This window comes from Xanthomonas sp. DAR 35659, from assembly GCF_041242975.1.
GTDB lineage: Bacteria > Pseudomonadota > Gammaproteobacteria > Xanthomonadales > Xanthomonadaceae > Xanthomonas_A > Xanthomonas_A medicagonis.
Window position 1 is genome coordinate 1636803 of sequence record NZ_CP162488.1, and the last position, 114592, is coordinate 1751394.

Here is a 114592-nt window from a genome sequence, read left to right on the forward strand (position 1 = left end):
GCGGCGCTGCCGAGCAGGTGGAGGACGTCGCGGCGGGAGGGCATGGTGACTCCTGGTCTGGTTTGTACGTGTAGGCGCAGCGCGTTTCTGTAGGAGCGGCTTCAGCCGCGACCGGGCGTTACCGGTAAATCCCGGTCGCGGCTGAAGCCGCTCCTACAGGAAGCGATGGGGGGCGCACTCGCTGGTCACCGCGGGATAGCCGCGGTGCCCTGGATCGAAAACGCGGCTGCGCCGCCGGGGGCGCCGGTGTCGGGCTGGCCGCCGCCGACGAACACGCGATAGTCGCCCGGCTGCACCGCGCGCTGGCCGGCGCGATCGACGTCGCTCAGCTGGCGCGGCGTCAGCGCGAACCGCACGTCGCGCGTTTCGCCCGGTTGCAGCGTCACGCGCTGGAAGCCGACCAGGCTGCGCAGCGGCGACTGCGCGCGCGGCGGGTATTGCAGGTACACCTGCACCACCTCGTCGCCGGCGCGCGCACCGGTATTGCGCACGGTGGCGGTCACTTGCAGCGGCTGGCCGGCCTGCAGGGTCGCGGTCGACAGTTGCGGCGCGTCGTAGGCGAACTGGGTGTAGCTCAACCCATAGCCGAACGGGAACAGCGGTTCGCCCTTGAAGTAGCGATACGTCCGGCCCTTCATGTCGTAGCTCACGTACGGCGGCAGGTCCTTGGTCGAGCGGTAGAAGGTCACCGGCAGACGGCCGCCGGGATTGACGTCGCCGGCCAGTGCCTGGGCGATCGCGGTGCCGCCGGATTGGCCGGGATACCAGGCCGCCACGATCGCGTCTGCATGCTGCTTGGCCCAGTTCAAGGCCACCGCGCTACCGCTCATCAGCACCACGATCAGCGGCTTGCCGCTGGCCTTTGCCCGTTCCAGCAGCGCCTGCTGCGCGGCCGGCAGGGCGAGGTCGTTGCGGTCGCCGCCGTCGAAGCCGGGCACGTCGATGCGCAGTTCCTCGCCTTCCACATCCGGCGACAGGCCGACGAAAGCCACCACCGCATCGGCCTGCGCGACCGCGCGTTCGGCTTCGGCCAGTTGCAGCGCCGGCGGCGCCAGCCACTCCAGGCGCACGCCCTGGTCCTGGCCGCGATGCTCCAGTTCCAGGCGGATGCGGCGCGGACGCGCATCGTCGAAATGCACGACGGCCTCGACGTTGCGGCCGTCTGCGTTGTGCATGCCGGGCGGCAGGTGTTTGTCCTCGGCGTTGCCGGCGACGACGAGGGCGTCGTCGATGTACAGCCGCACCGGATCGTGGCCGGCGCAATCGAAGCAGCGCGCCACGCGTACCGCCAGGGTGTAGTCGCCCGGGCCGGGCGGCAGCAGTTCGCCGCTCCAGCGCACCGCGTAGCGGTCCTTGTCCACGCCCTGGGCCGGGGCCACGTGGTCCCAGTTGAAGCCGACCACGCGGTCCTGGCGCCGCACGCGCGGCGTGCCGGCCAGGTCGACGTTGTCGAAATACTCGCCACGCAGGCCGGGCTTGCCGTCGCTGCGCAGCGCGGTTTCGGGGATCATGCCGGGTACGCCGGCGGCGAGCGGGGCGCCTTGCGCGTAGCTGACGTTCGCGGCGCCAAAGCGCTCGCGCAGGCCCAGCAGCGGCGTCACCGGCGCGGCCGAGGTGCCCTGGTAGTTGGCTTCCAGCGCGGCCAGCGCATCGGCATTGGGGCCGATCACCGCCAGCCGCAGGCCCGGCTGCAGCGGCAGCGTGGCGTTGCGGTTCTGCAGCAGCACGAGCGATTGTTGCGCGGCCTGCAACGCCAATGCGCGATGCGCGGCGCTGTCCACGTCCTTGGCGCCGAGCCGCGCGTACGGATCCTTGCGTTGCGGCTGCAGTTCGCCGAGCCGGTAGCGCGCGGCGAACAGGCGCACCAGGGAGCGGTCGAGCAGGGCTTGGTCGGCCTCGCCGCGGTCGAAGGCCAGGCCGAGCTCGCGGTAGGCGGTGCCGCAGTTCAGATCGTGCCCGGCCTTGAGCGCGGCCGCGGCCGAACCGGCGTTGTCGGCGCGGTAGTAGTGGAACTGGGTCATGTCGTCGATCGCATCGCAATCGGACACGACGAAGCCCTTGAAGCCCCAATCGCCGCGCACGCGGCCGTTGAGCAGCCAATCGGCGGCGCACGCCGGCGTGCCGTGCAGCGAGTTGTATGCGCACATCACCGAGCCGGCCTGGCCGTCGACGATGGCGGCGCGGAAGGCGGGCGAATAGGTCGCCTCGAAATCGCGCGGCGACACATCCACGTCGAAGCCGTGGCGGCCCGGCTCCGGGCCGCTGTGCACGGCCAGGTGCTTGGGCGTGGCGATGGTGCGCGGGTGCGCCGGATCGTCGCCCTGCAGGCCGTGGATGAAGCCCACCGCCAGTTGCCCGGTGAGGTAGGGATCCTCGCCGTAGGTTTCCATACCGCGGCCCCAGCGCGGGTCGCGGAAGATGTTGATGTTCGGCGACCAGATGGTCAGCCCGGCATAGCGCGGGTGGTCCTTGCCGGGCCTGCCGGCGAGATTGAACTTGGCGCGCGCCTCGGTCGAGGTGACGGTGCCGACCTGTTCGAGCAGCGAGGCGTTCCAGGTCGCGGCCAGGCCGATCGCCTGCGGGAACACGGTGGCGTAGCCGTTGCGGGCGATGCCGTGCAGGCCCTCGCTCCACCATTCGTAGGCCGGCACGCCCAGGCGCGGAATCGCCGGCGCCGCGTTCATCGCCTGCGCGATCTTTTCCTCGCGGGTCATCTTCGCCACCAGCGTGGCGGCGCGGTCCTCGGCGTCGTCGGCATGGGCGAGCGGGGCGGCAACCAACCCAAGGAGGTACACCCCCCGCGAAATCCCCTGTAGGAGCGGCTTCAGCCGCGACCGCGCGGCGTCGGCGCCGCACGGCGCACTCCCCTTCGCGGTCGCCTCGACGTCCTCGCGCAGCGACGCAGGACGGCCTGTCGGTGTCGCCCGCATCACTTCGCCTCCGCCGGCTCGGGCGGCGAACCGGCCAGGGTGTCTGCCAGGTCGCGCACCTGCAGCGCGCCGCGCAACTGTTCCAGCGTCGCCGCGCTGCGCACGTGCACGGTCAGCGGCTCGCCCGGCAGCAGGTCGAACGCGTTGTCCGACAGCGTGGCGTCCAGATCGCCGAACGCCAGCCACACCTCGCGCGCCAACTGGTTGCTGGTCAGGGTCAGCGCATAGCCATCGCCGTCCGCGCGCAGTTCGGTGCGGATGCCGGGGCTGGGCAGGTGCAGATGCTTGGCCGCATCGAAGAACACCAGGTTGCGCGACAGCACGCGCTCGCCGTCGAGCAGTTCGAACACGGCGAAGCTGCGCATGGGATCGGCGCGGCGCAGCAACTGCGCGTCGCTGAAGCGGCCCACGCGCAGACTGGACAGCGGCGCCAGCGTCACCGGCTTCTCGCTCTTGCTCAGCACCTGGCCGGACACGTCCATCACCCGCATGCGCCAGCGCGCGGCCAGCGGCACGGTGCGGTCGGAGACCAGCGTCACCTCGGTCTGGCCCTTGTCGTCGCGCAGCGCGGCGATCAGCTCCGGCGCGTAGAAGCGCTTGGCGTGGTAGTGCAGCGCCTTCCAGCGGCCGAAGTAGTCCAGGCTCGACCACGAGGCGCCCGGCCAGACGTCGTTGAGCTGCCAGTACAGCGAGCCCATCGACTGCGGCCGCGACGCGCGCAGGTGTTCGGCGGCCAGGGCGATGCCCTCGGCCTGCATCAGCTGGCTCAGGTAGACGAAGCTCTCGAAATCCTTGGGTTCGCCGAATTCGCGGCGGATGTACAGCAGCAGGCGCTGGTTGCCGTTGCCCTTGTCGAACTTCTGGTGCGCGCGCATCACCGGCGATTCCGGCTGCAGGTCGCCCGGTTCGGCGAAGGCGCGGATGGTGCGCATCTCCGGGAACGACTGCAGGCCATACTCGGACATGAAGCGCGGGGTCACGTTGAGGTATTCGGTGACCGGCAGCGCCGGGCCGCCCCAGACCTTCCAGTAGTGCATGTCGCCGTCGTCGGGCTGGTCGGCGGCGCCGTCGAAATCGGTGCCCGGCGAGGTCGCCCAGTACGGCGTGTCGCTGTCGTACTTCTGCACGGCTTCGCGCAGCACCGTGCCGAACAGGGTGGTCATGCCGCGCTCGATGCGGCTGCGCTCCTCCGGGTCGATCGACTGCTTGAACTTGACCCGGTCGCCCCAGTTCTCCCAACCGGTCTGCACTTCGTTGTTGCCGCACCAGATGACGATGCTCGGGTGGTCGCCCAGGCGTTTGACCTGCGCTTCGGCCTCGGCACGGGTGTTTTCGCGGAACGCCACGTCGTAGGGCGGGATCGCGCCGCCGAACATGAAGTCCTGCCAGATCATGATGCCCAGGCGGTCGGCGTCCTCGTAGAAGCTGTCCGGCTGGTAGTGGCCGCCGCCCCACATGCGCAGCATGTTCATGTTGGCGTCGCGCGCCGATTGCAGGATGCCGCGCATGCGCGCGGCGTCGACCCGGCTGGGGAAGCTGTCGAACGGGATCAGGTTGGCGCCCTTGGCGAACACCGGGATGCCGTTGACCACGATGGCCATGCCCTTACCCCACCGGTCCTTCTCGCGGCGCAGCTCGACGCTGCGCAGGCCGGTGACGCGCTGGGTGTCGATGCTGTCGCCGGCGGCGTCGCGCAGGCGCGCCTTGAACGTGTACAGGTCCTGCTTGCCGTAGCCGGCCGGGAACCAGCGCTGCGGCTTGGCGATGCGCACCGGCACGGTCAGCGTATTGCTGCCCGGATCGAGCACCGCCTTCTGGCTGAACTGCGCCACGCGCTGGCCGTCGGGGCCGAGCACGTCCAGCTCCAGTTGCACCTCGCCGCCGCGGCCGGCCTGCACCTCCAACTGCGCGAGCAGTTGCGCCGCCTCGGCGTCCACGCGCTGCTGGGCGATGTGCAGGCCCTCCACGCGCAACGCGTCCCAGGCTTCCACGCGCACGTCCTGCCAGATGCCGGCGGTGACGATGCGCGGGCCCCAGTCCCAGCCGAAGGTGTACGGCGCCTTGCGCACGTAGGTGGAGCTGTGCCGGGCGATGGGTTCGTCGCCGAACGCGGAGTCGTAGGCGCCGGGCAGCGCGTACGGCTGCTTGGCCAGCCACGGCTGGATCTTCTTGATCGGCGAGAACAGCCGCACTTCCAGCACGTTGTCGCCGCGCTTGAGCAACGGCCTGGCGTCCACCCGCCACTGCCGGAACATGTTGTCGGCGGCGAGCAGTTTCTTGCCGTTGAGGTAGACCTCGGCGTAGGTGTCCAGGCCGTCGAAGACCAGTTCCACGTGCTCGCGCGCGAGCAGCGCGGCATCGGCCCTGAAGCGCGTCTGGTACTGCCAGTCGCTCAATCCGGCCCACTGGATCTTGGCCTCGTTGTCGCGATAGAACGGATCGGGTACCACCCCGGCCGCGATCAGGTCGGTCTGCACCGTGCCGGGCACCTGTGCCGGCAGCCACTGCGCGGCCTTCGGGAAGTCCTTGGCGTGGGCCTCGCCCGGCGCCAGCCGCACCTGCCAGCCCTGTTGCAACGACAGCGAGGACGGCGGAGCCGCATGACCCAGCAGCGGCAACCCCAGCGCCAGCAACAGCCCGAGCCGGGCGGGGAAGCGCGAGCGCGGCGCGGAACGGGGATGGCGATGCGGCTGGGTCATGCGAGGCTCTCCAAGGGTCAACGCGCGGCGGGGGGCGCCTGCGCGGTGCTATCGATCAGGTGGACGGCGCCGATGGCGTAGTACGGGCCATCGATGCGCGCGGTGGAACGCAGGCACAGGTCGTGGGTGCCGGTCTGCTTGGGCAGCGGCGCTTCCAGCGAGAACTGCTCGCCCAGGGTCTTGCCGCCCGGCAGCGGGATCCGCGCCAGCAGCTTGCCGTTGCAGTCGCCCAGGTGCACTTCCAGTTCGCCGTGCGCGGTGCGGGCCGGATAGCGCTTGACCTTGACCTGGTCGTGCGCCAGCCCGTAGTTGCGCGCCAGCCGTGCCGCATCGATGCGGATGCTGCGGATGCCGTCCAGGCGCGCGTCGGCATAGCGCCAGCAACTGCTGAACAGGTCGATGTTGAACACCGGGGTGTCCTTGCCGGGCATGTCCGGCAGCAACGGCACGCGCAGGCCCAGGCTGCCGTCGGCGCAGGACCTCAGGCCCTGGGTATCGCGGCTGAGCAGGCCGGCGCGGTCGAGGATGCGGGTGCGCGGCGCGGCCAGCACGCTGCCGTCGTCGGCGTAGGTGGCCACGCGCACCGTGGCCGGCAGCGTCACCTCGAACGGCGCGGCGTAACGCGGCGAATCCGCCTTGGGCTCGCTGCCGTCGGTGGTGTAGCGGAAGCTGCCGAACTTGGCCTGGTTGCCGAGCACGATGGTGGCCTTGCCGCTGTCCAGTGCCGCGTTGTCGCCGCCCTGGATGACGATGTCCGGCGCGAACGCGCCGTCGCCGTAGTCGATGCCCAGCGCGCGGTAGCGGTTGAGCTGCGCCGGCAGGCGCTGCAGGAAGCCGTCCCAGCTGCGCGCCGCCATCGGCGACCACGCGGCTTCGGCCAGCGCGCCCAGGCGCGGGAACAGGGCGTGGTCGATGTGCCAGGACGAGGGAATGTACTCGGCCCACAGCGCGGCCTGCGCGCCGAGCACGTGCTTGCTTTCCTCGGCGCTGAGCGCGGCCGGGACCGGATCGAACTCGTAGACCTTCTGCAGCGGCAGCACCGCCAGGCGCCCGTTGGGCTCGTCGCTGCGCGCGCTCTGCAGGTTGTCCAGATACAGCCAGCCGGCCGGCACCAGGACCACGTCGTGGCCCTGCTTGGCCGCCGTCACCGCGCCGTCGACGCCGCGCCAGGACATCACCGACGCGCTCGCCGGCAGGCCGCCCTCCAGGATCTCGTCCCAGCCGATCAGGCGCCGGTCGTGCTTGGTCAGGTAGTCCGACAGCTGCTGGTTGAACCAGCCCTGCATCGCATGCGCATCCTTGACCCCCAGCTTGCGCATCTGCGCGCGCACCGCCGGCGAGCGCTCCCACTGGTCCTTGACCGCTTCGTCGCCGCCGATGTGGATGTACTGCGAGGGGAACAGCGCCAGCACCTCATCCAGCACGTCGCGGATGAAGCTCATGCTCTTCTCGTCGGTATCGAACAGGTAGGGATTGACCCCCCAGTCCACCGACACCTTGGGCCGCTGTTTGGTGACGCCGACCAGCTCCGGATACGCCGCCACCGCCGCCTGCGCATGGCCGGGCATGTCCAGCTCCGGCACGATGGTGATGTGCCGCGCGGCGGCATAGGCCACCAGGTCGCGGATCTGGTCTTGGGTGTAGAAGCCGCCGTAGCGGTCGGGCACGCCCTGGGTGCCGGCGCCGGGCGGGGTGCGCCATGCGCCGATCTCGGTGAGCTTGGGATAGCGCTTGATCTCGATGCGCCAGCCCTGGTCGTCGGTCAGGTGCAGGTGCAGCACGTTGAGCTTGTGCTCGGCCATCGCGTCGATGACGTGCTTGACCGTGTCCGGGCCGTGGAAGTGGCGGGCCACGTCGAGCAGCAGGCCGCGCCAGCCGAAGCGCGGCCAGTCGCGGATCTTGACCTCAGGAACGTCCACCTCGCCCTTGCCGGCGTCGGGGGTGAGCAGTTGCCAGGCGCTCATCGCGCCGTAGAACAGGCCGCGTTCGTCGCGCGCCTGGATCAGCATGGTGTTGCCGTCCACGTCCAGCCCGTAGCCTTCCGGCGCCTCGACCGGGGCGTTGGGATTCAACTGCAGGCGGATCGCGCCATTGGCCGGAATGGTCTCGGCGCGCACCTCCAGTGCCAGGCCGCGGGTGCTTTCCAGCAGCGCGGCCAGTTGCCGGGCCACGCGCATCGCCACTTCGTCGTCGGTCGGCACCGACAGCGTGCTGCCGGTGCCGATGGTCAGCGTGGCGTCGCCGCGCTTGACCTGCGCCGGCGCCGGGATCAGCGGCAACGGCGCGGTGTCCGCCGGCTTTGGCGCGGCCGGCGCCGGCGCGGGCGCCGCGGCGGGCTTGGCCGGGTCGGCGGCGACCGGGGCATCGCGGCCGCAGCCGCTCAGCACAGCGGTGAGGGCGAACAGGGCATATCCCAGCCACGTGCTGCGGGAGGCCGCCGCGGCGCCGGTGTCGGCGGTCGGCGGGCGATCTGGCGTTCGGGGGGACGCACCTGCTGCAATCATGCGGTCGATCTCGTGCTGTGGGTCCTCTATCGTAGTGGATCAGCGTGATGCGGTCGGCAGTTCGTCCCACACCTTCGGATCCTCGGCGCCCAGCACCCAGCAACTGAAGCCTTCCAGGCCGTACTGCTTCACCAGGTCGTAGCGCGCGCGGAAGCTGCGCGCGTCCGGGCGGAACACCCACTCGCGCATGTCGTCGCGGTAGAAATAGAACCACGACTCCTGCTCGACCGGATCCCATTGCACGGTGGCGTTCTGCTCGATCGCCAGCGGGAACGATTCGTCGGCGTCGATGTAGGCCGCGGCGATGTTCGAGGCCTCGGTGCCGTCTTCCTTGACCGGGTTGCCGGTGTACCAGCGATAGCCGTAGGTGGCGATGCCCAGCGACAGCTTCTCCTTCGGCACCTGGGTCAGCGCGTAGTCCAGGTGCTTCTTCATCCACACCATGCCGTCGACCGGGCCGGGCGTGGTCCAGCGGGTGTGCTGGTCGTAGGTCATCAGGCTGACCAGGTCCACCGCCTGGCCCAGCGCCTTGAGGTCGTAGGCGCCGCGCCAGTATTCCCACATCCACTTGGAAAACGGCCCGCCCTCGGCGTAGCCCGGCGCGTTCGGCACCACCGCCACCGACATCTTCAGGCCGGCCTTGTGCAGTGCCTCGGCGGTCTGCTTGACCATCAGCGTGTAGGCGTCGCGGTCGGTCCAGGCGATGTTCTCGAAATCGAACTGGAAGCCGTAGTAGCCGTGCTTTTTGCCGTGCACCAGCAGCGCGGCGATCATGCGCTGCTTGGCCGCCTCGTCGTGCATCAGCTTGTGGAAGCCCTCGCGGCCGGTGGTCATCGACAGGATCGGCATCACCCGCAGCTTCTTCTGCTTGGCGATGTCGTAGATGTAGGCGTTGGGGGTGCCGTTGACCAGGCCGTTCTGGTCCACGCCGTACCAGGTCGGCACCACCACGTCGATCTTGTCCACGTTGGCCAGGAACGAATTGGTCGATTTCTGCGTGCTCATCAGATAGAACAGCGCGGTCGGGTTCTTGGCCATCGCCGGGGCGCAGACCAGGACCAGGGCGAGCAACAGCCCTGCGAATCGCTTCATCATCGGGGGAATTCCGTTAGCGGGTGGGGGAGGGCAGGTCGATGCGGAACACGTAGGCGTGCTCGCCGGCGGGCTTGGCCGGCAGGGTCAGGTGCAGGCCGTCGGCGCGCTGCTCGAATGGCACCTGCTTGCCGGTAGCCAGCAGGGTCACGCCACGCACGCCGTCGGCGGCGGTGAGCGAGCGGATCACCGCCTTGCCGTCGGCCGGCCAGCCCAGCTCGATCGCGTACAGCGCGCCGTGGCCGGTGGTGAAGCGGAAATCCTCGGGCGTGTAGGGCTTGGTCTTGGTGTCCTGGAAGGTGCCCCCGACCACTTCGGTCGGGCCTTCGCCGTAGCTGCGCCACGGCTGGCTGTCGTAGATCGCCTCGCCGTTGGTCTTCAGCCACTTGCCGATCGACAGCAGGATGTCGCGCTCGGTGTCGGGGATCGAGCCGTCGGCGCGCGGGCCGATGTTGAGCATCAGGTTGCCGTTCTTGCTGACCACGTCCACCAGCATGTGCACGATGAAGGTGGGGGTCTTGTAGGTGTCGTTCTCCACGTAGCCCCACGAGGCGTTGCTGACCGAGGTGTCGGTCTGCCAGTGGGTCGGGTGGATGCCGGTGAGCTGGCCGCGTTCGATGTCCAGGGTGCCGGCGCCTTCCGGGAACGCGCCGAGCTTGTAGTTCACCACCACCCCGTCGCCGCGCGCGGCGCCGTGGTTGTAGTAGTACGCCAGCATGGTCGGCAGGGTGCCGCGGAAGGTCGGGTGCGCGATCCACCAGTCGAAGTAGATCAGCTCCGGGTTATAGCGGTCGATCAGCTCGGTGGTGCGCGCCAGCCAGTCGTCCAGCCACGCCTGCGACACCGGCGTCCAGTCGTTGGCGACGTCGGCGTCGTCCTTGCCGCGCAGGCGGATCTGCGCCGGGCCGTACAGACCGGCGTAACGCGGATCGTTGACGTCCGAGTCGAACGTGCGGCCGCCGTCGAAGAACCAGTTGTGCTCGGCACGGTGCGAGGACAGGCCGAAATGCAGGCCTTCGGCGCGGATCGCCTTGGACAGTTCGCCGATCACGTCGCGCTTGGGCCCCATCCTGGTCGCGGTCCAGTCCGACAGCTGCGAGTCGTACATCGCGAAGCCATCGTGGTGTTCGGCCACCGGTACCACGTAGCGCGCGCCGGCCTCGCGGAACAGCCTGGCCCAGCCCTGCGGGTCGAACTTGGGCGCGGTGAACAGCGGGATCAGGTCCTTGTAGCCGAACGTGGACTGCGGGCCGTAGGTTTCGCGATGGTGCGCGTAGTCCTGGCTGTCCTTGGCGTCGGGTCGGTACATGTTGCGCGAGTACCACTCGTTGCCGAAGGCCGGCACCGAGAACACGCCCCAGTGGATGAAGATGCCGAACTTGGCGTTGTCGTACCACTCAGGCGAACGGTACTGCTTCAGCGAGGTCCAGTCCGGGCGGAACGGTCCCTTGCGCGCACCAGCGGCGGCTTCGCGCACCAGCCGCGCGCGTTCGGGCGCGTACTTGGCGGTGGCTTGCAGCCATTGCTGGTCGATCTGCTCGGGGCTGAGCGTGGTGGCGGTGGGCGCGGTCGGGGACGGCGCATCCGCGGCGCAGGCGGGCATGGCCGCCAACGCGAGAAGAAGGGAAAGGCTGCTGGCCAGAGTCTTGCGTACAGCTCCGGCGTGGCGGGATCGGTCCGCGCGCGCGCGGGTCTCGGACGTCATGGCACTGCACTCCTCTGTCGAAACGCGATGCCGGCGCGAGCGAGCCGCCGGACAAAAAAGGGCGCGCCACCGTGGAGGGTCGGTGGCGCGCCAGTGCTACATCAGAACTTGAAGTTCAGCTGCGCCTGGTAGCCACGGCCGTTCTTGTACATGCCGATCGGCGCGTACTTGACCTCGTTGTACCAGTAGTACGTGGAGTCGAGCAGGTTGGTGGCGCTGACGCTGACGCTCATCCAGTCGTTGATCTCGTACGAAGCGGTCAGGTCCAACTGCTTGTACGCGTCGGTGAACACCTGCGAATCCAGGCGGCCGATCTGGGTGAAGTACTTGGAACGGTAGCTGTAGTTGACGCGCACCATCCACGGGCCGTTTTCCCAGTAGGGAATCACGTTGTAGGTGTTGCGCGACAGGTACGGCAGGTTCAGGCCATCCTGGGAATCGGACTCGGCGTAGGTGTAGTTCGCCTGCAGGCCGAAGCCATAGCCGAACGCCTGCTGGTAGTTCAGCGAAGCGCCCTTGACCTTGGCGCCGGTGGCATTGACCGGCCGGGTCACGCTGTACGGCTGGTTGACGATATTGTTGGTCGGGTCGCTGAGGATCTCGGTGGTCGTGGTGGTGACGATGTAGGAGCCGATGTCGCGGTAGAACAGTTCCGCCGACAGCATGCTGGACGGCGCGAAGTACCATTCGGCGGCCAGGTCATAGTTGGTCGACTCGTACGGCTTCAGGTCCGGGTTGCCGCCGCTGGCGGTCAGGTCGCCGCTGGTGCTGTTGAGGGAGAACGAACCGGCCAGATCGCCATAACGCGGACGTGCGATCACCTTGGCCGCCGAGAAGCGCAGCACCTTGGTGTCGTCCAGGTCGTAGGCGATGTTGAAGCTCGGCAGCGGCTTCTTGTACTCGTTGCTGACCTGCTGGAAGGTGTAGGTCGTGCCGCCGTCGTTGGTCTGGTAGTACTGCGACTTGTCCTTGGTGTCGGCGTAGCGCAGGCCGATGTTGCCGCGGATCTTGCCGGTCTCGAAGTTCAACTGCGCGTACAGGTCGTTGGTGATTTCCTTGACGTCGTAGATCTGGCCGTACTTGGGCGTCAGCGCGGCCTGCGGCAGCCCCTTGAGGTAGGACAGGACCGAGTGCAGGTTGGCGGTCGGCCAGTTGACCAGATCGCCACTGGCGCCCAGGCCGTCGTACAGGCCGCCCGGCGTGGTGCCCGGGTTGAAGTCGGTCAGCAGCACGTCCTGGTTGGCGAAGATCGCATTGCCGCGCGAATTCTGGCCGTTGTCGTGGTTGATGTACTTGTAGCCCACCAGCACCTTGTTGAACGGGCCCCACTGCAGGTCGCGGGCTGCGTCGAACTGGAAGTACTTCTCCTTGTCCTCGGTGGTCGTGTACTCCACGCCGCCGGCTTGCTGGCCGGACGCCAGGCCCCAGTTCGACGCGCTGTTGTCGTCGTAGGTGACGCCGGTGTGGCTGCCGTCGTAGTTGAAGTTATAGCCGCCGTTCTGCAGCAGGAACTTCATCAGGTACTCGGGATTCTTGCCGCCGGTGGCCTTGGTGGTGCCGGCCTGGCTGGTGAACACCCAGTTGTCGCCGTACCAGTCGTGGCGCAGGTTCACGCTCTTGGTGGTGACGGTGCTTTCGCGGTAGTTGGTGTCGAGCTGGGCGTAGGGTTGCGCGATGGCGCTGTCGGACACGGTCGCCGACGTGATGTACCCACCTTGCACATTGGCTTGGGTCACCAGCGCCTGGTTGTTGATGCTCACGCTCGGGTCGGCGGCGGAGGGCGAGCCGCAGGAGGTGCAGACGTAGCGCGATTCGCTGAAGTTGTTGTACTTGCCCTTGATGTAGATGCCGGTCAGGTTGAACTCGTTCTGCTCGTTCGGCTTCCACTGCAGCGCGCCCTGCAGGCCATTGCGCTCGCGGGTCTGCTGGAAGTAGGCGCTGTTGATGCCGGCCGGAATCTTGGCGGTAGCAACGTTACCTCCGTCGCCCGTGATGGTGGCGGTGGCGGGGATGCCGGCGCCGGTCCCGTAGCCGAAGAACTCGATGCCGGCGCGCGAGATGTCCTGCTTGTCGTGGGTGGCGGAGATCAACGCGCCGAAGGTCTCGTCGTCGTTCTTCCAGCTCCACAGCGCCGAGCCGCGCGGGTTGCCTTCCTCCGAACGGTCGTTGTAGTTGTAGCCGACCGAGCCGCGGATGGTGTTCTTCGGCAGGTCCAGCGGCTTGCGGGTATGCACGATCACGGTGCCGCCGATCGAGCCTTCGTCGATGCGCGCTTCCGGGGTCTTGTAGACCTCCATCAGGCCGATGATTTCCGGCGACAGCAGGGTGTAGTTGAAGGTGCGGCCGCTGGTGTCGGTCGGATTGCCGCCCCAGTCGCCCGAGGCGATGGTCTGGCCGTTGAGCAGCACGCGGTTCAGCGCCGGGTCGGTGCCGTTGATGCTGACCTTCTCGCCTTCGCCGAACTGGCGGTCCACGCTGATGCCCGGCAGGTGCGCCAGCGACTCGGCGGCATTGGTGTCCGGGAACTTGCCGATGTCCTCGGCGCTGATCGCATCGACGATGGAGTTGGCCGAGCGCTTGACCGCCTGGCTCTTTTCCAGCGAGGCGCGGTAGCCGGTGACGGTGATGGTGTCCAGTTCCTGGACGTTCTTCGATTCCGCGCCGGAAGCGGGTGCTTCCTGCGCCATTGCGTTACCGGACAGGTACAGCGCGGCCATGATGCTGATGGCTAACGTGGTGGTGCGGCTATTCATTGGCTAACCTCTGGGTTGGTACGTGGGCATCAGGTGCCAACCGATGTTTCGGTGTGCTGGCCGTTGCCCGGCCTGGTTGGCGCGACCCCTCGCGGTGGCTGCGCGTCTCGCGTTTCGGTGCGCGTCGTCCGGTCGCTGACGCGGAAGTAGCCGGCCGGCGGCACCGAAGCGCCGGTCCTTCCTTTGTTTCCTGGTGCAAAACCAAATACGGCAATTGGTGCATGTCCCGACATTCGTGCTCGCCGGACGGCTGGCGGGCGGTGGCGCGAACGATCCGCCTTCCGTTGCGGGGCGCGCGCCGTAGGGCGGCTTCGGTACGCATGTCATGACGCCGGAACCACGGTCCGTGCTGGTTCCAGGCCCTGACCCCGTCAGGTCTCGAAGCTGTAAAATTTGTGTGATCCGAGTCTGTATTGGTGCTGACAGCGTTGTCAACACGTTCTTCACGTGATGTTGACGAATCACGCCGTGGTGACGCTTAGATGCGGCGTGGTGGATGGGTGGTCACCGCTGATTGGGGATGTAGGTACTTGTCTGTGAAGGAATTTATGCCAACCTCACAATCGAGGGTCGCGCTTTCGGTCGCACCTGCGGTGTCCCGCCGCCGTGTCGGGCGGGATGCGTCCGCCGACAAATTTGTGCATTGCGGCGAAGTTTTGCGACAGATGTTCACTGGTGGACAGCGCCGCGCGGCATGGCTATAACTCGTTCCAACTGCGTTCCAACCGGATGCGAATTCCCACCGATGACTTATTGTGCGAAGAATGCGGAAGGCGAGCCGGGGCGAATTCATCTTGACAACGTTGTCAAGGTGATCCGAAACTCGATCGATCAACAGGCCAGTCGGCGCGCGCACTGTGGGGCGCAACGGGAGAACACGTGTCTGCAAGCAGTTCGCCACTAGGAGCGGCCGCCTCGCGCGCCGAGCCGTTCATCGCTGCCGATGTCGGCGGCACGCATGTCCGTATCGGCTTGGTGGCGCGTGGGGACGCGACCGACACGGCGCCGGTCAAGCTGCTGGACTATCGCAAGTACCGCTGCGCCGACTACCCGGGGCTGGCCGAGATCATCGGCGAGTTCCTGTCCGGGGTGAGCGGTCCGGCGCCCACCCGCGGGGTGATCGCCAGTGCCGGCTACGCGCTGGAGGACGGTCGCGTGATCACCACCAACCTGCCGTGGAGCCTGTCGCCGCCGGAGATCCGTGAGCGCTTGGGCCTGCAGGCGTTGCATCTGGTCAACGATTTCGAGGCGGTGGCCTACGCGGCGGCGTCGATGGACGCCAGCGAGGTGCTGCACCTGACCGGCCCGCGCACGGCGCAGCGCGGCCCGGCGCTGGTGATCGGTCCGGGCACGGGGCTCGGCGCGGCGGTGTGGATCCCGGCCAACGGCGGTGCCGTGGTGCTGGCGACCGAAGCCGGCCATGCCGCCTTGGCGTTCGGCAGCGAGCTGGAGATGGCCATCGCGCAGCGGCTGTTGCGCACGCGCAGCTACGTGCCGGTCGAGCACCTGCTGTCCGGTCCCGGGCTGCTCAATCTCTATCACGTGGTATGCGAACTGCGCGACGCCGCGCCGGCGCACGCCACGCCCAGCGACATCACCGCGGCCGCACTGGCCGGCCACGACGCGCTGGCGCGCGAGGCGCTGGCGGCCTTCTGCGGCCTGCTCGGCAGCGTGGTCGGCGACATGGCGCTGATGTACGGCATCCAGAGCGGCATCTACCTGGCCGGCGGGTTCCTGCCGCAGATCGGCGAGTTCCTGCTCGCCAGCGACTTCGTCGCGCGTTACTTGAACAAGGGCGCGATGCGCCCGGCGCTGGAGCAGATCCCGGTGAAGCTGGTGGAGCACGGCCAGCTCGGTGTGATCGGCGCGGCCAACTGGTTCCTGCAGCAGCCCCGATAGCACGTTCCTGCCCGCGTCGGGCGCATTGGCGAAAGGGGGCCGTGCTGTCGGTGGCGCGCGGCGTTTCCGTGATCGCTCGCCGCGGCTGAAAGAATCCTCGCATCTCGCGTTTGCACTTGGCGCGATCCGGCATCACTGCGGTGTGCCGTTTTTTCTGTCGCGGCTGAAGCCGCTCCTACAAGAGCGAGCAGTGCGGCCTTGTGTAGGAGCGGCTTCAGCCGCGACAGAACGATGAAGCGGTCACGATGCCAGAGCATTCACGGAAAACACGGCACCAACGAAGGCCGCTCCCTCGTCCCGCCGCATCGGCGGGGCCGGGGCTCGCCGCTGCGTCGTGACTGGCGCCTTTCGGTCGCCACAGGCCGTTCGTGAAATCGCTTGGCAGCCACCGTAAGCGCCGGCGCAGCGACGCTTACGGGTGGCGCGATGACGAACTGGCCGGCGTCCACGCCATCGCCATCGCCACGTCCTACAGCGTGAAATGCACGCTGAGCATGTAGCCGCGTCCGTTCTTGTACAGATAGTAGGGCTGGCTCTTCTGGCCGACGTAGCTGTAATAGGTCTCGTCGAGCAGATTGCTGCCTTCCAGTTGCAGCTTGACCTTGTCGGTGATCGCATAGGACACCGACGCGTCGAGCTGGGTGAACGCATCGGTCATCTGGTTCGCGCCCAGGCGTCCGATCTGGGTGAAGTAGGCCGAGCGCCAGCCCAGGGTCAGCCGCGCCTCCCACGGTCCCTTCTCGAAGTAGGGGCTGAGGTTGTAGCTGTTCTTGGAGTTGTAGGGCAGGTTGTAATCGCCCTGGGTCTCGGCCTTGGAATAGGTGTAGTTCGCCGCCACGCCGAAGCCGCCGCCCAGTTCCTGCTGGTAGCTCAGCGACACGCCCTTGACCTTGGCCGCGCCGGAATTCTGCGGCAGCGTCACCTCATAGATGTCTTCGCGGTCATAGGTGTTGTTGTGCAGCGGCCGCTGCACCACGGTCTGCAGGATGTAGTTGGAGATGTCGCGGTAGAACAGCTCGCCGGCCAGCACGCTGTTGGGCGCGAAATACCATTCCAGCGAGGCGCCGTAGTTGGTGGAGCGGTACGGATCCAGCGCCGGGTTGCCGCTGCTGGCGGTGAGCTTGTTGTCGTCGGCGTTGACGTACGGCGTCAGGTCCGCATAGCGCGGGCGGGCGATCACCTTGGCTGCGGCGAAGCGCAGGATCAGCGCATCGGACAGGTCGTAGGCGACGTTCAGCGACGGCAGCCACTCGCCGTAGGAGGTGGTGTAGCGCACCGGCGCGTAGGCGCTGCCGTCGTACTGGTAGCCGCCAATCGCGTCGCGGGTGTTGACGTAGCGCACGCCGATGTTGCCGCGGTAGTTGTCGCCGGCGAAATCGGCCTGCAGGTAGGCGGCGCGGTTGCGCTCGACCACGTCGAAGCTGCTGCCGTAGCTGGGCGCGAGCGTGTCGCTGCCGGGTAGGCCGCCGACGTAGTCCACCAGCGCGCCGGGGCTCTGCCGCGGCCAGTGGCGCATGTCGTCGCTGACCGACAGGTCGTCCAGATAGCCGCCGGGCGTGTTGCCGCCATACACCGCAGCCAGCGTGGTGTTCGGATCGGCGGGGAAGCTGTCGTAGTACATGTCCTGCGCGGTGCTGTGGCGCGTGGCCTTGACCCCGGCGCGCAGCTTGGTGATCGGCCCCCAGTCCACGTCATGGTCGAAGTCCAACTGCGCGTAGCGCTCCTTGTCCAGGTTGGGATAGCGGTTGACGGTGGCGCCGATCACCGACATGGCCTCCAGGTCGGACGGCGGCACGGCGTAGTCCACGCCGACCCTGCGGTGGTCGATGGCGTAGTCGTAGGCGCCGTTGCCGCGGAAGGTGAGGCCGTAGATGCGGTCGGCGCCGCCGGCCGAGCGGGTCGCGCCGACCTGGCCGGAGACGTTCCAGCCATCGCCGTGCCAATCGCCGCGCAAGGTGTTGCTGCTGGTCTTGACCGTGGTGTTGCGCACGTAGGAATCGAGGATGGTTTCGGCGCCATCGCCATAGGCGCCGGAGGTGGCGACGCCCTCGACCACGTCGAGCGCGGTGCCGTTGGCCGGGATGAAGTTGGCGTAGCGGCTCTGGTTGACGTTGTCGAACGTCTCCTCGACGTACAGCCCGGTATAGGTCAGCTCGAACGCGTCGTTGGGCTTCCACTGCAAGGCGGCGGTGACGCCGTCGCGCTTGCGGGTCTGGGTGAACAGCGCGCTGTTGATCGCGGTGGGGTAGACGCCCTGCTTGCCGGCGGCCACCGCGTCGGGAAAGCCGGCGCCCTGGATGTCGCTGTAGCCGAAGATTTCCACGCCATCACGACGCAGCACGCGTTCGGAATGCATCACCGACCCCAGCACGCCGAGCGTGCCGGCATCGTTCTTCCAGTTGTAGAGCAGCGAGGCGTTGGGCTTGCCGTCCTTGGAGCGGTCGTTGTAGCCGTAGCTGACGCTGCCGGTCAGCAGGTTGCTGTCCAGCTCCAGCGGCTTGCGCGTGTGCAGGATCACGGTGCCGCCGAGGCTGCCTTCGTCGATGCTGGCCTGCGGGCTCTTGTACACCTCGGCGCTACCGATCACTTCCGGCGCCAACAGCGAATAGTTGAACGAGCGGCTGTCCGGATTGTTCGGGTCGCCGCCCCAACTGGTGGAGGCGATGCTCTGGCCGTTGAGCAGCACCCGGTTCAAGGCCGGGTCGGTGCCCAGGATCGAGACCTTCTCGCCTTCGCCGAACTGGCGATCGACGCTGACGCCGGGCAGGTGCGACAGCGATTCGGCGACGTTGGCGGCCGGGAACTTGCCCACGTCCTCGGCCGAGATCGCATCGACGATCGCGTCGGCATTGCGCTTCACGTTGAGCGCCTGCTGCAGGCTGGCGCGGTAGCCGGTGACCTTGACCGCGTCCAGTTCCTGCACCGCCGGCGCTTGCGCGGTGGTGCCGGGGGCATTCTCGGGCGGCGTGGTGCCGTCACCCTGTTGCACGGGAGTCTGCTGGGCGAGGGCGCCGGCGGGCGCGGCCAGGGCGCAGGCGACGGCGAAGGCCAGGGGAGCGAGGCGGATGCGGTTCACGTGGGCGGTCTCCGAAAAAGTGCATGGACACGAAAGGCCCGCCGCGATGGCGGCGGGCAGGCAGCGCCATCGGCCTGGATGCGGGGCGATGGGCAAAGGGGACAAGGCGATGGAGTCGGCCTGCCGCCAAGTGGCGCGGACGGATTCGAACGCGCTTGGCGGTGCGACGTACGGAGGTGCGAGCGAGAAGCGGCGCTGGCGACGTCGCGAGGGGCGCGAGGGGCGTCCAGCAACGCGGTGAGAGCCGAGGCGCGCGCTGTCGCAGGCGGCCAGGCGGATGACGTCACGCCCGGCGACTCCGTCCTGAATTTCGATCGATCCAAATCGGGAATGCCCCGCGCTGGCTCATGAGTGCCGGACTGTGTCGCGCTTGTCCTTCGTTGTCAACGCTGTCGCGATCGCGAAAATTCCAGGAAAAAGGTGCCTTCTGCGCTTAAATTCGCGGAAAGGTGGATCGTGGGTCGATCGCCGTGCGGCATGTCATGTCGACGCTGTCTACACGGTTTTGTGCGTCATCTCACAGGTCGCCGCCATGCGCCTGCAGCGCGGCGATCGCCGCCAGTCCCGCGGTTTCGGTGCGCAGGATGCGCGGTCCCAGGCGCAGGCCGGCGAAGCCGGCGGCCTGCAGCGTGGCGCGATCGCGCGGCGACCAGCCGCCTTCCGGGCCGATCGCGATCGTCGCGGCATGGCCGGTGAGGTCCAGCGTGCGCAGCCGGTGTTCGCCTTGCGGATCGAGGGTGAGCTTCAGCGGCGTGCCGGCCACCGCCGCGGCGGCGTCGGCCAGTGCCAGCGGCGCGGACAGCTGCGGCACGCGCGCGCGGCCGGACTGTTCGCACGCCGACACCACCACGCTGCGCCAGTGCGCCACGCGCTTGTCCACGCGCGCGGCATCCAGTTTCACCTCGGTGCGTTCGGCCCAGACCGGCACGATCGCGGCGACGCCCAGTTCGGTCGCCTTCTGCAGGATCAGGTCCATCTTCTCGCCGCGCGCCACGCCCTGCAGCAGGGTGATCGCCAGCGGCGATTCGGTGTCGGCCGGCCGCGCCGCGCCGATTCGCGCGCTGGCGCCGCGCTTGCCGACCTGCAGCAGCTCGGCGTCGTAGTCGCAGCCGTCGCCGTTGAACAGCACGCAACGGTCGCCCTCGCGCAGCCGCAGCACGCGCAGCAGATGCCCCGACACGTCCTCGGGCAGGCTCAGGTCGTCGCCTTCGCGCAGCGGCAGATCCACATGGCAGCGGGTCAGGCGCATGCGACGGCCTCGTCGATCGCGGCCAGGGTGGTCTCGGCCAGCAGCGTCAGTTGCTCATCGTCCACGCAGTACGGCGGCATCCAGTACAGCACGTCGCCCAGCGGGCGCAGCACCACGCCACGCTCCAGCGCGGCGCGGTAGGCGCACAGGCCGATCCGCGCGGCGGCGGGGAAGGGCGTGCGTCTGTCGCCGTCGCGGGTGAGTTCGAAGGCCACCACCATGCCGGCCTGGCGCACGTCGGCCACGTGCGGATGCTCGGCGAACGGTGCCGACAACGCGCGCATGGTTTCGGCGGTGCCGCGGTTGCGCGCGATCACGTCGTCCTCGCGCAGGATCCGCAGCGACGCCAGCGCCGCCGCGCAGGCCAGCGGGTTGCCGGTGTAGCTGTGCGAGTGCAGGAAGGCGCGCTCGCGGCTGTCGTCCAGGAACGCGTCATATAAGTGTTGCGTGGCCAGCACCGCCGACAACGGCAGGAAGCCCCCGGTCAGGCCCTTGGACAGGCACAGCAGGTCGGGCATCACCCCGGCCTGCTCGCAGGCGAACAGGGTGCCGGTGCGGCCGAAGCCGGTGGCGATCTCATCGGCGATCAGGAACGCGCCGTTGGCGTCGCACAGTTCGCGCGCCCGGCGCAAATAGGCCGGGTCGTACATGCGCATGCCGCCGGCGCACTGCAGGCGCGGTTCCAGGATCACTGCGCAGATCTCGCCCGGATGGCGGTCGAACAGGTCGGCCAGCGCGTCGGCGGCGGCGTCGGCGCGCTCCCGCGCGGTCTGCCCCGGCGCGGCCAGGTAGGCGTCGGGCGAGGGCGCGAACAGCGCTTCGGCCAGCAGCGGCGCGTACACCCGCCGGTACAGCGGGATGTCGCCGACCGCCAGCGCGCCGATGGTCTCGCCGTGATAGCCGTTCTCCAGCGCGACGAAGCGCGTACGGTGGTTCTCGCCGCGGTTGCGGAAGTAGTGGAACGCCATCTTCAGCGCCACCTCGACCCCGGCCGAGCCGTTGTCGGCATAGAACACCTTGGCCAGCGGCGCGCGCCCCTCCTGGCGCGGCGCCAGCGCCAGCAACTGTTCGGCCAGTTCCACCGCCGGCTCGTGGCTGAAACCGGCCAGCATCACTTGTTCCAGCCGCGTGGCCTGGGCGGCGATGGCCGCGGCGATGCGCGGTTCGCCGTGGCCGAACAGGTTGGTCCACCAACTGCTGACGGCATCCAGGTAGCGGCGGCCTTCGTGATCGATCAGCCAGGCGCCTTCGCCGCGCGCGATCGGCAGCAGCGGCAGCGTGTCCGGATGCTCGCGCATTTGCGTGCAGGGGTGCCACAGCACCGCCAGGTCGCGTTGCCGCCACGTCGCGGCAGTCTGTGATGGGGTCAGGTCTGTTAGCATTTCGCGCTCATGAACTGGTTCTTCGCCCCGTGCATTCTATCGACCGAGACCGCGCCGCGGCGCGGGAGCGTGGCGTGAACCGTCCGTTGCCGATCATCCACGCGCGGCGCGAGCGCAGCGAGTCCGCCGCCGAGCGCAAGGTCGAGGAGCTGGACCTGGAATTCAGCAACGGCGAGCGCCGCGTGTTCCACCGCCTCACCACCTCCGGCCATGGCGCGGTGGTGGTGGTGCCGATGCTGGACGCGCAGACCGTGCTGCTGGTGCGCGAGTACGCCGCCGGCGTGCACCGCTACGAGCTGGGCCTGGTCAAGGGCCGCATCGACGCCGGCGAGACGCCGCTGCAGGCGGCCGACCGCGAACTCAAGGAAGAGGCCGGCTACGGTGCCCGCCAGTTGCAGGTGCTGCGCGCGATGACCCTGGCGCCCACCTACATGAGCCACCAGTCGTGGCTGGTGCTGGCGCAAGATCTCTATCCCGAAAAACTGGCCGGCGACGAGCCGGAGGAATTGGAAGTGGTGCCCTGGAAACTGGCTGAGCTGGATCAATTGATGTTGCGCGAGGATTTCTCCGAAGGGCGCTCGCTGGCGGCGCTGTTCATCGCCCGCGAATGGCTGGGCCGCGCCGGATGATCCGCATCACCGCAGACTTGCGCGAAACCGTCATCGCCATCGCCATCGACGCCGCCGCGGCGATCATGGCGGTCTACGCCACCGGCTTCGAGGTCGAGCACAAGGCCGACGCCAGCCCGCTGACCCAGGCCGACCTGGCCGCGCACCGGATCATCGTCGAGGGCCTGGAGCGGCTGACCCCGGACCTGCCGGTGCTGTCGGAGGAGTCGGCGCAGATCCCGTGGGCGGTGCGCGAGCACTGGACCAGCTACTGGCTGGTGGACCCGCTCGACGGCACCCGCGAGTTCGTCAAGCGCAACGGCGAGTTCAGCGTCAACATCGCCTTGATCCACCAGGGCGCGCCGGTGTTCGGCGTGGTCCAGGCGCCGGTCGATGGCCGCGTCTGGCATGCGGTGCGCGGTGAGCAGGCCTACCGCCGCGAGGGCTTCCGCGACACCGCGCTGGCCACGCGGCGCCCGGCCACCGCGCCGCTGCGGGTGGCGGCCAGCCGCTCGCATCGCGATCCGCGTACCGATGCGTTGCTGCAGCGCATGGGCGAGATCGAGACGCTGGCGCAGGGCTCGTCGCTGAAGTTCTGCCGCATCGCCGAAGGCGAACTGGACGTGTACCCGCGCCTCGGCCCGACCTCCGAATGGGACACCGCGGCCGGCCAGTGCGTGCTGCAGTCCGCCGGCGGCGCGCTGCTCGCCGCCGCGACCGGCAAGCCGTTCCGCTACAACCGCCGCGAATCGTTGCTCAACGGCGATTTCATGGCTCTGGGCGATCCGTCGCTGCCCTGGCGCGACTGGCTGGGCTGAGCGCGCCTTGCCATCGGGTGCGCGGAGGCGGCAAGCGCAGACTTGCGCCGCAGTGCGCCGGCGCCCGGCCGGCGCGGTAGCGACGCATCGGCCACGCGTATCGCGCCACGGCGGCGTCGCTCCCGGCGCCTCTTTCGGTCATGCCGCGTCCTCCGTCGCGGCGTCGCTCTGCCAAACTAGCGTCCTGGCGGCGCGTGGCCGTCGCACCGGAACGCCCCTGTGAATCCAGCCCGCTACGACCTTCCCGCCCTGCTCGAGATCATGGCGCGCCTGCGCGATCGCGAGCACGGCTGCCCCTGGGATCTGGAGCAGGATTTCGCCAGCATCGCCGCCTACACCATCGAAGAAGCGTACGAGGTGGCCGACGCGATCGACCGCAACGACCTGGGCGAGTTGAAGGACGAACTCGGCGACCTGCTGCTGCAGGTGGTGTTCCATGCGCAGATGGCGCGCGAGCAGGGCGCGTTCGGCTTCGACGACGTGGTCGCCGCAATCTGCGACAAGATGGTGCGCCGGCATCCGCACGTGTTCGGCGACAGCCAGGTCGCCGACGCCGGGCAGCAGACATTGAACTGGGAGCAGATCAAGCGCGACGAGCGTGCCGCGGCTGGCAAGACCGACGCCTCCGCGCTGGCCGGGATCGCGCGTGGCCTGCCCGAATGGCAGCGCGCGGTAAAACTGCAGGCGCGCGCGGCGCGGGTCGGCTTCGACTGGCCCGGTCCCGGCCCGGTGTTGGACAAGCTGCAGGAGGAGTTGGAGGAAGTGCGCGTGGAGTTCGCGCGCGGCGCGGTGCAGGACAACCAGGCACGGCTGCAGGACGAGATCGGCGATCTGCTGTTCGTTTGCGCCAATCTCGCGCGTCACGCGCAGGTCGATGTCGGCGCTGCACTGCGTCATGCCAACCAGAAATTCGAACGCCGCTTCCGCGCGATGGAGCAGTTGGCGCAGCGCGAGGGCGGCGCACTGGATGGATTGTCGCTGGACCAGCAGGAGGCGTACTGGCAGCGCGCCAAGGCCGAGGAGCGCGGCGCGGCCGGATGAAGACGCTGCTGCTGTTCGTGCTGACCGCCCTGGCCGAGATCGTCGGCTGCTATCTGCCGTACCTGTGGCTGCGCGAACAGGGCAGCGCCTGGCTGTTGCTGCCGGCCGGCGCCAGCCTGGCCGCGTTCGTGTGGTTGCTGAGCCTGCATCCGGAGGCCAGCGGCCGCGTCTACGCCGCCTACGGCGGCGTCTACATCGCGGTGGCGCTGCTGTGGCTGTGGGCGGTGCAATCGATCCGGCCCACGCGCTGGGACCTGCTCGGCGCCGGCCTGTGCCTGCTGGGCATGGCGGTGATCATGTTCGCACCGCGGCAGGGCTGACCCGCGCGGAGCGCCGGAGCGCCGAACGGGAGGTGGCGATCTTCCGGCGACGGCGTCGTGTGCTGCCGGCGTATCGCGTCCTCGCCGCCGCCTGACAACACTAGGCGCGATCGGGTGGGGCGGCGCGCCTCCGGTGGCGCGGCCTTCCCGGTGCTGCCCGGACCACGCGTCTTTAATGCAGCCGCCGGCGCGGCGTATGCTGGCCGCCTGCGTTGCCTAGGGAGGGCCGCCGCATGCGCCGTTTCGCCAGCTTCCGCGCGTTCTATCCGTTTTATTTGAGCGAGCACCGCCATCCGCTGTCGCGGCGGCTGCACTTCGTCGGCAGCGCTGCGGTGCTGCTGGTCGTGCTGCTGGCGCTGTGCACCGGCCAGCCACGCTGGCTGTGGGCGGCGCCGGTGTGCGGCTACGGCTGCGCCTGGGCCGGGCATTTCTTCTTCGAGAAGAACCGTCCGGCCACCTTCCGCCATCCGCTGTACTCGTTCGCCGGCGACTGGGTCATGTTCAAGGACATGCTGCTCGGCCGCATCCGCTGGTGACCGGCGCCCGCGCAGGCGCTCGCTATACTGCGGACTCGATTCCTTTTTTCGGTTAATGGAGCAACCCGATGCCATCCACCTTCTTCCTCGCGCTGGTTCTGCTGGTCGCCGGCGTGATCGTGCTGTTCAAGACCGTGCGCATGGTGCCGCAGGGTTTCCAGTGGACGGTGGAGCGGTTCGGCCGCTACACCCACACCCTGTCGCCGGGCCTGCATTTCCTGATCCCGGTGGTCTACGGGGTGGGGCGCAAGGTCAACATGATGGAGCAGGTGCTGGATGTGCCCAGCCAGGACGTCATCACCAAGGACAACGCGGTGGTGCGCGTGGACGGCGTGGTGTTCTTCCAGGTACTGGACGCGGCCAAGGCGGCGTATGAGGTATCGAATCTGGAGATCGCCACCATCGCGCTGGTGCAGACCAACATCCGTACCGTGATCGGCTCGATGGACCTGGACGAGTCGCTGAGCCAGCGCGAGACCATCAACGCGCAGTTGTTGAACGTGGTCGACCATGCCACCAACCCGTGGGGCATCAAGGTCACCCGCATTGAGATCCGCGACATCCAGCCGCCGCGCGACCTGGTCGATGCGATGGCGCGGCAGATGAAGGCCGAGCGCGAGAAGCGCGCGCAGATCCTCGAGGCCGAGGGCTCGCGGCAGTCGGAGATCCTGCGCGCCGAGGGCGAGAAGCAGGCGGCGGTGCTGGAGGCCGAAGGCCGCAAGGAGGCCGCGTTCCGCGACGCCGAGGCGCGCGAGCGCCTGGCCGAGGCCGAAGCGCGCGCCACCGCGATGGTGTCCAAGGCGATCGCCGAAGGCGACGTGCAGGCGATCAACTACTTCATCGCGCAGAAGTATGTGGAGGCGTTCAAGGAACTGGCCACCGCGCCGAACCAGAAGTTCGTGCTGATGCCGATGGAGTCCAGCGGCATCATCGGCTCGATCGCGGGCATCTCCGAGCTGGCCCGCGAGGCGCTGGGCAAGCAGCAGTCCGCGCCGCCGGCGGTGCCGCGCGGCATGCCGCCGCGCAGCGGAGCCTGAGCCGTGCGCGCGGAGGTGGTGGCGTGGGGCGCGCTGACCTTGCTGCTGTTCGCGGCCGAAGCGCTGGCGCCGGGCGCCTTCATGCTGTGGATGGGGTTCGCCGCCGCGGCGGTGTTCCTCGCGGTGCTGGTGCTGCCGGATATGTCGCTGCTGCTGCAGGTCGGCGCGTTCGTGGTGCTGAGCTTCGTTTCGATCCAGGTGTACCGCACCTGGTTCCGCAAGCGCGATCGGGTCAGCGACCAGCCGCTGCTCAACCGCCGCGCCGAGCAACTGATCGGGCGCGTGGTGACGCTGGACCAGCCGATCCACGGCGGCCGCGGCCGCGCCAAGGTTGACGACGCGTTCTGGGTCGTCGGTGGTCCCGAACTGCCCGCGGGCAGCGCGGTGCGCATCGTCGGCGTGGACGGGATGACGCTGCTCGTCGAGGCGGAGTGAGGCCGGGAGTGGGGATTCGGGATCGGGAATTGGTGTCGCGAGTGCGCGGCACCTCCGCCGTTTCCCTTCCTCTCGCGTAAGAACGGCGGAAGCTTCTCCCGCGCACTGCAAGACCCGGCGCCGGCCTTCGGATCAGGGCGGCGCTGCTGCGAATCCCGAATCCCGATTCTCCAATCCCCGCCTTCGCCGGTCGCGGCTGAAGCCGCTCCTACAGCACGATCTGGCGCCGGTTCCTGGGTCGGAACGGCCGCGCCTGCGATTCCCCATTCTCCATTCCCCACTCCCGGCTTCACGCCAGCGATAATGGGCGACTTTCCTCACGGACCCGCGCCATGACCCAGAAGACCATCCTCAACGACAGCCACCGCGCCCTCGGCGCCAAGATGGTCGACTTCGGCGGCTGGGACATGCCGATCCACTACGGCTCGCAGATCGACGAGCACCATCAGGTGCGCCGCGACGCCGGCATGTTCGACGTCAGCCACATGACCGTGGTCGACCTGCATGGCGCGCAGGTGCGCGCCTTCCTGCGCCATCTGCTGGCCAACTCGGTGGACAAGCTCAAGGTGCCGGGCAAGGCGTTGTACACCTGCATGCTCAATCCGCAGGGCGGGGTGATCGACGACCTGATCGTCTATTACCTGTCCGACACCTTCTTCCGCCTGGTGGTCAACGCCGCCACCCGCGCCAAGGACCTGGCCTGGATCGGCGAGCAGGCGCACGCGTTCGGCGTGGAGGTGCGCGAGCGCGACGACTTCGCGATGATCGCGGTGCAGGGCCCCACGGCGCGCGCCAAGGTGATCGGCCTGCTGCGCGAGGACGACCGCGCCGCGGTGCAGAAGCTGGGCCGCTTTTCCGCGGTCGAGGCCAGTTCGGCCGACGGCGTGGCGCTGTTCGTCGCGCGCACCGGCTACACCGGCGAGGACGGCTTCGAGATCGTGCTGCCGCAGCAACAGGCCGTGGCGTTCTGGGATGCGCTGCTGCGGGCCGGGGTCAAGCCGGCCGGACTGGGCGCGCGCGACACGCTGCGGCTGGAGGCCGGCATGAACCTGTATGGACAGGACATGGACGAGACCGTGTCGCCGTACGAGGCGGCGCTGGCCTGGACGGTGACGCTGGACGAGGGCCGCGTGTTCATCGGCCGCGATGTGCTCGAGGCGCACAAGGCCAACGGCGCGCCGCGGCAGATGATCGGCCTGGTGATGGACGACAGGGGCGTGCTGCGCCACGGCCAGAAGGTGCTGACCGCGCAGGGCGAGGGCGAGATCCTGTCCGGCACGTTCTCGCCGACGCTGGGCAAGGCGATCGCCTTCGCGCGCGTACCGGCCGGCGAGCCGGGCGCGGTGCGCGTGGACATCCGCGGCAAGGAAGTGCCGGTGCGCGTGGTCAAGTTCCCGTTCGTGCGCGAAGGCCAGGTCCAGCCCGGCGTGCTCGGCTGAGCCGCCGCCCGCCGCGATGCGCCCGCGCCATCGTTGCGGAGCATCCGGTTCGCTACACTAGCCATCCATCCCCGATACCGTCTTCTTCCGGAGCAACCCCATGAGCGAGATCCCTGGCGACCTCAAATTCCTCAAGTCCCACGAGTGGGCGCGCGTCGAAGGCAGCGGCCGCGTCACCGTCGGCATCTCCGATCATGCCCAAGGCCTGCTCGGCGACCTGGTCTACGTCGAACTGCCGAACGTCGGCGATGAGGTCGTCGCCGGCAACGGCGTGGCCGTGGTCGAGTCGGTCAAGGCCGCCTCGGACGTGTACAGCCCGCTCACCGGCAAGGTGGTCGAGGTCAACAGCGCGCTCAGCGACAAGCCGGAGACCATCAACGAGGACGCCTACGGCGAAGGCTGGCTGTTCGTGCTGGAGATCGACGACCAGGAGCAGTTGAACGAACTGCTGTCCCCGGACGACTACGCCGAGCTGCTCGAGGAAGACGGCCACTGAGCCGCGCCGCCTCGTCGCGACAGCCGAACCGGCCGCCTTGTGCGGCCGGTTTTCGTTTGGGGGCTCGGACGATCATGCGGTGCAGGACGGCGGCGTGCGCGTCGCCGGGTGAAGCTGCACGTCGCGCACGCGGCGCGCCGGAAACCACGCGACGATCGACCCGACGAGCAGCGGCCGGCGCGCTGCATGCGGCGATGCACCGCCGCCGCCCGAGGATGCTGCAGGACGACCGCGCCACGCAGGCAACTATCGCGTCGGAATTTTGGCAGTGGTGGCGGCGCAGGGCGGCGCGCGACGCGATCGACCTGCGCGCGAAGGCCGGCGCCGAGCGTAGACACGATCGCGGCGCGCCGGTCGCGGCAGGAAACGGTGCTGCATTCGCATCGGTCTCGCCTGTCCGCCATGGCGGCGACGAGGCGGCGCCGCCGTGGCGCCGCATCCGCGCACGCGCGCGTCGCCGCGGTCGCGATGGCGCGACAGAACGCCGAGGCATCGGCCGCGCACGCGTGACGTCGCGGTGATGAGGCGGCGTGTCGAATCGACCTCGATGCCGGCATCGCGCGTGGTCGTTGCGCCGCGCGCGTGGCGAAGCGCGCAGGCGTCGCGCGCGTCGCATGGCGCGAAAAAGTTTGCGCAGTTTTGCGCATTTGCTCTTGTGCGATGCCGGAATGGCACGCGCTGCGAAAAGTTTTTTTCAGCTTGCGGACAGGCTCGTGCGCGCGCGTGCCGCCGTCGCCAGCATGCCGCGCGCGCGCGCGCGCGGCGGCGGGTCGGATTGGAATGTTGCAAAAAAGCACGGGAATTTCCGCTGTTTTTGTTTGCGTCGAACCTTCGCCACAGGTTCGGCGGCGGCGCCGGCCGCACGCGAATGGCTGCCGCGCGCGGCGCTTGGCGGCGTCGCTAAGCGCCGCGCCTGAAAAAAAATTGCGGAGACCTGTTGACAGTAAAAAAAAGCGTGATTAGGTTTCGCCCAGCAGACGTTGCTGCGCAAGCGAGTGAATCGGATCGACATCAAACCGCGAAGCACAACTTGGACATCCGCCAGGAACCCGATGATGGTGGATCAGGTATCGCTTCCCTCCGAGAAACGCAACGTCTCCCCTGGCACGGCACCCGTATCGAGCTTCGGTACGGGTGTTTCTGTATCCGACCCGGCCCGCACGACGCGCCGACGGATCCTGCAGGCGGACCATCGCCGCGGGTTTGCTTTAACTGGGCGTTTTCAATCCATAGTTCACTGACGAGGAGCCATCCCATGGCCACGAAGAAAGCTGCGAAAAAGAAGCCGGCCGCCAAGAAAGCGGTCAAGAAGACTGCCGCCAAGAAGCCGGCAGCCAAGAAGATCTCGGTCAAGAAGGCAGTGAAGAAGGCTGTCAAGAAGGTCGCCAAGAAGGTCGCCAAGGTGAAGAAGGCGGTCAAGAAGGCCGTCAAGAAGACCGCCGCGAAGAAGGCGGTGAAGAAGACCGCGAAGAAGGCAGCGACCAAGAAGACCGCCGCCAAGAAGACCGCGAAGAAGGCCACTGCCAAGAAGGCAGTGAAGAAGACCGCGAAGAAGGCCACCGCGAAGAAGGCGGTCAAGAAGTCGGCTGCCAAGAAGCCGGCCGCGAAGAAGGCTGTCGCCAAGAAGGCCGTCGCGAAGAAGAAGCCGGCTGCCCGCAAGAAGAAGACCGCTCCGGTCGCACTGCCGGCAACGCCCGCGCCGCTGATCTGATCCATCCCGATAGCCGTCCCTAAGCTCTCTCCCCGGTGCCCAGCGGGGAGGGAGCTTTTTTATGGGCGTCGTTCGGCGTCGCTGCGGCGAGTTGCGTGCAGGCGTCGACGTGGTATCGCGCTGCCGGCCGCCTGCCATCGGCATGCCGCCTGCGCGGTCTGCGGTCTTCTCGCGGAGACGGTGGCCAGTCCTTGAAGGGGCGTTTGCCGCCATTGTGCTCTGTCGCCATCGGGCGTGACCGATCTGTCCGGAGTTCCCACGACTGCGCTGCTAGCGACCACGCCGCACGCGTTCGTCAAGCGGCTGCCTCCTTGCCTTGGAGCCGCGTTCGCCGAAGTCGTATGGCTTCTCCCGCGTGCGCCAGGGCATCCAGCAGCGCTGCCATGTGGCGCGCTGGCAACTCGGCGTTCAAACCATCCGCACTGTTCGCCACGCAGGGTGCTGCGTCGGCGCCTGCGTGAGATGGCGGGTGCGCGCGAGATCGCGTTGGCGTACAGGCGAACCCATCGTCACCATCGATCGTTGTCCGACGGACGGTCGCCGCCCTGCATGCACATGGCGGCGACCTGCTTCTTGCTGCGCGTTTTGTCCAGACGTTGGCAACCTGTTGCCGCGAGGCTTCGCTCGGACCCTCACCCCAACCCCTCTCCGGATGGGAGAGGGGCTTTATCCGCTTGATGGACGTGTGCGAGTCGCTGCCGGCCGGTCCTGCTGCCGATTGTCGTAGCGAAAGACGCCGGCCGACGCCGGCAACGAAGCGCCTATCGATGGCTTCAAGCAGGGGCTTCAGCATGGGTCGGCCGCTGCTGCCACGGGCGCTGCCCCCTGTAGATACCGTCTTCCCCCCTAACAGGCAAGGGCCTTTTGAGGGTCGAAGGGCGTGCGCGATTTGAGCACGCCGTAGGCGATATGCAGCAGCTTGCGCATGGCGGCGCAGATGATCTGCTTGTTGGCCTTGCCGCGTTCGCGCAGGCGTTGTTTCAGCGCACGCACGACCGGGTTGTGGGTCATGGCGACCAAGGCCGGCAGGAACAGGCCGGCGCGCAGGCGTGGGGAGCCGGTACGGGAGATGCAGACCTGCCCCTTGCGCTTGCCGGACTCCTGCAGCCGTGGATTCAACCCGGCGAAGGCGGTCACCGCCGAGGCCTGGGAGAAGCGCTCCACGTCGCCGAGCTCGGCCAGCAACAGCGCCGCGCTCCTCTCGGCGATGCCGTCGATGCTGACCAGCAGCTCGCGCTGCCCGCGCAGGGTAGGATCCTTGTCGATCTGGTCGTCGATGGCCCGTTCGATCTGGGCGATGTTCGCTTGCAACTGGCCGATGATCTCCAGCAGCGAGTCGCGCACCACCGGCGCGGCGACGTCCAGGCGGTTGCGCTCCATCTGCAGCATCTGCAGCAGGTCCTCGCGCCGACGCACCAGCGCCTTGAGGTGCTTGAGCGCCGGCGGATCGGACTGCCACGGCCGCAATTGCGACGCATGGCGCAGGCCGTAGCTGGCGATCAGCTTGGCATCGCTCCGGTCGGTCTTGACCCGGGTCAGCTGGCTGCGCGCATACAGCGCCGTCTGCGCCGGGTTGAGGACGCATACGCGGTAGCCCAAGGCGTGCACGAACTCAGCCAGGGCCTCGTGGTAGGTGCCGGTGGCTTCCATCACGATCCAGCTGTCCGCCTGCGCATGGCTCTGCAGCCACGTCCGTAGGGCCTGGAACCCCTTCGGATCGTTGGAAAGCTTGGCCTTGGTGCGGTACTTGCCGTTGGCCAGGTCGATGGCCAGGTCGAAACGGTGTTTGGCGACGTCGATACCGACGACTGGGGACATGGGGAATTCCTCCATCGTAGGGTGAACACGATCACCGCTGCGCCCGGTCCTGCCTTGTGGATGCGAGTTCACGCCTGCGGCGGACTCTGGATACCGTACGGACACCGATGGGCCAGCATATGCAATGCGGGAGCCAATCTACAATGCAAGCTCGTGGCTTTAGGAGCGACTGGGCTTCCCGCACTGCTCCGATGATCAGTCGGAAGACATAAGGCCACGTGGGCCTCATGTCCAGATACAAGGAGCGGCTTTAGCCGCGACCTATCGTCTGGATTCCCTCAATGCCGGATCAACTGCAGCTACCAGTGTGCGCCGCATCCGATAGTGTCCCGTTGAAGCGCAGCCCCCGCGAAAGCGGCACGCTAGACAGCAAAAAGGCGGCTCGCGCCGCCTTCCGCTCAATCCATCCGGAACCCGCCCGCGTCAGTGCGGCGACGCGGTCGACTTGGACGAGGAGGCGCCCTTCTTGTCCTTCGGGTCCGGACGCTCGGCCATCATGTTGTCGCTGCCGAAGTCGGTGTCCACGTCCAGCCAGCGCTGCGTCGGCAGGCCGATGGCGCGGTCGAGGATGGTCGGCAGCAGCCCGGACGGCAGGCCGCTCTCGCCGTTCCACAGGATCGCCACACCGAGGTCGCGTTCCGGCACCAGCGCGACCAGGCCGCGATAGCCCTGCACCGCGCCGGCATGGAACACCACCTGGTGGCCCGAGTAGTCGAACACGCGCCAGCCCAGCGCGTAACTGGCCGAGTTGACCCGCTCGCGGCGCCAGCCCGAGCGCATTTCGCCCGGAGTGAGGATGAGCGGCGCATGCAGGGTCGCCAGCAGCGGCGCCGGCAGCACGTCCGGACGGTGTCCGGTCTGCGCGATCAGCCACTGCGCCATGTCGCTGATGCTGGCGTTGACGCCGGCGGCCGGGGCCAGCCGGTAGTAGGTGGGCTTGGGCATCAGCGACACCCAGCCGTTGCGGCTGCGCACGTGCGGGCGCGCCCAGCGCGGGCTGGCCTGGATGCCGGCCAGGCCCAGGCTGGCGTCGTTCATGCCCAGCGGCTTGAAGATGCGGCGCTCCACCGACTGCTCGTAGAAGCTGCCGGAGGCGGCGAACACCACGTCGCCGATCAGGCTGAAGGCGACGTTCTGGTAGGCATAGCATTCGCCCGGCGCGCACTTGAGCGGGGCATAGGCGAGCTTGTGGCTGAGCGTGTAGTAGTCGGCGTTGGATTCGACGTCGCGGTCGTAGGCGTTATAGGTCAGGCCGACGCGGTGGCTGAGCAGGTCGGCCACGTTCAACTGGCGGGTGGCGACCGGGTCGCTGAGCTGGAAGCCGGGCACGTAGTCGATGACCTTGCTGTCCCAGCGCAGCGTGCCGTCGTTGACCAGCAGACCGGCCATGGTGCCGGCGAAGGCCTTGGACAGCGAGGCCAGGCGGAACACGGTGTGCGCATCGACCGGTTCGGGGCGATTGACGTCGGTGACGCCGTAGCCGCGCGCGCTGATCACCTGACCGTTGTGCACGATCGCCACCGCCAGGCCGGGCACGCGCTCGCCATAGGTGAGCTGCTCGGCCATCGCTTCCAGGCTGGCGACATCGAAGTCCCTGGCCAGCGGCAGCACTTTGCTCTCCGGCAGCGACGCGCGATACGGCAGCGGCTGGGTCGGCGAGGTGTAGCGCGTGGCCTCGGTGTAGAGCGGCGGCGGCAGCGGTTGCGCCGGCGCCGGCGTCTGCGCGGTGGAGGACATCGCAAAGGGCAGCAACGCCCCGAGCAACCCGGTTGCCACCGGTCGAAGGAGCCGGTGCCTGCTGTTCTGTGTCATCGCGCGTGTGGCCTGTGAGGTGCTGCCGAAACCGATTCTAGCGCCGCTTTTCGCGATTGCACAAACCGGGACAAGATGAATGGGCATCGTCTTGATCCTACTGATGATTTTGCCGCGCCGACGCCGTGGTGGCGGTGTGCTGCGTGAGCTCCAGCCGCGAGGGCGCGGCCCTGCCTGGACAGATGCAATCGGCGTGCCCCGGCGGCCAGGGACGCGGCGCTCCGGCTGAACGGTTGTACGCGGAGTGACGGCAGCCGTGCGGTTGCGGGATCATGCCGCATGCCAGTTCCCGCGCATCCGCCGATCCCCGCCGCGCGCCGCCTGCCCAGCGTCGCGACCTGGCTGGGTCTGGCCTTCGTGCTGGTGTGGTGCACCGGCTACATCGCCGGCAAGCAGGTGGTGGCGCACGCCGCACCATTCACCGCGCTGCTGTGGCGCTTCGGCCTGACCGCGCTGTGCTTCGCGCTCGCCGCCGGTCGCGCACGGCTGCAGGCGCTGCCGCGGCAGGAATTGGCGCGCAGCGCGCTGGCCGGGGTGCTGATGCTGGCCCTGCAGTTCGGCGGGGTGTACGCGGCGTTCGCGTTGGGCACCGGCTCGGGCGTGGCCGCGTTGGTGATCGGGGCGATGCCGTTGCTGGTGGCCTGGGCCAGCCCGTGGTTCGGCGGGGCACGCCTGCGTGCCGCGCAATGGCTGGGCATGGCGCTGGGGTTCGCCGGCGTCGCCACCGTCGCGGCCGACCGGATCGACGGGACGACCTCCTGGGGCGGCTGGCTGGCGCTGCTGGTGGGCCTGTTCGGCATCGCCGCCGGCACCCTGTACCAGAAGCGGCACGCCGCCCAGCTCGACCTGCGCGTCGGGCTGGCGGTGCAGAACGCGGCGGCGACGCTGGTGCTGCTGCCGCTGGCGGCGTGGGAAGGCTTCCGTTTCCAGACCAGCGGCGGGTTCGTCGCGGCGATGGCGTGGCTGGTGCTGGTCAACTCGATCGGCGGCTTCGCGCTGCTGTTCCTGCTGCTGCGCCGCGGCGCGGCCACGCAGGTGGCGAGCCTGTTCTTCCTGATGCCGCCGGTTACCGCCGTGTTCGGCCACGTGCTGCTCGGTGAGCACCTGACCACCCTGAAACTGTGCGGCTTCGCGCTGGCGGCGCTGGGCGTGTGGTTGGCCGGACGCGCGCGCTGACGCGCCACGCGTGACGTTCAGTCGCGCAGCACGCTGCGGCCGCGGATCAGGTCCGCGGCGCGCTCGGCGATCATCATCGTCGGCCCGTTGGTGTTGCCGCTGACCAGGCGCGGCATCACCGAGGCGTCGACCACGCGCAGGCCGTCCAGCCCGCGCAGGCGCAACTGCGGATCGACCACGGCATGCGCATCGCTGCCCATCCGGCAGGTGCCGATCGGGTGATAGATGGTCTCGGCCTTGGCGCGGATGTAGGCGATCAGGCCGGCCTCGTCCAGATCCTCGCGCGCCGGCAGCAACGGCGCGCCACGCCATTGCGCGAAGGCCGGCTGCTGCAGGATGCGCCGCGCCAGGCGCGCGCATTCCACCAGCATGCGCAGGTCGAAACCGTCGGGGTCGCTGAGATAGTTGGCCTGGATCCGTGCCGGGGTGCGCGGGTCGGCGTCGTTGAGCGACAGGCGGCCGCGGCTGCGCGGCTGCAGGTGGCAGGCGTGCAGGGTGAAGCCGTCGCCGGGCAGGCGGTTGCGGCCATGGTCGTCGAGCATCGCCGGCACGAAATGCAACTGGATGTCGGCGCGCGCGTCCGGCGCCAGCGGCGAACGGATGAAGCCGCCGGCCTCGGCGATATTACTGCTGCCGGCGCCGCGGTGGCCGCGCAGGAAATAGTCGAAGGCGATCTTGAGCTGGTTGCGGCGGTCGTAGCTGATGCCGGGGCGCGTGCGGTACAGCGTGCACACGTCCAGGTGATCCTGCAGGTTGGCGCCGACCTGCGGCTGGTCCAGGCGCACCGCGATGCCGTGGCGCTGCAGTTCCTCGGCCGGGCCGATGCCCGACAGCATCAGCAACTGCGGCGAGTTCACCGCGCCGGCGCTGAGCAGCACCTCGCGCGTCGCGCGCGCGTGCACCTCGCTGCCGCGCTGCGCGTAGGCCACGCCGACCACGCGCTCGCCTTCGAGCAGCAGCCGCAGCACCAGCGCATCGGTGATCACCTGCAGGTTGGGGCGCGCCTGCGCCGGGGCCAGGTAGGCGACCGCCGCCGAGCAGCGCGCGCCGTCCTTCTGGGTGACCTGGTACAGGCCCACGCCCTGTTGCTGCGGGCCGTTGAAGTCGGGGTTGTGCGGAAAGCCCGCCTGCTGCCCGGCGGCGATGAACACCGCCGAGAGCGGGTTGTGGTGGCGCAGGTCGGACACGTGCAGCGGACCGTCGCCGCCGTGCAGCGCGTCGCCGCCGCGGCTGTTGCGCTCGCTGCGGCGGAAGTAGGGCAGCACGCCGCGCCAGTCCCAGCCCTCGGCGCCGTCGGCCGCCCAGTCGTCGTAGTCGGCCGGCACGCCGCGCACGTAGCACATCGCGTTGATCGAACTCGATCCGCCCAGCACCTTGCCGCGCGGCCACCACAGGCGGCGGTCGTTCAAGGCCGGCTCCGGCGCGGTGAGGTAGTTCCAGTTGAGGCGGCGGTTGTTGGCCAGGCGCGCCAGGCCGGCCGGCATGTGGATGAAGGGATTGCGGTCGCGCGGCCCGGCCTCGATCAGCAGCACCTTGCAATCGCGATCCTCGCTGAGCCGGTTGGCCAGCACGCAGCCCGCCGAGCCCGCGCCGATGATGATGTAGTCGTACACCCGCGGTAGTCCCCCCGATTCCTGGCGCCGACGCTAGTCGCCGGGGATAGAGCATATGCTCGGCGCGCGTGGTGGCGTGCGGCGGCGCGGCATATCCGTGGGACTCGCACGGCGACGGCGCTGGCGATGTTGCAGTGCATCGGATACCTTGCGCGCAACCAGGCGGCGAACGGCGAGCCGATGCAAGCGGAAAACAAGCGCGTCCACACCGGCGAGCTGCGCGCGGTGCTGCTGTCCTTCGTCTACTTCTTCTGCGTGCTGTCGGCGTACTACGTGATCCGGCCGGTGCGCGAACAACTGGCCGCGGCGGTCGGCTCGACCCAGCTCCCTTGGTTCTACATGGCGACCTTCGTCGCCACGCTGCTGCTGACTCCGCTGTTCGCATGGATGGCGGCGCATTGGCCGCGACGGATCGTGGTCCCGGCGGTGTACGTGTTCTTCGCGCTGTGCCTGTTCGGCTTCGTGCCGCTGTTCAGCGGCTACGGCGGGCTCAGTCCGCGTGCGCTGGGCATCGTGTTCTTCGTCTGGGTCAGCGTGTTCAACCTGTTCGTGGTGTCGGTGTTCTGGAGCTTCATGGCCGACATCTGGAGCAACGAACAGGCGCGGCGGCTGTTCCCGCTGATCGGCCTGGGCGGCACCGCCGGCGCGGTAGCCGGCCCGCTGCTGACCCGGGGGCTGGTCGGGGTGATCGGCGTGGCGCCGCTGCTGGTGGTGTCGGCGGCGCTGTTGGGCGTGGCACTGGCTTGCGTGATCCTGCTCGGGCGCTGGGCACGGGTGCATGGCGCGCGCCGCCACGACGTCGGCCACGAGGGGGCGGTCGGCGGTGGCATGTTCGACGGTCTCAAACAGATCCTGGCCAATCCGTTCATGCGGGGCATGGCACTGCTGATGCTGCTGGGCGATTGCATCGGCACGGCCGGCTACGCGCTGATGACCGATTACTCCGGCGCCACCTTCCACAACGCGGTCGAGCGCACCGAGTTCGCCGCCAACATCGACATGCTGACCAATGTGTTGCAGGTCGCCGTGCAGATCACGGTGACCCGCTGGCTGCTGATGAAGAAGGGCGCCGGCATGGTGATCGCGCTGTGGGCGCTGATCAGCGTGGGCGCGCTGGTGGCCACCGCGTTGTCGCCCGATCCCTATGCGCTGGCGGTGTGGATCGTGCCCTGGGTGGTGCTGCCGGTGGTGATCACCCGTGCGCTGACCTACGGCATGGTGGGGCCCGCGCGCGAATCGCTGTACACGCGGGTGCCGCGGCAGTTGCGCTACCAGGGCAAGAACGCGGTGGATACGGCAGTGTGGCGTGCCGGCGACGTGGCCGTCTCTTCGGCGATGATCGGCCTGCGCGGCCTAGGCGTGGGCGTGCAAGGTTTCGCCGCGTTGGCCGCATCGGCCGCGGCGCTTTCCGGCGTCATCGGCTGGCGCCTGGCGCGTGCGGTCGAAAGCACCGCCCCGACAGCGGCGGAGGCGGCGCCGAGGCGGTGAGTCCGCGTCCAGCAGGCCGCGCGGCCGTGGTGCCGGCCACCGCGGCAACCGCTATGCTGTGCATCCTCTTCCGCCGATGGACGCGCGCATGACCCTGCTGGCTTCGATCCTCGTATGCCTGGTGGCGCTGCTGCACGTCTACATCCTGGTGCTGGAGATGTTCCTGTGGACGCGGCCGCTGGGCATGAAGGTGTTCCGCAACGGCCCGGAGAAGGCGCAGTCGACCAAGGTCCTGGCCGCCAATCAGGGCCTGTACAACGGTTTCCTCGCCGCCGGCCTGGCCTGGGGCCTGGTCGCGCAGCGGGTCGATGTGATGCTGTTCTTCCTCGGCTGCGTGGTGGTGGCCGGCCTGTACGGCGGTTGGAGCGTCAGCCGCCGCATCGTGTTCGTGCAGGCGCTGCCGGCGGCGCTGGCGATTGTGGCGGTGCTGCTGGCGTTCTGAGCCGGGCCGCAAGTCGTCGCCGATGCGCGGCGGCGACGCGCCTCTAGAGGCGCGAAGAATCCGGTTTGATTCGCGCGCGCCTTCAATCTTCATGCCGCCGCTGCGTGGCTGGCCGCAGCCCGCGCGCGATGCGGACTTTTCAATCGCGGTACATCTGCAGGGCGACGGAGCGCGAGGCGCTGCCGGCTGGCTGTGGGAGCGGCTTCGGCAGCGACAGCCATTCCCGCTCAAGCGCCTCTTGGCCGACCCGGGCCACCTGATCCGCTCCCGCCGAGCGAAGACGTGTTCGGCTGACTCGCGCAGAAGTGGGTGGTGGACGCGCTGGTACTCAGCTCGGGGCTAGACCCTGAAACGCACGACGGCGGACCGAAGTCCGCCGTCGTGGGTGCCGCATGACCAGGGAGATCAGGCCGCTTCGCGCGAATGCCCGTCGTCGGCCGCGGCCGCGGCACGCTGGAAGTAGCTGGCCGAACGCAATTCGTCGGTGTCGAAGTCGTCGACGCTGATCGTGTCCATGGTGATCTCGCGCAGTTCCTCCAGCTGGCGGCGCTCGTCGGCCGAGAGCACGCCTTCGCGCACCGCCTCGTCCAGCTGCGAGGCGAAGTCCAGCGCCTCGATGCCCTTGCTCTTGAGCGCCTTCAAGAACTTGCGCTCGACCGGTTCGGCCAGCACCGCCTTGGTCAGGTAGCTGGCGATGCGACCGCCCGGATTGTTCTCGCACGGGGTCAGGAACACGCCCTGGCCGAGGCGATCGCGGGCTTCGTTCGGGGTCATCAGCAGCGCGGCGACGCGGTGGCCCAGGCGGTCGCCCGGCGCCTCGGCGCGGCGGCCCCACGGGAAGATCAGCGCCCACATCAGCCAGCCGACCGGACGGATCGGGAAGTTGCGCAGCGCCGCCGACAGCGCCAGCTCGATCTTGTGCACGCTGTCGTGGAAGGCCCAGGCCAGCAGCGGCTGGTCGGTCGCCGGCGCGCCGTCGTCGTGGTAGCGCTTGAGCATCGCGCTGGTCATGTAGATGTGGCTCAGCACGTCGCCCAGGCGCCCGGACAGCGACTCCTTGAACTTCAGCTTGCCGCCGAGCATCAGCATCGACACGTCGGCCATCAGCGCCAGGTTCGCCGAGTAGCGATCCAGCTTGCGGAAGAAACGGCGGGTGTAGGCGTCGCCCGGCGCGGCGCCGATGCGCGCGGCGGTCAGGCCGAACCACAGCGAGCGCACCGCGTTGGAGATGCCGAAGCCGATATGGCCGAACAGGTTGCGGTCGAACTCGTCGACGCCGGCCTTGTGGTCCGGGTTGCCGGCGGCCTTCATCTCCTTCATCACCCACGGATGGCACAGGATCGCGCCCTGGCCGAAGATCAGCAGGCTGCGGGTCATGATGTTGGCGCCTTCCACGGTGATCGCGATCGGCGCGGCCTGCCAACTGCGGCCGGCGAAGTTGCGCGGGCCCAGGATGATGCCCTTGCCGCCGACCACGTCCATCACGTCGCTGATGACTTCGCGGCTCATCGTGGTGCAGTGGTACTTGGCGATCGCCGACGGCACCGACGGCACGTCGCCGCGGTCCACCGCCGCGGCGGTCGCCTGCGACAGCGCGCTGATCGCATAGGCCTTGCCGCCGATCCGCGCCAGCGCCTCTTCCACGCCTTCGAAGCGGCCGACCGACAGGCCGAACTGCTTGCGGATGCGCGCATACGCGCCGGTGACGATCGCGCCGTACTTGGCGCCGCCGCTGGCGGTGGAGGGCAGGGTGATCGAGCGGCCCACGGCCAGGCACTCGTTGAGCATGTTCCAGCCCTTGCCGACCATGTCCACGCCGCCGATCAGCTGGCTGAGCGGGATGAACACCTCGCGGCCATGGATCGGGCCGTTCTGGAACGGCGAGTTCAGCGGGAAGTGGCGGCGGCCGATCTCAACGCCGGGGGTTTCGCGCGGCAGCAGCGCCAGGGTGATGCCGATGTCCTTGGTGTCGCCGATCAGGCCTTCCGGGTCGTACATGCGGAACGCCAGGCCGACCAGGGTCGCCACCGGGGCCAGGGTGATATATCGCTTGTCGAAGGTCAGCTTGACGCCGAGCACGTTGGCGCCATTCCACTCGCCCTTGCAGACGATGCCGTAGTCGGGGATCGAGGTGGCGTCGGAGCCGGCGAACGGACCGGTCAGGCCGAAGCAGGGAACTTCCTGGCCCACCGCCAGGCGCGGCAGGTAGTAGTCCTTCTGTTCCTTGGAGCCGTAATGCAGCAGCAGTTCGCCCGGACCCAGCGAGTTGGGCACGCCGACGGTGGAGCTGACCACGCTCGACACCGACGCGATCTTCTGGATCACCTTGTGGTGGGCCAGCGCGGAGAAGCCCAGGCCGCCGTATTCCTTCGGAATGATCATGCCGAAGAACTTGTGCTTCTTGATGAAGCTCCACAGCTCCGGCGGCAGGTCGGCGTGGACGTGGGTGATTTCCCAGTCGTTGGTCATCCGGCACAGTTCTTCGACCGGGCCGTCGAGGAAGGCCTGCTCCTCGGCGGTCAGCTGCGGCTTGGGATAGTTCAGCAGCTTCTGCCAGTCCGGGTCGCCGGTGAACAGCTCGCCTTCGAAACCGACCGAGCCGGTCTCCAGGGCGATGCGTTCGGTCTGCGACAGCGGTGGCAGCACCTTGCGGAACACCTTCAGCATCGGCGCGGTGAGCAGCGGCTTGCGCACGAACGGCAGCAGCAGCGGCACCGCGATCACCGCCAGCACGACGGCGGCGACGATGGTGGCGATGTGGTGGGCGCCGAGCAGCCAGCACGCGACCAGCAGCGTGGCGCTCAGCGCGGCCCAGACGGCGAGCCGCATGCGGTGGTAGGCGGCGAAGGCGCCAGCCAGCAACAACGCGAGGAAGGGTGCAACGATGCTCATGGGCGTGCTCCGGGGACAGACTCGGTAACGGCGGACGGTGCGCCGGCGCTAGCCGGTGGCAGTGCGTCCAGATAATGCAACACAGCGGCGGTAAATGCGGCGTTGTCGTCGCCGGCCAGCATATGCGTGGCCTCGGGCAGGTGCGCATGCTGCGCATGCGGCACCAGCGACAGGAATTCTTCGATGGTCTGCGGCGTGACCAGGTCGCTGCGCCCGCCACTGATCAGCAGCACCGGGCACTGCACCTGCGCGGCGGCCTGCGCGATCGCGCCCTGGTGCTGGTCGCTGTCGCGCGCAAGCTCTTCGACCAGGCGCGGATCCCAGTGCCAGTACCAGCGGCCGTCGTCATGCCGGCGCAACACGCTGCGCAACGCCTCCGGCGACTTGCGCGCGCGCTGCGGCAGATAGGCGGCGATGGCGTCGCCGGCGTCGTCCAGGCTGGCGAAGCCGCGCGGATGCGCGGTCATGAAGGCCAGGATGCGCTCGACCCCGGCCGGCTGCCAGCGCGGGGTGATGTCGACCAGCACCATCGCGCGGAACAGGCCAGGCCAGCGCGCCTCGGCCATCAAGCCGAACAGGCCGCCCATCGAGGCGGCGACCAGCACCGGCGCAGGCGTCATTTCGCCGGCGACCACGATCAGGTCGTCGGTGAACTGTTCGCCGCGGTACGCCAGCCCGGCGGGATTGCGCGAGGAGTCGCCGTGGCCACGCGCGTCGTAGGCGACGCTGCGATAGCAATGCGCGTGCAAGGTCGCGGCGGTGGCCGTCCATGCGTGCCGGGTCTGGCCGAAGCCATGCGCGAACAGCACGCCGCCCGCATCGCCCGGCGTCAGCACGGTTGCGGCCAGGCGCGTGTCGTCCGCACCGGAGAGCAGGGTGGGGGCGGACGATGGCAGGGTGGTGGGCGAGGAAACCATACCGGCTAGTATGGACTGGCATGCGGGGATGTCAATACGATGCAGTATGGAGCGAAAAGCCAATGCTGCTGGGCATTTGCGCTCGATTCATGCAAGTTACATACTGCAATCGACTGCCCCGTATGGTTAAATCGACGGATGAACAACGCCTCCGCGCCTTCCACCGACGAGGCCGCCACTTCGGGTGGCGGCCGCAACAACCGACTCAGCGCCGAGGACTGGGCGCAGGCCGCCCTGGACCTGATCGCCGAACAGGGCGTCAACGCGGTGGCGGTGGAGCCGCTGGCGCGCCGGCTCGGCGTCACCAAGGGCAGCTTCTACTGGCATTTCCCCTCGCGCGACGCGCTGTTGCAGGCGGCGCTGGAGCGGTGGGAACTGGTCGAGCAGCAGCAGGTGTTCGGCAGTCTCGAGGAGGTGCCCGATCCACGCACCCGCTTGCGCGCGCTGTTCCAACTGGTGGCGCACGAGGTCAAGCCGCACATCATCTATAGCGAACTGCTCAAGGCGCTGGACCATCCGGCGGTGCGCCCGGTGATCGACCGCGTCTCGCAACGGCGCATGGAGTACCTGATCGCCTCGTTCCGCCAGGCCGGGCTGAGCCGCACCGACGCCCAGCATCGCGCCCGGCTGGCCTATGCCGCCTACGTCGGCTTCCTGCAGTTGTCGCTGCAGCTGCATCAGCCCAAGCAGGCGCGCGAGGAATTCGAGGCCTACGTCGAACACGTCATCGTGACCCTGATCCCGGGCTGATGTTCCAGGAACTGACCCGCGCGGGCGTGCACGAGGAGGTGCGGCGCCACCTCGCCCAGGGCGACTACCGGCGCGCCGATGCGCTGTGCGAACAGGTGCTGGCGAAGGCGGCGGACGACGTGACGCTGCGCCGTCTGCATGCGACGTTGCTGACGGACAGCGGCCAGCTCGCGCGCGCGGCGCAAGCCTGGGCCGTGGTCGCCGACGCCGACCCGAGCCTGGAGGCGTGGAGCCGGCTTGGCATGTGCCTGGCGCATCTGGGCGAGCACGCGCAGGCGGTGCCGGCGTTCGAGCAGGGCGTGCGGCTGGCGCCGGACGCGTTCCTGCTGCGGCTGTGGCTGGCCGAGAGCCTGGACGCGCTGGGGCGCGGCGACGAGGCCTTGCCGATGTACTTTGCCGCGGTGCACGCCGCGCAGGCCAAGGGCCGCTGGCTCGATCAGCGCAGCACCGCGCCGGAATTGCAGCCGCGGGTGCTGGCGGCGATGGCGCGCATCGACCAGGGCCGGCACGCCCTGTTCGCCTCCGCATTGCAGCCGCTGGTCGATCGCTTCGGCGAGGCGGCGCTGCGCCGGGTGACCGCGGCGCTGCGGATCTACCTGGGCTTGCAGCCGCGTCCGGCCGACGACGGCCAGCGCCCGACCTTTCTCTACGTGCCGGACCTGGATCCGTCGCCGTATCTTGGGGCGGAGCGGTTCCCCTGGTACGCGCGCCTGCAGGGCGCCACCGAAGGCATCTGCAACGAACTGCGGCAGGTGCTGGCCTCGCGCCAGGCGGTGCAGCCATTCCTGGACTTCAGCAATGGCGCCACGCCGCAGGACTACCTGAGCGCCCGGCATGGCGACGGCGCCTGGGATGCCTACTTCTTCTACCGACACGGCGTGGCGCATGCCGAGAACCTGCAGCGCTGTCCGGTCACCGCGGCGGCGCTGGCGCATGTGCCGCTGACCAGGATCGATCTGCACGCGCCGGAGGTGCTGTTCTCGATCCTGGCGCCGGGCACCACGATCAAGCCGCATTACGGGGTCAGCAACTCGCGCGTGGTCACCCACCTGCCGCTGATCGTGCCGCCGGATTGCGCACTGGACGTGGCGGGCATCGCCCATCACTGGCAAGTCGGGCAACTGGTCACATTCAACGACACCTGCCTGCACCAGGCCTGGAATCACAGCGAACAGGTGCGGGTGGTGATGATCCTGGATACCTGGCATCCGGACCTGGAAGAGGCCGAGACGCTGGCGCTGCGGCACCTGGTCGAGTGCATCGGTGCGTTCAACCTGCGCGCGGGACTGTAGCGCGGGCGGCGCCTGCGCTGGATGCCGCGCGGCCTCGGCGCGCGCCGCGTCGCGCCAATCCGCCGCTCAGCGCTTGAACATCAGGTAGGTGGACAGGATGTATTTGTCGTTGGACACAGGCGCATTGCCGACGTGCTGGTACATCCAGTACGGCGGGAACATCAGCAACCTGCCGGCGCGCGGCGCGGTCTCCACGTCCAGATCGCAGAAGCGCGTGGTGCCGCCCTCGGCGACGTCGTTGAGATACCACAGGAACACCAGGTAGCGCTCGGCCACTTCGTCGATCGAATCGAAATGCGGCTGGAAACGGTCGCTGCCGCCGATCTGGTACTTCTTCAAGATCAGCCGGTCGATGGTCGGGCGATAGGGGATGGGCAGGGTCAGGCCGAGGTCCTGGTTGTAGCGCGCCAGGTAGTGCTCGATCTTGTCGAGAAAGAACCCGAGAAACGCCGGATCGGCGAGCTTGCCGACATCCAGCTCGGTCCAGTTGCTGTCGCCGAGCGCCGCGCGGCTGTTGCTGCCGTTGCGCTGGTGATGCGCGCGCGAGGCCTCGAAGCCGTCGATCAGTTGGCGGCAGAACGCCGCGGGCAACGCGTCGTCGTAGCTGCGGATGTAATCGCTGAGCGCTTTCATGCGGCGGGCGTCTCCAGGTCGTAACCCCAATGCGCGGCCACCGGCTGCAGGATCGGCAGGGCGCTGGCCAGCCACGGCGCATACGCGTGCCAGCGGTCCACCGCGCGCCGGTTCACCGGTTCCACCACCTGCGAATAGCTGGGCGTGCTGATATAGCCCTTGCGCGCGGCATGCTCGCTGAAGCCGGCCAGGAACTCGGGCTGGGCGATGCCGAGGAAGCCGCCGATGCGCTGCACCTGCGCCGGGAAATCGGCCACGGTCTCCTCGTACTTGAGGATCAGCAGGTCGGGTTGCAGCAGCGCCTGGTGGTGAATCCAGAAGCGCATCGCGTTGACGTAGCTCTTGGCCAGGCGTTCCAGGGTCGAACACAGCACCATGAATGCCGGGGAGCGGAAGTTCTGCATGTAGCAGCTCAGCAACACGTCGCAGGGATGGCGCAGGGCCAGGATGATCTTCGCATTGGGAAACAGGCGCATGATCATCGGCAGGCGCAGCATGTTGAGCGGATTCTTGTCGACCAACTGCTGGCCCGGCGCCAGCGCGATGACCTTGGCGATCTCCGACCAGTACACCTGCCGCATCGCCTCGACCTGGGCGTTGTCCAGTGCGTCGAGATCGTAGGGGTACTGCTTGCCCTGCGCTTCCATCCACTCGATGCAGTTCTGCACGATGGCGCGCTCGTCCATTGACGCGTAGTTCGGATGCGCATCGAGCATCTGCTCCAGCATGGTAGTGCCCGAGCGCGGGAAGCCCACGATGAAGACCGGCGAGGCGCCAGCGACCGGTGCCGTGTCGCGCACGTCTGCGTAGCGTGCTTGCGCTTGCTCCAGCCATGCGTTGGAGCTTTGCAGCGGCTCATCCCCCGATTGGACGATGCCGGGCATGCTGCCCGCGGCGATCTTCAGTTGGATCGCATGCGCTTTGCCCAACATCTCCATCGCTTCGGCGGTGTCGCCTTGCTTGTCCGCAATGCCGCCGAGCATGAAATAGGCATTGGCCTGTACCTGCACGGGCGGCCGCAGTTGCAGCAGTGCGTTGACCGTGCTGCGGGCCGCGGCGTGATCCTTGCGGCGCAGCGCGAGCGACGCTTGCAACTGCAACATCTCCATCCGCACCTGCGGGCCGTGCTGGCTGGCCGACGCTGCGATCTGTTGCAGCAGTGCGCTGCCCTGGTCGAGCCGGTTGGTGCGCTCGTACAGCTGAGCCAGCCTGATCAGACGTGCTGCGGGTGGAGACTGGTCCTGCGGTGCCGGTGCAAGCAGGGCCTCGGCCTCCTCGATTCTTCCGACCTGGATCAGCGCGCTCGCCAGTTCTTCGAGCAGTTCGTCGGACAGTGGTGGCCATGCCCATAGCGGCGGCAGCAGGCTGCTCGCACGTTGCGCGTCGCCACATGCGAAGCAGGCGGCCGACGCGTGGATGCGTGCCTCCGGCTGCGTCGGATCCAGTTCGACGGCATCCAGGAAGCGGTGACGGGCGCGCGCGACATCGCCCATCTCCATCAACAGTAGGCCGTAGTCGACAAGATGATGTTGGGTGTTTGGCGCCAGCGCCAGTGCCCGCAGATAGGCACGCTCGGAGGAGGTGTAGTCGCCGAGGGTGCGCAAGACCTGGCCGAGGTTGGCCCAGTGCGCGGGTTCGCTCGGTTCACGTTCAGTCAGTGTTCGATAGATCGCGGCAGCCTCTGCAAAGTCGCCGCTCTGTTGCAGGGCCATCGCCAGCAGCGTGCTCCAGGACGTGTCTGCGGGCGTTGTGGCCAGTGCTTCTCGGCAGATTGTAGCGGCCGCGCCGCTTTCGCCTTGCTCGATCAATTGGATAGCGGATTTCAGGTGCGGTTGGGTCATTCGGATCTACCAAAGAAAAGGGCCGCGCGAATCCTTCGCGCGGCCCGTGTTTCACACCAATAGCGCGATTAACTGGATCAGAAGTTCATGCTGTAGCGAGCCCACAGGTAGCGGCCCACGGTGTCGAAGCTGTTCACGTCCGTGTTCGCGTTCAGCACGTTGTTCTGGTACATCATCGGCGGCTGCTTGTCGAACACGTTGTCCAGGCCGACCTCCACCTTCGAATTGAACCACGGCAACGCGTAGTTCACGCTGACGCTGTGCATGAGGTAGGCACCGTAGCCCTTCTCGTAGCAATACTGCTGGAACTCCGCGTCCGACGGGTTGCACGCGCCGTCCACGCTGACGCGCTGGCGGAGGTCGTCGTTGCCGATCTGGAACGGCCCGACATAGCGAATGCGCCAGCTCGCGCCGAAATCGCCCTTCTGCCAGTTGACAAACAGGCGGCCGCGCACCCTGGAGTACAAGCCGTAGCTCTTGTTGTACGTTCCCGCGATGTGCGTCACAACGTTGTTCGGGTTGCTGGGGTTGGTGTTGTTGTCGTAGCGGGCAATGTAGGTGCCGTCCAGGCCAAAAACGAACGAGCCGTAATTGGTGTCCTGCAGGCGGTAGCGCAGTGCCAGATCCCAGCCCTTGGCATCCAGACGGCCGAGGTTCACGATCGGCTCCTGAATGTAGTCGACCTGTCCATCCGGGAAGCGATGAATGAGCGGGCAGAACGGGCTGCTGTTGTCCGAATAGCAAACGTCGCTGACGATTTGCGCGTCGGCACGCGCAATCGTGTCGTTCAAATACAGGCGCCAGTAGTCCAGGCTGGCCGAGAAGCCAGGCAGCCATTCCGGGTCGTACACCACGCCCCAGTCGAACGACTTACCCTTTTCCGGCTTCAGTTCGAAACCGCCGGCGACACCGCCGGACCACACGCCGGTGGTCTGCGAGTTCCCGGTCGAGGTGATGCCCGTGTCGCCCGGAATGGCGGTCGCGCCGCTGCCCGCGCCGCAGGCGCTCTCGTGATCGCGCGGAACGCCGGCCGCGCCGTAACCCAGGCAGGGGTCGCGGAAGGTCGGCGCATCGCCGGCCGGACCTGCGTACAAGTCGTCGATGGTCGGCACGCGGAACACTTCGGCGACGGTGCCGCGCAGCAGCAGGTTCTCGATCGGACGCCATTCCAGCTGGACCTTGCTGTTGGTGCTGTCGCCGAATGTGTTGTAGTCGGAGTAGCGCGAACCCAGCGTCACCGCGAGCAGGTGCGCGAACGGAACTTCGGAGAGCAGCGGTACGTACAGTTCGCCGTAAACTTCGCTAACATTGTATTTGCCGCCCAGCGGCGAACTGCAGGCTTCCTGGGAAATGAAGCAGTTACCGTATTGGTTGGCCAGGGCGATGTAATCAACCGAGCTCTTTTGAGACTCCTCGCGCCAGGCCGCTCCCACCGCCAACTGCACGCCGCCGGCCGGTAGCGTGAACAGTTCGCCGCTGGCATTGGCTTCGAAGCTGCGCGATTGCCGCGTCGTGGAGAACGACGGACGGGACTCGTAATCGGTCAACGTCGAGATCGTCTGAGGGTCGTTGATGTTGAAGATGTTGAGCGGCACGCAACCGGAGATGACGGCGCCGGGACTGCCGCACTTGACCACGCCATCGCTATCCTGGAACGACGGGCCCAGCGCGTCGCGCAGGCCGTTGTAGAACACATACCCATAGCTGGTGTTGTCGCGCTTGTAGTGGCCATAGTTCATGGCCGCGTCCCACTTCCAGGTGCTGTCGCCCACGAAGCCTTCCAGGCCGATGACGACCTGATCAGTCACCGTGCTGTAGTAGGAACGGCGCTGGCCTAGCGACGTGAAGCGGCTCAGCAACTGGCTGTAGCTGTTGCTGTTGTTGTCCGCGCCGAAATTGATGCCGAACGGATTGTAGAAGTTGTCGGCGGAGACAATGACCTTGTCGCCGCGCGCGTCGAATGGCAGCGCGGCGATGGCGAAATTCGAACTGGTCTTGTTGTGGTAAACCTGCGCGAAGGCGTTGATGCTGTCGGTGATCTGGTAGTTGGCCAGGAAGAACGCGCTGGTGCGTTCCTGCGGCGTCATGATCAGGTTGGTGGCCTGGTAGTTGTAGGAGTCGCGAGCACCCGAATAGCATCGGTAGTCGCTCTGCGAGGCACCGCTGGCACCGGGGATCAGCGTGACGCTGCCGCAGCCGCCATACTGAGCCTGAAGCGGCTCCGGCAGCGAGATGCGTCCCCCTGGATTGCGGCTGGAGCCGCCGATACTGACGCTGCCGCCGGACAGGTAGGTTGCGTCCTTTGAGTACTTCCGGTCTGCGGAGGAAATGGCATCGAACTTGTTGTAGTTCAGCCCGACCATGAGGTTGCCGCGGTCGCCCACCTGGCCGAAGGTCAGGGAGCCGCCGCTGCGCGCGCCATCGCTTAGGTGGGTCGCCTGACCGTAGTCGACGCTGACCGCCAGGCCTTCGAAGTCCTTGCGCAGGATGAAGTTGACCACGCCGGCGACCGCGTCGGAGCCGTACACGGCCGAGGCGCCGCTGGTCAGCACTTCGATGCGCTCCACCGCGGTGGCGGGGATCGAGTTGACGTCGTTGTTGACGATGCGGCGGCCGTTGACCAGCAGCAGCGTACGCTCATCGCCCAGGCCGCGCAGATCGACCGACGACTTGCCGTCGCCGCCGCCGTTGTTGACCGCCGGGTTGGTCGGCGCGCCGGACATCGCCGGGAGTTCCTGCACCAGGTCGCCAAGGGTCAGCTTGCCGGTCTGTTCGATCGCGGCGCGATCGATCACCACCACCGGGCTGGCGGTTTCGGTCTCGACGCGGGCCACGCGCGAACCGGTGACCTGGATCGTGTCCAGGGTCTTGGAGGGATCGCTGGAAGTGCTGTCCTGGGCAGCCGCCGCGCCCGTGCCGAGCAGGGCGGTGGTGCCAGCGGCGAGCGCGAACGTGATGGCGTCGCGCAGGCGATGGGTCTTGCAATTCATTGGCTCTCTCTCCGAATGAGGTGTGGTGGCAACTGAAGGGTGTCCAGCGGTGGCCTCGAAAAAGCGAGACCAAACATCCGCAGGGTGAACCGATAGTAACTGCCTCGTTCCGGAAATTAAAGAGTTGTTAATAACACCCGTATATATGTGATGAATTTCACACTTTCTGTTTCAGGTGGGCATTAAAAAAACCCCGATGAGGGGGCTTTTTTGGACGAAAAACGTTTTGAAACAGTGGCTTGTCTTTTACAAGTCCTGCTCGTAACGCACATAAGGAATGGTGCCTTCCTCGGTGCTGATGTTGTTCGGCGCGAACGGATTCTTGCCGCGGGTGATCACGTTCTCGGCGCCGACCGTCAGTTGCCCGCTCCACGGGGTGCGCCAGGTCAGGCCCACGCCCAGGCCGGACCACTTGCCGGGCTGGCCCGGCGCGTCGACCACGCGGCCGATGACGTTGGCGCTGAACGAGCCGTAGCCGCCGCCGATGCTCAGGCTCTTGCTGTCCCACTGGTCGACCAGCGCCGGCGAGGCGTCGGCGATCGGGACCAGGCGCGCTTTGGCGAAGGTACCGCCGATCGAGACGAAGCCTTCGCGGCCGATGTTCTGCTGCGCGAACACGGTCAGGTCGTTCTGCTCCATGCGCAGCGCGGGCGTCTTGGTGGCGCCCGCCAGCCATGCCGGCATGTTCTCGCGGCCGGTGCCGGCCGACAGCGACAGGCGCCCGCCGGGACGGTTGAAGGTGGTGGTCGCGGCGACGCGGTGGCTGCCGGCATCGCCGTCGTCGTCGCCCAGGCTGGCGAGCATGCAGTGGCTGGCCAGGCCGCTGATGCTGCTCCCGCTGGCGCTGTTGCACAGCAGGCCGAGCGAGTCGCCGGAGGACAGGCCGAACGCGGCATCGAGCGAATTGCGGCCGAAATGCCAGCGCGCCCCGACCGCCTGTTCGCCGGTCGGTTCCAGGTACAGCAAGGCCTCAACCTTGCCGCTGCCCTTGTTCCAGATCGGCAGTACCGTCCGGTCGCGCTCGCCGGGGGGCTTGCTCTGCGCATGCGCGCCCGTGGCCGCCGCGAGGGCGATCAGCAAGGCAAGTGGCAGGCGCAGTAGGGCTCGCATGGACGGTCTATGGACTGTGGGGCAGGAACGAAAGTTCCCGCTGGGCAGGTTGGAGGATGCTAGTGGGTTTATGTTTCTTTAACAAGCCAGACTCCCCGGTCCTAAAGCTCGTTCCCGGCTATTGCAAGCGCTCCGGCGGCGCCGGTTCAGCCGGGGTTGTCGCGAACAATACGCCGAATTCCGTCAAGGGGAAGTCATAGTGGCGGCCGCAGAACTCGCAGCGGATCTCGACCTGGCCGGTGGCCTCGGCCGCGGCGCGAGCTTCGTCTTCGCCGAGCGAACGCAGCATCGCCGCCACTCGCTCGCGCGAACAGGAGCAGCCGAAACGCAGCGGCCGGGTGCCCAGCAACTGCGTCGCCTCCTCATGGAACAGCCGGTGCAACAGGGTCTCGGCCGGCAGCGCCAACAGTTCGGATTCGTCTACGGTATCGAACAGGGCGCCGGCGCGGTTCCAGCCGTCCTCGTCGCCGGTGTCGCCCGGCAGCTTCTGCAGCAGCAGGCCGGCCGCGTGCTGGCCGTCGGCGGCCAGGATCAGCCGGGTCGGCAACTGCTCGGATTGGCGGAAGTAGTCCTCGAAGGCCTCGCCCAGCTCGGCCGCCGACAGCGCCACCAGGCTCTGGTAGCGCTGCGGTTCGCGCGGGTCCAGGCCCGGGTTCTCGATGGTGATCGCCAGCAGCGCGGCGTCGCCGAGCGCGCGCAGGTCGCGCGGGGCATCGCTGCCCTCGCGCAACTGGACGATGCCGCGCAGGGTGCCGGCCGCGGTGCACTCGGCGAACAGGGTGCGCAGCGCGCCCTCGCTGCGCAGTTGCACCGACAGGCGCCCGTCCACCTTGGTGTGGCCGGTGAACAGGGCGGCGGCCACGCAGGCCTCGCCCAGCAGCTCGGTGGCGGCGGGCGGATAGCTGGCCGGCGCGAGGATGTCGCGCCAGGCCGATGCGAGGCGCACGTGCACGCCGCGCACGCCGGCGCCGGGCAGCAGGAAGCGGGTCAGGTGGTCGTGCTCGGAAGAACTCATCGCGGCCTCGCTGCGCATGGGAAGATGGCGACCGCAGGATAGTGGGTCATCTCGGTGGACAAAGTCGAAGAACGCATAGCAATGGGGGCGCCACGGGGCGTTGCAAGTGGCGCGGCGCTGCCGCGGCGGCGGCGCTGGTTGCGCTGGCTGCTGCTGGCGCCGCTGGTGTTCGTGCTGGCGAGCGTCTCGCAGGTGCTGGCGCTGCGCTTCGTCGATCCGCCTTTCTCGGCGATGATGCTCGAGCGTCAACTCGGCGCCTGGGGCGAGGGCGACTGGGGCTTCCGCATCGCCTACGACTGGCGCGATACCGCGCAGATCGCGCCGAGCCTGCCGATTTCGCTGGTGGCCGCCGAGGATCAGCGTTTTCCCAGCCACCATGGCTTCGATCTGGAGGCGATCGAGAAGGCGCGCGACCACAATGCGCGCGGCGGCCGCCTGCGCGGCGCCAGTACGATCAGCCAGCAGGTGGCCAAGAACCTGTTCCTGTGGCAGGGCCGCAGTTGGCTGCGCAAGGGGCTGGAGGCCTGGTACACGGTGCTGATCGAGGCGCTGTGGTCGAAGCAGCGGATCCTGGAGGTGTACGCCAATGTCGCCGAGTTCGGCGATGGGGTGTACGGGGCGCAAGCGGCGGCGCGGCACTTCTGGGGCAAGGAGGCGGCGCAGCTGAGTCCGGCACAGAGCGCGCTGCTGGCGGCGGTGCTGCCGTCGCCGCAGCGCTACGACGCCGCGCGTCCCGGTCCGTATGTCCAGCGCCGCGCCAACTGGATCCAGCGGCAGACGCGGCAGTTGGGCGGGCCGGCGTATCTGCAGGCGCCATAGCGCCATCGGCATGGCGCCGCGTTCCAGCCCCTCTCCCATTGGGAAAGCGGTTGGGGTGAGGGTACGGAGGTCCATGAGCTTGGATGGTTCGGCGGCAGGCGTACCCTCATCCGCCCCTTCGGGGCACCTTCTCCCGGCGGGAGAAGGGGAGGGGCTGCGAATCTTGCGAGGGCGCGCGCGTCGCTGGTGAACGCGCGGGGCGCTCCGTACCATCCGCGTATGGAAACCGAGCGCCTGACCGTCGTCGTCACCGCCTTCAACGAGGCGCAGACCCTGCCGTTGCTGCATCCACGCATCCTGGCCGCACTCGATGGCCTCGACGGCGTGGAGGGACGCGTGCTGTACGTGGACGACGGCAGCCGCGACGCGACTTGGGACGTGATCCAGGCGCTGGCCGCGGACGATCCGCGCGTCGGCGCGCTGCGCCTGTCGCGCAACTTCGGCAAGGAACTGGCGTTGACCGCGGGCCTGGATTTCGTCGAAACCGGCGCGGCGATGCTGCTCGATGCCGACGGACAGGATCCGCCTGAATTGATCCCGCAGTTCGTCGCGCACTGGCGCGCCGGCTACGACGACATCTACGGTACGCGCATCGCGCGCGACGGCGAAGGCTGGCTCAAGCGCGGTACCGCGTCGTTGTTCTACCGGGTGATCGGGCGCCTGTCGAAGACGCCGATTCCGGCGGACACCGGCGATTTCCGCCTGCTGTCGCCGCGCGCGCTGGCGGCGCTGGCGCAATTGCGCGAGCGCCGCCGGTTCATGAAGGGATTGTTCGGCTGGGTCGGATTCCGCCACCTGGCGCTGCCGTACCGGCGCGCCCCGCGTCTGGCCGGGCGCAGCAAGTTCGGTCTGTGGCGGCTGTGGAATTTCGCGCTGGAAGGCATCACCAGCTTCTCCACCGCGCCGCTGCGGGCGGCGACCTACCTGGGGCTGGCGACCGCGGCCGGCGCCTTCCTGTTCGGCACCTGGGTGGTGGTCAAGGCCGCGCTGTGGGGCGATCCGGTCGCCGGCTGGCCGACGATGATGGCGGTGATCCTGTTCCTGGGCGGCACCCAGCTGATCGCGCTGGGCCTGATCGGCGAATACCTGGGCCGCTTGTACGAGGAATCCAAGCAGCGTCCGCTGTATCTGGTCGACACCTGGCGTGCACCGGCCGCAGGAGTATGCTCGGCCGTGCGATCCAGCGAACCGGGAGGCAGCGATGCGTACGGTACGACAGTTGTTGGGCGACAAGGGCGGTGAGGTCCACGCGGTGTCGCCGGATGCGGCGGTGGTCGATGCGCTGCGGTTGATGGCCGACAAGGGCATCGGCGCGGTGCTGGTGATGCAGGACGGGCGGCTGGCCGGGATCCTGTCCGAGCGCGACTACGCGCGCAAGGTAGTGCTGCAGGACCGTTCCTCGGCGACCACGCCGGTGCGCGACATCATGAGCGCCAAGGTGTACACGGTGGACCCGTCGCAGAGCGTGCAGCAGTGCATGGAGCTGATGACCGGCCAGCGCATCCGCCACCTGCCGGTGGTGCAGGCCGGCACGGTGGTGGGAGTGATCTCGATCGGCGACCTGGTCAAGGCGGTGATCGAGGAGCAGCAGCAGGAACTCGATCAGCTGCAGCGCTACATCACCAGCTAACGGGATTCGGGATTGGGGATTCGGGATTGGCAACGGCAAAAGCCACGGCGCGCCGCGCTTTTACCATTCCCCAATCCCGATTCCCCATTCCCGGCTATTTGGCATAATGCCCGCCGCAGTCGGCGTCCTTGCCGGGACCGGTTTCCAGCGTCGCCAGCAAGGCGGCCGGCGGGGCGATGCTGCCCAGCGCCAGGGCCACCGCGCCGCGCACGCCCAGCGCCTTGAAGTCGGGGCGGAAGCTGGGGTCCTTGAAGGTGCCGCCGACGCGCAGCGGCGAGCGCAGCGACAGGATGCTGCGGTCCTTGGGGCGCGCCTTCAGCAACAGGTCCAGTTTCTCCTGATCCAGGTCGATGGAGCCGCTGCCGATCAGCAAGGTGTCGGTGCTGTCGAAGGCCAGCGCGCGCGCGTCCATCACGCCGTCGCGGACCGCGAAATCGCCGAAGGCGCAGCGCACCGGAATCTCGCGGTCCTTGGTGACCAGGAACTTCAGCGATTCGGCCACGTCCAGGCCGGCCAGTTCCATGATCAGGTTGCTGATGTGGCCCTTGCCCATGCCGATGGCGACGCTGCCGTCGGCACTGCCGAGCATCTGCGCGATCGAGTTGCCGGTGCCGGCCAGGGCGATCTCGCCCCCGATCGCGCCGGAGGCTTCCTTGGCCAGCTTCCCGTCCGGGAACAGCTTCGCCAGTTGCACGCCGCGCAGGGAGATCTGCGCGCGGGTGGCGATGGCCGGCTTGCGCGCATCCATGCGGATGTCCGAACGCAGGTCGCCGCCGGCCACGCCGAAATTCAGCGGTTGCAGCAGCAGGACGCCGTCGTTGAGTTTCAGGTGCGCATCCATGTCGTCCAGCGGCAGCGTCTGCGCGTTGATCCGCTGCGCCTTCCAGCGCACGTCGGCATCCATCGCGCGCAGCTTGCCGAGGTTGTAGGGGGTGGATGGCAGTACCTTGTCGTCGGCTGCGAGCTTGGCCGCCTGCGCTTTCTGCTCCGCGTTGGCGGTCTCGCCGGCGCCGGTGCGCGGCGGCGCGCCGACGAAGCCGGCGAGGTCGTCGAAATCCAGGCGCCGCGAGCGCAAGTCAGCGCGCAGGAACGGACGTTGCCCGGCGGTGTCGATCTGCACGTCGCCGGCCAGGTCGCTGTCGCCGGCGCGACCGCTGAAATTCTCGTAGCGCCAGACTTCGCCGTTGCGCTTGAGCCGGCCGTCGAGCTGATACGGCGGCGTGGACGGAATGGCGATGCCGAGCAGGGGATACAGGTGCGCCATGTCCGCGCCGGCCAGGGTCAGTTGCAGGTCGAACACGCGCAACTGGAAGGGATTGGTCAGCGTGCCGCGCATGTGCGCACGGGTGCTGCCGGCGCTGCCGCGCAGATCGACGCGGAACGGGTGGTCGCTCTCGCTCAGTTCCAGCGGCGAGGCGGTGCTGCCCTTGAGCGTGAACGGATTGCCGCGCCAGCGGCCGTCGCCGGCCACCGCGATCGGCGGCGCCGCATCGCCGCGTCGGCGCTGCGAGACCAGGCTGTCGACGCTGACGTCGATGTCGGTGCGGCCGCGGACGTCTTGGAACTTGAGCCGTCCCTGCTGCACCAGCAGCCGTCCCAGCACCACCTGACTGCCACCGCCGCCGCCGAAGTTCCAGTTGCCGGGACGCCCGTCCGGGCCGGTCTCCAGCAGCAGGTTCGGCCGGGTCAGGCGAATCTCGGGGATGCGCACCTTGCCGCGCAGCAACGGCCACAGCGCCAGGTCGATCTCGGCGCGTTGCGCATCGGCCATCTGCGGCTGCTTCGACCAGTCCGCGTTGGCGAAGCGCAGGCGGTCGCCGCGGATCGTGATGGTGCCGCCGAGGTCGACATCGAGGTCGCCGTCGATGTGCAACCCGCGGCCGGTCTTGGCCTGCACCGCGCGCTCGACCGGCCCCTTGAACCAGTTCCAGTCGAAGACGAGGATGACGATCAGCAGAAGCAGCACCAGCGCGCCGAGCACGAACGGCCAGCGCCGCAGACGGCCGTCGTTGCGCCGCCACGGCCAGGAGCGGCGGCGTGCGCCGGATGCGGAAACGGGTTCGCGAGCCATGCGGCCATCCTAGGCAGCCGCCGTGCACGGGGCGCGAAAGTGACCGGGCTCAGAGCACCTGGGCGGTCACCGCGACGAAATGGCAGACGCTGCCGGCGAGCACGAACAGGTGCCAGATGGCGTGGAAGTAGCGCACCGTGTCGCGCTGGTAGAAATACGTGCCCAGCGTATAGAACAGGCCGCCGGCCAGCAGCCAGCACAGGGTCGGCACATCGACCGAACGCAGCAGCGGCTCGATCGCGACCACGATCAACCAGCCCATGGCCAGGTAGAGAATGGTGGAGAGCAGCCGGAAGCGGCCGGTGAAGAACAGCTTGAACACCACCCCGGCCAGGGCGATGCTCCAGATCGCGGCGAACAGCCCCCAGCCCCACGGGCCGCGCAGGCCGATCAGGGTGAACGGGGTGTAGGTGCCGGCGATCAGCACGTAGATCGCGCAATGGTCCAGCACCTGCAGCCGCGCCTTGGCGCCGGGATGCGGGATGGCGTGGTACAGCGTGGAGGCGGTGTACAGCAGCAGCAAGGCGACGCCGAACACGATCGCGCCGGCCAGTTGCCAGCCGTCGCCATAGATGGCGGCCAGGGTGATCAGCACCGAGCTGCCGGCCAGTGCGGCGATCGCGCCCAGGCCGTGGGTCAGGGCGCTGGCGAGTTCGTCGCGCCAGTCCGTGGAAGGCGGCGCGTCGGCGTTCGAGTAGGCGGGCGACCGGTCTGCATCCATGGGCTTGCAAGGTATCGCAATTGCGAGCGGTTCGCATCCGCTGCGGCGCCGGCGGGCGGCGCCGGTTGGGCTTGCGCTCAGCCGACGCAGGCCCCGCGGTCGCGCAGGCTCAATCCACCGCCACGCTGTGCGCGTGTTCGCGGGTGGCGGCGAAACGCACGTCCGGCGCGCGTTCCTGCGCCAGTTGCAGGTTGACCCGGGTCGGCGCCAGGTAGACCAGTTCGCCGGCGGCATCGATGCCCAGGTTCATCGCGTTCTTCTCGCGGAACTCTTCCAGCTTCCTGGGGTTGTCGCAGTGCACCCAGCGTGCGGTGACCACGCCGACCGGCTCGAAGCTGGCGTCCACGCCGTATTCGTCCTTGAGCCGGTAGGCGACCACGTCGAACTGCAGGGTACCGACCGCGCCCAGGATCAGGTCGTTGCTCATCAGCGGACGGAAGAACTGGGTGGCGCCTTCCTCGGACAGCTGCGCCAGGCCCTTCTGCAACTGCTTGAGCTTGAGCGGGTCGCGCAGGCGCGCGCGGCGGAACAGTTCCGGGGCGAAGTTGGGGATGCCGGTGAACGACAGCGATTCGCCCTCGGTGAAGGTGTCGCCGATGGAGATGGTGCCGTGGTTGTGGATGCCGATGACGTCGCCGGGATAGGCCTCGGCGGCGATCTCGCGGTCGCTGGCCATGAAGGTCAGCGCGTTGGCCAGTTTCACTTCCTTGCCGGTGCGCACATGCAGGGTCTTCATGCCGGCGGCGAAGCGGCCCGAGCAGATGCGCATGAAGGCGACACGGTCGCGGTGCTGCGGGTCCATGTTGGCCTGGATCTTGAACACGAAGCCGGTCAGCTTGTCCTCGCCGGGCTGCACCTGGCGGCCGGTGGTGGCGCGCGGCTGCGGCGGCGGCCCATGCTCGGCGAAGAAGTCCAGCAGCGGCTGCACGCCGAAGTTGTTGACGCCCGAGCCGAAGAACACCGGGGTCTGCTTGCCGGCGCGGTAGGCGTCCAGGTCGAAGGCGTGGCTGGCGCCCTGCACCAGTTCCAGTTCCTCGCGCAGGTCGGCCAGCATCCGCTCGCCGATCTTCTCGGCCAGGCCGGGCGCGTCCAGCGACGGGAAGATGGTCGAGTCCTGGCGGGTGAAGTTGCGGCCGGGCTCGTACAGGTGCACTTCGCCGGTCACCAGGTGCACCACGCCCTTGAGGCGCTGGCCCATGCCGATCGGCCAGGTCACCGGCGCGCACTCGATGCCGAGCACGGTCTCGACTTCGTCGAGCAGGTCGATCGGATCCTTGCCCTCGCGGTCGAGCTTGTTGATGAAGGTCATGATCGGCGTGTCGCGCAGCCGGCACACCTCCATCAGCTTGATGGTGCGCTCCTCCACGCCCTTGGCCACGTCGATCACCATCAGCGCCGAGTCCACCGCGGTGAGCACGCGGTAGGTGTCCTCGCCGAAGTCGGCGTGGCCGGGGGTGTCGAGCAGGTTGATGATCTTGCCTTCGTACGGGAACTGCATCACCGACGAGGTCACCGAGATGCCGCGCTCCTTTTCCAGCGCCATCCAGTCCGAGGTGGCGTGGCGCGCGGCCTTGCGGCCCTTCACCGAGCCGGCCATCTGGATCGCCCCGCCGAACAGCAGCAGCTTTTCGGTCAGCGTGGTCTTGCCGGCGTCGGGGTGGGAAATGATGGCGAAGGTGCGGCGGCGCGCAGCTTCGGAGGCGACTTCTGACATGGGCGGTACGCCCGCAACGGGCGTCATCGGAGACGGAGGAAGCCGGCGATTATAGCGGGCTTGCCGGTGCGGCCGTTTGGTCGGGATGGGCGAAGCGTAGTTCGCCCAGGGGTCCTGCCATGCGGAACGGCACCGATTCCAGGCGCACGCCGCGGTTGAGCTGGACTGCGAAATGCAGGTGCGGGCCGCTGCTCAGGCCGGTGTTGCCGGACAGGCCGAGGCGTTCGCCGCGCGTGACCGCCTGGCCGACCCGCACCTGCACGCCGCCCGCGGCCAGGTGCGCGTAGATCGCCATGCTGCCGTCGGCGTGCACCACCCGCACTAGGTTGGCGGCCTGGCCCAGGCGCGGGTCGGTGCCGGATTCGCGGAAATCGTCGCGTACCTCCATCACCACGCCCTCGCGCGCGGCCAGCACCGGCGTGCCGTCGGGGAGGGCGAAATCCAGGGCATAGGCATTGGCCGGATCGCGATGGCTGAACGCGCCGCCGAAGCCCTGGTCGATGCGCACCGGGCGGTCGGCGAAGGGCAGGGCGTACAGCACGTCGTCGGCGCGGGTGCGCGGCGTGCCGGGCACGGCCTCGATGCGCAGTTGGGCGCTGTCGCCGCCGGTCTCGGCCTGGCCGCCCACTGGATACAGGTGGGCGACCACGCGGCGTTCGCCAGCGGCCAGTTCCACGGTCAGTGGCAGCGCGGGCACGGCGGTGAAGCTGGCGGCGTCGCCCTGCAAGCGGATCTGCACCGGGCCGCCCAGCGGATTGCCCAGTGCGACCTCGCGCAGGCCGCTTGCGCGGGTCACCACCTCCAGCCATGCCGGGGCGGGCCGTGCCGCGGGCCGCGGCGCATGCCAGCGCGGCAGCGGCTGCGCGAGCGCGCCGGTCGCGCCCGCCAGCGACAGGATCACGGCAAGCCAGTGGCGGAGGTGGCGTCGGCGCACGGACAGGGCAGCGATAAGGGAGGCGGAGTATGGCCGAGGCCAGGGATCGAAAAATCATATCGCTTCATCCGAATAAAGAGATTGACACGACCGAAAAACGCTGGCATCGTGGCTCCACCATCGAGACCGGCGGAGGGACAGGCCCTTTGATGCCGGGGCAGCCAGCGGACGCGCAAGCGACCGTGTAGGTGCCAAATCCTGCGGGGACCACCGCGTCCGCCGAAAGATGGTTCGATCCATGCCCTCTGCATGGCGAACGCGAGCTCCGCGAAGCTCGATGGCCGTTCCTCTCCGGATACCGTCATGCGCCTCGCGAACACGCCACAACGCCCCACGCCCGTCTTTGCCTCCTCCGACCGCCATGCCGCGCCGGCGGCCCCGGCCGACGGCGTGCACGCGATGCGCGGCGAGATCGCGGTCGCGTTGCCGCTGCGCCATGCCGGCGTGCAGTTATTGCGCTTGCGCTACGAACTGAGCGGCCCCGCCGCCGCGCCGGTGGTGTTCGTCGCCGGCGGCATCTCCGCGCACCGCCACCTCGCGGCCAATGCCAGCTTTCCCGAGAAGGGCTGGGCCGAAGGCCTGGTCGGGCCGGGGCGGGCGCTGGATCCCACGCAGCGGCGGTTGCTGGCGTTCGATTTCGTCGGCGCCGACGGCAGCCTGGACGCGCCGATCGACAGCGCCGACCAGGCCGATGCCATCGCCGCGCTGCTGGATGCGCTGGACATCGCGCAACTGCACGGCTTCGTCGGCTACTCCTACGGAGCACTGGTCGGCCTGCAACTGGCGGTGCGGCATCCGCAGCGCCTGCACAAGTTGATCGCGGTCAGCGGCGCGCATCGCGCGCACCCGTATGCGGCGGCCTGGCGCGCGCTGCAACGCCGCGCGGTGGCGCTGGGCCAACTGCAATGCGCCGAAAGCCACGGGCTGTCGCTGGCGCGGCAGTTCGCGATGCTCAGCTACCGCACCCCGGAGGAATTCGGCGAGCGCTTCGATGCGCCGCCGGAAGTGATCAACGGCCGCGTCCGCGTCGCCGCCGAGGACTATCTGGACGCCGCCGGCGCGCAGTACGTGGCGCGCACCCAGGTTAACGCCTACCTGCGCCTGTCCGAATCCATCGACCTGCACCGCATCGATCCGGCCGCCGTCGCCGTGCCCACGGTGGTGGTGGCGGTGGAAGGCGACCGCCTGGTGCCGCTGTCGGACCTGGTGGCCCTGGTCGAAGGGCTTGGCCCGCGCGGCAGCCTGCGTGTGCTGCGCTCGCCCTACGGCCACGACGCCTTCCTCAAAGAGACCGATCGCATCGACGCGATCCTCGCCACCGCCCTTCGCCCCACTGGAGCCGCCGCATGAGCACTGCCCACGACACCGATCTGCCCTGTAGCGCCGCCACCGCCGCGGTTCGCGCCGGCATCGACCGCGACACCGCCTACGGCGCGGTGACCCCGCCGATCGTGCTGTCGTCGAACTTCAGCTTCGATGGCTTCGGCAACAAGCGCCAGTACGACTACACCCGCAGCGGCAACCCCACCCGCGACCTGCTCGGCGAAGCGCTGGCGGAGCTGGAAGGCGGCGCCGGCGGCGTGATCACCGCCACCGGCATGGGTGCGATCAACCTGGTGCTCAACGCGCTGCTGCAGCCCGGCGACAAGCTGGTGGTGCCGCACGACGCGTACGGCGGCAGCTGGCGGCTGTTCAACGCGCTGGCCAAGAAGGGCCATTTCGAGCTGATCACCGCCGACCTGACCGATCCGCGCTCGCTGGCCGATGCGCTGGCGCAGGCGCCGCGGCTGGTGCTGATCGAGACCCCGTCCAACCCGCTGCTGCGCATCACCGACCTGCGCTTCGTCATCGACGCCACGCACAAGGCCGGCGCGCTGGCGGTGGTCGACAACACCTTCCTGTCGCCGGCGCTGCAGACCCCGATCGCCTTCGGCGCCGACCTGGTGATCCATTCCACCACCAAGTACGTCAACGGCCACAGCGACGTGGTCGGCGGCGCGGTGATCGCCGCCAATGCCGAGCTGCACCAGCAACTGGTGTGGTGGGCCAATGCGCTGGGCCTGACCGGCTCGCCGTTCGATGCGTTCCTGACCTTGCGCGGCCTGCGCACGCTGGATGCGCGCCTGCGCGCGCACCAGGAGAACGCGCAGGCGGTGGTGGATCTGCTGGACGGACACGCGGCGGTACGCCAGGTCTATTACCCCGGTCTGGCCACGCATCCGGGCCACGCGGTGGCGGCGCGGCAGCAGCGCGGTTTCGGCGCGATGATCAGTTTCGAACTGGCCGGCGGCGAAGCCGAGGTGCGCGCCTTCGTCGATGGCCTGCGCTATTTCACCCTGGCCGAATCGCTGGGTGGCGTGGAGAGCCTGATCGCGCATCCGGCGACGATGACGCATGCGGCGATGACCGCCGAGGCGCGTGCCAACGCCGGGATCGGCGACGGCCTGCTGCGGCTGTCGGTGGGCATCGAGTCCAGTGCGGACCTGGTCGCCGACCTGCAGGCCGGCCTGTTGCGCGCGCAGCAGGCCGGCGCGGCGCTGGCCCGCAAACGGGTGGACGCGTGAGCCGTCTCGCCGACGACGCCCTGGCGCCGCGGTCGCGCGCCGCGGCGGTCGCGCAGGCGCCGCGATTGGCCTTGCTCGGGACCGGCACCGTTGGCCGCGCCTTCGTCGCGCGCTATCAGGCCTTGCAGCAGCGGCGCCCGCGCCTGCCGGACTTCGCCTGGCTGGGCAATTCGCGTACCCGCCAGGCCTGCTCGCCGAACGCTCCGGCGTCCGCGCTGGAGGCGGCCAACGCCGCCCCGCGCGGCGCCTGCGCGCCGGCGCTGGCGGCGGACGGGTTGCGCCGCGGCGACGTGCTGGTCGATGCCACCGCCAGCGATGCCGTCGCCCAGCGGCACGCGCAGTGGCTGGCGCGCGGCGTGCACGTGGTCACCGCGAACAAGCTCGGCCGCGGCGCGGCGCTGGAGCGCGCGCAACAGATCGAGGCGGCGCGGCATGCCGGGGCCAGCCATTACGGCGACAGCGCCACGGTCGGCGCCGGCCTGCCGTTGCTCAGCAGCGTGCGCGCGCTGGCCGCCGGCGGCGATCGGATCCACGCGGTCGAAGGCGTACTGTCGGGATCCTTGGCCTGGCTGTTCCACCGCTACGACGGCGCGCGGACGTTCTCCGACTGCGTGCGCGAGGCGGCGGCGGCCGGCTACACCGAGCCGGATCCGCGCGAGGACCTGTCCGGCGAGGACGTGCGGCGCAAGCTGCTGATCCTCGCGCGCGCGGCCGGCGTGGCGCTGCGTGCCGAGCAGGTGCAGGTGGCGTCGCTGCTGCCGGCGGCCTTGGTCGCGGCGGCACCGACCGAACTGGATGCGGCGCTGTCGACGCTGGACGCGCCGCTGGCCGCGCGCCTGGCGCGGGCGCGCGCCAATGGCGCCTGCCTGCGCTTCGTCGGCCGTTTCGATGCGCATGGCGCTTCCGTGGAATTGCGCGAACTGCCGCTGGGCCATCCACTGGCCAGCGGCGCCGGCACCGACAACCGCGTCGCCATCCACAGCGACCGCTACCTGCAGCAACCTTTGCTGATCCAGGGGCCCGGCGCCGGCGCCGAGGTGACCGCGGCGGCCTTGCTCGACGACGTGCTGCGCATCGCCGCCGATTGAGCGTGCGCGCCGGCGGCTTGGCACGGCCGGTTGCCGGATCGGGAAACGAGGAACGCCGGCTAGCGCCGGCGTTCCTGCGAGGGGTGATGCCGCGCGGTTATTGCAGGCCGTTGCCGACCGCCTTGACCAGTTCCGCCTGCGGCGCGTCGCCGCTGAACTCCCAGAAGAACGCGCCGCCCAGGCCCTGGGCCTTCACGTAGTTCATCTTCTGCGCGATCACGCCCGGTGTGTCGTAGCTCCAGAAGGTGCTGCCGTTGTACTTCCAGTGCGCCCCGGCGGCGCTGTCCGTATGCGAGGTGCCGGCCGCGTTCTTGAGCACCTTGTAGTCCTCGATGCCGGCCTCGTAGGTGCCCGGTGCCGGGCTGCCGCTCTGGTACAGGCCATTGTTGACGTTGGCCACGTTGGTCCAGCCGCGGCCGTAGAAGCCGATGCCGAGATTGAGCTTGGCCGCGGGCACGCCCGCATCCAGGAACGCCTGTATCGCATCGTTGCTGTTGTAGTAGCGCTGGTCGCCGGTGGACGGGTCGGCGGGCGAGTTGAACAGCGCCGAGTGATGGTTGGTGATCGGCTCGAACGCGCCGTGGAAGTCGTAGGTCATCACGTTGATGTAGTCCAGCGACGGGTGGTACTGGCCCGGATCGGTGGCGCGGATCTTGTCCACCCCGGCGCCCACCGCCACCGTCAGCAGCAGGCCCGCGCGCACCTCGTTGAGCTGGCGCCGGAACTCGGCCAGCAGCGCAGTGAAGTTCTGCCGGTCCTCGGTGCTGCCGCAGCTGATGCCGCAGGCGTTGGGATATTCCCAGTCGATGTCGATGCCATCGAACACGCCGGCCGCCGCCGCCGCGCCGCCGGCGCCGTCGGTCACCGGCAGGTTGCCGCGGATGTAGGCGTCGATGCACGAGGCGACGAAGGCCTGGCGGTTCTCCGGCCGCGCGGCGCTGGAAAAGCCGCGCGACCAGGTCCAGCCGCCCAGCGAGATCAGCACCTTCAGGCCCGGATGCTTGGCCTTGAGCTTCTTCAACTGGTTCCAGTTGCCGCGCAGCGGCTGGTCCCAGGTATCGGCCACGCCGTCCACGCTCTGCGCCGCCGCGAACGCCTTGGTGTAGTCGGCGAACGCATCGCCGCCGGCGCCGCTGTTGGGATCAGATGGCTGCGTCACGCCCACTTCGCAGCGGTTGTTGCGCACGTTGCCGAAGGCGTAGTTGATGTGGGTCATGTAGCTGGCCGAGCCGCTCTTGTCGATGTCGGCGACCTGGTAGTTGCGGCCGTAGATGCCCCACTGCACAAAGTAGCCGATGACCCGCTTGCCGCCGCCGCTGGCGGCGGGCCGGGTGCGCACGTTCAGCGCCGCGCTCTTGGCCGAGACGTTGCCGGCGTTGTCGCGCGCGGCGACTTGGTAGCTGTAGCTGGTGTCGGCGCTGAGCGCGGTGTCGGTGTAGGCGGTGCCGGTGGGCGTGCCGACCTGCGTGCCGTTGCGGTAGACGCGGTAGCCGGCGATGCCGCTGCCGCCGGCGTTGTCGCTGGACGCATTCCAGGACAGGCTGACGCTGCTGCTGCTCTGGGTGGCCGAGGCCAGGCCGGCGGGGACGCTGGGCGGCGTGGTGTCGCCGGACGGGGTGCCGGTGACGGTGATGCTGCGCGCCGCGGAGGTGGTGGTCGCGCCCTGGTTGTCGGTGGCCACGGCGGTCAGCTGGTAGCTGCCGGCGCTGGCGTTGCTCCAGGTCACCGCATACGGTGCGCTGGTGTCGCTGCCCAGCGAACTGCCGCCGCGGAAGAATTCGACCTTGGCGATGCTGCCGTCGCTGTCCGTGGCGTTCGCCGACACGGTGATCGCGGCGCCGCTGGAGAAGCTGGCGCCATTCGCCGGCGCGGTCAGGGCCACGCTGGGCGGCTGATTGGCAGTGGCGCTGCAGGTGCCCAGTTCCTGGTACCAGCCGCAGTTGGTGCAGTAGCTGGGCGAGGCGTTCCAGATCTGGGTGGTGGCCTGGTACAGCTTGCCCTGGAACACGAGCTTGTCGCCGCTCTGGTAGATCCGGGCCGGATCCCAGGCGGCGATGCCGCTGCAGGACACGGATTGCGCCTGGGCGTGCCCAACGACGCCAAGCAGGGCGGTACAGCACAACAACCACGGGAGCGCGTCTTTCACGTTCATGGTGAAACCTCCAGGTCTGTGTGGCGTGGGGACTGCGGTGGCGGAGCAGCCGGAGCCCCTGCTGGCTGCGTTCCAGCGCGATCCAAGTCGTTGCGGATGCGCCGGGGCGCGCTGGAACGTGGACCGTCGGCGGCGTTGATAACGTTGTCAATTGGTCTCGCGCTGCTATCGGGGATGCCATCACAAGTAAGCGATGACAACGTTGCTCCTGATGCCTGCGCTAGCGGGCTGCCGTGGTGGCCGATGTTGCAGGGCGCCATCGTTGCGCGCGTGCACTGGCGACGCGCGCCGACCGCGCCCGCCTGCGGGAGGGGCGCGCATGCATGCACCGACGGCACTTGCCGTCGAGGCGACCTCGAGGAGGAGGGTGGAGGCGGTTGCGCGGTGCGCGGGGGCTCAGTGCGACAGCGCGTCCAGCAGCGCGGCGTTGAACCGCGCCGGATCCTGCACCTGCGGCGAGTGGCCAAGGTCGGCGAACTCGATCAGCCTGGCGCCGGGGATCGCCGCCGCCGCGCGCTTGCCGAGGGCGGGATAGTCGCCGAGCCGCGCCTTCACCGCTTCCGGCGCCAGCGCCTTGCCGATGGCGGTGTTGTCCTTCTGGCCGATCAGCAAGGTGGTGGGAACCTGCAGGCGCGGCAGTTCGTAGACCACCGGCTGGTTGAACACCATGTCGTAGGTCAGCGCCTGGTTCCAGGCCACCGCCTGTTTGCCGGGACCGGCGTACATGCCGGCCTGCATGCGCGCCCAGCGTTCGAAGCGCGGCGACCATTGGCCGGCGTAATAGGTGCTCAGCTGGTAGCGCTTGATGCTGTCGAAGTCGGTTTTCAGTTCGCTCCGATACCACGCGTCCACGCTCTGCCAGGGCACGCCGAGCGCCTTCCAGTCCTCCAGCCCGATCGGGTTGACCAGGGCCAGGTGTTCGGTGGCCTGCGGGTACATCAACGCATAGCGGATCGCCAGCATGCCGCCCATCGAGTGGCCGACCACCACCGCGCGGGCGATGCCCAGGTGGTCCAGCAGCGCGTGGGTGTTGGCCGCCAGCTGCGCCAGCGAGAACGGGTAGGCCGCGGGCTTGCTCGACTTGCAGAAGCCGATCTGGTCCGGCGCGATCACCCGGTAGCCTTGCGCGCTCAACGCCGTGATGGTGTCGGCCCAGGTCGCCGCGCAGAAGTTCTTGCCGTGCAGCAGGACCGCGGTGCGCCCGTTCGGCGACCCGCTCGGCGCCACGTCCAGGTAGGCCATCTGCAGCGACTGGTCGTGCGCGGCGACGGTGTAGTACGCGACCGGGAACGGATAGTCGAAACCTTCCAACTGCGCGCCATAGCGCGGTGTGGGGGTCGGCGTGGCGGCGTGACAGGAAAACCACAGGGTGGCGGCGGCGAGCGCGGCCAGCAGCGGAACGGATCGGCGCATGCGGCTCAGGATTCTGGGCGGGATGCCCAGACTGTAGCCCGCACCCTGCGCGCGCGGCGTCAACGCCGCTCAGCCGCCGTGGTGCACCAGGCTCAGGCAGGCGTGGTGCTGCATGCGCTCGGCCGGTTCCTGGAGCGCCGCCAGCACCTGCTCGGCCTGCGTGCCCAGCACCGGCTGGTAGGCGGCCCAGCCGTTGCGGCCCTTGGCCTTGGCCTGGTACAGGGCGCGGTCGGCGAGGATCAGCAACTGTTCCCAGCCGAGGAGGCTGTCGGGATCGTGCACGAACGGGAATTCGGCCAGGCCGATCGAGCAGGTGATCTGCGTCTGCCGGCCCTGGTCGAGGGTGAAGCGGTGCGCGGCGATCGCCCGGCACAGGCGCTCGGCGGCCACGGTCAGGTTCTCGCGCGGCGCCGAGCGCAGCACCAGCAGGAACTCCTCGCCGCCCCAGCGCGCGACGTAGTCGCTTTCGCGGGTGAGCCGGACCAGCAGTTGCGCCACCTGCTGCAGCACCGCATCGCCGGTGTGGTGGCCGCCGCTGTCGTTGATCGCCTTGAAATGGTCGATGTCGATCAGCGCGAACAGCATGCCCGAGGACAGCATGTCCTGGTCGTTGGCGGCCATGCGCCGGTACAGCGCGATGTCGCTGGGGATGTGCAGCGACAGGTAGCGGCGGTTGCGCAACTGGGTCAGTTCGTCGGTGAAGCTGGCTTCCTGCAGGCGCTGGTTGGCCACCTGCAGCGCCTCGGTGCGCTTTTGCACCTGCCGTTCCAGTCGCTCGCGCTGGCGCTGGTTGACCATGCGCGCCATGCGCACGCCGAGCAGCAGCAGGGCCAGCACGCCCAGGCCCAGCAGCAGCTTGTAGCCGAGGGTTTCCTGGAAACGCAGGCGGATGCGCAGCGGCAGCCGCGCCGGCGCCTTGGCCCAGACCCCGGCGTTGTTGCTGCCGGTGACCTCGAACACGTAGTCGCCACCGGGCAGGTTGGTATAGGTCGCCACGCGCTGGCGGATGTCGTCGAGCGTGCGCCAGCCGGTGTCGTAGCCGAGCAGGCGGTAGCGCAACTCCACGTTGTCCGGGGCCTGCAACGAGGCGGCGGTGAACTCGAAGTCCAGGTCGCGCGCCTGCGCCGGCAGCGGCGCGTCGCGCAGCGCCTGCGGCGACAACCAGCGGCCCTGCACGCGTACCCGTTCCACCACCGGCACCGGCGCCACCGGGTTCTTGACGATGCCGGCGGTGTCCATGCTCACCACGCCGTCGCGGCTGGGCAGCCACAGCGTGCCGTTGTCGATGAAGCCCTTGCCGTTGCCGGCGCCGTTGCAGCACAGGCCCTGCACGCCGCCATGGCGCTGCCCGCGTTCGTTGAGCAGCAGTTCGGCCTGCAGCGGCGTGGCCGGGACCTGGATGCGCTTGAGCAGGCTCGCCAGCGGCATCCGGTACACGCCGCGCAGGCCGGCCACCCACAGGCTGCCGCGGCCGTCGTCGGCGATGAAGAAGGCGGCGTTGGCCGGCAGCCCGTCGCCTTCGTCGAACATGCTCCAGCGCTGTCCGTCGAACACCCACAGCTGTTCGGACAGGGTGCCGACCACCCACTGCCGGCCAGGCAGTTCGTGGATGGCGGTGATGTCGGCGTTCGCCAATGCCGAACCGGGGTCGGCCAGCGCCACCAGACGCTCGCCGCGCACCTCGTACAGGCCGGCCTGGGTGCCGACCAGCAGGCGGCCGTCGCTGGTTTCGTGGAGCAGGCGGATGCGCGGGTCGCGCAGGCCGTCGCCGCTGCCGTAGCGGTGCAGGCGCTGGCCGTCGCTGCGGAACAGGCCGTCGCTGGTGGCGAACCACAGGCGCTGCGCGCGGTCGCGGACGATGCCGCTGACCTGCAGTTCGCGCAGCGGCGCCAGCAGCGGCGGCAGCGTGGCGCGGCCATCGCGGTACAGCGCCGCGCCGCGGCGGCTGCCGATCCACAGCTGGTCGCGTTCGGCGAGCAGGGTGTAGGGGGTTTCGATGGGCAGTTGCGCCCGGCTCAGCACCTGCTGGTAGCGGCCATCGCGCAGCCGTGCCAGGCCGCTGCCGGTTCCCACCCACAGCGCGCCGTCCGGGTCGCGCGCCAGCGTCCACACCAGCGGATCGATCAGGCCTTCGTCGCGGCTGTAGCGTCGGGTCCAGCCGTTCCACAGGCGGGTCGCGCCCTTCCAGCGGCTGCCCAGCCACAGGTTGCGTTCGCGGTCCTCGAAGATCGCGCTGGGGCTGTCGTCCTGATTGTCTTCGGCATAGTGCTCGACGATGCCGCCGTCGCGCACCCGCAGCAGGGCGCCGGGCAGGCCCACCCACAGATTGCCGTCGCTGTCCTGGAACAGCGCGTCCACCGAGCGCCGCGCCACGTCGGGGTCGCCGGGCAGGCGCTGCCAATGGCCATCGCGACGGAACAGCAGGCCGTCGCGGGTGCCGGCCCATAGCCGGCCCTGCGCATCCAGCAGTTGTCGCACCGGCGCCCGCTGCGCGTCGACCGGCAACGGCAGCGGCGTATCGTCGTCGGCGGCGAAGCGCAGCACCGCGCCGCGGGTGCCGACCCACAACTCGCGGCCGCGCGGCAGCAGTGCGTAGGCGCCGTCGGCGATGCGGTGGCGCAGGCGCAGGTGGTCGCCGACCACGGCGTAGACGCCGTCCTGCGCCGCCACCAGCACCGTGCCCTGCGCGTCGACCGCGATCGACTCGATGTTCAGCAGCGGCGCCTGCGGGTCCTGCGGCAGCACGTTGCTGAAGCGTCCATCGCGATAGCGCGCCAGGCCGCGGTAGGTGCCGATCCACAGATCGCCGGCGGGATCCACGGACAGCGTCTTGATCAGCGGGCCGGGCAGGTGCGCCGGCGCCTTCTCGCCGAAGGTGGTCATGCGCACGCCGTCGAAGCGCGCCAGCCCGCCCTGCGTGCCGATCCACAGATAGCCCTGTCGGTCCTGCGCGAAGGCCTGCACGCTCAGTTGCGGCAGCCCCTGTTCCAGGCCCCAGCCCTGCCGTTCGTAGTGGTTGATGCGCTTGTCCGGCTGCAACGCGGATGCGGTCGGCGCGAGCGAGCACCACGCTCCCAGGAGCATGGCCAGCTGTAGCGCACGGATGCACCAGGAAGCGAGGTGGGACTGCAATGGCATTCCAGTGCCGATCGGCGGGTTGTCACAGTCGCTATCGGCGTTCGGACGCGAAACTTTATCCGTCCTGCAACAAACGCCTGGGCCGGGCGGCGCGGCGCGTGCGCCGCCGCCGGTCATCCGCGCGGGCCGATGTGCCGCCTCGCCCAGCGCGCGCTTGTCCGTGCGCGGCGCCGCGGATGGGTCGGCTCAGCATTCGATGACGTTCACCGCCAGCCCGCCGCGGCTGGTTTCCTTGTACTTGTCCTGCATGTCGCGGCCGGTGTCGCGCATGGTCTTGATCACCTTGTCCAGCGACACCTTGTGCTTGCCGTCGCCGCGCATGGCCATGCGGCTGGCGTTGATCGCCTTGACCGCGCCCATCGCGTTGCGTTCGATGCACGGGATCTGCACCAGGCCGCCGATCGGGTCGCAGGTCAGGCCCAGGTTGTGCTCCATGCCGATCTCGGCCGCGTTCTCGATCTGCCCCGGCTTGCCGCCGAGCGCGGCGACCAGGCCGCCGGCGGCCATCGAGCAGGCCACGCCGACTTCGCCCTGGCAGCCGACCTCGGCGCCGGAGATGGACGCGTTTTCCTTGTACAGGATGCCGATCGCCGCGGCGGTCAGCAGGAAGTCGAAGATGCGCGGCTCGTCGGCGCCCGGGCAGAAGCGGTCGAAATAGTGCAGCACCGCCGGGATGATCCCGGCCGCGCCATTGGTCGGCGCGGTGACCACGCGGCCGCCGGCGGCGTTCTCCTCGTTGACCGCCAGCGCGTACAGGTTGACCCAGTCCAGCGTGGTCAGCGGATCGCGCATCGCCGCCTCCGGCTTGGACGACAGTTCGCGGTACAGCGCCGGTGCGCGGCGCGAGACGTGCAGGCCGCCGGGCAGGGTGCCTTCCTCGCGGATGCCGCGCGCCACGCAGGCCTGCATCGCGTTCCAGATCTCGCGCAGGCCGGCGCGGATCTCGTCCTCGCTGCGCCAGCACTTCTCGTTCTCGAACATCAGCGCGGCGATGCTCAGGCCGCTGCGCGCGGCCTGCGCCAGCAGCTCGTCGCCGCTCTTGAACGGGTAGGGCAGCGGCGTCTCGTCGGCGACGATGCGATCGTCGGCGGCGTCGTCCTGGTTGACCACGAAACCGCCGCCGACCGAGTAGTAGTCGCGGGTGGCGATGACCTCGTCGTTGGCCGCGTAGGCGGTGAAGCGCATGCCGTTGGTGTGGTACGGCAGCTTCTGGCGCTTGTTCATCGCCAGGTCGCGCTTCTCGTCGAAGGCGATGCTGTGCCGGCCCATCAGGTCGATGCGCTTGCTGCTGCGGATGCGTTCAAGCGTGGCGGGAATGATGTCCGGGTCGATCAGGTTCGGGCGTTGGCCTTCCAGGCCCAGCAGCACCGCCTTGTCGGTGCCGTGGCCGCGCCCGGTCAGCGCCAGCGAGCCGAACACCTCGGCGCGGATCCGCGCCACCTCGCCGAGCCGGCCCGGATCCAGCAGCCAGCGGTGCACGAAGCGCTCGGCCGCGCGCATCGGCCCCACGGTATGCGAGGAACTCGGCCCGATGCCGATCTTGAACAGGTCGAAGGTGCTGACAGCCATGCGTGCCGGAGGGGTGAGGGCAAAGACCGACTATTCTATGCCGCTGGCCCGCCGCGGACGTCCGCAGCGCAGCATCGGAACCCGCCGCGATGTCCCTGACCCTGTACCAGCGCGACGATTGCCACCTGTGCGACCAGGCGCTGCTGGTCCTGGCGCAGGCGGGCGCCCGCGACCTGGAAAGCGTTTTCATCGATGCCGACCCGGTGCTGGAGGCGCGCTACGGCGAGCGCGTGCCGGTGCTGCGCGATGCGACGGGGCGCGAGTTGGGGTGGCCGTTCGATGCTGCGCGGGTGGCCGACTGGTTGTCCGCTGCGTAGGGCGTGCCGCCCGACGGGCAAGCCAATTTGTCTGTTGAATTGTGCCCGTGGCTGGGGCAGTGTGCGGGCGAGGGGATGCGACACACAGGGGAACGCCATGATCAGGGGCTCATGTCTGCTGTTTGGGTGTCTGCTGTTCGTCGAGATGTTGGGTGCGGTGGGCACCTGCCATGCGGCGGATCGCGATGTTGCGCCGCCCACTGTGGCGATCACGCGCCAGAGCGGGCCGACCAGGGTCACCGGTGAGGCGTACACGCAGCTTCACGCCGCGATGGCGCCTCCGCCGTTGCCACAGGATCCGAAGCAGAGCAGGAAATTCTTCGGTGCCCTGCTCAAGGCGATGGGCGGCGGAAAAGCCACCCGCGACATTCGCGTCGGCATCCGCGTCAAGATCGGCACGGTGGCGCTTCCCGAGTATCCGTTGCTCACCTACACCTTCGATCCCGCCTCCGGAAACCTCTCCGTCGTGGCCGATAGCGGCCATGCGTTCCCGCTCAAGCGCCTGGAGGCGAACGAAAAGATCCGGGTCGAGGCGGTGTACCGCGACGCCACGTCCGCGCACTACGACAGCGGCGCGGTCGCCACCGCGATCGCTGGATTGTTGCCGGCGACGGCGGTCATCAGCGACCTCGCCAAGCCCGCGATCCAGCACGTCTTCGAACTGACCGATGCGACCTGGAACGCCGTGTCCAGCCGGACCACGGACCTGGCGTTCAGGGAGGAGCTGTCGCCGTACGCAGCCGATGCCAAGACCGTCGCCATCGTCTTGTCAGGGCGTGGTCAGGAATCGTTCGGAACGCTGACACTGTCCCTGCGCGCCACGCCGACCTTGCTGCAACCGCCGGTGGATGTCTTCCAGTTCGTGCAACCGGGCCTGGTGCGTGGGCCGTTGGATTCTCCTTCGCGGCTCGGCGCCGAACTGGCGGGGGTGTCGCGCAGCTACACCTCGATGATGCGGGCGTTGCCCGACTACACGGAACTGCTCAGGGCGCCATCCGTCACCACCTTGCGCAGCTTTTGCCGTGCCGCCCACGAGGAACTGGTGATCCGCAACGGACTGACCTTGGTCGACAGTACCTATGTCACCTACGCGGTGCTGGCCGAAGCCGGCTTCGCCGCGGGCAGCAATCGGCTGGAGTGGTTCGACCTTTGTTTCGATTCAGGCGAGCGCTCGATTCTGGCCCTGGCCAATGGCATTTCACCGCCGCCGGTCGCGCAAGCGCCGGCCAGCGTCGTGCCGCCGGAACATCTGTTCGCGTTCGGTTGCTGGATGCTGGATACGGCAGGGCCGGAGTGCGCCGGCAAGGCGCCCGACGCCGAAGCCACCCTGACCAAGGTGCTGCATGACGACATCGCACTGGCGATCGACTCCTCCTTTCTTCCGACGCTATCGCTGAGCGATCCGGCGCACGTGCCGCGGAGTCTGGTGATCAGCATGCTGAAGGGGTCTACCGCCTCCTTCAGCTGCTTCAAGCGCGGCATGCTGGTGAGTTCGCGGGCGGGCAAACCGTTCCGCTTCCAGGCCGAGTACCGGGACGACAGGATCGCCTCGCTCGCGATCTATCCGGTCGCCGAATCGGCGCTGAGCTGCACCAATTGAGCGCGCCGATGGTTGGCGACGGCCTGCCCCGCGCGGAGGATGCGCCGCCGTAGCGCGGTGGACTTTCGCGCGAGGTGGAGATTGGCGTCAGCCAGGGGGGGCGGACTCGATCCTGTCGTCTTCGGAATTGCCGACATCGCCGTCGCGCGCAGGCTGTTCTGCAACGCCGGCGGACGCCGCAAGGCGCATATCCGGCATCGCCGGCGATGCCTCCGCATGCCATGCGAAGCAACAGATGACCGTGCCGTCGCTGTCTGTGCGCACCGGCAAGGACTGCATGCCCGCGTTGCGCAACACGCGCAGGGACGCCAGGTTCTGCGGATATGCCGTGGCGATGACGTGCCGCAGGCCCAATCGCTCGCGCGCATAGGCCAGCATCGCCCGCGCCGCTTCGGTCGCCAGGCCGCGTCCCCAGTGGTCGCGCCGGAGCGCGTATTTCAACTCGGGCTCGGCCTGCCCGGCCGGGTGCACCAGCCCGCAGAAGCCGATGGTGTCGCCGCTTGCGCGCTCCACCAGCGCCGACAGGCCGTAGCCGCGCGTGCGGTAGTTGCGCGCGCACACGGCCACCCATTCCTCGCATTGCGCGCGTGTCAGCGGTTCGCCGTCGCCGACCCAGCGCATGGCGTCGGCGTCGCCGTAGACCGCCAGCAGGGTATCGACGTCTTCCGCACGGACGTGCCGGCAGAACAGGCGTCGGCTCTCGAAGAGGTGCGTTTCCATGCCGCAAGTGTGCCACGCGCGACTCCATGCGCCGGCGACTGACCTCATCGGGTACACGGATCCGCGCCGTGCATGCGCGCTTGGCAGCGCCCGTCAAAAGGAACAACGCGCCCATGGCAGACCGTTCGGGTACAAAAAAAGCGGCGGACCCGACGAGGGAATCCGCCGCCCAGGGGCCGCACGCGGTTGCGGCCGGTGGCGACTCACTTCGCCTTGAATACGACCTTGGTGCTGATCGCGGTCTCGTTGGGGATGGTCTTGGTGTCGGCCCAGTCGCCGCCGCCCACCCCGAAGTCCAGGCGCTTGACCGTGGCCTTGCCGGCCAGCACCGGCTGCGCGCCCGGAGTCCAGGTGAAGGTCAGGGTCACCGGCTTGCTCACGCCGCGCAGCTCCAGGGTGCCGTCGGCGGCGTACTGGTTGTTGCCCAGCGCGCGGAATTTGTCGGCGCGGTAGTGCGCGGTGGCGAACTTGGCGACGTTGAAGAAGTCCGCGCCCTGCAGGGTGGAGTCGCGGTCGCTGTTGCCGCTCTTGGCGCCGGCCAGCGGGATGGTCACGTCGAGCTTGGCGCCGGCCAGGTTGGCCGGGTCGAAGCTGAGCTTGGTATCGAAGCCGGGGAACTGGCCGGTGAACACTTCGCCGTCGTACTTGCTGGCGAACACCAGGGTGGAGCCGGGGGCCTGCACATACTCGGCGGCCTGCACCGCCGGGGCGGCGGCGAGCAGGGCCACCAGGCTGGCGGCGACGGCGGCGGGGGACGCGAAACGGGTCGACATCGAAACGGCTCCTCAGGACTTGGGGGTGAGCCAACCGCGCGGCAACATCCGCGCCAGGGTGGCATCGCGTTGGAACAGGTGGTGGTAGAAGGCGGCGCCGGCATGCGCCAGCACCACCGCGATCAGGATCCAGAAGCCCCATTCGTGCACGGCATGCGACAGGTCGCGCAGGTGTTCGTCCGGGGCGCTGAGCTTGGGCACGTCGACCAGGCCGAACCAGCGGAACGGGCGCAGGCCGCTGCTGGAGTCGTACAGCCAGCCGGACAGCGGGATGGCGAAGATCATCACGTACAGCAGCGCATGGGTGGCGCTGGCGATGCGCTCCTGCCAGCTCGGCGTGCCCGGCACCGGCTTGGGCGCGCCGGCGTACAGGCGCCAGCCCAGCCGCGCGATCACCAGCGCCAGCACGGTCAGGCCCAGCGACTTGTGCGCGGTGTAGACCCAGAAGTACTTGGGCGTCTTCGGCAGCTCGCCCATGGTCAGGCCGACCACGCCGAGCAGCAGGATCAGTGCGGCGATCAGCCAGTGCAGGGTCTGGCTGACGCTGCCCCAGCGCTCGGCGGTGTTTCTGGCGGTCATGGCGTGGCGTCCTGGCTGGCGGTGGGTGGGGTGTCTGGCGTGGTGTCGGGCGCGGGCGTGGCTGCCGGCGGCGGCTCGGCGTCGGCGCCGCCGCTGCGGGTGGCCTCGGCTTCGATGCGCAGGTCGACCGTGCCGCCGATCACCGACGGCCAGGCGTCGATGCCGAAGTCGGCGCGCTGCAGCGTGGTGGTGGCGGAAAAGCCCACGGTGCGGCGGAACGGCGGCAGCGGATGCCGCTTCACTGCATTCAGGGTGACGTCCAGCGCCACCTCGCGGCTGACCCCGTGCAGGGTCAGGGTGCCGATCACCTTGGCGTGGGTCGCGTCGATCGGTTCGATCCGGGTGGAGACGAAGTGCGCTTCGGGATAGCGCTCGCCGTCGACCAGGTTGCGCGCCAGCGCGGCGCGGTTCCATTTCTCGTCGCCCAGGTCCAGCCGCTGCAACGGCACCCGCGCGTCCAGGCGCGCGCTGCGCCAGTCGTCCGGGTCGAACAGCAGGGTGCCGGTGCTGCCGGAGACGGTGCCCAGCGCCTTGGAGAAGCCGGCGTGCTCGATCGCGAACAGCACGCGGGTGTGCACAGGGTCCAGCGCGTACTGCGCCGGGGCCGCCAGCGCGACGGCGGGACAGAGCGACAGCAGGACGATGAGGCAGCGCTGGAGCATGGGCGGGCCGGGCTGGGGATGTGGTCCGGATTCTAGGCGCAGTCCGCGCCGCCTGCGCCTGCGGCGCACGCAATGGTTCGTTGCACGGCGCGGCCGATGTGATTTTTGCGGGGCCGCGGGGTATAAGAACGCTGCCGCGCAAGGGCGGCACGGAGCGGACGCGCTGCGCGCGGCCGGCCCCGGCAGTGCGCCGGTGTTCATCCGCCGCCGACCGTTCACTGCCGCTGGAGCCGATGTCGATGCCAATCCCCCGTCCTCGCCGCCTGCGCCGCGCCTGGGCGTTCGCCTGGCTGCTGGCGCTGGCCGGCTGCTGCGCCGGCGCGCTGGCGGCGGTGCCGGAGCTGCCGCGGTTCCGGCTGCTGGGCGCCGAGCAGGGGCTGCCGTCCAGCGAGATCTCGCGCCTGGCGCTGGATCGCGACGGCTATCTGTGGATCGCCAGCGGCGACGGCCTGGCCCGCTACGACGGGCGCGAATTCCGCCTGTGGCGGCACGATCCCGCCGACCCGCAATCGTTGCGCTGCAATTATGTGCAGGAGTTGCACGTGGATGCGCGCAACCGGGTCTGGGTCGCCTGTGAAGGCGGCGGGCTGAGCATGCTCGACGCGCGCCGGCGCGGGTTTCGCCATTTCAACATGGCCACGCAGCCGGCGATGCGCAGCGACGAGGTGTTCGCCATCGCCAGCCGCGGCGACGAGGTCGTGTTCGGCACCTATGCCGGCGGCCTGTACCGGGTGCCGGCGGACGGGCGGGTGCAGCGCATCCAGGCCGGCGACAACGAGGTCGACGCGATGCTCGACAGCGCGATCGTGGGCCTGGGCTTCGATACGGCCGGGGTGCTGTGGATCGGCACCTTCAAGGGCATGGTGCGCTACGACGGGCACCGCGCCCGTCCCTTCCGGCTGCCAGGTCCGGCCGGCGCGCCGCAGAAGGTCGCGGCGGTGATGGCGCTGTCGGACGGTCTGTGGGTCAGCGCCAACGCGGCGCTGTACCGGCTCGACCACGACGGCCGCTGGCAACGCGCCGACTGGTCCGGCGCGTTGCAGCGCGGCGTGCTGGGCATGGCCGAGGACGGTGCCGGCGGCTATTGGCTGGGCAACGGCCAGGGCCTGTGGCACAAGCCGGCCGATGGCGCGTTGCGCCGGGTCAGCGAGGGCGAGGCGGCGGTGGCCGGCGCCAACGTGGTGGTGAGCTTGCTGCGCGACCGCGAAGGCGGGGTGTGGGTGTCGCTGCCGACTCGCGGCCTGGGCTACCTGCGCCCCGGCTGGCGGCGCATGGCGGTGCTGGGGCCGGCGCATGGCCTGACCCCGGATCTGTACGCCAGCCTGGCGCGGGCCGGCGCCGGCGGCGTGTGGCTGGTCGGCAGCGGCGGCAACGTGTTCCGGCTGCAACCGTCCAGCGGCGAACTGCGCAAGCCGGTGTGGACGCCCAGCCTGTCTGGCGTGCGTCTGCTGTCGGCGCTGGAGGATACGACCGGCGACCTCTGGCTGGGCAGCAGCGCCATGCTGCTGCGCGGTGCGACCGACGGAGGCAAGCTGCAGGCCTGGGGCCGCAGCTCGGCGGCCGATGCCACGCCGGAGATGGGCGTCAACAGTTGGCTGCGCGCGCGGCCGGACGGCCGCCTGTGGATAGCCGCGCCCGGTTTCGGAGTGCAGGTACGCGCGCTGTCCGATGGTCGCGTGCTGGACAACATCCAAGGTCCGCAGCGCGGCCTGGCCGCCGCGGCGGACATCGCCGCGTTCGAACTGGCGCCGGACGGCACGCCCTGGCTGGCGGCCGATCGTCTGCAGTACTGGGACGCCGCCGCCGGCCAGTTCCGCGCGGCGCCGGAGTTCGCCGGCGAGCGCGTGCAGGCGTTCGCGTTCGCCGATGCGCAGACCCTGTGGGTGCATCGGCTGTCCGGGCTCGAACTGTGGCGCCGCCAGGGCGGGCCGTGGCGGCGGATCCAGCGCTACACGTCCGCCGAGGGCGTGCCGGCGACCGAGGCGCAGGGCCTGGTGGTCGATCAGCAGGGCCGCGCCTGGCTGGGCACGCGGCGCGGCCTGTTCCGGATCGATTCGCGGCACACGCCGGCGGTACGCGCGTTCGGCACCCGCGACGGCTTGAGCAGCCAGGAAATCGTCAAGCGCGGGCTGTTGATGGGTGCCGACGGGGTGCTGGTGGCCGCCGCCGCCGACGGCAGCGTGACGCTGCTGGACACGCGCCTGCCGGATCCGCCGCAGGTGCCGCTGACGCTGAGCATGGAGAGCGTGCAGGTGCGCCGCGGCGAACGCCTGCTGGCGCTGCCGGCGGCCGGCGGCTTCGCCTTGCAGCCGGACGACCGCGACCTGCGGGTGGTGGCGCGGCTGCTCTCCTTCGTTGATCCGGAGGGCGTCGTCTACCGCTTCCGGTTGCCCGGCTACGACCGCGACTGGGTCGCGGTCGGCACCACCGGCGAGCGCACGCTGCCGCAGTTGCCGGCCGGCGCGCATGTGCTCGAGGTGCAGGCGCGCACCCGCAACGGCGCCTGGTCGCCGACGCTGCGGCTGCCGTTCCGGGTCGATCCGCCGTGGTGGCGCAGCGTCTGGGGCATCGCCGGGCTGCTGGCCGTCGCCGCGCTGCTGGTGCTGGTCTCGCTGCGCGCCTACCGCCGCCGCCTGCGCCGCCAGCATGCCTGGCAACTGGCCCTGCACAAGCAGGAAGTGGCCGAGCAGGCGTCGCTGGCCAAGACCCGCTTCCTGGCCACGCTCGGACACGAGGTGCGTACGCCGATGACCGGGGTGCTGGGCATGAGCGAGCTGCTGCTGGCCACGCCGCTGGATCCGAAGCAGCGCGGCTACACCGAATCGATCCGCCGCGCCGGCACGCACCTGCTGCACCTGGTCAACGACGCGCTGGACCTGGCGCGGATCGAGGCCGGGCGCCTGCAACTGGACCTGCAGCCGTTCGCGCTGCAGGCGCTGATCGCCGACGTGGTGAACCTGATGGCGCCGCTGGCGCAGGCGCGCGGCCTGCGCTTCGAATGCCACGATCGGCTGCCGGGCGCGGTGACCGTCAACGGCGACGCGGTGCGGGTGCGGCAGATCCTGCTCAACCTGGTCGGCAACGCGATCAAGTTCACCGCCAGCGGGTCGGTGATCCTGCACCTGTCGCCGCTGCACAGCGGCCACGGCCTGTGCGTGGAGGTGGTCGACACCGGCCCGGGCATCAGCGCCGAGCAGCAGGCGCGGCTGTTCCAGCGCTTCGAGCAGGGCGACGGTCCGCGCACCATGGCGCGCCATGGCGGCAGCGGCCTGGGCCTGGCGATCAGCCAGGAGCTGGCGATGGCGATGGGCGGACGCATCGAGGTCGACAGCCGGCTCGGCCATGGCGCGCGCTTCCGGATGACGCTGCCGCTGCGCTGGCAGGTGCGGCCGGCCGAGGCGGTCACCGTGGTGCCGCTGCCGACCCGGCCACAGGCACCGCTGCGGATCCTGCTGGTCGAGGACGAACCCACCGTCGCCCAGGTGATGGCCGAGCTGCTGCAAGGCCGCGGCCACCACGTGGTCCGCGCCGCGCACGGCCTGGAGGCGCTGACCGAGTTGACCCAGGCCAGCTTCGATGTGGCCCTGCTGGACCTGGACCTGCCGGCGCTGGACGGGCTGGCGCTGGCACGGCAGTTGCGCGCGCTGGGCTACGGTTTCCCGCTGGTCGCGGTGACCGCGCGTTCCGACGGCGAGGCCGAGGCCGCGGCCAGGGCGGCCGGATTCGCCCGTTTCGTGCGTAAACCGGTGACCGGCGACATGCTGGCCGAGGCGATCCGCGGCGCGATGGACGCGGCGGCGGAGACCCGGCCGTAGCCGCCGCGCGCGTGTTGGCGCCGCCGCGTGTCGCGATCGGTAGACCGATGGCGGCGCGACCCCGTGGCGGGCGCCGCATCTGTTGCCAGCGGCGGCGCCAATCGCCGACGATGGCGGCGGGCAGCGGGGGAGGCCGCCCATGCACAGGGAGATGACGATGCGGTCCAGAGGGATTTGGGGATGGCTGCTGCTGTTGCTGTGTTCGACGGCGGTGGCCGCCGCGACGGTGCCGCCGACGCCGCAGCCGCGCCAGCTGACCGTGGCCGACGGGCTGCCGTCCAACAGCATCAACGGCTTCGCCGAGGACCAGCTCGGCTACCTGTGGCTGGCCAGCAGCGACGGCCTGGCGCGCTTCGACGGCCGCGGCTATCGCATCTGGCACAGCGAGGATGGCCTGCGCGACAACAAGATCTGGACCGTGCACGTGGATGCGCAGAACCGGGTCTGGTTCGGCACCGAGAACGCCGGCATGGGCATGCTCTCGGCGGACCGGCGCAGCTTCCGCTACTACGATTCGAGCAAGTACCCGCAGATGGGCGGCTCCACGGTGTGGGCGATCACCTCCACCCGCGATGGCAGCATCTGGTTCGGCACCTCCAAGAGCGGCCTGTGCCGGCTGCGGCCGGATGGCACGATGAGCCGCTACATGCCGATGCCGGGCGACGAGCGCAGCCTGCCGTCGGCGGCGGTGGTCGCGCTGGCCACCACCCCCGACGGCACGCTATGGGTGGGCACGCGCGGCGGCCTGGCGCGCTGGACCGGGCGCGACTTCCAGCGGCTGCCGGACACGGCGCTGCCGAATCCGGTGGTGCAGAGCATGACCGTCGATCGCGAGGGCATGCTGTGGGTGAACACCCAGGGCGGGGCGCGCATGGTGCGCGGCGACGGCAGCGTGGTGGCGCCGTACTGGCAGAACACGCCCAGCGAGAACGTGCTGGGCCTGCTGGCCCACGACCGCCACGGCAATCGCTGGTTCGACACCCTGGACGGCCTGGGCCGCGAGAGCGAGGCCGGTCAGGTCCGCAACGTGCCGCTGTACAGCAGTTCCGCGCACGGGCTGGTCAAGCCCAACTGGTCGCTGGCCTTCGAGGACCGCGAAGGCGACCTGTGGTTCGCCAGCTTCAATGCCGGCTTGTGGTACCTGCCGGCGAACTGGCGGCAGTTCTCGGTGCTGTCCTACCGGGTCGACGATCCGGATTCGATGGCCAATCCCTACGTCATCGGCACCGCCGCTTCGCGCGATGGCGGGGTGTGGCTGGCGGGCACGCGCGGGGTGCTGGACAAGCTGGATCCGGCCACCGGCGCGGTCCACCATCATGTGATGGCATTGTTCGACCGCGAATGGTCGCGCGCGCTCGCCGAGGACGATGAGGGCCGGCTCTGGGCGAGCGGGCCGAACAGGGCGTTGCGCTACGACCCGGTCAGCGGCGAGGTGCGGCGCTGGGGCCGCCAGGACGGCGCCGATGCGACGATGCAGGGCGATGTGGACCGGATGCTGCTCGACGGCGACGGGCGCATCTGGATGTTCAGCGACGCCGGCGGCGTGCAGGTGCGCGACCCGGACGGACACGTCGTGCGCAATGTCGCCACGGGCACCGGCGGGCTGCCGATGGAGCTGACCGTGGAGGATGCGCGGCTCGGTCCGCTCGGCCAGCCCTGGCTGCTGGGCCAGCACGGCTTGCTGGCCTGGGATCCGGTCGGCGAGCGCTTCGTGCCGGTCCCGGGCGCGCCAACGCGGCCGCTGACCGCCGCAGCGGTCACCGAGGGCAACGTGGTGTGGCTGACCAGCGCCGGCCGCCTGGAGCGCTACCTGTGGGACGGCGCGCGGCTGAGCCTGCTCGATCGCATCGACGCCGAGCAGGAGTTCCCGTCGCTGGCGCCGAACGGGCTGGTGGTCGATGCCAGCGGCGTGGCCTGGTTGAGCAGCGTGCGCGGCCTGATCCGGGTCGACCCGGCGAGCAAGGCGATCCGCTCCTACGGCGTACACGACGGCCTGCCCAACCAGGAATTCCGCGCCCAGACCCTGATCCAGGCGCGCGGCGGGCAGATCCTGGGCGGCACGCCGGACGGCGTGGTGCTGTTCGATCCCTCGCAGGTGGTGCCGTCGCAGCGGCAACCGCCGCTGGTGATCGAGCACATCGGCGTGCGCCGCGGCGAGCGCGGGCTGGACCTGCTGCATGCCGGACGCATCGTGCTGCAGGAGGGCGACCGCGACCTGCACGTGGTCGCGCGCTTGCTGTCCTTCTCCGATACCGACGCCAACACCTATCGCTTCCGCCTCAGCGGCTACGACCCGGACTGGGTCGACGTCGGCGCCAGCGGCGAGCGCCTGTTCTCGCGCCTGCCGTCGGGCCACTACACCCTGGAGATGCAGGCGCGCACCGCCGACAAGGTGTGGTCGAAGGTGGTCGCGCTGCGCTTCCGCGTGCTGCCGCCGTGGTGGCGCAGCCCCTGGGGCATCGCCGGGCTGGCGCTGCTGACGCTGCTGGCGCTGTGGCTGGTCTCGCACCTGTACCGGCGCCGCCTGCGCCGGCGCCACGCATGGCAATTGGCCCTGCACAAGCAGGAACTGGCCGAACAGGCCTCGCTGGCCAAGACCCGCTTCCTGGCCACGCTCGGGCACGAGGTGCGCACGCCGATGACCGGGGTGCTGGGCATGAGCGAACTGCTGCTGGCCACGCCGCTGGATCCGCAGCAGCGCGGCTACACCGAATCGATCCGCGGCGCCGGCACGCACCTGTTGCGCCTGGTCAACGACGCGCTGGACCTTGCGCGGATCGAGGCCGGGCGCCTGGAGCTGGACCAGCAGCCGTTCGACCTGGGCCGGCTGATCGCCGAACTGGCGGCGTTGATGGGGCCGATGGCGCACAGCCGCGGCCTGAGTTTCGCGCTGGACAACACGATGCCGGCCGAGGTCACCGCCAGCGGCGACGCCACCCGCGTGCGGCAGATCCTGCTGAACCTGCTCAACAACGCGATCAAGTTCACCGACCACGGCGGCGTGACCTTGCGCGTGGCGCCGCTGCACGGGGAGCAGGGCGTGCGCTTCGAGGTCGCCGATACCGGCCCGGGCATCAACGCCGAGCAGCAGGCGCGGCTGTTCCAGCGTTTCGAGCAGGGCGACGGCCCGCGCACCGCCGCGCGCTACGGCGGCAGCGGCCTGGGCCTGGCGATCTGCCAGGAACTGGCGGTGGCGATGGGCGGGCGCATCGAGGTGCACAGCCGGCTCGGCGCCGGCACCCGTTTCGTCGTCGACCTGCCGCTGGCCTGGGTCGCGCAGCCCTTGCACGGCGAGACGCGCGGCGAACGCGCGGCGCGGACCGCGCCCCGGCCGTTGCGCATCCTGCTGGTCGAGGACGACCCCACCGTCGCCGAGGTCGTCAGCGGCCTGCTGCGCGCGCGCGGCCACCAGGTCACCCATGCCGGACACGCGCTGGCGGCGCTGACCGAAGCGGCCGCCAACCCCTTCGACGTGGCCTTGCTGGATCTGGACCTGCCCGGCCTGGACGGCCTGGCGCTGGCCCGGCAGCTACGCGTGTTCGGCTACGAGATGCCGCTGATCGCGGTCACCGCCCGCGCCGACGCCGATGCCGAGCCGCAGGCGCGCGCGGCCAGCTTCGACGGCTTCCTGCGCAAGCCGGTCACCGGGGAGATGCTGGCCGAGGCGATCGACGAGGTGCTTGGGGGCCGGGAAACGGGAATGGGGAAACGGGAATAGGGAAAAGCAGGGGGCGCGAGCGCAATGCATCGCCGCAAGAAGCGCAGCGCTCAGCTTTTGCGATTCCCCACTCCCCATTCCCTATTCCCGACTCCCCGCTACTCAGCCACTTCCTCCACCTTCCTGTCCGGATGCGGCCGCGCGTCGGGCAGTTGCCAGAAGATCAGCGTCGAGGTCAGGGTGATCGCGCCGACGCAGACGAAGGTGGCGTGCAGGGCGGCGGTGGCGCCGTGGCTGTCGCCGAGGTGGGTGTTGAAGGCGGCCAGCAGGCTGCCGGCGGCCGCGGCGCCGAAACCGGTGGCCAGCATCATCACCATCGACAGCAGGCTGTTGCCGGCGCTGGCCTGGTCGCGGTCCAGGTCGCGCAGGGTCACGGTGTTCATCACGGTGAACTGCAACGAGTTGACCGCGCCGAACAGCGCCAGTTGCAGCAGTCGCCAGCCCAGCGGCTGGCCGGCGTCGAACAGCAGGAAACTGGCCATGGCGATGCCGACCAGCACGGTGTTGGTCATCAGCACCCGGCGGTAGCCGAAGCGCTCGACCAGCTTCACCGCCGCGCGCTTGGAGGCCATGCCGGCCAGCGCCACCGGGATCATCATCAGCCCGGCGTGCATCGGGCTCATGCCCAGGCCCACCTGCAGCAGCAGCGGGATCAGGAACGGCATGCTGCCGCTGCCCACGCGCGAGAACAGATTGCCGAGGATGCCGATGCGGAAGCTGGCGACCTGGAACAGATGCAGCGGGAACAGCGCCGCGGGCGCATTGGCCGCGTGCAGCCAGTAGCCGATCAGCGCCGCCAGCCCGGCGATCGCCAGCAGCATCACGAAGGCGTGGCGCAGGCCCAGTTCGGAAATGCCGTCCAGCGCCAGCGACAGCGCGACCATGCCGAAGGCCAGCATCGCGTAGCCGACCAGGTCGAAGCGGGTGCGCTGCTCGCCGTGGAAATCCGGCATCACCTTCAGCGCGGCGACGAAGCCGATCGCGCCGATCGGCAGATTGATCAGGAACACCCAGTGCCACGACGCCACCTGCACCAGCCAGCCGCCGAGCGTCGGCCCCACCAGCGGCCCGATCAGCGCCGGGATCGCGATGAAGCTCATCGCGTTGAGGAACTGCGCGCGCGACACCGAGCGCATCACCGCCAGCCGCCCGACCGGCAGCAGCATCGCCCCGCCGATGCCCTGCAGTACGCGCGCGGCGACCAGGTAGGGCAGGCGCGGCGCGGCGGCGCACAGCAGCGAGCCGAGGGTGAACAGCACGATCGCGAGCAGGAAGGTGCGGCGCGTGCCGTAGCGGTCGGCGATCCAGCCGGAGGCGGGAATGAACATCGCCACCGCCAGCGCGTAACTGAACACCACCGACTGCATCTGCAGCGGACTCTCGCCCAGGCTGCGCGCCATCGCCGGCAGCGCGGTGTTGACGATGGTCGCGTCCAGCATCTGCATGAAGATGGCCAGCGATACCAGCCACAGCAGCGGACGGAAACTGCGGTAATTCGGAACCGAGATCGGATCGGGGGAGGGCGCGGACATCGGCACGCAGGGCGACGCGGGGGGCGTATAGGATCGCGCAGATCGCGTCGCGGTGCCGTGCAGCAGCGGGCGGTTGTGGTGCGCGCTGCATGCCGCGGTCAGGCGGCCGTCATGGATCAGGCGACGTCGCTGCGCCGCAGAGTTGCTTGGCGCGTCCGGTTCATCGCGCCGTTCGTCGCGGCTGAAGCCGCTCCCACAGAGAACTCACGGAAAGCTGATGGGTGCACTGTGGGATCGGCTTCAGCCGCGACCGGCGGTGCCCGAAGCTGATAGACCCGCGGCTTCGTTCGTCGCGGCTGAAGCCGCTCCTACAGAGAGCTGGCGCAGGGCTGCCCGGGTGCACTGTGCCCTTTGGCATCGCTATGCGGCGCCCGCATCACCGTGCCCATCGGCCGCGACCGCCGGCGCGTGCAGCGCGATGCAGTTGCCTTCGCAATCCTCGAATTCCGCCACCTCGCCGAAGGCGCCGACCAAGGTCGGCGGATACAGCACGCGGCCTCCGGCGGCGACCGCTTTGTCGAGCGTGGCGCGGATGTCCTGCACCGTGAAGTACAGGCGCGCGCCAGCCTGGCCGGGCGTGTAGCTGTCGCCTTGGGCCAGCGCGCCGCTGGCGCCGGGATGGCCCGGCGCGTAAGGGAAGAACGCCATCGCGTTGCCATCCACGTGCGCACGTTCGAACGTGGTATCGAACACCGCGCTGTAGAAGGCGATGGCACGCTCCAGGTCGGCGACCGGGATTTCGAAGTAGCTGACCGGATTCATGCGCGTGGCCTGGCCGAGGGGGCCGCAGTGTCGCGCACACGACTCGTCGCCCCCTGCGGTAGCAGGCGGTTCAAGAGGCTGTCTTGTCTGAGCCGAACGCCGTTCAGGACGGTCAACGCGACGGGAGGCCGGGGCATCGTCATGGCGTGTCGTCAGATTTCCATGAGGTCCTTGCCGACCACGATGTTGCCCTTGAAGTGCCGACGCACGTCCTTGGTCCACATGTCGTCGGTGATGGTGGGGTCGCCGCCGGGCACGAAGTGGCTCAGCACCAGCGTCCCCACGCCTGCTGCCGCGGCGATTCTGCCGACCTGCTCCGTCGTCGTGTGGCTCTTGAGCAGATGGTCGAGCAGTCTGGGCGCGTTGTCGTTCGTTTTCAGCAGCTTTTCCAGGGCTGGCAGATACATGACTTCGTGCACGAGCACGTCGGCCCCTTTGGCGAAACTGGCGAGACGTTCGTCATAGCGGGTGTCGCCTGAGAAGACGACGGTGCGCTCACGCGTTTCGAAGCGGTAGGCAAATGCCGGCTTGATCGTGTAGTGATCGACGAGCGTCGCGCTCACGCGTACCTGATCGTTTTCGAGCACCGTGCGCGGCGTATCGAATTCGTGGACGTTGACGAGCGGCCGGAAAGGCGGACGGCCTTCCTCGCGGGTTCGCACGTCGAGGTCGATGGCATTCATATCGACGAAATCGTCGACCATCTTCCCGATACGCGGCGGCCCATACAGATGCACCGGCGTCTGCAGCCCGCTCGCCCACGCGAGGAACACGAGGTTCAGCAGATCGGCGTTGTGATCGGAGTGGTGGTGCGTGATGAAGATGTCGCGGATCGCCGGCAGCCTGATTCCGGCTTTCGTGAGCTGCTGCGCGACGCCGTTGCCGCAATCCACGACGTAGGGCTGTCCATCGACCAGCAGCACATTGGCCGGCGCCGCCCGCAACGCGGAGGGGGTGGGGCCGCCCTTGGTGCCGAGCAGGATCAGTTTCGTGCCGCGTGCGGTGCCGCCGCCGGTGTGGCCTGGGCCGCCGGAAGAAGGCGCCTTGTTGCCGGCGGACGTTTCGGCTCGCGCCGGCGTGAGCCACGGAAGCGACACGAAACCTGCCGCTGTAACCGCCACGCGCATGAAGTCCCGGCGCGAACGGCTCAAGCGTTGTTCACTCATCCGTAGTCTCTTGGCGTTGTCGTGTTGAAGACGGAGCTCGTAAAGTCGGTGCAACAGATGAAGCGCGCTAGCCAAGGCGTCACTGTAGCGGCGCAGTGTCTGCGCATCAAACGGCGCAGGTTCCGATGCCGGCCGGCAGGGAACTGAAGATCAGCAAAGCGAAACGCTGCCGAGGACCGGGTACCGATATCGCCGCGCGTTATGCCAGTCGCAATCGAAGGGTCAGGCGCGGGTCGGCCTGTTCCCTCGTGCTCTTCCCGTACTTTTCCGACGGCGTGCACATTGTTCGCCAGGTGCGTTGCGGCGTACGCCAATCCATTTCAAGCGCGCGTTACCGGCGCGCTCACGCGCGCCGACTATGCCGCTGCACCGCCGCCACCAGCGCACCGACGTGCTCGGGCTGCATGTCCGGCGACAGGCCGTGGCCCAGGTTGAACACGTGGCCGTCCAGCGCGCCGCCGTTGCCGTCGGCATAGCTGCGCAGCACGCGCTGCACTTCGCGCTCGATCGCCTCCGGCGCGCCGTACAGCATCGCCGGGTCCAGGTTGCCCTGCAGGGCGACGCGGCCGCCGGTGCGGCGCGCGGCGTCGGCCAGGTCGATGGTCCAGTCCACGCCCACGCCTTCGGCGCCGGAGGCGGCCAGTTCCTCCAGGTAGGGCGCATTGCCCTTGCCGAACAGGATCAGCGGGGTGCGCTCGGCGCCCTCGCCACGCGCCAGTTCGCGGGCGATGCGCTGCAGGTAGGGCAGGGAGAACTCGCGGTACATGGCCGGGCTCAGCACGCCGCCCCAGGTGTCGAACACCTGCAGCGCCTGTGCGCCGGCCGCGCGCTGCGCCGCCAGGTAGGCGATCACCGCGTCGGTGTTGACCGATAGCAACGCATGCAGCGCCGCCGGATCGTTCAGCGCCAGCGCCTTGATCCGCGCGTAGTTGTCGCTGCCGCCGCCCTCCACCATGTAGCAGGCCAGGGTCCAGGGGCTGCCGGAGAAACCGATCAGCGGCACGCTGCCGTCCAGTTCGCGGCGGATCACCCGCACCGCGTCCATCACGTAGCGCAGTTCGGTCTCCATGTCCGGCACGCCGAGCTTGGCGATCGCCGCCGCGTCGCGCACCGGGTGCTTGAACTTGGGGCCTTCGCCTTCGACGAAGTACAGCTCCAGGCCCATCGCGTCCGGAATGGTGAGGATGTCCGAGAACAGGATCGCCGCGTCCAGCGGGAACCGCGCCAGCGGCTGCAGGGTCACCTCGCAGGCCAGCTCCGGAGTCTTGGCCATGGCCAGGAAGCTGCCGGCACGGGCGCGGGTGGCGCGGTACTCGGGCAGGTAGCGGCCGGCCTGGCGCATCAGCCATACGGGGGTCTGGTCCACGGGCTCGCGGCGCAGCGCGCGCAGCAGGCGGTCGTTCTTGAGCATGGGAGTTTCCTTAGCGCGGGGCGTCGGCGCCGCGGGTGAACATGACCTGGAAGCCGCGCTTGAGTTGCGCATCGCGGGCTTTCTCGAAGGCGGCGTGCGCTTCGTCCTGCAGCAGGTACTGATCGCGCCGCAGCTGCGCGCGGCCGCCGATCTGGCCGCTTTCGCGCAGCAGCTCCCAGCCGCCGAACAGGTCCGGTTGCAGGGTCAGCTGGATGTAGCGCGGCGGCTCGTTGCCGCCGGGGCGTTGCTGGAGGAAGACGCGCATGCGCCGATTGTAGCGGGTGCCGGCGCGCGGCGACGTGGCGCGCACCGGCGGACGCGGCGGACCGGTTCAGCCAGCGCGGAAACCACGGCGGTAGACCGAGGGCGGCACGCCCAGGGCGCGCACGAACTGCTGGCGCAGCGCGCCGGCGCTGCCGAAGCCGCAGGCCGCGGCGACCCGTTCCAGCGCCAGGTCGCTGCTCTCAAGCAGTTGCTGGGCGCGGACCAGACGCTGGTGCGCCAGCCACTGCACCACCGTGGTTCCGGTCACCTGGCGGAATTGCCGGGTGAAGCTGCGCCGGCTCATCCGCGCATGCGCGGCCAACGCGTCCAGCCGCAGCGGCCGATCCATCTGCTGCAGCATCCAGTCCAGGGTCGGGCCGAGTTGGGCGTCGCGGCGGCTGGCCGGCAGCGGATGTTCGACGTACTGCGCCTGCCCACCCTGGCGATGCGGCGCCACCACCAGGCGCCGGGCGATGCGGTTGGCGACCTCGGCGCCGTGGCGGCGCCGCACCAGGTGCAGGCAGCAATCGATGCCGGCCACCGTGCCGGCCGAGGTCAGCACGTCGCCGTCGTCCACGTACAGCACATCCGGCTGCAGCCGCACCTGCGGATGGCGCTGCGCGAAGCGGTCCAGCGCCGCCCAGTGGGTGGTGGCGGGGCGGCCGTCGAGCAGGCCGGCGTCGGCCAGCACGAAGGTGCCCAGGCACAGGCCCACCACCTGCGCGCCGGCGGCATGGGCGCGGCGCAGCGCCTGGCACAGCACTGCCGGGGCCGGCTCGGCGGCATCGCGCCAGGACGGGACGATCACCATGTCGGCGCCGTCCAGAGCTTCCAGGCCATGCTCCACGTGGATGGCGAAGCCGGCGTCGGTCCGCAGCGGCCCGGGTTCGGCGGCGCAGACCCGCAGGTCGAAGGCCGGCAGATCGGCGTCGGGCCGCACTTCGAACACCTGGCAGGGCACCGCCAGATGGAAGGGACTGATGCGGTCGAAGGCGACCACGGCGATGCGATGCGGCGACATGGCCCGATTTTAGCGAAACTCGTGATTCGGGCCACTCGTCGGGCCGCGGGCGGCGGCCGACACTGGCCGCTCCTTCGCCCTGGAGCCACCGCATGCCTTCTCCCCGCCGCGCCCTGCTGGTCATCGATGTGCAGAACGCGTACTTCGACGGCGCACTGCCCATCGCCCATCCGCCGGTGGCCGCGTCGCTGCCCAACATCCTGCGTGCGATGGACGCCGCGCAGGCGCACGGCGTGCCGGTGCTGGTGGTGCAGCACACCGCGCCGGCGCAGGCGCCGGTGTTCGCCGAGGGCAGCGCCGGCTGGGAACTGCACCCGCAGGTCGCCGCGCGGCCGTGCACGCGCCTGTTGCGCAAGACCCGGCCCAGCGTGTTCGCCGACACCGACCTGGGCGCCTGGCTGCAGGCGCAGGCGATCGACACCCTGGCCGTGGCCGGCTACATGACCCACAACTGCAATGCCTCCACCGTGTACGAGGCCTTCCACCGGGGGCTGGCGGTGGAGGTGCTGGGCGACGCCAGCGGCGCGCTGCCGTACGCCAACGCCGCCGGCCAAGCCAGCGCCGAGGAGATCCATCGGGTGTTCGGCGTGGTGTTCCACAGCAACTTCTCCGCCGTGGCGGACACCGCGCAGTGGATCGCGGCATTGCAGGCGGGGCTGCCACTGCCGCGCGACAACGTGCTGCAGTCCAACCGCCGTGCGCGTGGCCTGGCATGAGCGCCACGCCGCGCGTGTTGCGGGCGCGCGACGTCACCGGCAGCCGCGCCTGGGAGGCGCTGCCGGTGGCGATGCTGGACGGGATCGGCGTGCGCATCCACTGGACCGACCAGCCTAGGGCGTGCCCTCACTCCCCGAGTACGTCGCATTGGGCCTGGCAGGCGCGCGGCCAGCGTTGCGTGGGGTAGCGCCTGACTGGCCGTCAGGTCAAGCCGCGCGGCGCCGGCCGCGCGCCTGCCAGGCCCAACCCGAAGGGCCGCGGTTGCGCGCGCCCATCGCTGCGTCATCGCTCGGGCGTGGACTGACGCCCACTTCCTCGCTCTTCCTTGCCACAGGCGCGTGCAACCGCGGCGCGGCATGCTCGGGGAGTGAGGGCACGCCCCATGTCTGGCAGGTCAACGATGGCCAGGAGGTGTTCGTGGTGCTGGACGGACAGGTGCAGATGCGCTGGCGCGTGCATGGCGTCGAGCAGGCGGCGCTGCTGCAGGCTGGCGACGTGTTCCATGCGCCGGAGGGCACCGAGCACGTGGCGCATCCGCAGGGGCGGCGCGGGTGCTGGGGTGGAGCGCGACGGCAGCCCGTGACCGCGACGGCGCCGCGGGTCGCCACTCAGCCGCTGGCCAGCACCGCCAGCACCTGCGCCTCGTCCACGTCCGGCACGATCTCGGCGTGGCCGATGCCGCGCCACAGCACCAGCCGCAGGCGCCCGGCGAGGTTCTTCTTGTCCAGGCGCATGCGCGCCAGCAGCGCCTCCGGCGCCAGCCCGGCCGGCAACGCGGTGGGCAGGCCGAATTCCCGCAGCAGCGCACGCAGGTGCGCCGCGTCCTCGGCGCTGGCCATGCCCAGCCGCGCCGACAGCTCCGCGGCCAGCACCATGCCCACCGCCACCGCTTCGCCGTGGTTGAGGTTGGCGTTGTCCGGCGCGCCGTAGCCCTGCTCGGTCTCGATCGCATGGCCGAAGGTGTGGCCGAGGTTGAGCAGGGCGCGCTCGCCCTTCTCCAGCGGGTCGCGGGCCACGATCTCGGCCTTGTGTTCGCAGCTGCGCGCGATCGCCTGCGCCAGCGCGGCCGGCTCGGCGGCCAGCAGCGCGTGGCGTTCGGCATGCAGCCACTCGAAGAACAGCGGGGCGCGGATCGCGCCGTACTTGATCACCTCGGCCAGGCCGGCGCGCAGTTCGCGCGGCGGCAGGCTGCGCAGGGTGGCGGTGTCGGCCAGCACCGCGCGCGGCGGATGGAACGCGCCGACCAGGTTCTTGCCCTGCGGGATGTCCACCGCGGTCTTGCCGCCGACCGAGGAGTCGACCATCGCCAGCAGCGTGGTCGGCAATTGCACGCAGTCCACGCCGCGCATCCAGCACGCGGCGGCGAAGCCGGCCAGGTCGCCCACCACGCCGCCGCCCAGCGCCAGCACGCAGGCGTCGCGGGTGGCGCCGAGGTCGGCCAGCGCGGCGATCGCCGCGGCGAAGTTGTCCAGGGTCTTGGAGGCCTCGCCGGCGGCGATCGTGAAGGCGCCGATCTGGAGTTCGGGGCGCGCCGCCAGCAGCGCGCCGCGCACCTGCGCCGCGTACAGCGGGGCGACGTGGCTGTCGCTGAGCAGCAGCACGTGGCGGCCGCGCACGTGCTCGGCCAGGCGCGCGCCGTCGTCGAGCAGGCCGGGGCCGATGCGGATGGTGTAGGCCGGGTCGCCTTCGACCTGGACCGTGCGCGGGGAAACAGTCATGCAGTGGGTTCCGGAAGCTTCCACGACGCGGCCAGGCGCACGACCAGCTGCGCGGTGGCTTCGGCGGGATTGAGGTGGTCGGTGTCCAGGATCAGGTCGGCGACGTCGCGGTACAGCGGCTCGCGGATCGCGTGCAGCTCGTGCAGCACGCGCTCGCGGTCGCCGCGCTGCAGCAGCGGGCGGCTGCGGTCGCGCTGCAGGCGCTGCAGCTGCGAGGCCACGCTGACCCGCAGGTACACCACGAAGCCGTGCTCGCGCATCTCGCGGCGGCTGTCGGCGTTGAGCACCGCGCCGCCGCCGGTGGAGATGAGGTGGCCGGGCGTGCTCAGCACGCTCTGCAACACCGCGCGCTCGTGTTCGCGAAAGCCCGCTTCGCCGGCGTGTTCGAACAACGAGGCGATGCTGGCGCCGGTGCGTTCGACGATGGCCTGGTCGCTGTCGACGAAGACCAGGCTGAAGCGCTCGGCCAGGCGCCGGCCGATGACGCTCTTGCCGGCTCCCATCGGGCCGACCAGCACGAGATTGGGGGCGGGATTCATCCGCCGATGCTAGCAGAGACGCCACGCGCGCAGGCCCTCGCGCGGCGGCGCGTGCGTCGCGCCGTGCATGGCGCGACAATGGCCGCATCTCTGCCGAGTGCCTTGCCGCCATGCCCGATCTCTACGCCGAAGCCCTGTCCACGTTCGCCGACCTGTTCGCCGAGGCGCGCAGCAGCGACGAGGCCGAATACAACGCCATGGTCGTGTCCTCGGCGACGCTGGAGGCGCGCCCGTCGTCGCGGGTGGTGCTGCTGAAGGCCTACGACGCGCGCGGCTTCGTGTTCTACACCCATCTGGACAGTCAGAAGGGCCGCGAACTGCAGGCCAATCCGCAGGCCTCGCTGCTGTTCCTGTGGCGGCGCATGCGCGAGGACGGGGTGCAGGTGCGCATCGACGGCGACGTGCAACTGGTCGCGGCCGCCGAGGCCGATGCCTATTTCGCCTCGCGCCCGCGCATGAGCCAGATCGGCGCCTGGGCCTCGGCGCAGTCGCGCACCCTGGCCTCGCGCGAGGAGTTCGAGGAGCGCGTGGCCAAGGCCGAGGCCACGTTCGAGGGCCGCGAGGTGCCGCGCCCGGAGGGCTGGAGCGGCTTCCGCGTGGTGCCGCGCAGCATCGAGTTCTGGTACGGCGCCAAGTACCGCCTGCACGAGCGCTGGCGCTACGAGGCCGACGCGGCCGGCCACTGGTCCAAGCGGATGCTGTTCCCGTGAGCGAGGCGTTTTCGATCCGCGCCGCCGGCGCCGCCGACCTGCGCGCCTGGGCGGCGCTGCGGATGGCGTTGTGGCCGGACGAGGACGACGCGTTCGGCGCCGTTGCCGAAGCGCTGCAGCGCGAGGACGCGGCCAACTTCCTGGCCTTCGCCGGCGACGGCCAGGCGATCGGCTTCGCCGACGTCACCCTGCGCCAGGACTACGTCAACGGCACCGACAGTTCGCCGGTGGGGTTCCTGGAAGGCTGGTACGTGGCGCCGGCATGGCGCGGGCGCGGCGTCGGCCGCGCGCTGCTGCGCCAAGCGCAGGCATGGACGCGCGCGCAGGGCTGCAGCGAACTGGCCTCCGACGCGCTGCTCGACGATGCCGCGGCGCAGGCCGCGCATCGCGCCTGCGGCTTCGAGGAAACCGAGCGCGTGGTGTACTTCCGCATGCCGGTGGCGGACTGAGATGGGCCCGCGGCGCATCGTCTGCCTGACCGAGGAGCCGACCGAGACGCTGTACGCGCTCGGCGAGCAGGAGCGCATCGTCGGCATCAGCGGCTTCACCGTGCGCCCGCCGCAGGCGCGGCGCGACAAGCCCAAGGTCAGCGCCTTCACCAGCGCCAAGATCGGCGAGATCCTCGCATTGCAGCCGGACCTGGCGATCGGCTTTTCCGACATCCAGGCCGACATCGCCGCCGAGCTGGTGCGCAACGGCGTGGAGGTGTGGATCGCCAATCACCGCAGCGTCGACGGCATTCTCGACTACATCCGCCGGCTCGGCGCGCTGGTCGGCGCCGGCGCGCGGGCACAGGCCTACGCCGACGAGCTGCAACGCGGGCTGGATGCGATCGCCGCGCAGGCCGCGGCGTTGCCGCGGCGGCCGAAGGTGTATATCGAGGAGTGGGACGAGCCGATCATCACCGGCATCCGTTGGGTCGCCGAACTGGTGCGCATCGCCGGCGGCGACGACGTGTTCCCGGAACTGTCGGTCGAACCGTTGGCCAAGGCGCGGATTCTGGCCAATGGCGACGAAGTGGTGCGGCGCGCGCCGGACATCGTGCTCGGTTCGTGGTGCGGCAAGCGCTTCCGTCCCGAGCGCGTCGCCGCGCGGCCGGGCTGGGCGGCGATCCCGGCGGTCTGCGATGGCCAGTTGTTCGAGATCAAGTCGCCGCTGATCCTGCAGCCGGGTCCGGCGGCGCTGACCGACGGCGTGCGCGCGATCGCCGCCATCGTGCAGGCCTGGGCGCGGCGCCCGTAGCGGCGTCGCCGCCGCGGGCTCAGCGCGGCGCCGGCTGGGTGCGGCCGGCGATCGCCAGGCCGAGCAGCGCCAGCAGCGCGGCCACGGCGAAGGTGGACAGGTAGGCCGCGGTCACCGACCGCGCCAGCAGCGCCGCGAACAGCGAGCCACCGACCGCCAGCGTGCTCGCCACCGCGATCGCCTCGCTCAGTTGCAGCGCCGAACTGTTCGCGCCCTGCTGCGCCGGCGGCGAAAGGGTCAGGGTCAGCACCGACAGGGTCGGATAGATCAGCCCCATGCCCAGGCCGGTGGCGGTCCAGCCGCCGATCGCCACGGCGGCGGGCACCGCCGGCAGCAGCGCCAGCGCGGTGATCGCCACGCCCACCGCCATCAGCGCGCTGCCCACGCGCAGGCGGCGCAGCCGCGTCGCGTCGCGGCCGTAATGGCCCTGGTACCAGGAACCCGCGAACCAGCCCAGGGCGCCCACGCTCAGCGCCACGCCGGCCCAGATCGGCGACAGCCCGCGTTCGCGCGACAGCAGCAGCGGCAGGAACGCCTCGCAGCCGAAGAACGCCGAGCCGGCGATGCCGCGCAGGGCGATCACGCTGGGCAACCCGCGCGCCGCGCGCAAGGTGCCGCGCGGCAGCAGCCGCCAGGCGCAGGCGAGCAGGAGTGCCAGCGCCGGCAGCACCGTGGCCGCCGCCGCCATGCCGCGCTGCTGGCCGCCCAGGTACAGCAGGCAGACCGCGCCCGCCGCGCCGATCGCCCAGGCCAGCGCGCCCGGCGCCGCGCCGGCCGGTTCCGCCGCGGGCGACAGCCGCCGCAGCGCTGGCAGCAACAGCGCCGCCGACGGCAGCGCCAGCAGCGGCACCGCCAGGAACACCCAGCGCCAGCCGACATGCTCGACGATGGCGCCGCTGATGCTCGGCCCGACTAGCGATGGCACCACCCAGCCGGCGGAGAACGCGGCGAAGATGCGCGGCCGGATCGCCTGCGGATACACGCGTGCGACGATCACGTAGAGCGCCACCGAGATCGCGCCGGCGCCCAGGCCCTGCACCAGTCGCCCGGCCAGCAGCATCGGCATGGTCGCGGCGAAGCCGGCCAGCAGCAGGCCGCAGATGAAGCACAGCAGGCCCGTCCATAGCGGCGCCGCCGGGCCGCGCAGGTCGCTCCAGCGCCCGGCCATGGTCATGCCGATCACGCTGGTCGCCAGAGTGCCGCCGAACGCCAGCGCATACAGGCGCAGCCCGTCCAGTTCGCGCGCCACGGTGGGCATCGCGGTGGCCACCGCCAAGGCCTCGAAGGCGATCAGCGCGACCAGCGCGACCATGCCCAGCGTGGTCGCGCGGTAGCGCGGTGCCAGGATCGTGTCGGTGGGCGCGTCCGATGCCGTGGCGGCCTGCGGCGCAGGGGCCGCGGTGGCGTGGCGTGGGAGGCGAGGGGATGCGGCATCGTTCATCGGCAAACCTTGACGGGCGAGTTGTGCGGCGCGCGCGGACCGCGGCGCTTGCGTGGGGGGGGACGGGCGCGCAGCATGCAACCTCAACCAGGCTCGAGGTCAAGCGATGCAGCAGGAATTGAGCGTGGGCCAGGTCGCCGCGCGCAGCGGGGTGGCGGTGTCCGCGTTGCACTTCTACGAGAAGAAGGGGCTGATCCATAGCTTGCGCACCGCCGGCAACCAGCGCCGCTATGGACGCGACGTGCTGCGCCGGCTGGCGGTGATCCGCGTGGCGCAGCGCGTCGGCGTGCCGTTGGAGAGCATCAAGGCCGCGTTCGCGCAGTTGCCCGATGCGCGCACGCCCACGCGCGCGGAGTGGGCGCGGATGTCGGCGGCGTGGCGCCAGGAACTGGACGCGCGCATCGCGCAACTGAGCCAGTTGCGCGACCAGCTCACCGACTGCATCGGCTGCGGCTGCCTGTCGCTGCGCCGCTGTCGCCTGAGCAATCCGGCCGATGCGCTGGGCGCGCAGGGCGAAGGCGCGCAGCGCTGGGCGCCGCGGTGAGGGTGCGCGTTCGCTGCCCGCATTCCCTGTAGGAGCGGCTTCAGCCGCGACTGGCGCTCTCGGTCGGGTTCGGTCGCGGCTGAAGCCGCTCCTACAGGAGCGAGCGGCGCGGAACCTTGCGCGCTAAAAATGACGCACGAAGCGCACTTTGCCGCCGCCGTCGGCGCTGCGGACATCCACCGTGAAGCTGAGTTGGTCGTGGTCGCTGATGCGCACCGTACCGACGTAATCGGTATAGGCATCGGTCACCGCGTCGCGGAAGACGATGGGCTGCCGGCGGCCGCTCAGGTCGGCGGCGACGCCGCTTACCTGGCCGCGGGCCGGCAGTTCCTCGCCGTCCCGCACGCGGCGCAGCGCGACCATCACCAAGGCGGTATCGGCGCTGCGGCGGATGCCGTAACGACGCGCGACGCTGTCGCTCATCGCCAGCGTCGGCAGCGCGTTGTAGCGCACCCGCAGCGTGCCCAGGTCGGCCTGCGCGGGCGTGGCCGCGACCAGGGTGGCCGGACGCGGAGTGTCCTGCGCCGAACAGGCCGCCAGGGTCAGGCACGACAGCAGCGCAGCGGACAGGTGGCGCATGGGCGGCTCCGGTATCAATCGTTGGCGGTGGACAGGGCACGGCCGCGCGCGGCCGCGGCGGCGATGGCGTCGGCGGTCAGCGCCTCGAAGCCGCCGGCCTGGAAGGTGTCGATCGCGGCTTGGGTGGTGCCGTTGGGCGAGGTCACCCGGCGCCGCAGTTCGCTCGGCGCCTCCCCGGATTCGGTGAGCATGCGCGCCGCGCCGAGCACGGTCTGCAGCACCAGCGTGCGCGCCGCGTCGGCCGGCAGGCCCTGGGCGATGCCGGCCGCCTCCATCGCTTCGGCGAGCAGGAACACATAGGCCGGGCCGCTGCCGGACACCGCGGTGACCGCGTCGATCAGCGCTTCGTCCTCGACCCACACGGTGACGCCGGCGGCGGCCAGCACGCGTTCGGCATGCGCGCGCTGCGCCGCGTCGACCCCGGCCGTTGCGAACAGGCCGGTGACGCCGGCGCCGAGCAGGGCGGGCGTGTTCGGCATCGCCCGTACCAGGGCATGGCCGCCACCGAGCCAACGGTCCAGTTGCTGGGCGGTGATGCCGGCGGCGATGGACACCAGCAGCGGCCGCTGCGCCAGCGCCAGCGTCGCCAACTCGGCGCAGACGCCGCGCAGCACCTGCGGCTTGACCGCGAACATCCACAGCGCCGCGCCATCGGCGGCCGCCGCCGCCGATGCGACCGCCTGCACGCCGTACTCGGCGGCCAGGGCCTCGCGCAATGCCGCCACCGGCTCGGCCACGCGGATGCGGCGTGGATCGGCGCCTTGCCGGACCAGGCCGGCGATCAGGCTGCGCGCCATGTTGCCGCCGCCGATGAAGGCGATGTCGGCGCTGTGGGAGTCGGGAGAAGCGGAAGCCATGGCGCAACACCGTCGCGAAGAGGGAGCGCCATGGTAGCGGCTGCGCCGCGCCGCGATGCTGCGCTGCGGCGCAGCCGGAGCGTGCGCGGTCAGAGGCGCCGGCCGCTGTGCGCGGTCCGGCGCGGTGGACTCAGTTCGACTCGGTGAAGGCGATCGACGGCGTGCTGCCGCCGGCCACCGAACAACTGCCCAGGTTGAGGTTGTTGGTCTCGCCGGTGCTGCCGGCATTAGCCGCGCAGGTCGGGGCGGCGGTGGAGCCGTTGGTCGCCGCCACCTTCACCGTGATCGAGGAGCCGGCGTTGAAGTTGGCGCTGGAACCGCCGGCGTTGCCGACCACGTTGAACTCGGCGTCCTTCCACACCGTGGCCAGCTTGACCACGCTGTCCTTGGCGCTGACGCTGTAGGCGGTGCCGCCGTTGCTGAAGGTGATGGTGTCGTTGCCGTTGGCGGTGGCCGAGCCGGTCAGCTTGAGGTTGGCCAGTTGCGTGGCCGGCACGTCGGGCGCGCTGACCGCGTTGCTGTTGCGGTAGCAGTCCGAGCCGCCGCCGCTCATCCAGCCGCTGGGGCAGCCGCTGCCGTAGCCGATCAGCCAGTACTGCATGAACACCGCCGCCTGGCCCTGGGTCTCGTAGTCGGTGGCGTAGACGAACTGCTGCCACACGGTGCAGCCGGAACGGCCGCCACAGACGCTGGTGGTGGCGTCGTAGTTGGAGTTGATCTGCAGCGAATACTCGTTGGGGCCGAGGATGCCGCCGCCGCCGAAGGAGGCCACGCCGACGCCCTTCTCCGAGGTCACCCCGGTGACCTGCGGGAAGCTGCCCACGACCTTGCTGATCAGGCTGCTGGAGCGCAGCGCGTAGTCGTAGCCGTTGCCGGTGGTCTCGGTGGCGCCGAACAGGATCCGGTGCGGGACCGGATGCACGCGCCGGGTCAGGGTCTTGCAGACGTCCGTTTGCCACTGGGTGTCGGGGAAGCTGGCATGGAAACAGCCCTCCGCCGGGGTCGGTTGATGCGCCATGGTCTCGCGCCAGGCGCTGCGCGCCTGCACTTCGGCCGGCGTCATCAACGCCTCGTCGTTGTTCCAGGCCGGCGTCGCCGTCGGCGCGGCCAGTGCCGCGGGGACATGCAGCAGACCGATGCAGCAGGAGGCAAACAGCAATCTGATCGATGCTTCCATCTGTGACCTCGTTCGAGCCGAGCGCATTCGGCGATGGACCGCGGAAGGCCCGCGGTCGGCGGTCATGGAACGCGGAGTGTTCGCTGCTGAAACGTGATTGGATTAACGGTTCGCAACCCTGTCGCATGGTTCAGGAATCGGGGTCGACGCGAACCTTTCATGCATCGGAAAACGCCTGCGTTTTCAATGCGCTGCATTACGACGGATTTCCGATGTCGGTGAATCGGATTTGAATCGCGCGTAGACATTTCATCGCCACGTCATGGGCGGTGCGGTAATGCGGCGCGGCAGCCAGGTTTTCTAGCCGGCAACGCGCGGCAGGCGCGCGCCGAACAGCGCGGTGCCGACCCGCACCATGGTGGCGCCGGCGGCGATGGCGTCGGCGAAGTCGCCGCTCATGCCCATCGACAAGGTGTCGACCTGCGGATGGGCGCTACGCAGTCGCTCGAACAGCGCGCGCATCCGGACGAACGCGGCGTGGCGCCGTTCGGCCTCGGGCCAGGGCGCGGGAATGGCCATGAGGCCGCGCAGGGTCAGCGCCGGCTGCGCGGCGATCGCCGCAGCCAGCGCGTCCACGGCGTCGGGCGCGCAGCCGTGCTTGCTGGCCTCGTCGTCGATGTTGACCTGGATCAGGACGTTCAAGGGGCTGGGCGCGGACGCGCGCGCCTTGCCCAGTGCGGCGACCAGCTTGGGACGGTCCACGCTCTGCACCCAGTCGAACAGCGTCGCCGCCAGGTCGGCCTTGTTGGATTGCAGGTGGCCGATCAGATGCCACTCCAGCCCGGTCCCGGCCAGCGCGGCGATCTTGGCCGCCGCTTCCTGCACGTAGTTCTCGCCGAAGGCGCGCTGCCCCTGCGCGGCCAGCGCCGCCACGGCCGCGGCCGGCTGGGTCTTGGACACCGCCAGCAACCGCGCGTGCGGCCGCCCTGCGGCGTCGGCGGCGCGGTCCATGTCCAGGCGAATCTGCTGCAGCGGAGAGAGGGGCACGGGCGGCGTTCCGGCAAAGGGAAGGGCGCTATACTGCCGGCCGGGGAATCATCCTTCCAGTCGCAGCCCAAGGGGAAAAGCAGCGTATGGATATCGCTGAACTATTGGCGTTCTCGGTCAAGAACAAAGCGTCCGACCTGCACCTGTCCGCCGGCCTGCCGCCGATGATCCGGGTCGATGGCGACGTCCGCCGCATCAACATCCCGGCGCTGGACCACAAGCAGGTGCACGCGCTTGTCTACGACATCATGTCGGACAAGCAGCGCCGCGACTACGAGGAGTTCCTCGAGGTCGACTTCTCCTTCGAGATCCCCAGCCTGGCGCGCTTCCGCGTCAACGCCTTCAACCAGAATCGCGGCGCCGGCGCGGTGTTCCGCACCATTCCCTCGGAAGTGCTGACCCTGGAAGACCTGGGCTGCCCGCCGATCTTCCGCCAGCTGATCGACCAGCCGCAGGGCCTGATCCTGGTCACCGGGCCGACCGGCTCGGGCAAGTCGACCACGCTTGCGGGCATGATCGACTATATCAACAAGAACGAATACGGCCACATCCTCACCGTCGAGGATCCGATCGAATTCGTGCACACCTCGCAGAAGTGCCTGATCAACCAGCGCGAGGTGCACCGCGACACCCACGGCTTCAACGAGGCGTTGCGCTCGGCGCTGCGCGAAGACCCGGACATCATCCTGGTCGGCGAGTTGCGCGACCTGGAAACCATTCGCCTGGCGCTGACCGCCGCGGAAACCGGCCACCTGGTGTTCGGCACCCTGCACACCAGTTCGGCGGCCAAGACCATCGACCGCATCATCGACGTGTTCCCCGCCGGCGAGAAGCCGATGGTGCGCTCGATGCTGTCCGAATCGCTGCGCGCGGTGATCTCGCAGGCGCTGCTGAAGAAGGTCGGCGGCGGCCGCACCGCGGCCTGGGAAATCATGGTCGGCACCCCCGCCATCCGCAACCTGATCCGCGAGGACAAGGTGGCGCAGATGTACTCGGCGATCCAGACCGGCCAGCAGAACGGCATGCAGACCCTGGACCAGCACCTGCAGGACCTGGTCAAGCGCAGCCTGATCACCCGCAACCAGGCGCGCGAGTACGCCAAGGACAAGCGCATCTTCGAGTAGCCGGGAATCGGGAGTGGGGAATTGGGAATGGGAAGAGCAAGAGCAGGAGCAAACAGCCCATCCTTTCCACTTCCGGATGCCCGCTGTTGCGATTCCCGATTCTCCATTCCCGATTCCCGGCTCCGAAGGAGCACGCCATGAGCACCATCGACTTCACTTCCTTCCTGAAACTGATGGCGCACCAGAAGGCGTCGGATCTGTTCATCACCTCGGGCATGCCGCCGGCGATCAAGGTGCACGGCAAGATCACGCCGATCACGCAGACGCCGCTGACCTCGCAGCAGAGCCGCGACCTGGTGCTGAACGTGATGACCCCGGCGCAGCGCGAGGAGTTCGAGAAGACCCACGAGTGCAATTTCGCCATCGGCGTGGCCGGGGTCGGGCGCTTCCGCGTCAGCTGCTTCTACCAGCGCAACCAGGTCGGCATGGTGCTGCGCCGGATCGAGACGCGCATTCCCACCGTCGACGAGCTGAACCTGCCGCCGGTGATCAAGACCCTGGCGATGACCAAGCGCGGCATCATCATCTTCGTCGGCGCCACCGGCACCGGCAAGTCGACCTCGCTGGCGGCGATGATCGGCTACCGCAACCAGAATTCCACCGGCCACATCATCACCATCGAGGACCCGATCGAGTTCGTGCACAAGCACGAGGGTTGCATCATCACCCAGCGCGAGGTCGGCATCGATACCGACAGCTGGGAGAACGCGCTGAAGAACACCCTGCGCCAGGCGCCGGACGTGATCATGATCGGCGAGGTGCGCACCCGCGAGGGCATGGACCATGCCATCTCCTTCGCCGAAACCGGCCACCTCGTGCTGTGCACCCTGCACGCCAACAACGCCAACCAGGCGATGGACCGCATCATCAACTTCTTCCCCGAGGACCGCCGCAGCCAGTTGCTGATGGACCTGTCGCTTAACCTGCGCGGCGTGGTCGCGCAGCAGCTGATCCCGACCCCGGACGGCAAGGGCCGGCGCGTGGCGATGGAGATCATGCTCGGCACGCCGCTGGTGCAGGACTACATCCGCGAGGGCGAGATCCACAAGCTCAAGGACGTGATGAAGGAGTCCACCAACCTGGGCATGAAGACCTTCGACCAGAGCCTGTTCGAGCTGTACCAGGCCGGCGAGATCAGCTACGAGGACGCGCTGCGCCACGCCGATTCGCAGAACGAGGTGCGGCTGCGCATCAAGCTGGCCCAGGGCGGCGACGCCAAGACCCTGGCGCAGGGGCTGGACGGGGTGGAGATCGCCGAGGTGCGCTGAGCCGGTCCGGGCGGCGACTGCCAGGGCGGGCGCAGGGCGGGATGACGGGACGTCAACGCGACACCGGTTATATCCAGCTGCGTCCACGGGTATCGTGTTTTCAGACAAATGCTCGCCGGGGTCCGCCAGGACTCTTCAACCCAAGGGAGGGAAGTCCGCGTGAACGACGTGCCTGAAGTGCTCTGGTCGACACAGCCGCATGCCGGCTACTACATCAATTCGGTCGCGGTGTCCGGCGATGGCGACGTCATCGCCGCCGGCACCTTCTTCCACGAGTACGGCGGCGCGTCGCAGAGCGACGGGCTGGACGCCGTGCCCGTCGAACAGCGCAAGATCGCCGAGCGCATGGCGCCCGCGGCCACGCGCAGCGATGTGCGCGGCAATCAGGACGGGTGCTTCGGCACCTACGTCTGGGATCGCCAGGGCAAGCCGCTGCTGACCAAGGAATTCGAGGGCTGGCAGGGCGTGTACTGGGTCGATGTCGCGGCGAACGGCAGCACCGTCGCCAGTTGCGGCTGGAAGAGCCAGCAGCCGTATGCGGGCTTCATCGGGGCCTGGTCGGTGCCCGACGGCGAGGAACTGCTGTCGTATCCGCTTCCCGGCCGCGGCAACATGGTGTCGCTGGATGGGCGCGGGCAGACCCTGCTGGCCGGTGCCGATCAGGGCTATCTGTTCTGTCGCGTCGGCGCCGCGGCCTTCGCCGCGCCTGTGGGCATCGCGCTGAGCGCAACCGGCGATACCGTCGTCGCCACCGGCATCGCGGTCGACGGCAGCATCGGGCTGGTGGCCAGCTATCACGGCGAGATCATCCTGTTCTCGATCGCGTCCGGACAACCGGCGGCGCTGGCGCGCTGGCAGTTGCCCAACGGCGCCTACACTCATGCCGCGGCGCTGTCCGGCGATGGGCGCAGGGCCTATGCCGGCGCCAGCGACGGCACGCTGTACGCGTTCGACGTGGCCGCGTTCCAGGGGGCGCCCGCACCGGCCTGGAGCGTGGGCGTCCCCGGTGGCGCCAAGACCATCTACGGGCTGGCCTGCGATGGCGCCGGCGACAAGGTCGCGATCGCCGGCAACGTCGCCCAGGGCGGCATCGTCGCCGTGTTTGCCGACACCGGCAGCGCGGCGCACCTGCAGTGGCAAGCGCCCAGCCAGCACTCGCCCAATTGCCTGGCGTTCGACCCCGGCGGGCGCTGGCTGGCGCTGGCCGATGGCCACCCCGACGGCACGCCCGGCGGCTTCACCCTCTGGGACGCGGTCGACGGCACGCTGCAATGGAACTTTGCCGCGGGCAACATGAGCTGGCCGATCCGCCTGTGCGGCGATGCGTCGGTGGTGGTTGGCGGCAGCGACGACAGCACGGTCACGGCCTTCGTCGGCCCCGGTGCGGCGCGCGTGGGGGGGCGGCCGGAGACGGATGGATGACAGGCTGGGACGCCGAGGCGCCGCCCCGCATGCGCGCCGCGGCGCCGCGCCGTCCCGGCGCGCTGCTGATGCTGTCGGTCGTGCTGGTGGCGGCGTGGCTGGCGGGCTTCGAGTTGGCGCGGGTGCTGGGCTACCAGGCGCATGCGAGCCTGTGGTTCCCGCCGGTGGCGGTGACGCTCGCCGCCTTCATGGTGCTGGGCTGGCGCGGCGCGCCGGCGATCGCGATCGCGTGCGTGCTGGCCACGCTGCTCAGCTTCTATCGCACGAGCGGCCACGCGGCCGTCCCTGATCGGGCGGTCCTGGGCTACGCGCTGCTGTTCACCGCGCAACAGTTCTGCATCTGGGGTGGCTTGGCCTGGCTGCTGCGCCGGGTCGGTCAGGGGATGTCCTCGACCAGCCTGCCGCGCGCGGTCACCTACTTCATCCTGGGCGGCGGGGTAGCCTCGCTGTTGTCCGCCTGCCTGGGCGGCGCCGGGTTGGTCGTCACCGGCGCCATCGACCTGCCGACCATGTTCGCCCAGTCGATCCCATGGGCGATCGGCGACTACGCCGGCCTGCTGGCGCTCGGGCCGTTGGCGATCCTCGCGGTGCTGCGGCTGGCCGAGGCCCTGGGCATCGCGCCGCGGCCCGGCATCCCGCGTCTGTCGGGGATGATCGCGCCGAGCGGAAGCGCCACCGGCTATCTGGTCAAGCTCGGGCTGCTGCTCGGCGTCACCCTGGTGGTGATGTGGCTGGCGGCCGCGTTGCCGCGCCAGCCGGCGGTGGTGTTCGCGTTGTTCGTGGTGGTGGTGATCCAGTTGTGGATCGTACATACCCACGGGATGCTGCAGGCGTTGGTGGCGATCGCCGCCTTCAGCCTGCTGATCGCCCTGGCCACGCCGCTGCTGCGGCTGGAGGCGCAGGCGCTGGCGCTGCAGTTCGCCATGATCAGCCTGGCGGCGAACAGCTACTTCGGCCTGGCCGTCCCCGGGCTCTACGCCGACAACACGCGGCTGCGCCATGCGCTGGTGCGCGATCCGGTGACCGGGGCGCTGTCGCGGACCGGATTCCTGGAGCAGGTGCTCAACGATCTGCAACTGGTCGCGGAAGAGCCGCGTCCGTTGGCGGTGATCGTCGCCGACATGGACAACCTCAAGGCGATCAACGACCAGTTCGGGCACGCCGCCGGCGATGCCGCCTTGCGCGCCTTCGTCTGGCGCTGCCGGAGCTGCCTGCGGCCGGGCCAATTGCTTGGCCGCCGCGGCGGCGACGAGTTCGCGCTGTACCTGCCGCTGACCACGCCGGAGCGCGCGCGTGGGCTGATCGATGCGCTGCGCGCGGCGCTGGCCAAGCCCGGCGAGGACGACGGGTTCGCAACCGGGCTGTCGGCCAGCTTCGGCCTGGCCCTGTGCAACCGGCGGGATCTGGATGCGGAGGCGCTGGAGGAACTGCTCGAACGCGCCGACGCGGCGATGTACGCGGACAAGCGCAAGCATCGCGCCGTGGCGGTGCGCTGAGCGGGGTTCCCGGTCTTGTTTCAGCCGGAGCTTCGCGCCGGACCCTCGCCCCAATCCCGCTCTCTCCGCGCCCCGGTCCGCGCTTGCGGCGTGGGCGCTGCAGGGCGCGCGCCGGTAGTGCGAAGCCGCACCCGGTCGTCTCGATGGGAGCGGGCCTTCGTGCTTTCCTTCTCCTCTACGATAGAAGATGCCCCGAAGGGGCGGATGAGGGTGCGGTCAGCCGGGAATGCCACCCATGCAAACAGATAACCCGTATGCCGCCCCCACCGCCGCGCTGCCCGATGCCCCGCCCATGGAGGCCCCCATCGATGCCCTGGCCGCGCTGTTCGCGCCGTCCGCAACGAAACTGGCGTTGCTGTGCGCGACGAGCTTTGGCTGGTATGCGCTCTACTGGTTCTATCGCAACTGGCGCGCGTTGCGCCTGCTGCCGGGGCGCCGACGCGTCTGGCCGGTGTGGCGCTCGGTGTTCTCGCTGATTTGGGTGTTCGCCTGCTTTCGTGGGCTGGAACACTGCATTGGCGCGCAGCGCGGCGCACTGGAGGGCTGGCTGGGGCCGGCGCTGGTCTATGTCTGCTTGAGCCTGCTGAGTGCGTGGTCGCCGCTGTTTTCGCTGCTCACATTGCTGCCCTGCTTGCCGGTATTGCTGGTCAACCAGCGCCTGGTCCTGTTCAAGCAGGCACGCGGCCTGCCGCGCAGCTGAGCGGAGCGTTTCAACGCCTGGACCTGGGCCTGGCTGGCCATTGCCGGCATGGTGGTGCTGTTGCTGATGGTCGGGATGCTGCTGGCGGCCGTGGGGTCGCATTACCACATCAAGGCCGACGTGCCGGCCTGATCGGATGACGGTATGCCATTGGGCAAGGCGACGCGTGCATGCATGCAACGCGGTCATGCCGGTAGCCACCAAAGTTTCATGTGCAACTACACCGGGACTGGTGTCTAATACCGGCCCCCACGCCGTGCCCCCTCCCGTGAGCCTCCCCGATTCCGATCTGCGTCCGGACCTGGACCCGTTGCCCGACGACGGCACCGTCGTCACCTCCGGTCCGTTGACGCCGCCTGCCGATTCGGCCGGCACCGCGCAGGACGCGCGGGCGCTGCGGCATAGCGTGGCCGAGGACGTGCAGGGCATGCTGTTGGCGACGCTGGTGGCCTCGCTGGGCCTGGCGGTGTTCGCCAAGGGCGGGCTGATGATCGGCGGCATGGCCGGGGTGGCGTTCCTGCTGCACTACGCGCTGGGCTGGAACTTCGGCGTGGTGTTCGTGCTGGTGAACCTGCCGTTCTATTGGCTGTCGGTGCGGCGCATGGGCTGGGAGTTCACCCTGAAGACCTTCGTCGCGGTCGCCGCCTGCGGCTTGCTGACCGACCTGCTGCCGCGCTGGGCGCAGTACGCGACGATGACGCCGCTGTACTCGGCGCTGGTCGGCGGCGCGCTGGTCGGGCTGGCGATCCTGTTCTTCATCCGTCACCGCGCCAGCCTCGGTGGCGTCGGCATCCTGGCGGTCTACCTGCAGCGCAGCCGCGGCTGGAGCGCGGGCAAGGTGCAGATGGGCTTCGATGCCGCGCTGATGCTGATCGCGTTCTGCGTGCTGGCGCCGCAGCAGGTGCTGTACTCGGCGATCGGCGCGGTGGTGCTGAGCCTGGTGCTGATGTTCAACCATCGCTCCGGGCGCTACATGGGCGTGTGAGCGGCAGGCCGCGGCGCCCGCCTTGCGGCGTGCTCGCTGCGCTGCGTCGCGCGGCGGGCAACGATGCCGATGCCTGGCGCAGCCCCGAAACGATGCGACGCTGATTTCCTGTGCGCTGCAATCGCGTTCGCGCGTGTCGGTGCCGTGCATCGAGGCGCATCGCATGCCGGGTGGCTGCGTGATCGATCCCGCGATTGCCGCCATGCGCAACATGGCCCGCATGCCGCGATCGGCCGTGCGGCAACTGTCTACGGGATATCCCGCGTGTCTACGAAATGGCCTTGTGGGCGCGTTCGTCGTCGGCGCATGCTGGCTGCGCAGGCGATGGGCGATACGCGCGATGACATGACGCGATTCACGGGAGTCATCGTGCCTGCGATGGGGGAACCGACCTGGATTTTTCAGCGCTTGCCGTTCGGCATCGTGAGCTGCCGCATTGTCGCGCGCCGTCGTGGGAAGGGGCGTTTTCAGCTGTCTTTCGAGCACAGAAGGAGAATGCGATGAAGCGTGCGATAGGGTTCGCGGCGTGTGTCTGTGTCTTGGTCGCGGCGTGTTCGGCCGTGAATCCCGGTCCGGGTCCGGGCCCGGTAGCGCAATCGGGCAATGGGGGCATGGTGCCGCCCAAGCCGGGACTGGTCGCCGGTGCGTGCGTGCCGCCCGGATCGCCGAATTCGAACTGGTTTCCGCACGCGAACACGCCGCCGCCGGATTCGACGGATTTCGGTTCCGACAGCACCAACTGCGACTTCCACATCTGGTCGTGGAACGCGTTCCTGTGGCTGACCCAGGACGTCGGCGGGCAGCCGCGTTTCCTGAGCATGAGCACCGATGGCGTGGCCGGCATCGCCGACGGCGTGCTCGATCCGTTGATCGGCCGCTCGCAGCAGGCGCGCACGGTGGAACTGATCGACCAGGCGGGGCCGGATGGCGTGCTGGTGGATCGCAACGGCCGCGCGATCTATTACTCGATCCACTCCAACGACGTGTTCGGCCAGTTCATCGCCAGCAATGGCCTGCAGGATCCGAAGAAGCTGCGCGCCTTCAATCCGGACGCGGCCTTTCCCGTGGGCAGCATGACCCTGAAGGCGGCATGGAAGGTGGTGCAGCCGGGCGAGGATGTCTCCACGTTCTACACGCGCCAGGCGCAGATCGCGAAACTGGGCATGCGCAAGGGCAAGATCATCGCCACCGCTGACACCGAAACCCAGACCGTGGCGCTGGTCGGCTTCCACATCGGCGGCACGGTCGAGGGACATCCGGAAATGATCTGGGCCACCTTCGAGCATCAGGACAATGCGCCGGACCTGCCGCAACCGATGGAAAAGATGCAGCCGAACGACATCGTCTCGAACAAGGACTGGACGTTCTACCAGGCCAATACGCCAATGAAGCAGTGCAATCTCAACGCGGCCGGGTCCGGTGCGCTGACCTTGAACGCGCAGACGCAGACGCTGAGCCCGGTCACCCAGGTATGCCGCATGGTGCCGTATGGCGGACAGAAGCCGTGCCCGAGCGGGCAGGACTGCAACATCGACAACATCAAGTCGATGAACGCGGCGGTGGATAGCCAGTTGAACGATGTGTGGAAGAACTACTTCGAGGTCGGCGCGATCTGGTTCAACCAGTTGGACGCGCTGCAGCCCAATTGCACCTTCCAGCCCGGTTCGGCGCTGGAGTGCGTGCCGGCGGGAGGCGCCTCGCCGCTGCTCACCGGTTCGGTGCGCCTGTCCAATTCCACCATCGAGACCTTCACCCAGGTGCAGAGCACGCAGGACAACTGCTTCGCCTGCCACAACACCACCCAGGTGATTTCGCCCGATCCGCGCGCGCAGTCGTTGCCAGGGCTGAACGTCAATCTCAGCCATGTGGTGATCAACGACTACTTCCAGGCGCAGCTGCCGCAGAAGGCGCCGCCGGCGCCGCGGCCGGCCTCGCCGCGCTGAGGCGCGCCCCTTCTTCCGGATCAGGAGAAAATCATCATGAGCAGCAACGTATTTCGCGTGCATCCGGCGATCGGCATCGGCCGCGTCGGCGATAGTCAGGAGGTCTACCTGGCGCCGGTGACCGCGGCCGGCGCGCGCGGCGCCGACGGCCTGATGGGCGGATTGCCGGTGCAGCCCGGGACCGAGTCCACGCCGATCACCGCCGACCAGTTCCGCGATGCCGACGGCAACGTCAAGCGCCAGGCTGCGCGTTTCCACATCTACGCCTATCCCAGCGGCAGTTCGGGCACGTATCCCAACGGCGGCGGCACGCGCGTGGACGTGGGCAGCACGATCGACGGCAAGACGGTGAAGGACATCGTCTGGACCGTGCATGTGGCTAACAAGAAGCTCAACAACTATTCGACCGTGAGCAAGGACGGGCAGTTTCGCGGTATCGAGGCCTACACGCCGCAGTGCCAGGGCCAGTTGCAGCTGCGCAATGCGAACTACCCCGATGCGGCCAAGCCCGGCGATCCCGACGATCCGACGCGCCTGCGGCAGTTGGTCATCGATCCCGGTCCGCGCGCGATCAGCGTCGCGGCCGGCAGCGCGGCGCCGGTCGGGTTCGATGCGGCGACCACCGCCAGCTATGCCGATGCCGCCGGCGCGATCCAGCTGGTGCCGGACTATCCGGTCAGTTTTCCGTCCATGTTCCATGCGTTGCACGAGCCGCTGGGTGCGCTCGACTCGCTGGGCGACATGCGCGTGGAAGCCAATGGCGCGCTGATCGTGGCCGGCGGCTTCGCGCGGACCTCGGCGGTCATGCAGGCCGACGGGAGCTATCCGCCGTTGTCGGACGCGACCGAGAACGGCCTATGGTACGACGATGCCGCCGATGGCCCGGTCAATGCGGTGCTGCTCTTCAGCGACGGCAGCAGCGCCAGCGTGCAGGGCGCGTGGTACGTCACCGGCGATCCGGGCTATGCGCCGCAAACGCGCAACGTGGTCTCCACCTGGGACGACGTCTACGACGTGTGGGTGCGCGAACTGGGGCTTGTGCCGTCGCTGTACGCCAACAACGCCTTCGTCGGCACCTATCAGCCGTCCTTCAGCGAGGACATCCAGCCGATCTTCCACGCGGCCATGCTGCAACGCTGGAACACCAACCTGCCGTCGGGCGCGATCCGGGGCCACGACATGATCGGGCAGATCCAGCCGACCGACGATCCCACCGCGAAGATCCCCAATCTGAAGACCCTGATCCGCGATCCGGCTTCCGCCGCCGATACCCAGACCGGCTCGCCGATGATGCCGCTCTCGCTCGGCGATGCGCAGAAGAGCTTCCTCAGCGTCAGCGCGACCCAGTACTTCCTGCTCACCCAGTGGCATGGGAACAACTACGTGCAGGGCGGCGCCGCGGCGCTGGGTCCTGGCGAACTGCTGGACCGGGTCACGCTGCAGAACTGCCTGGGCGGCCGCTACAGCCCGGGCATCGAGGTGTCGTTCCCGATCCGCGACACCAACCTGTATGTCACGCAATGGCAGCAGCGCGATTGCGGACCGTTCCGCATCAACCAGGCGCCGCTGGACTACGGCACCGCGCAGAAGGGCAAGGCGTTCCTGAGTTTCGGCTACGTGCCGTTGCAGCCGTATCCGGTGGAGCCGGGCGATCTGTCCAAGTTCATGTCGGTGCCCTGGCATACCGACTACAACTCCTGCGCCACGCACCTGCCCGATCCCAATCCGGGGGCGGCCAGTACCAATCCGAACATCACCGCGAACAACACCCTGTTCTGGTCGTGGCCGGCGGAGCGGCCGTTCGCGGTCTATCCGGTGGCCTTGTGCCAGGTCGATCCGGAGGACGACACCTGGTATCCCGGCCCGCAGGTGTACTCGGTGCGCGGCACCGGCACCGACAGCGACTATCCGGCGCAGGTCGGACGCTTCCAGGACTACGCGGATTTCGTCGCCAACTGGGCCAAGGTGGGCTTCGTCGTCAGCGGCTCGCAGATCGCGCAGGTGGCGGGACAGCCGCCGTATCCGGCGGACATGTTCCTGGAAGTGGCGAGCCAGTTCGACGTGGGCCAGGAATTCGTTGCGCCCTGGCCGATGGCCAACATTCCGGCCTATCCGCCGCCGTCGGCCGCGGCGCGCGCGGACGCCGATGGCCTCGGCTGAGCCGATCGGCGCGATGGCCGCCAACGCACGCCACGCCGTGGCGATCGTCGGCGGCGGCGCGGCCGGCTGCGCGACTGCGCTGGCGCTGGCCGCGCGGGGCATCGAGGACGTGGTCGTGGTCGACATGGGCCGCGTCGCGGGCTGGCGGCTGGGCGAGGCGCTGGCGCCGACCGCCAGCGCGGCGCTGCAGCGCCTGGGCGTATGGGATGCGTTCCTGGCGCAGCGGCCGCTGGCCTCGGCCGGCAGTTGCGCCAGTTGGGGCGCGCCGGAACTGGGCTACAACGACTTCATCGTCGCCGGCCAGGGCAAGGGCTGGCACGTGGATCGTGCCGCCTTCGACGCGATGCTGGCCGCGTCGGTGCCGGCGCGGGGCGGCACGCTGCTGCGCGGACTGCGCCTGGGCGCGATCGGCCGCGACGCGGACGGCAGCCACGTCCTGGACCTGCACGGCGAGCACGGCGCGGTGCGGCGCTTGCGCGCCGGCTTCCTGGTGGATGCCAGCGGCATCGCCGCCGCGGCGGTGCGGCGGCTGGGCGTGGCGCGCAACGAAGTGGATTGCCTGGCTTTCGTCGCCGGCGTGTTCGCGCTGGAGCACGCGGAGGCGATTCCGTCGCAGGCCTTGCTGGAGGCCTGTCGCGATGGCTGGTGGTACGCCGCGAAGTTGCCGGGCGCACGCATGATGCTGGCCTTGGCGCTGGAGCCGCGGCGGCAGCGGCATTTCCTGGAGACGGCGGTGTGGCTGGCGGCGGCGCAGCAGACGCGGCACGTCGCGCACTGGCTGGCGCGCAGCGGTGCGACCTTGCCCGCTGGCGGCGGCCTGATCGCCGCACTGGGTCCGTCGGCGATCCTCAGCCGCGTGGTCGGGGAGGACTGGCTGGCGGTGGGCGACGCGGCCAGCGCCTACGATCCGTTGACCGCGCACGGCATCGTCAAGGCGTTGCAGGACGGCGAAGCGGCGGCGCACGCCCTGGCGGCGCAGTTGCAGGGCGCTGGCCCGGCGCCGCTGGCGGCCTATCAGGAGGGCGTGTTCGCGCGCTTTCGTGCCTATCTGCGCGAGCGCGGCGCCTTGTACGCGCGCGAGCGGCGCTGGGCGCAAGCGCCGTTCTGGCAGGCGCGCCTGGCGGCGTGATCCGGCTGCTGCGCGGCGCTGGGCGGGCGCTGTGGCGTAACGACGGCGCAGTGCCTACCGCCGCATGCGGGTGCCGAGGTCAGCCGTCGCCGCGTGCGTGGCGATCCGGACACGGCGTCGCGATGCCCAGCCGTTGCGCCAGGCGCCGCGCATCGAACGGCGCATGCACCTTCATGTCGTTGTCGAAGTAGCAGTACACGTCGCGGCGCACGCGCCGCGCGGCGGCCGGACCCGCGCGTTGCGGCGCCGCCGGCTCGCCGCCGCGGTGCCAGGCGTCGATCCGTTCCGCCCAGGCGTCCAGCGCTTCGTCGCTGTAGCCGCTGGCGTACAGCTGCGCGTCGCCATGCAGGCGCAGGTACAGGAAATCGGCGGTCACGTCCTCCAGGTACGGCCATTTGCCGGCGGTGTCGGCCTGCACCAGGGCGACGCGATGCTTGCGCAGCAGCGCGACCGCCTGCGGCGTGGCGAAGCTGGGATGGCGCACCTCCAGCGCATGGCGCAGGCGCCGGTTGCGGTCGATCTTGAGCAGGCTGCGCTCGCGCATGCGGGCGGCGTCGCGCTTGCCGGCCAGGGCCAGCGCGGCTTCGTGGCTGCGCGGCAGGAGCGACAGGAAATCGTCCAGCAAGGCGGGGTCGAAGGCCTGCGACGGCGGCAGCTGCCACAGCAACGGTCCCAGTTTCGGCCCCAGCCCGAGCAGGCCGGAGGCGAAGAAGTTGGCCAGCGGTTGCTCGCAATCGCGCAGCCGTTTCAGATGCGTCACGAAACGCGGACCCTTGACCGCGAACACGAAACCGCGCGGCGTCGCGTCGTGCCAGGCGACGTAGCTCTTCGGCGTCTGCAGCGAGTAGAACGAGCCGTTGAGTTCGACCGAGCGGAAGCAGCGCGAGGCGTATTCCAGTTCGCGCCACTGCACCAGCCCGGGCGGATAGAACACGCCGCGCCATCGGGGGTAACGCCAGCCGGAGATGCCGATACACAGGCTCATGCGCCGACCATGCCGGCGGCGGCGTTCAAGCGCCGTGCATGGCGTGGCAAGGCCGCGTCGACCGCCGGCGCGACGCAAGGACGAGGTCAGCCGGCGGCGCTCATTCCTGTGTAGGCGTCGCCGCAATCACCGCGACGCCGGCGCGCGCGCGCCTGGACAGCAGCGGCAAGGTCGCCGCCTGCTGGCCGGGCGCGTCGTACAGCCACAGCGCGCAGCAGGCGGCGTAGGAGCTCAGGTAGCTGCTGCGGAAGGCGACGATGCTGGCGCTGTAGCAGCCCGCTCCGTCGCGCAGGCGCAGGTCGGCGACGTAGTCGAAGGTGTAGTGGCCGGCATCGCGCCACGGCCATTGCGCGCGTTCCTCGGGGTCGCCGCTCCCGGCCGGTGCCGGGCAGCGTGCGGTCGGGTCGGGACTGCGTTGCCGGCCCTGCGCGTCGAAGCCGAGGCGTCGCAACTCCCGGTCCGCCGCCGCGCGCAGTTGCGGGTGCCGCGCCAGCCAGCGCGCCGCGTCCTGGTCCTCGGGCGCGGCCTGCGCAGGCGCCGGCGAAGGCGCCAGCGTGTGCCGGTAGCGGTAGCGCACCTGCAGCGCATGCGGGCTGCTGCGCTCGTCGGGCAGCGGCGACAGCGGCCGCGACAGGGTCAGTTTGTCCTGGAAGTAGTCGCCGTCGCGATAGGCCGCATAGCTGCGGCCGTCGATGCGCAGCCAGTACAGCGCCTGGTCGCCGCCGCGGCCGTTGATGCTGAAGACACCCGTCGCCGGCTCCGCTTCGGATGCGGCGTTGGGCGGGGCGAGGAAGCCGTGCGCGGGGTCGCGGCGCAGCACCGCGATCTCGGTGAACAGCCCGGTGCCGCCGACATAGGCACTGTCGAGCAGGTCGCGTTGCCCGTCTTCGTCCAGGTCGAGCAGGGTGTAGCGGTGGTGGCCGTTTTCGGAGACGTCGCGTTGCGCGCTGCCGGCGGCATCCAGGTAGGTGCGCACCGCCTGCCATTCGGCGGCGGTGACGCCGGGCGGCTGCGTGGGCGCCGCCGCCGCGGCGCCGTCCGTGCCCGCCGTGGCGATGTCGAAGCTCACGCCGGTGGTGTCGGCGTGGCGCCGCAGCACCGTGTCGATCGGGGTGGGGTCGGTGGCCGGTGCGGCCTCGATCTCGCGGCGCAACTGTTCCAGGACTTGCGGTAGCGTCGTCGTCCCGGGATCGGCCG

Annotated in this window: 89 protein-coding genes, 1 pseudogene and 1 riboswitch (2 of these 91 only partly in view); of the genes and pseudogenes, 41 read left to right on the forward strand and 49 right to left on the reverse strand. The window is 69.4% G+C overall.

The features are described 5' to 3' along the window. The 7 genes from AB3X07_RS06935 to AB3X07_RS06965 form a co-directional block, all read right to left on the reverse strand. Positions 1-44, reverse strand: partial view of a glycoside hydrolase family 125 protein gene (locus AB3X07_RS06935; protein ID WP_369943699.1) — the beginning only. Its footprint begins 1402 nt before the window's first position; only the first 44 of its 1446 coding nucleotides appear in the window; it begins with the start codon at positions 42-44; its stop codon lies beyond the left edge, outside the window. A gap of 141 nt (positions 45-185) precedes the next feature. Then, a complete protein-coding gene (locus tag AB3X07_RS06940) occupies positions 186-2930 on the reverse strand; it encodes a glycoside hydrolase family 3 C-terminal domain-containing protein (RefSeq protein ID WP_369943700.1) in 2745 nt (914 codons plus the stop codon). Further along, the gene (locus AB3X07_RS06945) at positions 2930-5629 is read right to left on the reverse strand and encodes a beta-mannosidase (protein ID WP_369943701.1); all 2700 of its coding nucleotides are present in this window, start codon (positions 5627-5629) and stop codon (positions 2930-2932) included. Before AB3X07_RS06945 ends, AB3X07_RS06940 begins: the two co-directional genes overlap by 1 nt. Positions 5630-5646: 17 nt before the next feature. Then, positions 5647-8133: a family 20 glycosylhydrolase gene (locus AB3X07_RS06950; RefSeq protein ID WP_369943702.1), complete on the reverse strand. Its 2487-nt coding sequence runs from the start codon at positions 8131-8133 to the stop codon at positions 5647-5649. 39 nt (positions 8134-8172) lie between these two features. Continuing rightward, the gene (locus tag AB3X07_RS06955) at positions 8173-9228 is read right to left on the reverse strand and encodes a glycosyl hydrolase family 18 protein (RefSeq protein ID WP_369943703.1); all 1056 of its coding nucleotides are present in this window, start codon (positions 9226-9228) and stop codon (positions 8173-8175) included. Between the two features lie 13 nt (positions 9229-9241). Beyond that, positions 9242-10930 (reverse strand): alpha-L-fucosidase, encoded by a 1689-nt coding sequence (locus AB3X07_RS06960; RefSeq protein ID WP_369943704.1) that lies wholly within the window; start codon positions 10928-10930, stop codon positions 9242-9244. A gap of 101 nt (positions 10931-11031) precedes the next feature. Then, the gene (locus AB3X07_RS06965) at positions 11032-13683 is read right to left on the reverse strand and encodes a TonB-dependent receptor (RefSeq protein WP_369943705.1); all 2652 of its coding nucleotides are present in this window, start codon (positions 13681-13683) and stop codon (positions 11032-11034) included. Between the two features lie 879 nt (positions 13684-14562). Here AB3X07_RS06965 and AB3X07_RS06970 point away from each other — a divergent pair. Further along, positions 14563-15582, forward strand: a complete 1020-nt coding sequence (locus AB3X07_RS06970; RefSeq protein ID WP_369943706.1) for a glucokinase family protein — start codon at positions 14563-14565, stop codon at positions 15580-15582. A gap of 469 nt (positions 15583-16051) precedes the next feature. Here AB3X07_RS06970 and AB3X07_RS06975 read toward each other — a convergent pair whose 3' ends face one another. From AB3X07_RS06975 to bioA, 3 genes are all read right to left on the reverse strand, one after another. Then, positions 16052-18658 (reverse strand): TonB-dependent receptor, encoded by a 2607-nt coding sequence (locus AB3X07_RS06975; protein WP_369943707.1) that lies wholly within the window; start codon positions 18656-18658, stop codon positions 16052-16054. 517 nt (positions 18659-19175) lie between these two features. Then, positions 19176-19907 carry a 16S rRNA (uracil(1498)-N(3))-methyltransferase gene (locus tag AB3X07_RS06980; protein ID WP_369943708.1) on the reverse strand — a complete coding sequence of 244 codons (732 nt, stop codon included), beginning with the start codon at positions 19905-19907 and terminating at the stop codon, positions 19176-19178. Then, a complete protein-coding gene (gene bioA, locus AB3X07_RS06985; RefSeq protein WP_369943709.1) occupies positions 19898-21289 on the reverse strand; it encodes an adenosylmethionine--8-amino-7-oxononanoate transaminase in 1392 nt (463 codons plus the stop codon). The genes AB3X07_RS06980 and bioA overlap by 10 nt, the downstream gene beginning before the upstream one ends. Positions 21290-21363: 74 nt before the next feature. On the opposite strand from bioA, the gene nudE reads away from it, so the two are divergent. The 10 genes from nudE to AB3X07_RS07035 all read left to right on the forward strand — a co-directional run bounded on the left by nudE (position 21364) and on the right by AB3X07_RS07035 (position 28540). Further along, the gene (gene nudE, locus AB3X07_RS06990) at positions 21364-21918 is read left to right on the forward strand and encodes an ADP compounds hydrolase NudE (RefSeq protein WP_369943710.1); all 555 of its coding nucleotides are present in this window, start codon (positions 21364-21366) and stop codon (positions 21916-21918) included. Beyond that, positions 21915-22715, forward strand: a complete 801-nt coding sequence (cysQ, locus tag AB3X07_RS06995) for a 3'(2'),5'-bisphosphate nucleotidase CysQ (protein ID WP_369943711.1) — start codon at positions 21915-21917, stop codon at positions 22713-22715. Before nudE ends, cysQ begins: the two co-directional genes overlap by 4 nt. A gap of 261 nt (positions 22716-22976) precedes the next feature. Beyond that, the gene (gene mazG, locus AB3X07_RS07000) at positions 22977-23756 is read left to right on the forward strand and encodes a nucleoside triphosphate pyrophosphohydrolase (protein WP_369944680.1); all 780 of its coding nucleotides are present in this window, start codon (positions 22977-22979) and stop codon (positions 23754-23756) included. Then, the gene (locus tag AB3X07_RS07005; RefSeq protein ID WP_369943712.1) at positions 23753-24076 is read left to right on the forward strand and encodes a YnfA family protein; all 324 of its coding nucleotides are present in this window, start codon (positions 23753-23755) and stop codon (positions 24074-24076) included. Before mazG ends, AB3X07_RS07005 begins: the two co-directional genes overlap by 4 nt. A 233-nt stretch (positions 24077-24309) precedes the next feature. Beyond that, the gene (locus tag AB3X07_RS07010) at positions 24310-24612 is read left to right on the forward strand and encodes an Mpo1-like protein (RefSeq protein ID WP_369943713.1); all 303 of its coding nucleotides are present in this window, start codon (positions 24310-24312) and stop codon (positions 24610-24612) included. A gap of 68 nt (positions 24613-24680) precedes the next feature. Further along, positions 24681-25649 (forward strand): SPFH domain-containing protein, encoded by a 969-nt coding sequence (locus tag AB3X07_RS07015; protein WP_369943714.1) that lies wholly within the window; start codon positions 24681-24683, stop codon positions 25647-25649. 3 nt (positions 25650-25652) lie between these two features. Further along, positions 25653-26084, forward strand: a complete 432-nt coding sequence (locus AB3X07_RS07020) for an NfeD family protein (RefSeq protein ID WP_369943715.1) — start codon at positions 25653-25655, stop codon at positions 26082-26084. A 332-nt stretch (positions 26085-26416) separates the two neighbouring features. Continuing rightward, positions 26417-27523 (forward strand): glycine cleavage system aminomethyltransferase GcvT, encoded by a 1107-nt coding sequence (gene gcvT / locus AB3X07_RS07025; RefSeq protein WP_369943716.1) that lies wholly within the window; start codon positions 26417-26419, stop codon positions 27521-27523. 100 nt (positions 27524-27623) lie between these two features. Next, a complete protein-coding gene (gene gcvH / locus AB3X07_RS07030; protein ID WP_369943717.1) occupies positions 27624-28019 on the forward strand; it encodes a glycine cleavage system protein GcvH in 396 nt (131 codons plus the stop codon). Positions 28020-28234: 215 nt separating this feature from the next. Beyond that, complete coding sequence (locus tag AB3X07_RS07035) at positions 28235-28540, forward strand: hypothetical protein (protein WP_369943718.1); 306 nt, start codon at positions 28235-28237, stop codon at positions 28538-28540. Between the two features lie 173 nt (positions 28541-28713). On the opposite strand, the gene AB3X07_RS07040 is transcribed toward AB3X07_RS07035, so the two are convergent. The 4 genes and pseudogenes from AB3X07_RS07040 to AB3X07_RS07055 form a co-directional block, all read right to left on the reverse strand. Then, positions 28714-29031 carry a hypothetical protein gene (locus AB3X07_RS07040; protein WP_369943719.1) on the reverse strand — a complete coding sequence of 106 codons (318 nt, stop codon included), beginning with the start codon at positions 29029-29031 and terminating at the stop codon, positions 28714-28716. A 242-nt stretch (positions 29032-29273) separates the two neighbouring features. Next, a pseudogene (locus AB3X07_RS07045) lies at positions 29274-29678 on the reverse strand (hypothetical protein); the annotation flags it as partial. An 898-nt stretch (positions 29679-30576) separates the two neighbouring features. Then, positions 30577-31548, reverse strand: a complete 972-nt coding sequence (locus AB3X07_RS07050; RefSeq protein WP_369939651.1) for an IS110 family transposase — start codon at positions 31546-31548, stop codon at positions 30577-30579. Between the two features lie 423 nt (positions 31549-31971). Further along, entirely contained in the window at positions 31972-33324 is a 1353-nt protein-coding gene (locus AB3X07_RS07055; protein WP_369943720.1) for a serine hydrolase domain-containing protein, read from the reverse strand. Positions 33325-33639: 315 nt separating this feature from the next. On the opposite strand from AB3X07_RS07055, the gene AB3X07_RS07060 reads away from it, so the two are divergent. After that, on the forward strand, positions 33640-34536 hold the full coding sequence (locus AB3X07_RS07060; protein ID WP_369943721.1) for a DMT family transporter: 897 nt from the start codon (positions 33640-33642) through the stop codon (positions 34534-34536). Positions 34537-34553: 17 nt separating this feature from the next. Here AB3X07_RS07060 and AB3X07_RS07065 read toward each other — a convergent pair whose 3' ends face one another. Beyond that, positions 34554-36149, reverse strand: coding sequence for a GMC family oxidoreductase (locus AB3X07_RS07065; protein ID WP_369943722.1), 1596 nt, complete (start codon positions 36147-36149; stop codon positions 34554-34556). A 126-nt stretch (positions 36150-36275) separates the two neighbouring features. Here AB3X07_RS07065 and AB3X07_RS07070 point away from each other — a divergent pair, with 126 nt between their 5' ends. Beyond that, entirely contained in the window at positions 36276-37637 is a 1362-nt protein-coding gene (locus AB3X07_RS07070) for an NTP/NDP exchange transporter (RefSeq protein ID WP_369943723.1), read from the forward strand. A gap of 88 nt (positions 37638-37725) precedes the next feature. Beyond that, positions 37726-38079, forward strand: coding sequence for a DUF1304 domain-containing protein (locus AB3X07_RS07075; protein ID WP_369943724.1), 354 nt, complete (start codon positions 37726-37728; stop codon positions 38077-38079). Positions 38080-38484: 405 nt separating this feature from the next. On the opposite strand, the gene AB3X07_RS07080 is transcribed toward AB3X07_RS07075, so the two are convergent. Together AB3X07_RS07080 and AB3X07_RS07085 are read right to left on the reverse strand one after the other, a co-directional pair. Next, positions 38485-40971 carry an acyl-CoA dehydrogenase gene (locus tag AB3X07_RS07080; protein WP_369943725.1) on the reverse strand — a complete coding sequence of 829 codons (2487 nt, stop codon included), beginning with the start codon at positions 40969-40971 and terminating at the stop codon, positions 38485-38487. Next, positions 40968-41888 (reverse strand): alpha/beta fold hydrolase, encoded by a 921-nt coding sequence (locus tag AB3X07_RS07085; RefSeq protein ID WP_369943726.1) that lies wholly within the window; start codon positions 41886-41888, stop codon positions 40968-40970. Before AB3X07_RS07085 ends, AB3X07_RS07080 begins: the two co-directional genes overlap by 4 nt. Positions 41889-42026: 138 nt before the next feature. Here AB3X07_RS07085 and AB3X07_RS07090 point away from each other — a divergent pair, with 138 nt between their 5' ends. Together AB3X07_RS07090 and AB3X07_RS07095 are read left to right on the forward strand one after the other, a co-directional pair. Continuing rightward, complete coding sequence (locus AB3X07_RS07090; RefSeq protein WP_369943727.1) at positions 42027-42638, forward strand: TetR/AcrR family transcriptional regulator; 612 nt, start codon at positions 42027-42029, stop codon at positions 42636-42638. Next, positions 42638-43930, forward strand: a complete 1293-nt coding sequence (locus AB3X07_RS07095; RefSeq protein WP_369943728.1) for an aspartyl/asparaginyl beta-hydroxylase domain-containing protein — start codon at positions 42638-42640, stop codon at positions 43928-43930. Before AB3X07_RS07090 ends, AB3X07_RS07095 begins: the two co-directional genes overlap by 1 nt. A gap of 66 nt (positions 43931-43996) precedes the next feature. Here the strand turns inward: AB3X07_RS07095 and AB3X07_RS07100 are convergent, their stop codons facing one another. From AB3X07_RS07100 to AB3X07_RS07120, 5 genes are all read right to left on the reverse strand, one after another. Next, on the reverse strand, positions 43997-44563 hold the full coding sequence (locus tag AB3X07_RS07100) for a 2OG-Fe(II) oxygenase (protein WP_369943729.1): 567 nt from the start codon (positions 44561-44563) through the stop codon (positions 43997-43999). Continuing rightward, positions 44560-46404, reverse strand: a complete 1845-nt coding sequence (locus tag AB3X07_RS07105; RefSeq protein ID WP_369943730.1) for a tetratricopeptide repeat-containing sulfotransferase family protein — start codon at positions 46402-46404, stop codon at positions 44560-44562. The genes AB3X07_RS07100 and AB3X07_RS07105 overlap by 4 nt, the downstream gene beginning before the upstream one ends. 77 nt (positions 46405-46481) lie before the next feature. After that, on the reverse strand, positions 46482-49394 hold the full coding sequence (locus tag AB3X07_RS07110) for a TonB-dependent receptor plug domain-containing protein (RefSeq protein WP_369943731.1): 2913 nt from the start codon (positions 49392-49394) through the stop codon (positions 46482-46484). Positions 49395-49640: 246 nt separating this feature from the next. Then, the gene (locus AB3X07_RS07115; protein ID WP_369943732.1) at positions 49641-50504 is read right to left on the reverse strand and encodes a hypothetical protein; all 864 of its coding nucleotides are present in this window, start codon (positions 50502-50504) and stop codon (positions 49641-49643) included. Between the two features lie 118 nt (positions 50505-50622). Beyond that, complete coding sequence (locus tag AB3X07_RS07120) at positions 50623-51537, reverse strand: Hsp33 family molecular chaperone HslO (RefSeq protein WP_369943733.1); 915 nt, start codon at positions 51535-51537, stop codon at positions 50623-50625. 63 nt (positions 51538-51600) lie between these two features. On the opposite strand from AB3X07_RS07120, the gene mtgA reads away from it, so the two are divergent. The 3 genes from mtgA (at position 51601) to AB3X07_RS07135 (ending at position 53968) form a co-directional block, all read left to right on the forward strand. Beyond that, positions 51601-52338 (forward strand): monofunctional biosynthetic peptidoglycan transglycosylase, encoded by a 738-nt coding sequence (gene mtgA / locus AB3X07_RS07125; RefSeq protein ID WP_369943734.1) that lies wholly within the window; start codon positions 51601-51603, stop codon positions 52336-52338. Between the two features lie 219 nt (positions 52339-52557). After that, positions 52558-53580: a glycosyltransferase family 2 protein gene (locus tag AB3X07_RS07130; RefSeq protein ID WP_369943735.1), complete on the forward strand. Its 1023-nt coding sequence runs from the start codon at positions 52558-52560 to the stop codon at positions 53578-53580. Then, the gene (locus AB3X07_RS07135) at positions 53540-53968 is read left to right on the forward strand and encodes a CBS domain-containing protein (protein WP_369943736.1); all 429 of its coding nucleotides are present in this window, start codon (positions 53540-53542) and stop codon (positions 53966-53968) included. The genes AB3X07_RS07130 and AB3X07_RS07135 overlap by 41 nt, the downstream gene beginning before the upstream one ends. Before the next feature lie 94 nt (positions 53969-54062). On the opposite strand, the gene AB3X07_RS07140 is transcribed toward AB3X07_RS07135, so the two are convergent. The 4 genes from AB3X07_RS07140 to AB3X07_RS07155 all read right to left on the reverse strand — a co-directional run bounded on the left by AB3X07_RS07140 (position 54063) and on the right by AB3X07_RS07155 (position 59375). Beyond that, entirely contained in the window at positions 54063-56039 is a 1977-nt protein-coding gene (locus tag AB3X07_RS07140; protein ID WP_369943737.1) for an AsmA family protein, read from the reverse strand. 49 nt (positions 56040-56088) lie between these two features. Beyond that, positions 56089-56760, reverse strand: a complete 672-nt coding sequence (gene trhA / locus AB3X07_RS07145; RefSeq protein ID WP_369943738.1) for a PAQR family membrane homeostasis protein TrhA — start codon at positions 56758-56760, stop codon at positions 56089-56091. A gap of 109 nt (positions 56761-56869) precedes the next feature. Beyond that, positions 56870-58474, reverse strand: a complete 1605-nt coding sequence (locus AB3X07_RS07150; protein ID WP_369943739.1) for a peptide chain release factor 3 — start codon at positions 58472-58474, stop codon at positions 56870-56872. Positions 58475-58523: 49 nt separating this feature from the next. Further along, entirely contained in the window at positions 58524-59375 is an 852-nt protein-coding gene (locus AB3X07_RS07155) for a M23 family metallopeptidase (RefSeq protein WP_369943740.1), read from the reverse strand. Between the two features lie 147 nt (positions 59376-59522). After that, positions 59523-59641: riboswitch (SAM riboswitch) on the forward strand. 70 nt (positions 59642-59711) lie between these two features. On the opposite strand from AB3X07_RS07155, the gene metX reads away from it, so the two are divergent. The 3 genes from metX to AB3X07_RS07170 are packed head-to-tail and all read left to right on the forward strand — an operon-like array spanning position 59712 to position 63060. After that, positions 59712-60758, forward strand: coding sequence for a homoserine O-succinyltransferase MetX (metX, locus tag AB3X07_RS07160; RefSeq protein ID WP_369943741.1), 1047 nt, complete (start codon positions 59712-59714; stop codon positions 60756-60758). After that, complete coding sequence (locus tag AB3X07_RS07165; RefSeq protein WP_369943742.1) at positions 60755-61972, forward strand: O-succinylhomoserine (thiol)-lyase; 1218 nt, start codon at positions 60755-60757, stop codon at positions 61970-61972. The genes metX and AB3X07_RS07165 overlap by 4 nt, the downstream gene beginning before the upstream one ends. Positions 61973-61992: 20 nt before the next feature. Further along, complete coding sequence (locus AB3X07_RS07170; protein WP_369944682.1) at positions 61993-63060, forward strand: homoserine dehydrogenase; 1068 nt, start codon at positions 61993-61995, stop codon at positions 63058-63060. A 97-nt stretch (positions 63061-63157) separates the two neighbouring features. Here the strand turns inward: AB3X07_RS07170 and AB3X07_RS07175 are convergent, their stop codons facing one another. The 4 genes from AB3X07_RS07175 to AB3X07_RS07190 form a co-directional block, all read right to left on the reverse strand. Beyond that, on the reverse strand, positions 63158-65212 hold the full coding sequence (locus AB3X07_RS07175; RefSeq protein WP_369943743.1) for a glycosyl hydrolase family 18 protein: 2055 nt from the start codon (positions 65210-65212) through the stop codon (positions 63158-63160). A 396-nt stretch (positions 65213-65608) separates the two neighbouring features. Further along, positions 65609-66625 (reverse strand): alpha/beta fold hydrolase, encoded by a 1017-nt coding sequence (locus tag AB3X07_RS07180; protein ID WP_369943744.1) that lies wholly within the window; start codon positions 66623-66625, stop codon positions 65609-65611. A gap of 69 nt (positions 66626-66694) precedes the next feature. After that, complete coding sequence (locus AB3X07_RS07185; protein WP_369943745.1) at positions 66695-69709, reverse strand: diguanylate cyclase; 3015 nt, start codon at positions 69707-69709, stop codon at positions 66695-66697. Positions 69710-69949: 240 nt separating this feature from the next. After that, positions 69950-71332: an L-serine ammonia-lyase gene (locus AB3X07_RS07190; protein WP_369943746.1), complete on the reverse strand. Its 1383-nt coding sequence runs from the start codon at positions 71330-71332 to the stop codon at positions 69950-69952. 89 nt (positions 71333-71421) lie between these two features. Between AB3X07_RS07190 and AB3X07_RS07195 the strand changes: the two genes are divergently transcribed. Beyond that, positions 71422-71649 (forward strand): glutaredoxin family protein, encoded by a 228-nt coding sequence (locus AB3X07_RS07195; RefSeq protein ID WP_369943747.1) that lies wholly within the window; start codon positions 71422-71424, stop codon positions 71647-71649. A gap of 97 nt (positions 71650-71746) precedes the next feature. Next, entirely contained in the window at positions 71747-73249 is a 1503-nt protein-coding gene (locus tag AB3X07_RS07200) for a hypothetical protein (RefSeq protein ID WP_369943748.1), read from the forward strand. An 87-nt stretch (positions 73250-73336) separates the two neighbouring features. On the opposite strand, the gene AB3X07_RS07205 is transcribed toward AB3X07_RS07200, so the two are convergent. From AB3X07_RS07205 to AB3X07_RS07220, 4 genes are all read right to left on the reverse strand, one after another. Further along, positions 73337-74017 (reverse strand): GNAT family N-acetyltransferase, encoded by a 681-nt coding sequence (locus AB3X07_RS07205; protein ID WP_369943749.1) that lies wholly within the window; start codon positions 74015-74017, stop codon positions 73337-73339. A 155-nt stretch (positions 74018-74172) separates the two neighbouring features. Next, the gene (locus AB3X07_RS07210; RefSeq protein ID WP_369943750.1) at positions 74173-74742 is read right to left on the reverse strand and encodes a YceI family protein; all 570 of its coding nucleotides are present in this window, start codon (positions 74740-74742) and stop codon (positions 74173-74175) included. Positions 74743-74754: 12 nt separating this feature from the next. Then, the gene (locus AB3X07_RS07215; RefSeq protein ID WP_369943751.1) at positions 74755-75321 is read right to left on the reverse strand and encodes a cytochrome b; all 567 of its coding nucleotides are present in this window, start codon (positions 75319-75321) and stop codon (positions 74755-74757) included. Continuing rightward, the gene (locus AB3X07_RS07220) at positions 75318-75983 is read right to left on the reverse strand and encodes a YceI family protein (RefSeq protein WP_369943752.1); all 666 of its coding nucleotides are present in this window, start codon (positions 75981-75983) and stop codon (positions 75318-75320) included. Before AB3X07_RS07220 ends, AB3X07_RS07215 begins: the two co-directional genes overlap by 4 nt. 239 nt (positions 75984-76222) lie before the next feature. On the opposite strand from AB3X07_RS07220, the gene AB3X07_RS07225 reads away from it, so the two are divergent. Then, on the forward strand, positions 76223-79798 hold the full coding sequence (locus AB3X07_RS07225) for a hybrid sensor histidine kinase/response regulator (RefSeq protein WP_369943753.1): 3576 nt from the start codon (positions 76223-76225) through the stop codon (positions 79796-79798). A 157-nt stretch (positions 79799-79955) separates the two neighbouring features. Further along, positions 79956-83516 (forward strand): hybrid sensor histidine kinase/response regulator, encoded by a 3561-nt coding sequence (locus AB3X07_RS07230; RefSeq protein WP_369943754.1) that lies wholly within the window; start codon positions 79956-79958, stop codon positions 83514-83516. Positions 83517-83614: 98 nt separating this feature from the next. Here the strand turns inward: AB3X07_RS07230 and mdtD are convergent, their stop codons facing one another. The 6 genes from mdtD to AB3X07_RS07260 all read right to left on the reverse strand — a co-directional run bounded on the left by mdtD (position 83615) and on the right by AB3X07_RS07260 (position 89672). Continuing rightward, positions 83615-85048, reverse strand: a complete 1434-nt coding sequence (gene mdtD / locus AB3X07_RS07235; RefSeq protein WP_369943755.1) for a multidrug transporter subunit MdtD — start codon at positions 85046-85048, stop codon at positions 83615-83617. 360 nt (positions 85049-85408) lie between these two features. Continuing rightward, positions 85409-85810 (reverse strand): VOC family protein, encoded by a 402-nt coding sequence (locus AB3X07_RS07240; RefSeq protein ID WP_369943756.1) that lies wholly within the window; start codon positions 85808-85810, stop codon positions 85409-85411. Between the two features lie 152 nt (positions 85811-85962). Continuing rightward, on the reverse strand, positions 85963-86976 hold the full coding sequence (locus AB3X07_RS07245; RefSeq protein WP_369943757.1) for an MBL fold metallo-hydrolase: 1014 nt from the start codon (positions 86974-86976) through the stop codon (positions 85963-85965). A gap of 343 nt (positions 86977-87319) precedes the next feature. Next, a complete protein-coding gene (hemE, locus tag AB3X07_RS07250; protein WP_369943758.1) occupies positions 87320-88387 on the reverse strand; it encodes a uroporphyrinogen decarboxylase in 1068 nt (355 codons plus the stop codon). Between the two features lie 10 nt (positions 88388-88397). Further along, positions 88398-88652: a WGR domain-containing protein gene (locus AB3X07_RS07255; RefSeq protein WP_369943759.1), complete on the reverse strand. Its 255-nt coding sequence runs from the start codon at positions 88650-88652 to the stop codon at positions 88398-88400. Positions 88653-88718: 66 nt separating this feature from the next. Beyond that, a complete protein-coding gene (locus tag AB3X07_RS07260; RefSeq protein ID WP_369943760.1) occupies positions 88719-89672 on the reverse strand; it encodes a GlxA family transcriptional regulator in 954 nt (317 codons plus the stop codon). Between the two features lie 92 nt (positions 89673-89764). On the opposite strand from AB3X07_RS07260, the gene AB3X07_RS07265 reads away from it, so the two are divergent. Together AB3X07_RS07265 and AB3X07_RS07270 are read left to right on the forward strand one after the other, a co-directional pair. Then, positions 89765-90388: a cysteine hydrolase family protein gene (locus AB3X07_RS07265; protein WP_369943761.1), complete on the forward strand. Its 624-nt coding sequence runs from the start codon at positions 89765-89767 to the stop codon at positions 90386-90388. Further along, positions 90385-90576, forward strand: coding sequence for a hypothetical protein (locus tag AB3X07_RS07270; RefSeq protein ID WP_369943762.1), 192 nt, complete (start codon positions 90385-90387; stop codon positions 90574-90576). The genes AB3X07_RS07265 and AB3X07_RS07270 overlap by 4 nt, the downstream gene beginning before the upstream one ends. A gap of 421 nt (positions 90577-90997) precedes the next feature. Here the strand turns inward: AB3X07_RS07270 and aroB are convergent, their stop codons facing one another. Beyond that, a complete protein-coding gene (gene aroB / locus AB3X07_RS07275; RefSeq protein WP_369943763.1) occupies positions 90998-92107 on the reverse strand; it encodes a 3-dehydroquinate synthase in 1110 nt (369 codons plus the stop codon). Beyond that, positions 92104-92646 carry a shikimate kinase gene (locus tag AB3X07_RS07280; protein ID WP_369943764.1) on the reverse strand — a complete coding sequence of 181 codons (543 nt, stop codon included), beginning with the start codon at positions 92644-92646 and terminating at the stop codon, positions 92104-92106. The genes aroB and AB3X07_RS07280 overlap by 4 nt, the downstream gene beginning before the upstream one ends. 110 nt (positions 92647-92756) lie before the next feature. Here AB3X07_RS07280 and pdxH point away from each other — a divergent pair, with 110 nt between their 5' ends. The 3 genes from pdxH to AB3X07_RS07295 are packed head-to-tail and all read left to right on the forward strand — an operon-like array spanning position 92757 to position 94598. Then, on the forward strand, positions 92757-93356 hold the full coding sequence (pdxH, locus tag AB3X07_RS07285; protein WP_369943765.1) for a pyridoxamine 5'-phosphate oxidase: 600 nt from the start codon (positions 92757-92759) through the stop codon (positions 93354-93356). Beyond that, positions 93353-93805, forward strand: a complete 453-nt coding sequence (gene aac(6') / locus AB3X07_RS07290) for an aminoglycoside 6'-N-acetyltransferase (RefSeq protein WP_369943766.1) — start codon at positions 93353-93355, stop codon at positions 93803-93805. Before pdxH ends, aac(6') begins: the two co-directional genes overlap by 4 nt. Position 93806: 1 nt before the next feature. Then, complete coding sequence (locus tag AB3X07_RS07295) at positions 93807-94598, forward strand: ABC transporter substrate-binding protein (protein WP_369943767.1); 792 nt, start codon at positions 93807-93809, stop codon at positions 94596-94598. Positions 94599-94617: 19 nt separating this feature from the next. On the opposite strand, the gene AB3X07_RS07300 is transcribed toward AB3X07_RS07295, so the two are convergent. Beyond that, positions 94618-96039 (reverse strand): MFS transporter, encoded by a 1422-nt coding sequence (locus AB3X07_RS07300; protein WP_369943768.1) that lies wholly within the window; start codon positions 96037-96039, stop codon positions 94618-94620. Positions 96040-96145: 106 nt separating this feature from the next. Between AB3X07_RS07300 and soxR the strand changes: the two genes are divergently transcribed. Further along, the gene (soxR, locus tag AB3X07_RS07305) at positions 96146-96583 is read left to right on the forward strand and encodes a redox-sensitive transcriptional activator SoxR (protein WP_369943769.1); all 438 of its coding nucleotides are present in this window, start codon (positions 96146-96148) and stop codon (positions 96581-96583) included. Between the two features lie 123 nt (positions 96584-96706). On the opposite strand, the gene AB3X07_RS07310 is transcribed toward soxR, so the two are convergent. The 4 genes from AB3X07_RS07310 to AB3X07_RS07325 all read right to left on the reverse strand — a co-directional run bounded on the left by AB3X07_RS07310 (position 96707) and on the right by AB3X07_RS07325 (position 100147). Next, positions 96707-97162: a DUF4426 domain-containing protein gene (locus AB3X07_RS07310; protein WP_369943770.1), complete on the reverse strand. Its 456-nt coding sequence runs from the start codon at positions 97160-97162 to the stop codon at positions 96707-96709. A gap of 14 nt (positions 97163-97176) precedes the next feature. Then, the gene (proC, locus tag AB3X07_RS07315; protein ID WP_369943771.1) at positions 97177-98019 is read right to left on the reverse strand and encodes a pyrroline-5-carboxylate reductase; all 843 of its coding nucleotides are present in this window, start codon (positions 98017-98019) and stop codon (positions 97177-97179) included. Between the two features lie 130 nt (positions 98020-98149). Continuing rightward, complete coding sequence (locus AB3X07_RS07320) at positions 98150-99178, reverse strand: hypothetical protein (RefSeq protein ID WP_369944683.1); 1029 nt, start codon at positions 99176-99178, stop codon at positions 98150-98152. A gap of 318 nt (positions 99179-99496) precedes the next feature. Further along, positions 99497-100147, reverse strand: a complete 651-nt coding sequence (locus AB3X07_RS07325) for a YggS family pyridoxal phosphate-dependent enzyme (protein ID WP_369944685.1) — start codon at positions 100145-100147, stop codon at positions 99497-99499. Between the two features lie 122 nt (positions 100148-100269). On the opposite strand from AB3X07_RS07325, the gene AB3X07_RS07330 reads away from it, so the two are divergent. The 9 genes from AB3X07_RS07330 (at position 100270) to AB3X07_RS07370 (ending at position 112410) form a co-directional block, all read left to right on the forward strand. Further along, entirely contained in the window at positions 100270-101307 is a 1038-nt protein-coding gene (locus AB3X07_RS07330) for a type IV pilus twitching motility protein PilT (protein WP_043095750.1), read from the forward strand. Between the two features lie 137 nt (positions 101308-101444). Further along, a complete protein-coding gene (locus AB3X07_RS07335) occupies positions 101445-102575 on the forward strand; it encodes a PilT/PilU family type 4a pilus ATPase (protein WP_184410693.1) in 1131 nt (376 codons plus the stop codon). Between the two features lie 159 nt (positions 102576-102734). Next, positions 102735-103997: a WD40 repeat domain-containing protein gene (locus AB3X07_RS07340; RefSeq protein WP_369943772.1), complete on the forward strand. Its 1263-nt coding sequence runs from the start codon at positions 102735-102737 to the stop codon at positions 103995-103997. Next, positions 103994-105493 carry a sensor domain-containing diguanylate cyclase gene (locus AB3X07_RS07345; protein WP_369943773.1) on the forward strand — a complete coding sequence of 500 codons (1500 nt, stop codon included), beginning with the start codon at positions 103994-103996 and terminating at the stop codon, positions 105491-105493. Before AB3X07_RS07340 ends, AB3X07_RS07345 begins: the two co-directional genes overlap by 4 nt. Positions 105494-105728: 235 nt before the next feature. Continuing rightward, the gene (locus AB3X07_RS07350) at positions 105729-106193 is read left to right on the forward strand and encodes an MFS transporter permease (protein WP_369943774.1); all 465 of its coding nucleotides are present in this window, start codon (positions 105729-105731) and stop codon (positions 106191-106193) included. Between the two features lie 310 nt (positions 106194-106503). Further along, the gene (locus AB3X07_RS07355; protein WP_369944686.1) at positions 106504-107178 is read left to right on the forward strand and encodes a YitT family protein; all 675 of its coding nucleotides are present in this window, start codon (positions 106504-106506) and stop codon (positions 107176-107178) included. Positions 107179-107789: 611 nt separating this feature from the next. Then, positions 107790-109121: a hypothetical protein gene (locus AB3X07_RS07360; protein WP_369943775.1), complete on the forward strand. Its 1332-nt coding sequence runs from the start codon at positions 107790-107792 to the stop codon at positions 109119-109121. Positions 109122-109157: 36 nt separating this feature from the next. Then, positions 109158-111281 (forward strand): LodA/GoxA family CTQ-dependent oxidase, encoded by a 2124-nt coding sequence (locus tag AB3X07_RS07365; RefSeq protein ID WP_369943776.1) that lies wholly within the window; start codon positions 109158-109160, stop codon positions 111279-111281. After that, a complete protein-coding gene (locus AB3X07_RS07370) occupies positions 111268-112410 on the forward strand; it encodes an FAD-dependent oxidoreductase (RefSeq protein WP_369943777.1) in 1143 nt (380 codons plus the stop codon). The genes AB3X07_RS07365 and AB3X07_RS07370 overlap by 14 nt, the downstream gene beginning before the upstream one ends. Before the next feature lie 79 nt (positions 112411-112489). Here the strand turns inward: AB3X07_RS07370 and AB3X07_RS07375 are convergent, their stop codons facing one another. Further along, entirely contained in the window at positions 112490-113395 is a 906-nt protein-coding gene (locus AB3X07_RS07375) for a DUF72 domain-containing protein (protein ID WP_369943778.1), read from the reverse strand. 100 nt (positions 113396-113495) lie between these two features. Beyond that, a protein-coding gene (locus AB3X07_RS07380) for a hypothetical protein (protein ID WP_369943779.1) crosses the window boundary here: on the reverse strand, positions 113496-114592 show its 3' portion. 139 nt of this gene lie beyond the right edge of the window; only the last 1097 of its 1236 coding nucleotides appear in the window; its start codon lies off the right edge, out of view — the gene reads right to left on this strand; the stop codon is at positions 113496-113498.

What these genes read in the sequence shown, in the direction of transcription:
- AB3X07_RS07350 (WP_369943774.1), top strand. Translation starts at nt 105,729, where the DNA reads ATGCAAACAGATAACCCGTATGCCGCCCCCACCGCCGCGCTGCCCGAT.
- AB3X07_RS07210 (WP_369943750.1), bottom strand. Translation starts at nt 74,742, where the DNA reads ATGTCGACCCGTTTCGCGTCCCCCGCCGCCGTCGCCGCCAGCCTGGTG.
- AB3X07_RS07375 (WP_369943778.1), bottom strand. Translation starts at nt 113,395, where the DNA reads ATGAGCCTGTGTATCGGCATCTCCGGCTGGCGTTACCCCCGATGGCGC.
- AB3X07_RS07310 (WP_369943770.1), bottom strand. Translation starts at nt 97,162, where the DNA reads ATGCGCCACCTGTCCGCTGCGCTGCTGTCGTGCCTGACCCTGGCGGCC.
- gcvT (WP_369943716.1), top strand. Translation starts at nt 26,417, where the DNA reads ATGACCCAGAAGACCATCCTCAACGACAGCCACCGCGCCCTCGGCGCC.
- AB3X07_RS07225 (WP_369943753.1), top strand. Translation starts at nt 76,223, where the DNA reads ATGCCAATCCCCCGTCCTCGCCGCCTGCGCCGCGCCTGGGCGTTCGCC.
- AB3X07_RS07195 (WP_369943747.1), top strand. Translation starts at nt 71,422, where the DNA reads ATGTCCCTGACCCTGTACCAGCGCGACGATTGCCACCTGTGCGACCAG.
- trhA (WP_369943738.1), bottom strand. Translation starts at nt 56,760, where the DNA reads ATGGATGCAGACCGGTCGCCCGCCTACTCGAACGCCGACGCGCCGCCT.
- soxR (WP_369943769.1), top strand. Translation starts at nt 96,146, where the DNA reads ATGCAGCAGGAATTGAGCGTGGGCCAGGTCGCCGCGCGCAGCGGGGTG.
- AB3X07_RS07015 (WP_369943714.1), top strand. Translation starts at nt 24,681, where the DNA reads ATGCCATCCACCTTCTTCCTCGCGCTGGTTCTGCTGGTCGCCGGCGTG.
- cysQ (WP_369943711.1), top strand. Translation starts at nt 21,915, where the DNA reads ATGATCCGCATCACCGCAGACTTGCGCGAAACCGTCATCGCCATCGCC.
- AB3X07_RS07330 (WP_043095750.1), top strand. Translation starts at nt 100,270, where the DNA reads ATGGATATCGCTGAACTATTGGCGTTCTCGGTCAAGAACAAAGCGTCC.
- AB3X07_RS07150 (WP_369943739.1), bottom strand. Translation starts at nt 58,474, where the DNA reads ATGTCAGAAGTCGCCTCCGAAGCTGCGCGCCGCCGCACCTTCGCCATC.
- AB3X07_RS07335 (WP_184410693.1), top strand. Translation starts at nt 101,445, where the DNA reads ATGAGCACCATCGACTTCACTTCCTTCCTGAAACTGATGGCGCACCAG.
- AB3X07_RS07185 (WP_369943745.1), bottom strand. Translation starts at nt 69,709, where the DNA reads ATGCTCCTGGGAGCGTGGTGCTCGCTCGCGCCGACCGCATCCGCGTTG.
- AB3X07_RS07080 (WP_369943725.1), bottom strand. Translation starts at nt 40,971, where the DNA reads ATGAGCATCGTTGCACCCTTCCTCGCGTTGTTGCTGGCTGGCGCCTTC.
- AB3X07_RS07215 (WP_369943751.1), bottom strand. Translation starts at nt 75,321, where the DNA reads ATGACCGCCAGAAACACCGCCGAGCGCTGGGGCAGCGTCAGCCAGACC.
- AB3X07_RS06960 (WP_369943704.1), bottom strand. Translation starts at nt 10,930, where the DNA reads ATGACGTCCGAGACCCGCGCGCGCGCGGACCGATCCCGCCACGCCGGA.
- AB3X07_RS07070 (WP_369943723.1), top strand. Translation starts at nt 36,276, where the DNA reads ATGTTGCAGTGCATCGGATACCTTGCGCGCAACCAGGCGGCGAACGGC.
- AB3X07_RS07280 (WP_369943764.1), bottom strand. Translation starts at nt 92,646, where the DNA reads ATGAATCCCGCCCCCAATCTCGTGCTGGTCGGCCCGATGGGAGCCGGC.
- AB3X07_RS06980 (WP_369943708.1), bottom strand. Translation starts at nt 19,907, where the DNA reads ATGCGCCTGACCCGCTGCCATGTGGATCTGCCGCTGCGCGAAGGCGAC.
- mazG (WP_369944680.1), top strand. Translation starts at nt 22,977, where the DNA reads ATGGCGCGCCTGCGCGATCGCGAGCACGGCTGCCCCTGGGATCTGGAG.
- metX (WP_369943741.1), top strand. Translation starts at nt 59,712, where the DNA reads ATGCGCCTCGCGAACACGCCACAACGCCCCACGCCCGTCTTTGCCTCC.
- AB3X07_RS07090 (WP_369943727.1), top strand. Translation starts at nt 42,027, where the DNA reads ATGAACAACGCCTCCGCGCCTTCCACCGACGAGGCCGCCACTTCGGGT.
- AB3X07_RS07200 (WP_369943748.1), top strand. Translation starts at nt 71,747, where the DNA reads ATGATCAGGGGCTCATGTCTGCTGTTTGGGTGTCTGCTGTTCGTCGAG.
- AB3X07_RS07325 (WP_369944685.1), bottom strand. Translation starts at nt 100,147, where the DNA reads ATGGACCGCGCCGCCGACGCCGCAGGGCGGCCGCACGCGCGGTTGCTG.
- AB3X07_RS07130 (WP_369943735.1), top strand. Translation starts at nt 52,558, where the DNA reads ATGGAAACCGAGCGCCTGACCGTCGTCGTCACCGCCTTCAACGAGGCG.
- proC (WP_369943771.1), bottom strand. Translation starts at nt 98,019, where the DNA reads ATGGCTTCCGCTTCTCCCGACTCCCACAGCGCCGACATCGCCTTCATC.
- aroB (WP_369943763.1), bottom strand. Translation starts at nt 92,107, where the DNA reads ATGACTGTTTCCCCGCGCACGGTCCAGGTCGAAGGCGACCCGGCCTAC.
- AB3X07_RS07270 (WP_369943762.1), top strand. Translation starts at nt 90,385, where the DNA reads ATGAGCGCCACGCCGCGCGTGTTGCGGGCGCGCGACGTCACCGGCAGC.
- AB3X07_RS07240 (WP_369943756.1), bottom strand. Translation starts at nt 85,810, where the DNA reads ATGAATCCGGTCAGCTACTTCGAAATCCCGGTCGCCGACCTGGAGCGT.
- AB3X07_RS07360 (WP_369943775.1), top strand. Translation starts at nt 107,790, where the DNA reads ATGGTGCCGCCCAAGCCGGGACTGGTCGCCGGTGCGTGCGTGCCGCCC.
- AB3X07_RS07365 (WP_369943776.1), top strand. Translation starts at nt 109,158, where the DNA reads ATGAGCAGCAACGTATTTCGCGTGCATCCGGCGATCGGCATCGGCCGC.
- AB3X07_RS07100 (WP_369943729.1), bottom strand. Translation starts at nt 44,563, where the DNA reads ATGAAAGCGCTCAGCGATTACATCCGCAGCTACGACGACGCGTTGCCC.
- AB3X07_RS07370 (WP_369943777.1), top strand. Translation starts at nt 111,268, where the DNA reads ATGGCCTCGGCTGAGCCGATCGGCGCGATGGCCGCCAACGCACGCCAC.
- mtgA (WP_369943734.1), top strand. Translation starts at nt 51,601, where the DNA reads ATGGGGGCGCCACGGGGCGTTGCAAGTGGCGCGGCGCTGCCGCGGCGG.
- AB3X07_RS07105 (WP_369943730.1), bottom strand. Translation starts at nt 46,404, where the DNA reads ATGACCCAACCGCACCTGAAATCCGCTATCCAATTGATCGAGCAAGGC.
- AB3X07_RS07230 (WP_369943754.1), top strand. Translation starts at nt 79,956, where the DNA reads ATGCGGTCCAGAGGGATTTGGGGATGGCTGCTGCTGTTGCTGTGTTCG.
- AB3X07_RS07060 (WP_369943721.1), top strand. Translation starts at nt 33,640, where the DNA reads ATGCCAGTTCCCGCGCATCCGCCGATCCCCGCCGCGCGCCGCCTGCCC.
- AB3X07_RS06955 (WP_369943703.1), bottom strand. Translation starts at nt 9,228, where the DNA reads ATGATGAAGCGATTCGCAGGGCTGTTGCTCGCCCTGGTCCTGGTCTGC.
- AB3X07_RS07120 (WP_369943733.1), bottom strand. Translation starts at nt 51,537, where the DNA reads ATGCGCAGCGAGGCCGCGATGAGTTCTTCCGAGCACGACCACCTGACC.
- AB3X07_RS07075 (WP_369943724.1), top strand. Translation starts at nt 37,726, where the DNA reads ATGACCCTGCTGGCTTCGATCCTCGTATGCCTGGTGGCGCTGCTGCAC.
- AB3X07_RS07110 (WP_369943731.1), bottom strand. Translation starts at nt 49,394, where the DNA reads ATGAATTGCAAGACCCATCGCCTGCGCGACGCCATCACGTTCGCGCTC.
- AB3X07_RS06940 (WP_369943700.1), bottom strand. Translation starts at nt 2,930, where the DNA reads ATGCGGGCGACACCGACAGGCCGTCCTGCGTCGCTGCGCGAGGACGTC.
- AB3X07_RS07005 (WP_369943712.1), top strand. Translation starts at nt 23,753, where the DNA reads ATGAAGACGCTGCTGCTGTTCGTGCTGACCGCCCTGGCCGAGATCGTC.
- pdxH (WP_369943765.1), top strand. Translation starts at nt 92,757, where the DNA reads ATGCCCGATCTCTACGCCGAAGCCCTGTCCACGTTCGCCGACCTGTTC.
- AB3X07_RS07300 (WP_369943768.1), bottom strand. Translation starts at nt 96,039, where the DNA reads ATGAACGATGCCGCATCCCCTCGCCTCCCACGCCACGCCACCGCGGCC.
- AB3X07_RS07255 (WP_369943759.1), bottom strand. Translation starts at nt 88,652, where the DNA reads ATGCGCGTCTTCCTCCAGCAACGCCCCGGCGGCAACGAGCCGCCGCGC.
- AB3X07_RS07190 (WP_369943746.1), bottom strand. Translation starts at nt 71,332, where the DNA reads ATGGCTGTCAGCACCTTCGACCTGTTCAAGATCGGCATCGGGCCGAGT.
- AB3X07_RS07135 (WP_369943736.1), top strand. Translation starts at nt 53,540, where the DNA reads ATGCGTACGGTACGACAGTTGTTGGGCGACAAGGGCGGTGAGGTCCAC.
- AB3X07_RS07010 (WP_369943713.1), top strand. Translation starts at nt 24,310, where the DNA reads ATGCGCCGTTTCGCCAGCTTCCGCGCGTTCTATCCGTTTTATTTGAGC.
- AB3X07_RS07220 (WP_369943752.1), bottom strand. Translation starts at nt 75,983, where the DNA reads ATGCTCCAGCGCTGCCTCATCGTCCTGCTGTCGCTCTGTCCCGCCGTC.
- AB3X07_RS07175 (WP_369943743.1), bottom strand. Translation starts at nt 65,212, where the DNA reads ATGAACGTGAAAGACGCGCTCCCGTGGTTGTTGTGCTGTACCGCCCTG.
- AB3X07_RS07085 (WP_369943726.1), bottom strand. Translation starts at nt 41,888, where the DNA reads ATGGTTTCCTCGCCCACCACCCTGCCATCGTCCGCCCCCACCCTGCTC.
- gcvH (WP_369943717.1), top strand. Translation starts at nt 27,624, where the DNA reads ATGAGCGAGATCCCTGGCGACCTCAAATTCCTCAAGTCCCACGAGTGG.
- AB3X07_RS07050 (WP_369939651.1), bottom strand. Translation starts at nt 31,548, where the DNA reads ATGTCCCCAGTCGTCGGTATCGACGTCGCCAAACACCGTTTCGACCTG.
- AB3X07_RS07345 (WP_369943773.1), top strand. Translation starts at nt 103,994, where the DNA reads ATGACAGGCTGGGACGCCGAGGCGCCGCCCCGCATGCGCGCCGCGGCG.
- AB3X07_RS07095 (WP_369943728.1), top strand. Translation starts at nt 42,638, where the DNA reads ATGTTCCAGGAACTGACCCGCGCGGGCGTGCACGAGGAGGTGCGGCGC.
- AB3X07_RS07035 (WP_369943718.1), top strand. Translation starts at nt 28,235, where the DNA reads ATGCTGCAGGACGACCGCGCCACGCAGGCAACTATCGCGTCGGAATTT.
- AB3X07_RS07140 (WP_369943737.1), bottom strand. Translation starts at nt 56,039, where the DNA reads ATGGCTCGCGAACCCGTTTCCGCATCCGGCGCACGCCGCCGCTCCTGG.
- bioA (WP_369943709.1), bottom strand. Translation starts at nt 21,289, where the DNA reads ATGCTAACAGACCTGACCCCATCACAGACTGCCGCGACGTGGCGGCAA.
- AB3X07_RS07165 (WP_369943742.1), top strand. Translation starts at nt 60,755, where the DNA reads ATGAGCACTGCCCACGACACCGATCTGCCCTGTAGCGCCGCCACCGCC.
- AB3X07_RS07180 (WP_369943744.1), bottom strand. Translation starts at nt 66,625, where the DNA reads ATGCGCCGATCCGTTCCGCTGCTGGCCGCGCTCGCCGCCGCCACCCTG.
- AB3X07_RS07115 (WP_369943732.1), bottom strand. Translation starts at nt 50,504, where the DNA reads ATGCGAGCCCTACTGCGCCTGCCACTTGCCTTGCTGATCGCCCTCGCG.
- AB3X07_RS07040 (WP_369943719.1), bottom strand. Translation starts at nt 29,031, where the DNA reads ATGTCGATCCGATTCACTCGCTTGCGCAGCAACGTCTGCTGGGCGAAA.
- AB3X07_RS06965 (WP_369943705.1), bottom strand. Translation starts at nt 13,683, where the DNA reads ATGAATAGCCGCACCACCACGTTAGCCATCAGCATCATGGCCGCGCTG.
- AB3X07_RS07265 (WP_369943761.1), top strand. Translation starts at nt 89,765, where the DNA reads ATGCCTTCTCCCCGCCGCGCCCTGCTGGTCATCGATGTGCAGAACGCG.
- AB3X07_RS06945 (WP_369943701.1), bottom strand. Translation starts at nt 5,629, where the DNA reads ATGACCCAGCCGCATCGCCATCCCCGTTCCGCGCCGCGCTCGCGCTTC.
- AB3X07_RS06950 (WP_369943702.1), bottom strand. Translation starts at nt 8,133, where the DNA reads ATGATTGCAGCAGGTGCGTCCCCCCGAACGCCAGATCGCCCGCCGACC.
- AB3X07_RS07245 (WP_369943757.1), bottom strand. Translation starts at nt 86,976, where the DNA reads ATGAGTGAACAACGCTTGAGCCGTTCGCGCCGGGACTTCATGCGCGTG.
- AB3X07_RS07295 (WP_369943767.1), top strand. Translation starts at nt 93,807, where the DNA reads ATGGGCCCGCGGCGCATCGTCTGCCTGACCGAGGAGCCGACCGAGACG.
- AB3X07_RS07260 (WP_369943760.1), bottom strand. Translation starts at nt 89,672, where the DNA reads ATGTCGCCGCATCGCATCGCCGTGGTCGCCTTCGACCGCATCAGTCCC.
- hemE (WP_369943758.1), bottom strand. Translation starts at nt 88,387, where the DNA reads ATGCTCAAGAACGACCGCCTGCTGCGCGCGCTGCGCCGCGAGCCCGTG.
- AB3X07_RS07205 (WP_369943749.1), bottom strand. Translation starts at nt 74,017, where the DNA reads ATGAGGTCAGTCGCCGGCGCATGGAGTCGCGCGTGGCACACTTGCGGC.
- mdtD (WP_369943755.1), bottom strand. Translation starts at nt 85,048, where the DNA reads ATGTCCGCGCCCTCCCCCGATCCGATCTCGGTTCCGAATTACCGCAGT.